Raw genomic sequence first — 112,617 nt, 5'->3', positions numbered from 1 at the left:
GCGAGGGCGAAGTCGGTCTCGGTCACGGCGTCGCCCGCGCTGTGCGTGTTCACCGACACGCGGACCGTGTCGTAGCCCAGGGTGAGGTCCGAGTGGTGGTTCAACTCGTCCTGCACCGAAGCGATGTGGGCGACGAGGGCGCTCGCCGCGAAGTGGCTGCCCAGCCGGTAGGTGCGCAGGATCCGGTCGTCCTCGAAGGCCCAGCCCGGGAGTTCCCGCAACCGGTCCTCGATCTCCTTCTGGGAAAGCGGCTCGCCCGACATCCGCACACTCCTTCACGACTCGGTCGGCACCATCGCCTGACGTGGGGTCAAGGTTCCCACAGCGAGGGCCCGCGGGAAGGTCTCGCGCGGCGGTCCGTGCCGGCGCGTCCGCGTCGTCGCCGCGGCGCCCCGGCCCCACGCGGCGGGCCGGGCTCCCTGGGCTACCGTCGGGGCATGACGACGGTGAGTGTGGGCGCGATGCTGCGCACCTGGCGGGAGCGGCGCGGGATCAGTCAGTTGGAGCTGGCGGGCCGCGCCGACTCCTCGTCGCGGCACATCAGCTTCGTGGAGACCGGCCGTTCCCGGCCGAGCGAGGAGATGGTGCTGCGGCTCGCGGAGCACCTGGACGTCCCGGTACGGGAGCGCAACGCCCTGTTGCTGGCGGCCGGCTACGCGCCCCGCTACCCGCACACCCCGCTCGACGACCCGTCGATGGACGTTCTGCGGGATTCCCTGGAGCGGCTGCTGGCGGGCTACGAGCCGTATCCGGCGCTGGTCGTGGACGCCACGTACCAGGTGATCGCCGCGAACCGGGGCATCGCGCTGCTGCTGGACGGCGTGCCCGAGCACCTGCTCGCGCCGCCGCTGAACGCGATGCGGCTGACCCTGCATCCGCAGGGCCTGGCCGCGCGGATCCTCAATCTGCGGGAGTGGCGCGGTCACCTGTTGGAGCAGATGGAGCGGCAGATCGCCCTGTCGCGCTCGGAGCCGCTGCGCGCGCTGTACGAGGAGGTGGCGGCCTACCCCGTGACGGAGCGGGCCGATCACGGCGAGCCGCGGGAGGCGGTCGCGAACATCGCGCTGCCGCTGCGGATCGAACACGACGGGCAGACGCTGTCCTTCGTGTCGTCCATCTCCACCTTCAACACGCCGATGGACGTGACCGTCGCCGAGCTGGCCATCGAGACCCTGCTGCCGGCCGACCCGGCGACCGTGAAGTACCTGCGCTCACTGGTCCCGTGAGAGCGTGCCGCGCAGCGCGAGCCACTGGACGAGCGCGAACCCGGCGACGACGAGCGCCTGCGCCGGGATCCACACCGCGCCGGCGACGGTCGGGGTGAACCAGAGGAGTGCGGCGGCCAGGCTCAGCGCCACCCAGAGGCAGTTGGTCTCGATGACGAGGCGGACGGGGAGCACCGGCGGCCGGCGGCGGGAGGCCAGCCATCCGACGCCCGCCCCGTACAGGGCGAGGAGCGCGCCGAGGACGAGCAGGGTCGTCGGGCCGACGCCGAGGAGCCGGCCGAGCGGCTCGGAGAAGGCCAGGTAGGCGAGCCCGTTGCCGGTGGTGACCAGTGCGTCGAGCGCGAGGGACCGGCGCAGGACGACCTGGGGCCCGGTGGTGCGGGCGATGCTGCCGAGCAGGGTTGCGGACATGGCGGATCAACCTCCGTCGAGGAGCGGACGCGCGGGGTGGTGGGGCACCGGGTCCCGGAGCCGAGTGCGCGACCCCGGAACCCGATGCCCCCACTGTGCCGCCGGGCCGGGACCGGGTCGATTACCCCGGGGGTAAGGGCCCTGCCCGGGACGCGCCCGGACCGTCGCGGTGCCCGCCGGTACGGACAGGTCCTTCGCCTCAAGCGGGCACACCTGTCTCGGAGCGGCCGCTCACCGGGGAAACGGGACGCCCCGGACCGGGGCGGGCCGGGGCGTTCGTCGTACGGGATCGGGCGGGAGCCGGGGTCAGAGCTCCGCGAGGTCGAGCCCGGCCTGCGCGGCGGCGGCCCGCACGGTCTGCTCCAGGAGCACGGCGATGGTCATCGGGCCGACGCCGCCGGGCACCGGGGTGATCAGGGAGGCCCGGGCGGCGGCCGACTCGAAGTGGACGTCGCCGACGTTGCCCGCGTTGTAGCCGGCGTCCAGGACGACGGCGCCCGGCTTGATGTCCTCGCCGCGGATGAACTCGGCCTTGCCGACGGCGGCGACCAGCACGTCGGCCTGGCGCACGATCGAGGGCAGGTCCACGGTGCGGGAGTGACAGTAGGTGACCGTGGCGTTGCGCTCCAGCAGCAGCATCCCGGCGGGCTTGCCCAGGATCGCGCTGCGGCCGACGACCACGGCGTGCTTGCCGGTCAGGTCCACGTCGTACTCCTCCAGGAGGCGCATGATGCCGCCGGGGGTGCAGGAGACGAAGCCCGGCAGGCCGAAGCCCATGGCGGCGAAGGAGTGCATCGTCACACCGTCGACGTCCTTGCCGGGGGCGATGGCCTCGAAGGCGGCCCGCTCGTCGATGTGGTGCGGCACCGGGTGCTGGAGCAGGATGCCGCTGATCTCCGGGTCCGCGGAGAGCGCGGTGAGGGCGGCAACCAGTTCCGCGGTGGTGGTCTCGGCGGGGAGCTCGACGTGGCGCGAGGTGATCCCGGCCTTGGCGCAACGGTTCTGCTTCATCCGTACGTAGGTCACGGACGCGGGGTCCTCGCCGACCAGCACGGTCGCCAGACAGGGGGCGGTGCCGGTGCGCTCGGTGATCTTCGCGGCGTGGGCGGCGGTCTGCTCCGAGATGCGGCGGGCGACGGCGGTGCCGTCCATGAGCCGGGCGGTCTGAGCGGTCTGGGCAGTCGTCATGGGGTCTCCTGAGCGTCGCTGCGGAATCGCGGTTCGCCCAGGCGCGCGGCAGCGACGTACCCACCGGTACGCCGGGCCGCTCCCCGGTGGTGATCCACCCGAACGCCAGTCACGGCCCGGCGCCCACTCTAGTCGACGCCCGCGCGCGGCGGGCCGGCGATACCCGGTGGAGGACCGGCTCCCGGCCTGCGACGATCGGGGGATGACGCGTACTTTCGACCATCTTGTCGCCGAGGCGGAGTCCGTTTCCGTGGACGGCTGGGACTTCTCCTGGCTCGACGGCCGCGCCACCGAACAGCGCCCGTCCTGGGGCTACCAGAAGCTCCTCGGCGAACGTCTCTCCCGGGTCTCCTCCGTCCTCGACGTCCAGACCGGTGGCGGCGAGGTGCTCGCCGGGGCCGGTGCCCTGCCGCCGCTGACGGTGGCGACCGAGTCCTGGCCGCCGAACGTCGCCAAGGCGACCCGGCTCCTGCACCCGCTGGGCGCGGTGGTGGTCGCCGACTCCGACGAGCCGCCGCTGCCCTTCGGGGACGAGGCCTTCGAGCTGGTCAGCAGCCGGCACCCGGTGACCGTGTGGTGGGACGAGATCGCCCGCGTGCTGACGCCGGGCGGCACGTACTTCTCGCAGCAGGTCGGTCCGGCCAGCGTCTTCGAGCTGGTGGAGTACTTCCTGGGCCCGCAGCCGGAGGAGGTCAGGCGCGGCCGGCACCCCGACGACGCGGTCGCCGACGCCCGGAAGGCGGGCCTGGAAATCGTCGATCTGTGCTCGGAGCGACTGCGGACGGAGTTCAACGACATCGGAGCCGTGATCTACTTTCTACGGAAGGTGATCTGGATGGTGCCGGGCTTCACGGTCGGGCACTACCGGGACCGGTTGCACGAGCTCCACGAACGGATCGAACGCGAAGGCCCGTTCGTCGCGCACACCGCCCGCTTCCTCGTCGAGGCCCGCAAAACGGGCTGAGCGGGAGGGCGCGGGAGGGCGGACGGATCCACGTCGGATCGGTTGCGTCGCCACAGCGTGGCGCAGGTCACTCAATTCAGCGCGTAACGAATCGACTCGGGCATGCGATGAACCGACAGGTGTCCTCGCGCGGTCCCGGAATACAGACCCCCCTCGGGTCTGTTTCCCGAAGTCGCGCGATGATGTCCCGCTCACCCCTATCTGTTCGCAACGAGAGGCTCCTTGTGTCGCTCAGCCCGTCCCGTACGTTCCCTCCGGAGATCGCCGAATCGGAGGCCCTCGTCGCGCTCGTCGAGCGCGGCCGCGAGCAGGGTCACATCAACGGTGATGACGTGCGCCAGGCCTTCGAGGCCGGCCGCATCCCGGTGGACCAGTGGAAGCGGGTCCTGCGCAGCCTGAACCAGGTCCTGGACGAGGAGGGTGTCGCCCTCCACGTCAGCGCCGCCCCCGCCACCAAGGCCGCTGCGAAGAAGCCGCGCAAGGCTGCCGCCGCCCCGTCCCGCACCGTGACCAAGAAGGCCGCCGCGCCGCGCCCCATCGGCGCGCGCAAGACGGCGGTCCCCGCCACCGCCGCGGCGATATCCGCACCGTCGGCCTCCGGGACCGAGGAGGAGGTGGCGGCCGAGGCCGCCGCCGAGCCGAAGAAGCGGACGGTCAAGAAGACCGCCGCGAAGAAGGCGACGGCCACCAAGAAGACCGCCGCCACGAAGAAGGGCGCCAAGGACGGCGACGAGGGCGAGACCCCGGCGGCCGGGGGCGTGGACTGGGCGGCCGAGGACCTGGCCGACGAGGCCGAGGAGGAGACTCCGAAGGTCGGCGGGACCCAGGGCTTCGTGCTGTCCGACGACGACGAGGACGACGCCCCGGCGCAGACCGTCATGGTCGCCGGTGCCACCGCCGACCCCGTCAAGGACTACCTCAAGCTGATCGGCAAGGTGCCGCTGCTCAACGCCGAGCAGGAGGTCGAGCTCGCCAAGCGCATCGAGGCGGGTCTCTTCTCCGAGTACAAGCTCGAAGAGGAGGAGGACCACAAGCCCACGTTCAAGCGTGAGCTGGAGATCCTCGTCGAGGACGGTCGCCGGGCCAAGAACCACCTGCTGGAGGCCAACCTCCGTCTCGTGGTCTCCCTCGCCAAGCGCTACACGGGCCGCGGCATGCTCTTCCTGGACCTGATCCAGGAGGGCAACGTCGGTCTGATCCGCGCGGTGGAGAAGTTCGACTACACCAAGGGCTTCAAGTTCTCCACGTACGCGACCTGGTGGATCCGGCAGGCGATCACGCGTGCCATGGCCGACCAGTCGCGCACCATCCGCATCCCCGTCCACATGGTCGAGATCATCAACAAGCTGGCCCGTGTCCAGCGGCAGATGCTCCAGGACCTCGGCCGGGAGCCCACTCCGGAGGAGCTGGGCAAGGAACTCGACATGACCCCCGAGAAGGTCATCGAGGTCCAGAAGTACGGCCGCGAGCCGATCTCCCTGCACACCCCCCTGGGTGAGGAGGGAGACAGCGAGTTCGGTGACCTCATCGAGGACTCCGAGGCGGTCGTGCCGGCGGACGCGGTGTCCTTCACCTTCCTCCAGGAGCAGCTGCAGTCGATCCTGGGGACGCTCTCCGAGCGTGAGGCGGGCGTGGTCTCCATGCGGTACGGCCTCAACGACGGCCAGCCGAAGACCCTGGACGAGATCGGCCGCGTGTACGGGGTCACTCGTGAGCGCATCCGTCAGATCGAGTCGAAGACGATGTCGAAGCTGCGTCACCCGTCGCGTTCGCAGGTGCTGCGCGACTACCTCGACTAGAAGCGGACACGGGGGCTCGGAGCGGTCGTGAGACCGCCCCGGGCCCCCGTGGCGTTCGCGGGGCGTGGGCGGGCCCGCGCGGGGCCGCCCGCCGGTCAGGCGGCCGTGGCGCGGTGCCTGCGGGCGGACATCACGGCGTAGACGACCACGCCCACGAAGAGGAACAGCACGCCCTGGTACACGGCCGCGTACCCGGAGCCGGCCACGAGCCACATCGAGAAGGCGAAGGCCGCGCAGGCCAGGACGGTGTCACGGACCAGCCGGCCGCGGTGGACGCGCGCGGACTGCCCGGAGACCAGGAAGTAGATCTGGGCGGCGCTGGAGAGCAGGTACGGGACGGTCGCCGTGAAGGTGGTGACCAGCACCAGGATCTCGAAGACGCCCTCGGTGCCGGCGGTGTAGTTGTAGACGGTCAGGGCCGAGGCCAGGACGACGGTGACGAGGACCCCGACGATCGGGACCCCGCGCCTCTTGGTCTCGAAGACCTTCGGGAAGAGCCCGTCCTTGGCCGCGGCGTACGGGGTCTGCGCGCTGAGCAGGGTCCAGCCGTTGAGGGCGCCGACCATCGAGATCACCGCGGCGCAGGCGACGAGGGTGCCGCCCCAGGTTCCGCCGAACATGGCGTCGACGGCGTCGCTGAACGGGGCCTCGGAGGTGACGAGCGTGGCGTGCGCGACGAGGCCGAAGACGGACAGGGTGCCGAGCAGGTAAACGGTGGCGGCGCCGGTGGTGCCGAGGATGGTGGCGCGGCCGACGTTGCGGGCCGGGTCGCGGACCTCGCCGGCGCTGACGGCGGCCGACTCGACCCCGAGGTAGCTGAAGAGCAGGATCGCGGCGGCGGCGGAGATCGCGCCGACGGCGCTCTGGTCGGTGGCTTGGAAGGGGCCGAGGTTGGCCGGGTCGAAGAAGAACAGCCCGCCGACGGCCACCAGCAGCAGCGGGGCGAACTTCAGTACGGTGGAGACCAGTTGGACGGCTCCCACGTAGCGGGTGCCCGCGAGGTTGGCGAGCGCGGGCAGCCACTGGACGGCGAGTGCGCCCAGGCACATGGACCACGTGTGCTCGCCCACGGCGGGGAAGAGCACCGTGAGGTAGCCGACGGCGGCGACCGCGAGGGCCGCGTTGGAGACCCAGGTGGTGATCCAGTAGCTCCAGGCCGCGAGGAAGCCGGCGAAGTCCCCGAAGGCCGCGCGGGCGTAGACGTACGGGCCACCGGTCTGCGGGTTGCGTTCGGCGAGCCGGCCGAAGACGAGCGCGAGGGCGATCGCGCCGACGGTGAGCACGGCGAAGGCGACGAGGCTGATCGTGCCGAAGGGGGCCACCGCGGCGGGGAGGAGGAAGATCCCGCCTCCGATGATGTTGCCCATGACCAGGCAGGTCGCGATCGGCAGGCCGAAGCGGCGGGCGTGCGGGCTCGCCTGTTCGTCGGTGGGGACGGGGGCGGGGAGGGAGGTGGTGCTCACGGGTGGTGCGCCTCTGGTGTTTCACATGCTGGACAGGTCGACACATCGTCGGGCACCGCCAAGGACGCACCAAATCAGCGGGTTTCGTCCTGTACGGACACCTCCACGGAAGGAAGGGTTCCGCCAACGCCGGGCTTCGGCCGGTGATCCTGCGGTGCGGCGGCCGCGGACGGGGTGCCCAGCGGGACCTGCGGGCCGTCCGCCTCGCGGAGCCAGCGGCGCAGCACCCCGTGCACCGCCTCGGCGCCCACCGGCGCGGCCCCCGGGTCCGACAGTTCGGTGGGCCACATCAGGAACGGATGCCCCTGCTCGCCGCCCAGGCCGCCGTGCGAGCCGATCTGCTCCTCGAAGGCGTGCACGGTCCCGTCGGCCGGGTCGAACGCCGAGTTGACCATGATGTCCGCCACGTGCGGGAACGAGTCGGTCCGGCGGACGGCTTCGGCCGCGCCCGGCCCGAAGTCCGCCAGCAGCCGCTCCGCCGCCCCCGGCTCGTCCAGCCGGGCCACCGCGCCGCCGGCGCCCAGCACCTCCCCGTCGACCAGCAGGAACCCGACCCCCGGATGGTTGGCCAGCGTGGCCAGCAGCGCCGGGTGGGTCCGCTCGATCCACGCCCGGTCGGCCCGCCCGGGCAGGTCCGGGAAGGAGACCAGCCCGAGGTTCCCGGACGCCAGCACCACCGGGTCGGAGCCGCCCGCCGGGTCGGCCTCCTCGCCCTCCTCCACCGGCCGGTGCAGGGCCGCGCGGACCGCCGCGCGCGCCTCGGCGCCGCTGCGGGTGCCGCCGGCCCGGCGGGAGACCGGGAGCCCGCACCCCGCCCGGACGAGGTCCTTGAGGGTGAGGCCGTAGCGGCCCAGGAAGGTCTCCCCCGGGCTCTGTCCGTGGTCCGAGAGCAGCACGATCCGGTAGGCGCGGGGGGCGTGCTCGGCGACCCGGGCGATCAGCGCGAGGCTCCGGTCGAGGCGGGAGAGCACCCGGTCGGTGTCCCGGCCGTGCGGGCCGGAGTGGTGCGCGACCTCGTCGTAGGCCACGAGGTCCGCGTAGACGCAGGCACGACCGGCGAGCATGTCCCCGATCACCGCCGCGACGACCACGTCCCGCTCCACGACGGTGGCGAAGGCCCGGATCATCGGGTAGAGCCCGCCGCGGCCCACGCGCGGCGCCTCGTGCCGGATCCGGGCGCGGGTCGACTGGCCGATCTCCCGGCCCACCTCGGCGACGAAGGAGAGGGCGGTGCGGACGGCGTTGGCCGGGTCGGAGAAGTACGCGAAGTAGCCCGCCCGGGAGCGGTTGGCCCGGCCGCGCCGCGCGGACACCGACAGCACCAGGGCGAGCTGGTCGGCGCCGCCGCTGAACAGGTTGCCGCGGCTGGCCCCGTCCAGGGTGAGCAGTCCCCCGTCGCCGGTCCGCTCGATGGCGCGGCGCTGGAGTTCGGCGGCGCTGGTGGGCCGGTTGCACACCACGATCTCGCCGGTGTCCTTCTCGTACCAGCGGAAGGCGGGCACGTCGAAGTTCGAGCCGTGCAGGATGCCGAGCTGGCTGGCGCCCGTCTGGCTGGACCAGTCCGTGCGCCAGGACATGACGCGGTGGCTGCGCTCCAGCCAGTCGCCGACGGTGGGCATCGCCCCGGCTCCCGCGGCCCGGCGCAGCACCTCGTACCCGACCCCGTCGAGCTGGAGGAAGACCAGCCCGGGGGGCGCCTCGCCCGCGCCGGGGGCGCCCGAGCGCAGCTGCCTGCGCCGGCGCCGGTCGGCGAGCCGGTAGAGCCGGCGGCGGTACGCCTCGTCGTCGCGGACGGCCAGGGCCGTGGACGTGGCGGACGCCACGGCGGACATCACCGCGGCGACGACCACGGCGGTCTCGGGCGCCACCTCGCCGCGTCCGTCGGGGATCAGGTTGAGCGCGATCAGCAGCAGCGAGCCGTTGAGGAAGAAGACGAGCAGCCCCAGCAGCAGGGCCGGCACCAGCAGCAGCGCCCGGACGAGCAGCGGCCACACCAGCGCGCTCAACAGCCCGAAGGCGCCGGCGCCCCAGGCGGCCGTCAGCGCGATGCGGGTGACGCTGTCACCGTCGTCGGACTGGAGCCGGAAGTCCGGCAGGATCCCGGCCAGGGCGAGCATGGTGAGCGTGGACACCGCCCACACGAGGATCACCCTCACCAGTGCGCCGCCCGCCCTGCGCCACCGTCCGCGCCACACTCCTTACCCCCGTTCGTGGTTCACTGCCAGCGTCGCACAGCGCCGCGAACGCGGCCGGGTGACACGGGTGGCGCACGAACGTACGGAAGCCGCCGGTCAGGTCGTGTTACGTACCGTCGTAGCCCGCGGTCGGCATGGACAGCCGGCGGTGCACTTCCGCCTTCATCGCGGAGGTGTACGTCGGCTCCTCCAGCTCGGCGGTCTCCAGCCGGATCCCGCGCCGCTCGCACTCGGCGGTGAAGTCCTCGACGGAACGCAGCGCCCGGGCCAGCACCCGGTGGTTGGCGGCGACGAACAGGTCGACCCGTCCCGCGTCGACGTCGGACCACAGTCCGCAGTGGTCGTGGCGCAGGCCGTAGACCAGCAGGTGCCGTGCGACGACGTAGCCGCGGTCCGCGGCCCAGCGGGCGCACATGGCGTGCTGGCTGCGGGTGTCCACGGCGAAGGGGTCGACGTCGAGTTCCTCCAGCGGGGCCATGCCGGCGATCGCGGCCACGCGCAACTCATCCATGGCGCCCGACCCTACTCCGATCCTCGACCGTCGAGGAGAGGGCTGCCGGGTTCCGATTGCGCGCGGTGCGACGGGACAGGATCTAAGGTCGACAGGACCGATCGAGGGAGGGAGCACCGGTGCCGGTGGAGATCACCTGGTGGGGGCATGCCACGTGCACGGTGGAGGACTCCGGGCTCCGGTTCCTGACGGACCCGCTGTTCGCCCGGCGGTTCGCGCATCTGCGGCGACGGCGCGGGGCGGTGCCGCCGCCGCACGCGGCCGAGGCGGACGTGGCGGTGGTCTCGCACCTGCACTCCGATCATCTGCACCTGCCCTCGCTGGCCCGGCTCGCGCCGGGGACCCGGCTGTTGGTGCCCCGGGGTGCCCGTCGGGCCGTGCCGGGGCTGGCGCGGGTGGCGACGTCCCGGGACCTGGCCGTCACGGAGGTGGCGCCGGGCGACGTGGTCCCCGTACGGGACGGTGTACGGGTCCGGGCGGTCAGCGCGCGGCACGACGGACGGCGGCTGCCGTACGGACCGCGGCTCGCTCCGGCGCTCGGGTACGTGATCGAGGGCGCGGCACGGACGTACTTCGCCGGGGACACCGGGCTGTTCGACACGATGGCCGACGAGGTCGGGCCGGTGGACGTGGCACTGCTCCCGGTCGGCGGCTGGGGTCCGTACCTGGGGGCGGGGCACCTGGACGCGGGCCGGGCGGCGCGGGCGCTGGCGGACCTCGCGCCGGCGGCGGCGGTGCCGGTGCACTACGGGACGTACTGGCCCATCGGCATGGACGCGGTGCGGCCGCACGAGTTCCACGCGCCGGGCGAGGAGTTCGCCCGGTTCGCGGGGCGGCTCGCGCCGAAGGTGACGGTACGGGTGCCCGACCACGGTGAGCGGGTGCTGCTTCCGTGACCTGGCGCGACCTCCTCGCCGCGGCGGTCGGCCAGGTCCCGCCGGACGGCACCCGGCAGGCGGTCGGGTACCCGGCGCTTTTCCTCCTCGTGGCGCTCGGCGCGCTGCTGCCGGTGATCCCGACGGGGGCGTTGGTGAGTTCGGCCTCGGTGGTGGCCTTCCACCAGGACACCCTGCCGTTCGGACTGCTGCTCGTGTTCGCCGTCTCGGCGTTCGCGGCGTTCGTCGGGGACCTCGCGCTGTACTGGCTCGGGCGGCGCGGGGTGCACTCGCGGGGCGGTTCGCGATGGTTGGAGCGCCTGCGGGGACGGGCCACCCCGGAGCGGCTGGAACAGGCTCAGACGAAGCTCGACGAGCACGGCGTGCTGGTGCTGGTCGTCTCGCGGCTGGTGCCGGCGGGGCGCATCCCGGTCATGTTGGCGTGTCTGCTGGCGGAGATGCCCCTGCGCCGCTTCGCTCGCGGCGACGCCCCGGCGTGCCTGGCGTGGGCGGCGACCTACGGCCTGATCGGGATCCTGGGCGGCTCGCTCTTCTCGGAACCCTGGAAGGGCGTGGCCCTCGCCGTGGGCCTGACCCTGCTGATCAGCGCGGCGCCGGTGCTCTGGCGTCGTGTCCGACGCGGTGCGGCGTGAGAGCGCGGGCCGGGCGCACCGCGCCGGGTCCCCGAAGCGTCGTCAGAAGGTGCGGGAGGCGCCGATCGGCAGGTCCCACAGCAGTGCGCGGTCCAGTCCGGCCCGCTCCCAGGCCGCGCGCACCCGGTGCAGCGGCTCCATGACCGGCTCGGCGGACAGGACGAAGGTGGCCCAGTGCATCGGCGCCATCCGACGGGCGCCGAGGTCGAGGCAGGCGCGCACCGCCTCCTCCGGGTCGGTGTGCACGTCGCGGAGCCACCATCTGGGGGCGTACGCGCCGATCGGCAACAGGGCCAGGTCCATCCCGGGGTGGCGGCGGCCGATCTCCGCGAACCAGTGCCCGTAGCCGGTGTCCCCGGCGAAGTAGACCTTCTTGCCGTGCTCCGTGTCGGTGAGGATCCACCCGCCCCACAGGGTGTGGCAGCTGTCGAGCGGCGACCGCTTCGACCAGTGGTGCGCGGGGACGAACTCGAAGCGGACGCCGCCCAGTTCGGCGCACTCCCACCAGTCGAGTTCCGTGACCCGCTCGAAGCCGCGGCGGCGGAACCAGCGCCCGAGGCCGGCCGGGACGAAGCAGGCCGTGTGGCGGGGCAGCCTTCTGAGGGTGGGGGCGTCGAGGTGGTCGTAGTGGTTGTGGCTGATCACCACCGCGTCGACGGGCGGCAGGTCCTCCCAGCGCACGCCGACGGGGGTCAGCCGGGCGGGGGTGCCCAGGATCCGCCGGGACCAGACCGGGTCGGTGAGCACGGTCAGGCCGCCGGTCCGCAGGACCCAGCCGGCGTGGCCGACCCAGGTGACGGACACCGTCCCGGGCCGGGCCGCGGGCACGGGGGCGGGGGCGCAGGGCAGGTCGGGGATGCCGCGCAGCCCTTCCGGGCCGGGCCGCAAGGCTCCCTCACGGGCCAGTCGGGCGAGTGCGCGGACGCCGGGCAGGGGGGTGGTCAGCCGGTGCGCGAACGACCGCGGCCATCGACGTACCTCGTAGAGCGGCCGGGGCGCGGGCGGCCCGGCGGGGGCGGCCGGGCCGACGGGAGCGGGGCGATCGGTGAGATCGGTGAGATCGGTGAGATCGGGGCGCAGCGGTGTCCGCCGGGTCGCGCCCGCCCCCGCCGCTCCCCCGGCTCCCCCGGCCGCCCCGGCGTCCGTCCGGTCCGTCATCGAGGAGTCTCCGTTCGCCGGCGGGCGTTCACTCGGCCAGCCCGGCCAGCACGGACCGCAGCCGGTCCAGTGCGTCCCGTACGTGCGGCAGTGCCAGGGGGTCGGGGGCCGTGAGGGCGGCCAGCCGTTCGCCCGGGGTGGCTCCGAGCAGCGGGCCCGTCGACAACCGGACGCGCAGCCCGACGGGTTCGTCCGCGAACCGCTGCCCGCCGGGCGTCGGCGAGCCCAACCGGCCGCCCAACCAGTCCTCCAGTTCCATCGCGTCGCCCACGCCGTGTCGGGCCAGTCCGGCCCGCAGCGGGGTCAGGTCGGCGTACAGGTGCCGGCCGGCCTGCGGGGGGCGGGCGAGCGCCCCGACGGCGAGGACCTCCCGGTGCGCGGCGGCGGCCACGGCGCCGTGCAGGGCGGCCGCCGCGCAACTGCGGGCGGCGACGGCGTCGGGCTCGTCGAGCGCGTGCGCGGCGGCGCCGGCGACCGGCCCCGCGACCAAGGCGCCGGTGGCGGTCAGCACGTCGAGGGTGCGGGCCCGCAGCCAGGTGCCGCGGGGGGTGGCGGGGAAGCGGATCACGGCGGCGGGCCAGCCGGCGGGCAACAGCGCCCCCGACAGGTCGACGAGGACGGCGGCCTGTTCGGGGAGCATCTCGGCGGGGCTGAGGACGAGCGTGTCGTGCGGCCGGTGGACGGTGTCGCGCCAGCTCTCGTCGCTGACGACGAACAGGCCCGCCTCCTCGGCGGCCTCGCAGGCCTCGCGCAGCATCTCGGGCGGCGGCACGGTCGCGGTCGGGTCGTCGGCGACGGAGAGCAGCAGGACGCGCGGGTCGCCGCCCTCGGCGCGGACCCTCCGTACCGTCTCCAGCAGGGCGTAGGGGTCGGGTACGCCCCCGCATTCGGCCGGGGTCGGCACGTGGAACGCCCGCCGTCCCAGCAGCCGGACCTGTGGGGTCCACCAGGCGGGACAGGGGCGGGGGAGCATCACGTCGCCGCCGTACGCGCCGAGCAGTGCGAGCAGCAGCGACGCCGCGCCGGGCCCGGCGGCCACGTTCTCCGGTGCGGTGGGCAGGCCGCGTCGGGCCCAGTGCCGGCAGGCGGCCTCGCGCACGGACGGGGCGCCGCCCGGCGGCTCGGGTGCGGAGCGGTCCGCGGCCGCGGCGATCACGGCGGTCAGCTCGGGGAGGACAGGCAGACCGGGCGGGGGTGCGGGCGGCACGTACCGGACGGGGCCGCGTCCCTCCGCCGTCGTGCGCTGCCACCCCGCCGTCCCCGCCATCCCCGCTGTCCTTCCCGTCCACACCGCCGACCGACCATGACCTTTATACGGTTATTCGCCCGGTTTCGCCCGTCAACCCCCACACCGGGGTCGCACCCGCGGCCACACCCCCGCCCGCGCACCGGACTCCCTGGCCGGGACGCCCCCCTGCCCGACGATTCCCTTGCCCCACAGGAGGCATGTCCACATGCCGAGACGCACATCTCAGATGCCGAGCGAACGGCTACGGTGATCACAGCGCTTCCCAGAGACGCACTCGACGAGGAGGAGTCACCGCCATGAACGCCATGAAGGAGACCGCCGTCTACACGCACGGCCACCACGAGTCGGTGCTGCGGTCGCACCGTTGGCGCACCGCCGAGAACTCGGCGGCCTACCTGATCGGCGAGCTGCGACCGGGGCTGTCGGTCCTGGACGTGGGGTGCGGTCCGGGCACCATCACGGCGGACCTGGCGGCCCTGGTGTCCCCCGGCGGGCGGGTGACGGCCGTCGACGCGGCGCCGGACGTGCTGGACCAGGCCCGGGCCCACGTCGCGGAGCGCGGACTGGCCGGATCGGTCGAGTTCGCCACGGCGGACGTCCACGCGCTGGACTTCCCCGACGACTCCTTCGACGTGGTCCACGCCCACCAGGTGCTCCAGCACGTCGGTGACCCGGTGCGCGCCCTGGGCGAGATGCGGCGGGTGTGCCGGCCGGGCGGCATCGTCGCGGCCCGGGACGCCGACTACGCGGCGATGACCTGGTTCCCGCGGACGCCGGGCCTGGACGAGTGGCTGAGCCTGTACCGAGCGGTCGCGCGGGTGAACGGCGGCGAACCGGACGCCGGGCGGCGCCTGCTGTCATGGGCGCGGGAGGCCGGCTTCACCGAGGTGGCGGCCTCGGCCGGCGCGTGGTGTTACGCCACCCCGGAGGAGGTCGCGTGGTGGTCCTCCCTGTGGGCGGACCGTACGACGGCCTCGGCGTACGCGTCGATCGCCGCGGACGGCGGCCACGCGACACCGGCCGAACTGTCCGGGATCGCGGAGGCCTGGCACGCGTGGGGCGCCGCGCCCGACGCCTGGTTCTCCGTCCTGCACGGCGAGATCCTGGCCCGCGCCTGACGCGCCGGTCGGGCATGACCCGTAAGGGAGGGGCGCGGCGGCCTCCTCCCTGATCACGAGGTCGACTCCCCCACTGTCGGCCTACGTTGAGGCGGCACCTCACCCGCAACCGACGAAGGGCAGTCCCCGCTCATGCGCCGCCTCACCACCACCGCCGCTCTCCTTCTCGCCCTGGGCCTGGTCGGCTCTGTCATCGCGCCGGCCGTGGCCGCGCCCACCGACCCCGCCCCGGGTCCGGCCGCCGCGGCCGCCGGCGACCTCGACGGTGCGGCCTTACGCCGCGCCTTGGACGCGGTGATCGCCCAGGGGGTACCCGGTGCGGTGGCCGAGGTGCGCCAGGACGGACGCGTGTGGCGCGGGGCGAGCGGTGTCGCCGACCTGTCGGGCCGGCCGGCGCGGGCGGACGACCGGTTCCGGGCGGGCAGTGTCACCAAGACCTTCGTCGCCACGGTGGTCCTGCAACTGGTCGCGGAAGGCCGGATACGACTGGACGACCCCATCGGCCGCCACCTTCCCGGGCTGATCCCCGCCGGGGCCGACGGCGCCCAGGTCACGGTGCGCCAACTGTTGGGCCACACCAGCGGCATACCGAACTACACGGACGTGCTGCGACGACAGCCCGACCCGATCAGAGCCCTCCAGCACAGCGCGTACACGCCGCACGAGCTGGTCGCGATGGCCCTGCGGGAGCCGTGGGCGTTCGATCCGGGCGCCCCGGGCCATTGGCAGTACTCCAACACCAACTACGTCGTCCTGGGCCTGCTCATCGAGCGCGCCGGCGGCCACCCGCTCGGACGGGAGATCGAGCGGCGCATCGTGCGCCCGCTGCGTCTGACCGACACCCTGGTGCCGTCCGGCCCGGACCTGCCCGGGCGGCACCTGAACGGCTACGAGTGGCTCGACGGCCCCGGCGCCGCCCCCACCGACCTGACCGGGTTCAGTGCCGGCGCCTTCTGGGGACCGGGCAACGTGATCTCCACCACGGCCGACCTCAACCGCTTCCAACAGGCCTTGTCCGAAGGCCGGTTGCTTCCGCCCCGACTGCTGGGCGAGATGCGGGACGTGCGGGCCACCGATCGCGCCGGACGCTCGTACGGCCTCGGCCTGGAGGCGAACACCACCGTCTGCGGCACGGCCCAAGGGCCGGTCCGGGGACACAGCGGCAGCGTGCCCGGCTACAACACCTTCAGCTTCGCCTCGGCCGACGGACGGCGGCGGATCACCCTCGCGGTGAACGTCGACCTCACCAAGACCAGGGGCGCGGACGAGGCCATCGGCCGCGTCCTGTCCACCGCGCTCTGCCGGCCGGCCCCGCCCGCGCAGCCTGCGGCCCAGGCCGGCTCTTCCCTCGCCGCCCGCACCGTCTCCGCGCGCGACCGGCGGTTCACGGGGACGGTTTCGGCGGGCGCATGCGGAAGTCGTACGCGGGTGGCAGCGGGCGGTCGGTGAGCGTGGCCCACACCTCGGTCAGGGTCTCCTCCCCTTCCCGGAGGTCGGCCAGTTCGAGGCCCTCCTCGAAGACGCGGCGGGCCGCGGCCACATGGCCCTCCGCCGCGAGGAGCCGCGCCGCGAGGAGCCGGAAGCGGCCCTCCTCGCGCTGCGCCGGCCGCAGTCGGTCCCACACCGCGCGGGCCCGGGCCGGTTGGCCGGCCGCCAGCAGGGCGGTCATCGCCTCCCGCCCGAGCGCGGACTCGGCGGCCGGCCAACCGGCGTCTCCTCCGCTCTCGTCGGCCAGGCTCGCGAACGCCTCCGTGTAGCGGTCGGCAGCCCGGTCGAGGTGGCCGGCCAGCGCGTCGGCCTCCGCCAGGCACCTCAGCAGCGGCCACCGCGACGGCGCCGGCGCGAGCCCGCGCTCCCAACTGCGCACGGCCTGGGCGATGTCACCGGCATGCCACTGGGCCACGCCCAGGTGGTACTCGGTCAGCGGGTCGGCAGGCGCGGTCTCCAGCATGTCCCGCCAGTGCGGGGCGACCAGACTGGGGCCGGGCGGGGCGGCCCGTTTGGGCCGGGGGAACGCCCCGGAGCGCCACAACTCCAGCCAGGGGGCCTGCTCCTCCCCGAGGGTCGATTCCTCGAAGGGGGTGCCGGGCAGCTTGAAGCCCGAGCGCAGCACCTCCAGTGCGCCCCAGCCGGAGCCCGTCGCGAGCCGCTCGCCCGGTTCGGTGTCGGCGCAGCCCCGCCACGCCTCGTACGCCGCGTCCAGCCGCTGCCGGGGCAGCGCCGTCTCCAGGGCCGTACCGGCCGCGGCGCGGGCGGCGTCCCAGTCGTTGCCGTGCACCGTCGAGGCGTCCGCCGACAGGGCTCCGTACGCCTCCAGCCAGCTGAACTCCGCGCCGGCGTCGAGGCGTACGTGTTCGAGTTGGGTGCGGGCCAGGCCGGCCTGGATCTCGGCGTAGCCGACCGTGCCCGGTTCCGTCAGCCACTCCTGCCAGCGCCGGCCGCCGGTGCCCGCGCCCCACGTGAAGAGCTTGCGTCCGCGCAACCGTCCGGTCGAACTCTGGACGAGCCCGCGCCCGTCGGCGTCGAGCGAGGCGATCCAGGGGCGGTCCGTGTCCTGGACCTCGTAGAAGTAGTCGGCCGGGTACGTGCCGCGCAGCGGGTACGTGCGGTCGACGCCCTCCCACTCCGGTACGGGGACACGGCGCAGCTCGCGTTCGTACCCGAAGTGCCAGGCCTCGTCCGCCGGGGCGAGGACACGGGTGCCGGCGTCCTCGGGGACGGCGATGTTGGACCACCAGTAGAGGGGCGCGGGTCGCTCGTGCGGGTTGCGCACGCGGACGCCGACGTACAGGAACTCCGAGTCCTCGGGCAGCCACAGGTCCACCTGGAACGGGGTCTCGCGCAGCCGTTCCCATTCCCACAGCCGCAGCATCGCGGCGCCGTCGGGCCCGGGGACGAGCGCGGCGTGCAGCGGGGCGCAGGCGAGGGCGCCGTGCCCGGTGGCGCCGATGTTCCATTCGACGCCACCGGAGAACCAGGCGCCGTTGAGGGCGAAGTTGGCGGGTTGGAACACCGGGTTGCGGTAGAGGAGTTCGCGTCCCGTCGGCAGGTGGACGAGGGAGTGGATCCGGCCGCCGAGCCCGGGCAGCACGGTGACGCGCAGGTGCGCGTTCTCGATGACGATCGCCTCGTACTCGCGTTGCGCCCGCTCCCGTCCGTAGCCGTCGCGGATCCGGACGGGAAGCAGCGAGCGCAGCGGCTCGTAGCCGATCTGCCGTGCCATGTCGCGGGGCAGTCCCCGGCGCGACCGCTCGTCCAGTTCGTGCACCCCGTCGGGCGCGCGCAGGGCGGGCAGTGGGTTCTCGGGGCCCAACGGGGCTCCGGGGAGGGTCAGTACGGCGCGTCGGACGGTGGTGGCCATGAAGGAATGGAACACGCCACGGGGGTCGGTGCACAGGGGTTCCGCGGATCACCACCGGTCAGGATTACGCAAAGCCCTGGCCTGCGGGTGACGCGATCGGTGTCAGGCGAACGCTCCCGCCACCAGGTCGGCGAGCAGGGCCCCCGCGCGCCCGTCGGGGTCCAGGTCCGGGTCGTAGATCGTGACGTTGAGGCCGACGCAGCGCGGCGATCGGGCCAACACCCCGAGCAGTTCGGCGAGTTCGTCGGGAATCAGTCCGCCCGGGTCGGGGCTGTCGACGGCCGGCATCACGCTGGGGTCCAGGACGTCGGCGTCGAGGTGCACCCAGAAGCCGGCCGTGTCCGGCGGGTGGAGTCCCTCCAGGGCGTCCCGGGCGACGGGGCCGGCGCCGCGTTCGCGGATCTCCCCGACGGTGGCGACCTGGATCCCGGCGGCGCGCAGCTCCGGGAGGTCCTCGTCGCCATCGCGGACGCCGAAGAGGCGCACGTCCTCGTCGCGCAGGTACGGGCGGAGCCCTTCGAGGTCGGCGAGGTCGGCCTGGCCGCGTCCGGTGGACAGGGCCAGCTCCTCGCCGCCGGCGGCGCCGACGGGCCCGTTGACCGCGGTGTTCCCGGGGTGGCGGAAGTCCGCGGAGCCGTCGACGGCGGCCAGTCCGTAGCGGCCGAGGCGCCGCATGGCCAGTGCGGCGCCGAGTTGGATCGAGCAGTCCCCGCCGAGCACGACGGGGAACTCCCCGTCCCGCAGGTGCGCCTCGATGCGGTCGGCGAGGGCGAGGGTGTAGCGGGCGAGGGCGTCGGCGTGGAAGACCCCGTCGCCCTCCTTCCAGTCGCCCCGGTCGTAGCGCGGCGGGACGACGACCCCGCCCTCGCGCGCGCCGAGCCGGGCGAGGAGCCCCTGTTCGCGCAGGGCTCCCGCCAGCTTGTAGACCCCGGGTACGGTGCCGGGCGCGGGCGGGCGCAGGCCCAGGTTGGAGGGGGCGTCGAGCAACACGATGGTTCGCATGCCCTCATCCTGGGCGACGCGTACCCCCGGGACCAGACATTTCGGCGGTCAGGGCCCAGCGCTCGTGATCGCGCCAGGCCCCGTCGATGTGCAGGAAGTCCGGGGAGAGGCCCTCCATGCGGAAGCCGCGGCCGCGCACGAGGGCGAGGGAGGCGGCGTTGCCGGGCTGGACGTTCGCCTCCAGGCGGTGCAGTGCGAGGCCCTGGCCGGCGGGTGCGAAGGCGTGTCGGATCACCAGGTCGAGGGCCTCGCCGAGGAGTCCCCGGCCGGCGGCGTGGGCGAAGGCGGCGTAGCCGAGGGCTCCGCACTGGAAGCCCCCGCGGACGATGTTGTTGACGTTGACGAATCCGGCGATGGCCCCGCCTGCGCGCTCGCAGACGAGGAATCCGACCCGGCTGTCGCCGTCGCCGAGGCGGGCCGCCCAGGGTTCGTACGCCTCGATGGTGTCGGGCGGGAACATCCAGGGGTGGTGCAGTGCGCGGCTCTCGTGGACGCGGGTGACGAACTCGGGCCCGTCGGCCGGCCGGAAGGGCCTGATCCCGACCCTGTTCCCCTCGTCGAGGTAGGTGACTTGAGACATCGGTCCAGGCTAGAGGAGCGACCGCGGCGGGTCCCTCACGGCTCCAGTGGCAGCCGCGGCACGTCCGTCCGCTCGATCCCGAACACCTGCGCGTAGAGCGACAGCTCCGCTTCCAGGGCGCGGACCATGGTGTCCGCGCGGCGGAAGCCGTGGCCCTCGCCCTCGAAGGTCACGTAGGCGTGCGGCACGGCCCGACCCCGCAGGGCGGCGAGGAGCCGTTCGGCCTGGGCCGGCGGGCAGATCGGGTCGTCGAGGCCCTGGAGCAGGACGAAGGGCGCGGTGATCCGGTCGGCGCGGGCCACCGGGGAGCGTTCGCGGTTGAGCAGGTCGAGGGTTGCCGGCGGCCCGGCGAGGCCGTCGATGTAGCGGGATTCCAGGTCGTGCGTCTCGGCCGCGAAGCCGCGCAGGTCCAGCACGGGGTAGATGATCGCCGCGCAGGCGTACAGGTCGGTGGCGGCCAGGGAGGCCGCGGCGGTCCAGCCGCCGGCGCTGCCGCCGCGGATCGCGAGCCGGTCCGGGTCGGCGGTGCCCTCGGCGGCCAGGGCGCGGGCCACGGCCGCGCAGTCCTCCACGTCCACCACGCCCCACTGCTCGCGCAGCCGCTCCCGGTAGGCGCGGCCGTAGCCGGTGGAGCCGCCGTAGTTGACCTCGACGACGCCGATGCCGCGCGAGGTGAAGTAGGCGATGTGCAGGTCCAGTACGGGCGGTACGTGGTCGGTGGGACCGCCGTGCACCCACACCACGTACGGGGGCAGTTCGTCGGCGGGGGCCGGCCGGTCCGGGTGGTGCGGCGGGTAGACGTGGGCGTGGATCTCGCGGTCGTCCGGGCCGGTGAAGGTCCGGCTCTGCGGCTCGGGGTAGTAGGACGGGTCGACGGGGTCGGCCGCCCGGGCGCCGATGACCCGGGCGTGGCCGGTCGCGGTGTCGAGTTCCACGACCTCGTAGCCGCTGCGCGGGCTGGCGGCGACCCCGAAGACCCGGGAGTCGCTGACGGCCAGGGTGGGTTGCCAGGCCGTCCAGGGTCCGGCGGCGTCCACCAGGTCGCCGCTCTCGGGGTCGAGTACGCCGAGCACCGAGGAGCCCTGGCCGTGCAGGACGGCGACGAGCCCGTCCGGGAGCGGGGCCAGCCAGCTCAGTCCCGGTTTCCACAGCGGCCCGCCGAACTCCTCTTCGCGGGGGCACAGGTTGACGGCCTCGCCGCTGTGCGGGTCGACCCGGTACGGGTTCCACCAGCCGCCCCGGTCGCTCACCGCGAGGAGCGTCCCGTCGGCGGCCCACTCCACCTGGGCCACGGCCTCGTCGGGTCCGCCGAGCACGGTGCGGGGGGCGCCGATCGCACCGTCGCCGGTGACCTCGGCGAGCAGCAGCTCCGTCCCGTCCCAGGGCATCCGGGGGTGGTCCCAGACGAGTCGGGCCACGGTGCGCCCGTCCGGGGAGAGTCGGGGGCCGGTGGTGAACCGGTGCCGGTCGTCGGTGAGTTCGCGCACGGCGTCGCGGTCCTCGGCGGCCGAGCCGTCCAGGGGTACGGCGGCCAGGACGCGCCGCACGTCGGTCGGCGCGGGTCCGGTGAACTCCTCCAGCACGCACCAGACCTCGTCGCCGCGCAGCACCGGGTCGGCCCAGCGCAGCCCGCCGCCGACCGTGCCCACGGGGGTGAGCGGTCGGGGGGCCGGGGCGCCGGGCGCGTCCGGTTCGTACGCGTACAACCTCTGGTCGGCGAAGTGGACGAAGACCAACAGCGGTCCGCCGGAATCCCGTTCGACGCCGGCCCAGGGGCGTCCCCCGTACTCGGTGACCCTGCTGCGGACGTTCCAGGGCGCGGGCAGCACGGACCGTTCGGGCCGGCCGTCGGCGGGGCGCCGGACGAGGGTCCGGCGGCCCTCCTCCTCCGGCCTCGGCTCGGTCCACCACACCTCGGGGCCGATGGTGCCCACGTACTCGGGCCGCCCGTCGAGTGCGGCGGCGAGCGCGGCGTCGATGGGCGAGGGCCAGCCGCCGTAGGGCCGGGACGGGGTGAGGGGCGCCATCACCGGGTCCCCGTCACAGCGCGCGCAGGGCGCGGTCGAGGACGCGGACGCCGAAGTGCAGGGCGTCGACCGGGACCCGTTCGTCCACGCCGTGGAAGAGGGACCAGTAGTCGAAGCCGGGCGGCAGCTTGAGCGGGGAGTAGCCGTAGCCGGTGATGCCGAGCCGGGAGAACTGCTTGGCGTCGGTGCCGCCCGCCATGCAGAACGGGACCACGTGTCCTTCGGGGTCGAAGTGCTCGACGGCCTCGCGCAGGATCCCGAACGTCCTTCCGCCCACGGGGGCTTCGAGCGCCACCTCGCGGTGGTGGAACTCCCAGTGCACGTCGGGGCCGGTGAGCGCGTCGAGGGTGGCGATGAACTCGGCCTCCCCGCCGGGGAGGGTGCGGCCGTCCACGTAGGCGGTGGCCTGGCCCGGGATCACGTTCAGCTTGTAACCGGCGCTGAGCATGGTCGGGTTGGCGCTCTGTCGCACGGTGGCCTGCACGAGGGCGGCGGCCGGGCCGAGCGCGGCGAGCAGCTCCGTCAGGTCGAGGTCCTCGCCGCGCGGGTCCACCGACAGGCCTTCCAGGGCGGCGAGTTCGGTGATGCAGGCGGTCACGGTGTCGGTGAGGCGTACCGGCCACTCGTACTCGCCGATCCTGGTGACGGCGGCGGCGAGCCGGCTGACGGCATTGGCCCGGTTGGGCTTGGAGCCGTGCCCGGCGGTGCCGTGCGCGGTCAGCTTCAGCCACGCGGTGCCCCGCTCGCCGGCGGCGATCGGGTAGAGGGACCGGCCGGGGGCGGGGTGGACGGTGAAGGCGCCGGACTCGCTCAGCCCCTCCGTACAGCCCTCGAAGAGCTCCGGGTGGTGGTCGGCGAGGAAGCCCGATCCGTCGATCGCGCTGTCCTCCTCGTCGGCGGTGTACGCGATCACGATGTCGCGGCGCGGCTTCACGCCCGCCCGCGCCCAGGCCCGTACGACGGACAGCACCATCGCGTCCATGTTCTTCATGTCGACGGCGCCGCGGCCCCAGACGACGCCGTCGCGGATCTCGCCGGAGAAGGGGTGCACGGTCCAGTCGGCGGCCTCGGCGGGCACCACGTCGAGGTGGCCGTGGACCAGGAGGGCGTCGGCGCCGGGGTCGCTGCCCTCGATCCGGGCCACGACGTTGGTGCGGCCCGGGGTGCGTTCGAGCAGGACCGGTTCCAGGCCCGCGCCGGCGAGCCGTTCGGCGACGTACTCGGCGGCCGGCCGCTCGCGGCAGTCGCCACCGCCGCGATTGGTGGTGTCGATGCGGATGAGGCCGGAGGTGTAGTCGACCACCTCGTCGAGCGCCGTGGGGTCCACGGCTTCACGGGGGCGGGTCTCCGTTGCGTGCATGTCAGCCATACTGCTCCTCCACAGCCGCCGAGACGACCGTCGTGACCGCCTTGAAGGTCCGGATCCCCTCGTACATCGTCTCGTTGGTGTACGCGACCCTGCGCTCGCCCGAACGTTCGACCCCGGGTACCACGGTGGCGGCCAGGCCCAGGTGCTCGGCGTCGAACTCCAGTTCCACCGTGAACGGGCCGCCCACCACGGGCTCGTGGCGGACCGCGAGGGCGACGGCCTCCGTCGCGGCGGCCCGGATGTCGGCGGCCGTGCGGGCCGGCGTGCGGCAGACGGCCGCGTACCGCGAGACGTGGTCCTTGACGGCGACGGTCACCGCGTCCGGGGCGTAGCCGGCGGCGTCGACACAGGTCAGGTCGTCGCCGGTGACGAGGATGACCGGGACTCCGTACTCGGCGACGACGTGGGCGTTGAGCAGCCCCTCGCTGGCGCGCACCCCGTTGACCCAGACCCCGGTGATCGAGTTCGCGAGGTAGGTGTGGGCGAGGACGCCCTCCGTGCCGGCCCCGGTGTGGTAGCCGACGAAGGCGATGCCGTCCACGTCGCCGTGCTGGACCCCCTCGACCATGGAGAGCGACTTGTGCCGGCCGGTGAGCATCTCGGCGCGGGCGTCGAGCTTCTCCAGGAGGAGGTTCCGCATGGTCCAGTGGGCCTCGTTGACGAGGACCCGGTCGGCGCCGCCGTCGTAGAAACCGAGCACGGCGGCGTTCACGTCGGAGGTGAACATCGACCGGCAGCGCTCCCACTGGGGGGTGCCGGGCAGCACGTCGGCGGGCCAGGTGACGCCGGTGGCGCCCTCCATGTCGGCGGAGACGAGGATCTTCATCGGGTCCCCCGGTGGGTCGGGCCGCGTCCCCGGTGGGCCGGGCCGCGGATCCTTCACCCTAGGCCGTCTCCTGCGGATCCTGCCTGACCCACGCCGCCCGGGCCTCTCCCGCCCCGGGTTCCGGCGGCTCACCCCCCGGACGGAAATCCACCCGAACCGGTGAGCCGCCCGACACCGACGGCGGGCAACGGCCTTGCTCAGCCCTCGACTTCGCCGGCCAGGTTGGCGAGCAGGGTGTCGTGGATGCGCGCGAGGCCCTTGGGGGCGAAGGTGCGCTCGAAGAAGCCGCCGATGCCGCCCGCGCCGTTCCAGACGGTGCCGACGACCACCTTGGCGCTGCCCTCGCCGGCCGGGGTCACCGTCCAGGTGGTGACCATGGAGGAGTTGCGGTCCTTCTCCACGAGCTGACCGTCGGTGGGCTCGGTGACCTCCAGCAGGCAGTCGCGCACCCGCTTGCTGGTCGCCTGGAGCTTCCAGTGGACCAGGGTGCCCTCGCCGTCGCCGCCCTCGCGCACCTCGTACTCGCTGTAGTGCTCGGGGAGCAGCTTGCCCCGGGTCACCGAGTAGTCCGCCAGCGCGTCGAACACGGTCTCCGCGTCGGCCGCGATGATCCGCTCCGTGGTGGCCTCGACCTGCGCCATAGCTGTTCCTCCAGCAGTTGTGTCCGCTCGTCGCGGCTAGACAACCACCTCCGGGGCGGGGGCCCAAATCCGGGGCGGACGGGACGTGGACCGGGGCGGGTGGCACGGTCCCGCCCGTCGGCCGGATTCCGCCCGCACGATCATGGGAACGTTTGTTCTATTCTCGGTCCGAGCCACCAAGGGAGGCGCACCATGCGCTGGAACCATCTGACCGAGGACACCGGGACCGAGGACCGCCCGGGCACCGGACCCGCCGCGCTCTTCGGGGCGGACTCGGTCGTCACCCGCACCTTCGACACCCCCGAGTTCCGCGGGATCACCTTCCACGAGGTCCGCGCCCGCTCGATCGTGAACCGGGTGCCGGGGGCCTCGCGCATGCCGTTCGAATGGACGGTCAACCCCTACCGGGGCTGCAGCCACGCCTGCGTGTACTGCTTCGCGCGCAAGACCCACGGCTACCTCGACCTCGACACCGGCATCGGCTTCGACTCGCAGATCGTCGTCAAGACCAACGCCCCCGAACTGCTGCGCCGCGAACTCGGCTCGCGCCGCTGGACCGGCGCCCACATCGCCATGGGCACCAACGTCGACTGCTACCAACGGGCCGAGGGCCGCTATCGACTGATGCCGGGCATCATCGAGGCCCTGGGGGAGCACGCCAACCCCTTCTCCGTCCTCACCAAGGGGACCCTGATCCTGCGCGACCTGCCGCTGCTGCGCGCGGCCGCCGAGGTCACCGAGGTCGGGATCTCCGTCTCCGTCGGATTCACCGACACCGCGCTGTGGCGCACCGTCGAACCCGGCACCCCCTCCCCCGCCGCCCGGCTGAACGTCGTACGGACCCTCGCGGACGCCGGCATCGAGTGCGGGGTGCTGATGGCCCCGGTCATCCCCTTCCTCGGGGACTCCCCGGAGCAACTGCGCGACACCGTCCGGGCCGTCGCCGAGGCGGGCGCCACCTCCGTCACACCGCTCGTGCTCCATCTGCGGCCGGGCGCCCGCGAGTGGTTCACGGCCTGGCTGGGGACGCACCACCCGCGGCTGGTGCCCCGCTACGAGCGGCTGTACGCGGGCGGGTCGTACGCGCCCACCTGGTACCAGCGCCGGATCACCCGGCACGTCCACGAACTCGCGGCGGAGTACGGCATCGGCCCCTCCCGCAGGGGCGGGTCCCGCCGGATCCCGACGCCCGAACGGCCGGCCGAGCCGGCGCACGCCGGTCCGACCCAGCTCACCCTCCTGTGATCCCGGACGGCCCCTGAAGGCTCATCACATCGGACCAATCGGCAGCCCAATCCCGCATTCCGGCCTTGGTTTCCGGGACGATTCCGCCCAGAACCCTCGGCTGGGAGGCCCCATGCTGCACCCCGTGACCAAGCGCGGCCCGATGAAGAAGCGCGCCGCCGTCCTGCTGTCGATCTCCACCGTGGCCGCCGCCCTCGCGAGCCCGGTCACCGCCGCCCCGGCGGCCGCCACGGCCCCGACGGCCCCGGCCCTGCGCTGGACCGACTGCAAGACGCCCCGTCATCCCACGCTCCAATGCGCCTCCCTCAAGGTCCCGCTCGACCACGACCGGCCCGCCGGCCGACAGATCGCCCTCGCGCTGACCCGCGTCCCGCACACCTCCGCGACGTCCCGGGGGCCCCTGTTGGTCAACCCCGGCGGCCCCGGCGGCAGCGGGCGCGCCCTCGCCGGGTACATCGCCTCCGCGCTGCCCAAGGACGTGGCCGGCTCGTTCGACGTGATCGGCTTCGACCCGCGCGGCGTGGGCCGGAGCGAGCCCGCCCTGGACTGCGGCGGCGGGCACTTCACCCCTGTGCGTCCCGACTCCGTGCCCCTGGACCGGGCGACCGAGCAGGCCAACCTGGAGCGGGTCAAGGCCTTCGCCGAGTCCTGCCAGACCAGGCACGCGGACGTGCTCCCGTACATCGGCACCGTCTCGGCCGCCCGCGACCTGGAGGTGCTGCGCACGGCGCTCGGCGCACCGAAGCTCAGCTACTTCGGGTACTCCTACGGGACCTACCTGGGCGCCGTGTACGCCCGACTGCACCCGGACCGGGTGGACCGGCTGGTGCTGGACTCCGTCGTGGACCCGGCCGGCGTCTGGTACGAGGACAACCTCGCCCAGGACCAGGCCTTCGACGCCCGCCACAAGGCCTTCCTCGCCTGGGTGGCCCGGTACGACGAGAAGTACCGGCTCGGCACCGACCCGGCCCGGATCGAGGCACGCTGGTACGAGATGCGCGACGCGCTGCGCACGGCGCCGGCGGGCGGCAAGGTGGGTCCCTCCGAACTGGAGGACACCTTCATGCCGGGCGGCTACTACAACGGCTACTGGCCGCACCTCGCCGAGGCCTTCTCCGCGTACGCGGTGGACAAGGACCCCAAGCCGCTGGTGTCGGCGTACGAACGGTTCGGCGCGGTGGAGCCCTCGGCGGGCAACAGCTACAGCGTCTACACCGCGGTGCAGTGCCGGGACTCGGCCTGGCCGCGGAACTGGAACCAGTGGCGCGCCGACATGTGGCGCACGCACGCCAAGGCGCCCTTCATGACCTGGAACAACGCCTGGTACAACGCCCCCTGCGCGTTCTGGCCGACGGAACCCCTGCAGGCCCCGGACGTGACCAACACCGAGCTTCCCCAGGCCCTGCTGTTCCAGGCGACGGAGGACGCGGCGACCCCGTACGAGGGCGCGGTCAGCATGAAGGGCAAGCTCAAGGGCGCGGCCCTGGTGGTCGAGCAGGGCGGCGGCAACCACGGGATCGCCCTGAGCGGCAACAAGTGCCTGGACGAGAAGCTGTCCGCGTACCTGCGCACCGGCAAGGCCGCCGACGCCAACTGCCCCGCGCAGCCCGCACCGACGCCGGCCGCCGTGACGCGCGCGGTCCCGCCCTCGGCGGGCGGGGCGACCCTGCACGGCCTGCTGGGCTTCCGCGGCTGAGCGCCTAGTCTGCCGGCCGCGGGTCCGGGTCCGCCGGGTCGCGGTCCGCCGGTTCCAGTCGACGCAGCGCCTCCGTCGCGGCCACCGCCAGGCGGGGGTGGGACTGGGCGCGGGTGAGGACCTCGCGGGCGCGGGGGTCGGCGAGGGCGCCGAGGCCCTCCACGCACGCCAGGGCGACGCGCCAGTACGGGTCGTGGGGCGAGAGGAGCCGGGACAGCGTGCGGATCAGCGCCGGCGCCGACTCGGGGGCCCGCAGCGCCGCCAACAGTCGGACCGGGTGGAGGGCGTAGGCGGTGCGGAGTTCGTTCGTCGCCAGGGCGGCCGCCGCCCTGGCCGTGCGCGGGTCCCCGAGGACGGCCAGCGCCTGCGCGGCGGCCTCGCAGCGCGGCGGGTCCCGGTGGTTGAGGAGCAGCACCAGTGACTCGAAGGCCCGTCGGTCGCCGGCCAGCCCCAGCCGGTAGGCGGCCAGTTCGCGGGCCCACAGCGGCAGGCCGGCGTGGGTCAGGGAGGCAGCCAGCGCGTCGGGGTCCGCCGCGAGCAGCTCCTCGTAGTCCGCCGACTGCCCCGACTCGGTCCGCAGGCGCTCCAGCACGTCGTTCACCCGGCCAACCCTAGGGCGACGGGGCCGCCGCCACGTCGGGTTCGCCGAGATGTGCGCGCCCCTGATGATCGATGATCGATGATCGGTACATTTGGGCGTTACAGGTCACATCTCCGCGCTCTGGCGCACCAGTTACCGGCGAGTTACTCTCGCTTCAACACGTACGGGGCAGGCCTGGTGACGCAGCCACCCCGTACCAGTCGGTTCAGTACCCAGGTACCCCAGGTACCGCATGTTCGTGATCGGCGTGATCCCCGGGACAGGGTCCGCCGCTCCACGCCCCCGCTTTGGGCATCTCGTGCGGAAATTCCGGTTCGCGTGCCGTGCGGCCGCGCGCCTTCCCTCAGTCGTCACCCTCTTCCACTGGAGTCCCGCGATGGACCTTCCGTCCACGTCCAGTCAGTCCACCCTGCAGACCATCGCCGTCGTCGGCCTCGGCACCATGGGCACCGGCATCGCCGAGATCCTCGCCCGGGCCGGCCGCGAGGTCATCGGCATCGACATCAGCGACGCCGCCACCCGTCGGGCCGGCGCCGCCCTGTCGGCCGCCACGGCCCGCTCCGTCGCCAAGGAGCGGCTGACCGAGGCGGAGCGCGACGGCGTGCTCGCCCGCTTCCGCACCTTCACCGAGTTGAGCGCCGCCGCCGACGCCGACCTGGTGATCGAGGTGGTCCCGGAGGACTACGCGCTCAAGCAGCGACTCTTCCGCGAACTCGACGCGATCGTCCGCCCGGACACGATCCTGGCCACCGGCACCAACGCCCTGTCGGTGACCCGGATGGCGGCCGAGTCCCAGCGCCCCGAGCGGGTCCTGGGCCTGCACTTCTTCAACCCGGCGCCGGCGATGAAGCTCGTCGAGGTGGTCTCGTGCGTGCTCACCTCCCCGACCGCCGTCGAGGCCGTCACCGAGCTGGCCCGCGACCTCGGCAAGCAGCCCGTCGCGGTCGGCGACCGGCCCGGTTTCGTGGCCGACGGCCTGCTCTTCGGCTACCTCAACCAGGCCGCCGCGATGTACGAGTCGAAGTACGCCTCCCGCGAGGACATCGACGCGGCGATGCGGCTCGGCTGCGGCCTGCCCATGGGTCCGCTGGCCCTCCTCGACCTGATCGGCGTGGACACGGCCCGGACCGTCCTGGAGGCCATGTACGCCTCCTCCGGCGACCGGCTGCACGCCCCGGCCCCGATCCTCGGCCAGCTGGCCGAGGCCGGCCTGACCGGGCAGAAGTCCGGGCGCGGGTTCTACACGTACGAGGCGCCGGGCAGCCAGGTCGTCGTCCGTGACCTCCAGACCCCGCTGGACGGTTCCCTGCTCGGCTCGGGCCGTCCGGTCTCCTCGGTCGGCGTGGCCGGTTCGGGGACGATGGCGAGCGGCATCGCGCAGGTCTTCGCGCAGGCCGGGTACGCGGTCGTGCTGGCCGCCCGCAGCCAGGAGAAGGCGGTGGCCGCCAAGGCCGCGATCGGCAAGTCCCTGGGCCGTGCGGTGTCCAAGGGCAGGCTGACCGAGGCGGCGGCCGCCGAGACCATGGAGCGGATCACGCCGGCGGGTTCGCTGGACGCCTTCGCCGAGGTGGACCTGGCCGTGGAGGCCGTCGCGGAGGACCTGGCCGTCAAGCAGGAGCTGTTCGCCGGCCTGGACAAGGTCTGCAAGCCGGGCGCGGTCCTGGCGACCACCACCTCCTCGCTCCCGGTGATCGCGGTGGCGCGGGCGACCTCGCGTCCGCAGGACGTGATCGGCATGCACTTCTTCAACCCGGCTCCCGCGATGAAGCTGGTCGAGGTGGTCCGGACCGTCCTGACGGCCGACGACGTGCACGCCACGGTCCGCGAGGTCTGCGCGAAGGTGCGCAAGCACCCGGTGGACTGCGGGGACCGGGCCGGGTTCATCGTGAACGCGCTGCTGTTCCCGTACCTGAACAACGCGATCAAGATGGTCGAGCAGCACTACGCGAGCCTGGACGACATCGACGCCGCGATGAAGCTGGGCGGCGGCTACCCGATGGGGCCCTTCGAACTCCTCGACGTGGTCGGCCTGGACGTGTCGCTGGCCATTGAGAAGGTCCTGCACAAGGAGTTCCGCGACCCGGGCCTGGCTCCGTCCCCACTGCTGGAGCACCTGGTGGCGGCGGGCTGCCTGGGCCGGAAGACCGGCCGCGGTTTCCGTGAGTACGCCCGCCGGTAAGCCGAGCGCGGACCGGCGGACACCAGAGCCGGATGCGTGGGGAGGGCTGCTCGGGCCTGCCGGACCCTCACGGCAGGCGAGCCCTCCCGACGAGCACTGTGTGCGCAGTGCGGGCCCTCCCCCGCATCCCTCCCCGTCCCACCCCCCTCAGGCGCGCCCCGCTGCGCAAATGAAGTACTTTCGCTCTATGTCCCAGCCCGCCAAGACCTCGCCCCGTGCCGCCGCGACCTCCGACGCCCCGGAGAGCGCGCCCGGCACCAAGGCGGCCGCGCAGCGGCTCAAGATGCGCCGCGAGCTGGCCGCGGCCGCCATGGAGCTGTTCGCCACCAAGGGGTACGAGGCCACGACGGTCGACGAGATCGCCGCGACCGCCGGGGTGGCGCGCCGGACCTTCTTCCGGCACTTCCGCTCCAAGGAAGAGGCGATCTTCCCGGACCACGACGACACCCTGACCCGCGCCGAGGCCGTGCTGGACGTGGCCCCGGCGCACGAGCACCCGCTCGACACGGTGTGCCGCGGGATCAAGGAAGTCATGAAGATGTACGCCGCCTCGCCGGCGGTGTCGGTGGAGCGCTACCGGCTCACCCGCGAGGTGCCGGCGCTGCGGGAGCGGGAGATCGCCTCGGTGGCCCGGTACGAGCGGCTGTTCACGCGCTATCTGCTCGCCCACTTCGACGAGCAGGACCACCACGACGGCAACGACGATCCGCTGCTGGCGGAGGTGGCCGCCTCGGCGGTCGTCACGGCCCACAACCACGTGCTGCGGCGTTGGCTGCGGGCGGGCGGGCAGGGGGACGTGGAGGCGCAGCTGGACCACGCCTTCTCGATCGTGCGCAAGACCTTCGGGTCGGGGATCGGCGCCGGCCGCACCGCGGCGGGCCCGCCCGCCGCGCCGGCGGCGGCCGTCCGCGCGCAGGGCGAGGTGCTGGTGGCGGTGGCCCGCACGGACGCCCCGCTCGACGAGGTCATGCGGACCATCGAAGAGGCCCTCCGGAACAAGCAGGACAGCAAGCAGCAGTAGCGCACGTCGTTCACGCGGGTTACCCGCGTCACAGTGGCCGCTCCCGTTCCGGGGGCGGCCATTTGCGTTTGTCCGGGTTGTCCCTACTCGCGGGTAACACTGATCGATCATCGCTCATCTGCGCAGGTCAAATGGCAAATGAGAGAAAGTTTTGGCACGCGGTGCCTTGCTGAGTGACACGGGGTGCCATACGTTGAATCTCGTCCGGATGTCCCCGCGGTCCACGCCCACTCGGCACGAACCGCGCCCCGGATGCCTGCGTCACCAGGCACCAGCACGCCTCACCACGGGCGTCGCAGCACCACCGCTTCGCCGAACCGACGGCACACACCACACCCGTTCCGCGCACCCGCGTACCCCTCAGCGCACCCTCATCAGCGCTCGCCGGAGGCAACACCGTGAAGGACATTCTGGAAGCCATCCAGTCGCAGGCCGCCACGCCCGCCGACTTCGCGGCCCTGCCGCTCCCCGACTCGTACCGCGCGATCACCGTGCACAAGGACGAGGCGGGGATGTTCGAGGGGCTCACGACCCGTGAGAAGGACCCCCGCAAGTCCCTGCACCTGGACAACGTCCCGGTCCCGGAGCTCGGCCCGGGCGAGGCCCTGGTCGCCGTCATGGCCTCCTCGGTCAACTACAACTCCGTGTGGACCTCGATCTTCGAGCCGGTGTCCACCTTCAGCTTCCTGGAGCGCTACGGGCGCCTGTCGGACCTCAGCAAGCGCCACGACCTGCCGTACCACGTCATCGGCTCCGACCTCGCGGGCGTCGTCCTGCGCACCGGTCCCGGCGTGAACTCCTGGCAGCCCGGCGACGAGGTCGTCGCCCACTGCCTTTCGGTGGAGCTGGAGTCCTCCGACGGCCACAACGACACGATGCTCGACCCCGAGCAGCGCATCTGGGGCTTCGAGACCAACTTCGGCGGCCTGGCGGAGATCGCCCTGGTCAAGTCCAACCAGCTGATGCCCAAGCCCGACCACCTCAGCTGGGAGGAGGCCGCCTCCCCGGGCCTGGTCAACTCCACCGCCTACCGCCAGCTGGTCTCGCGCAACGGCGCCGGCATGAAGCAGGGCGACAACGTCCTGATCTGGGGCGCCAGCGGCGGCCTCGGCTCCTACGCCACCCAGTTCGCGCTGGCCGGCGGGGCCAACCCGATCTGCGTCGTCTCCAGCGACCAGAAGGCGGACATCTGCCGGTCGATGGGCGCGACCGCGATCATCGACCGCAACGCCGAGGGCTACAAGTTCTGGAAGGACGAGCACACCCAGGACCCCAAGGAGTGGAAGCGCTTCGGCAAGCGCATCCGCGAGCTGACCGGCGGCGAGGACATCGACATCGTCTTCGAGCACCCCGGCCGCGAGACCTTCGGCGCGAGCGTCTACGTCACCCGCAAGGGCGGCACCATCACCACCTGCGCCTCGACCTCGGGCTACATGCACGAGTACGACAACCGCTACCTGTGGATGTCGCTCAAGCGCATCATCGGCTCGCACTTCGCGAACTACCGCGAGGCGTGGGAGGCCAACCGCCTGATCTCGAAGGGCAAGATCCACCCCACCCTCTCGAAGGTCTACTCCCTGGAGGAGACCGGCCAGGCCGCCTACGACGTCCACCGCAACCTCCACCAGGGCAAGGTCGGCGTCCTCGCGCTCGCCCCCGAGGAAGGCCTGGGCGTCCGCGACCACGAGCTGCGCGCGACGCACCTCGACGCGATCAACCGCTTCCGTAACGTCTGAGACCGTTCAAGGGCCAAAGGGACAGCCTGAGATGACAGAGCGCCAGAAGGACCGTCCGTGGCTCATGCGGACGTACGCCGGCCACTCCACGGCCGAGGCGTCCAACGAGCTGTACCGCCGCAACCTCGCCAAGGGCCAGACCGGCCTGTCGGTCGCGTTCGACCTGCCGACGCAGACCGGCTACGACCCCGACCACGTCCTCGCCCGCGGCGAGGTGGGCCGGGTCGGGGTCCCGGTCTCCCACCTGGGCGACATGCGGCGGCTGTTCCAGGACATCCCCCTGGAACAGATGAACACCTCGATGACGATCAACGCCACCGCCATGTGGCTGCTGGCGCTCTACCAGGTGGCCGCCGAGGAGCAGGGCGCGGACATCGCCCTGCTCCAGGGCACCACCCAGAACGACATCGTCAAGGAGTACCTCTCGCGCGGGACGCACGTCTTCCCGCCCGGGCCGTCCCTCCGCCTGACGACGGACATGATCGCGTACACGGTCAACCACATCCCGAAGTGGAACCCGATCAACATCTGCTCGTACCACCTCCAGGAGGCCGGGGCCACCCCGGTCCAGGAGATCTCGTACGCGATGTCGACCGCGATCGCCGTGCTGGACTCGGTGCGCGACTCGGGCCAGGTGCCCGAGGAGCGCTTCGGCGAGGTGGTCGCCCGCATCTCCTTCTTCGTGAACGCGGGCGTCCGCTTCATCGAGGAGATGTGCAAGATGCGCGCCTTCGGCCGCATCTGGGACAAGGTCACCCTGGAGCGCTACGGCATCGACAACGCGAAGCAGCGCCGCTTCCGGTACGGCGTCCAGGTCAACTCCCTGGGGCTGACCGAGGCACAGCCGGAGAACAACGTCCAGCGCATCGTGTTGGAGATGCTCGCGGTCACCCTCTCCAAGGACGCCCGCGCCCGCGCCGTGCAGCTACCCGCCTGGAACGAGGCGCTGGGCCTGCCCCGGCCCTGGGACCAGCAGTGGTCGCTGCGCATCCAGCAGGTCCTCGCGCACGAGAGCGACCTTCTGGAGTACGAGGACATCTTCGCGGGCTCGACCGTCATCGAGGCCAAGGTGGACTCGCTGGTGACGGAGTGCCTGGCCGAGATCGACCGGATCGAGGAGATGGGCGGCGCCATGGCGGCCGTCGAGTCGGGCTACCTCAAGTCCCAGCTGGTCTCCTCGCACGCCGAGCGACGGGCCCGGATCGAGGACGGCGAGGACAAGATCGTCGGCGTCAACTGCTTTCAGCAGACCGAGGAGAACCCGCTCACCGCCGACCTGGACGGCGCCATCATGACGGTCGACGGGGCGCTGGAGGCCCAGACCGTCGAGCGCATCGGCCGCTGGAAGGCCGAGCGCCAGGAGTCCTCCGACCGGCAGGGCGGGGGCGACCCGTTCGTCTTCCCCACCGTGCGCCAGTCCCTGGACCGGCTGAAGGACGCCGCCGCCGGGACCGAGAACCTGATGGAGGCCACGCTGGAGTGCGCCCGGGCGGGCGTCACCACCGGCGAGTGGGCCGGCGCGCTGCGCGAGGTGTTCGGCGAGTTCCGCGCCCCGACCGGGGTCTCCTCGGCCCCGGTGGCGGTCACGGCCGAGGCGGGCACCCCGATGGCGCTGGTCCGCGCGAAGGTCTCCCGTACGGCCGACGAGCTGGGCTCCGGCCGGCTGCGGCTGCTGGTCGGCAAGCCCGGCCTGGACGGGCACTCCAACGGCGCGGAGCAGATCGCCGTCCGGGCCCGCGACGCCGGATTCGAGGTGGTCTACCAGGGCATCCGGCTGACGCCCGAGGAGATCTCCTCGGCGGCGCTGGCCGAGGACGTGCACTGCGTGGGACTGTCCATCCTGTCCGGTTCGCACGGCGCCCTCGTCCCCGACGTGCTGGAACGTCTGCGTCTGGCGGGGGCGGGCGACATCCCCGTCATCGTGGGCGGCATCATTCCGAATGCCGACGCGGTGACACTCAAGGCGGCCGGCGTGGCCGCCGTGTTCACCCCCAAGGACTTCGGCATCACGGAGATCATCGGCCGTATCGTCGACGAGATCCGCAAGGCCAACAAGCTCCACCCCCTCGACGACGCCGACATGGTCGACATCGCCGACACAGCTGACATCGCCGAAAGCACGGAGGTCCCCGCATGACCACGCCCACTTCCCCGGTCAACCGGCTCCGGCCGCGCCGCTCCTGCCTCGCGGTGCCGGGTTCCAACCCCCGGTTCCTGGAGAAGGCCCAGGGCCTGCCGGCCGACCAGGTCTTCCTCGACCTGGAGGACGCCTGCGCCCCCCTCGCCAAGGAAGGCGCCCGCCACACGATCGTGGACGCGCTGAACAAGGGCGACTGGACGGGCAAGACCCGGGTCGTGCGTGTCAACGACTGGACCACGCACTGGACGTACCGCGACGTCATCACGGTCGTCGAGGGCGCGGGCCAGAACCTCGACTGCATCATGCTCCCGAAGGTCCAGGACGCGCAGCAGGTCGTGGCGCTGGACCTGCTGCTGACCCAGATCGAGAAGACCATGGGCTTCGAGGTCGGCAAGATCGGCATCGAGGCGCAGATCGAGAACGCCAAGGGCCTGGTGAACGTCGACGAGATCGCCGGCGCCTCCCCCCGGCTGGAGACCATCATCTTCGGCCCCGCCGACTTCATGGCCTCGATCAACATGAAGTCCCTGGTCGTGGGCATGCAGCCGCCCGGGTACGGGGCGGACGCCTACCACTACATCCTGATGCGGATCCTGATGGCGGCCCGCATGCACGACCTCCAGGCGATCGACGGCCCCTTCCTCCAGATCAAGAACGTGGACGGGTACCGCGAGGTCGCCGGCCGCGCGGCCGCCCTCGGCTTCGACGGCAAGTGGGTGCTGCACCCCGGCCAGGTCGACGCCGCCAACGAGGTCTTCTCCCCCTCTCAGGAGGACTACGACCACGCCGAGCTGATCCTCGACGCGTACGACTGGTGCACCTCCGAGGCCGGTGGCAAGAAGGGGTCGGCGATGCTCGGCGACGAGATGATCGACGAGGCCAGCCGCAAGATGGCCCTGGTCATCTCGGGCAAGGGCCGCGCCGCCGGGATGCGTCGCACCACCAAGTTCGAGATCCCGGAGGCCTGATCCCCATGCAGTTCGGACGCACGTACGAAGAGTTCGAGATCGGTGCGGTCTACAAGCACTGGCCCGGAAAAACGGTCACCGAATACGACGACCACCTCTTCTGTCTGCTGACCATGAACCACCACCCGCTCCACATGGACAGCAACTACGCGGAGAACACGACCGACTTCGGCAAGAACGTCGTCGTGGGCAACTACATCTACTCCCTGCTGCTGGGCATGTCGGTCCCCGACGTCTCGGGCAAGGCCATCGCCAACCTGGAGATCGAGTCGCTGCGCCACGTGGCGCCGACCTTCCACGGCGACACCATCTACGGCGAGACCACGGTCCTCGACAAGACCCCGTCGAAGTCGAAGAACGACCGCGGGATCGTCTACGTGGAGACCAAGGGCTACAAGCAGGACGGCACCCTCGTCTGCGTCTTCCGGCGCAAGGTGATGGTTCCGACGGAGACCTACATCAAGGAGCGCGGCGGCGAGCAGCCCGGCCGCCCCACGCTGAAGGAACAGGGGAAGTAGAACCATGAGCCGACTTGCCCAGACCGCCGGCCTGACGGACGACCAGAGGGACATCCTCAAGACCGTCCGGGAGTTCGTCGACAAGGAGATCATCCCGGTCGCGACCGAGCTGGAGCACCGCGACGAGTACCCGCAGCAGATCGTCGACGGTCTCAAGGAGCTCGGCCTGTTCGGCCTGATGATCCCCGAGGAGTACGGCGGCCTGGGTGAGTCGTTGCTCACCTACGCGCTGTGCGTCGAGGAGATCGCGCGGGGCTGGATGTCCGTCTCGGGCATCATCAACACCCACTTCATCGTGGCCTACATGCTCAAGCAGCACGGCACGCAGGAGCAGAAGGACCACTTCCTCCCCCGTATGGCGCTGGGCGAGGTGCGCGGCGCGTTCTCGATGTCCGAGCCCGGGCTCGGCTCGGACGTGTCGGCCATCACCTCGAAGGCGGTGAAGGACGGCGACGAGTACGTCCTGAACGGCCAGAAGATGTGGCTGACGAACGGCGGCACCTCGACGCTGGTGGCCGTTCTGGTCCGAAGTGACGAAGGACACCCCGAAGGCACCGCGCCGCACAAGTCCATGACGACCTTCCTCGTCGAGAAGGAGCCGGGCTTCGGCGAGGTCCGTCCGGGCCTGACGATCCCGGGCAAGATCGACAAGATGGGCTACAAGGGCGTCGACACGACCGAGCTCATCATGGACGGACTGCGCATTCCGGCCAATCGGGTGCTCGGCGGCCAGACCGGCCGAGGGTTTTACCAAATGATGGACGGGGTCGAGGTCGGCCGCGTGAACGTGGCGGCGCGTGGTTGTGGCGTCGCCCAGCGTGCGTTCGAGCTGGGTGTCTCTTATGCCCAACAACGTCACACTTTCGGCAAGGCGATCGCCGAACACCAGGCCATCCAGTTCAAGCTCGCCGAGATGGCCACCAAGGTCGAAGCGGCCCATGCGATGATGGTCAATGCAGCACGCAAAAAGGACTCTGGGGAACGAAACGACCTCGAAGCAGGGATGGCGAAGTACCTCGCCTCCGAGTACTGCAAGGAGGTCGTGGAGGACGCCTTCCGTATCCACGGCGGATACGGCTTCTCGAAGGAGTACGAGATCGAGCGCCTCTACCGCGAAGCCCCGATGCTGCTCATCGGTGAAGGTACGGCCGAGATCCAGAAAATGATCATCGGGCGACGCCTTCTCGAGGAGTACCGACTCCAGGGCTGAAAGTCCCTTTCGTGGGGAATCGCCCAAAGGTTCCTCATGAAAGAGTCACTACCTGTGACCGACTTACGGCCATCGACTCGGCTTCTGGCTTGCCCAGTTGTTGCGCGCAACCGATAGCATTCCAGTAAAGCCGCCGTCCCGTCCCCCCGTTTGCGGCGCGGCAATCACCCGCTACGAAGGTCATCCATGCCCCACAGCCAAACCTCTGCACCTCGCGTCGGCCTCCTCGGTGGACGTCTCGCACGCGGAGCATCGCCGTGGCTTCTGCCGACCGTCGCCACCGCGGCCCTCAGCCTCGCCCGGGCGCGCAAGTCCGGGCGCTGGGCCGCGGCGGCCGTGCCCGCCACCGCGCTCGCCGCGGGCATGCTGTGGTTCTTCCGCGACCCCGAGCGTGAGATCACGCAGGGTCGGGTCATCTCCCCCGCCGACGGTGTGGTGCAGAGCATCATGCCGTGGAAGGACGGACGGACCCGCGTCGCGATCTTCATGAGCCCGTTGAACGTCCACGTCAACCGCGCGCCCCTGGCGGGCACGGTGACGTCCGTGGAGCACATCCCCGGCGGGTTCGTCCCGGCGTTCAACAAGGAGAGCGAGAACAACGAGCGCGTCGTCTGGCACTTCGACACCGAGCTCGGCGACATCGAGATGGTGCAGATCGCCGGCGCGGTCGCGCGTCGGATCGTCCCGTACCTGCCGGCCGGCACCAAGGTGGAGCAGGGCGAACGCATCGGTCTGATCCGCTTCGGATCCCGCGTCGACATCTACCTCCCCGAGGGTGTCGAGGTCGCGGTCGAGGTCGGTCAGGCCACCACCGCGGGGGTGACCCGAATTGACCGTGACTGACCCTGAGACTCCTGCCACAGGCTGGGTGCCGGAGGCCAAGGAGGAGGACGCCGAGGACATGCCGCTCTCCCTGCGGCTGTCGATAGCGGACACCCTCACCCTCGGCAACGCCACCTGCGGCTTCATGGCGGTGTACTTCACCACCACCGGGATCCTGATCCCGCACCTCACCGGCAGCGGTGAGTCGGGCATGGCCCGCAGCAGCGCCGCGACGGCCGTGATACTGATGCTGCTCGCCGCGGTCTTCGACCTCTTCGACGGCATCGTGGCCCGCAAGCTGCGCAGCTCGCCGATGGGCGCGGAGCTGGACAACCTGTCCGACCTGATCAGCTTCGGGCTGGCGCCCGCGTACTTCGTCCTCGTCTACGGCATGGTCGCCGACGACGCGGTCCAGAAGATGTCGGCGCTGGCGGCGATCGTGGTGCTGCTGGCCGTGGTGCTGCGGCTCGCGAGATTCAGCTGCGTGACGATGAAGGACGGCATGTTCCAGGGCATGCCGAGCCCCTTCGGCGCGCTGACCGTCGTCTCGATCGTGCTGCTGGAGCTGCCGTTCGTCCCGACGCTGCTGGCGATCGTCGGGGTGGCCTGGCTGATGGTGAGCCGGGTCGAGTACCCCAAGCCGCGGGGTGTCCTCGCGGTGGCGATGCTGAGCTGGATCGTCGCGGCGATGGGGCTGCTGGCCGCCTGGGCGTTCGACGCCCCCGGTGGTCAGCTGCTGCTGCAGACCGGCTGCGCGCTGCAGATCGCCATGGCGGCGACCATCCCGCTGTTCGCGACGACCCGTCGTGCGAACACGTTCCGCCACAACCGGCGCGAGGCACGGGCCACGCAGGCCCCGTAGGCTCCACGCCGTGAAGCTGTCCGAGAAGGGCCCCCGATGCCGCACAGGCGCCCGGGGGCCCTTCTCGTGTCCCCGGGGGCCTGGCGGGCCCGTGGAGGGCCTTCCCGGGGCCGCCGGGCCCATCGGTCGGGGCCTGACCCCGAGGGCGCGGGGGCTTGCGGGGTCCGGAGCCTGCGGGACGGGGGCGGGCGTAACCTTGATGTCGGAAAACCGCCAGCCCCGCCTCGTCCGCACCGGGATCCTGGAGCCATGTACACCGACACCGAACGCTGTGTCAGGGCCGTGCAGTCGAAGGACGCCCGCTTCGACGGCTGGTTCTTCACCGCCGTCCTCACCACCCGGATCTACTGCCGCCCCAGCTGCCCGGCCGTGCCGCCCAAGGTCGCGAACATGTCGTTCCTGCCCAGCGCGGCCGCCTGCCAGCAGGCCGGCTTCCGGGCCTGCAAGCGGTGTCGACCCGACACCTCCCCCGGGTCCCCCGAGTGGAACGCCCGCGCCGACGCCGTCGCCCGGGCCATGCGGCTCATCCAGGACGGGGTCGTCGACCGCGAGGGCGTGCCGGGGCTGGCCACCCGCCTCGGCTACTCGACCCGGCAGGTGGAGCGGCAGCTCAACGCCGAGCTGGGGGCGGGGCCGCTGGCCCTGGCCCGGGCCCAGCGGGCGCAGACCGCGCGGCTGCTGATCGAGACCTCGGAGCTGCCCATGGCCGACGTCGCCTTCGCCGCCGGGTTCTCCTCGATCCGGACCTTCAACGACACCGTCCGCGAGGTCTTCGCCCTCTCCCCCAGCGAGCTGCGGACCCGCGGCGAGAAGGCCCACCGCAACAAGCCGCGGATCCCGGGGACCATAAGCCTGCGGCTGCCGTACCGGTCCCCGCTCAACCCCGACAACCTCTTCGGCCACCTCGCCGCGACCGCCGTGCCCGGGGTCGAGGAATGGCGGGCCGGCGCCTACCGCCGGACCCTGCGCCTGCCGTACGGCACCGGCGTGGTCGCGCTCACCCCGCAGCCCGACCACATCGGCTGCCAGCTGGCCCTGACCGACCTGCGCGACCTCACCCTCGCGATCAGCCGCTGCCGTCGCCTCCTCGACCTGGACGCCGACCCCGAGGCGATCGACGAGCAGCTGCGCGCCGACCCGCTGCTGGCGCCGCTCGTGGACAAGGCTCCCGGGCGCCGGGTGCCCGGTACCGTCGACGCGGCCGAGTTCGCCGTACGGGCGGTCCTCGGGCAGCAGGTGTCCACCGCGGCGGCCCGTACGCACGCGGCCCGGCTGGTCGTCGCGCACGGCGAGCCGGTGGCCGATCCCGATCCGGCGGGCGGGTTGACGCACCTGTTCCCCTCCCCGCAGGCGCTGGCCGGGCTGGACCCGGAGTCCCTGGCCCTGCCGCGCAGCCGCCGTACGACGCTGACCACGCTCGTGGCGGCGCTGGCGGACGGTTCGCTGCCGCTCGGCATCGACAGCGACTGGGAACGCGCCCGGGCGCGCCTCGGCGAGCTGCCCGGGTTCGGTCCGTGGACCACCGAGGTCATCGCGATGCGGGCGCTGGGCGACCCGGACGCGTTCCTGCCGTCGGACCTGGGGGTCCGGCGGGCGGCGCGGGGTCTCGGTCTCCCGTGGACGCCCGCGGCGCTGACCGCCCGGGCGGCCGGCTGGCGGCCCTGGCGCGCGTACGCCGTGCAGTACCTGTGGGCCACCGAGGACCACGCCATCAACCACCTGCCCGTCTGAAGGAGCCCGACCGTCATGACCAGCAAGCAGCACACCGTCGTCGCGAGCCCCCACGGCCCGCTGACGCTCGTCGCCACCGACGGCGTCCTGAGCGGCCTGTACATGGTCGGGCAGCGGCACCGACCGGCCGAGGAGTCCTTCGGGGAGCGGGTCGAGGAGAGCGAGGCGCCGTTCCCCGAGGTGGTGCGACAGTTGACCGCGTACTTCGCCGGGGAGCTGAGCGAGTTCACCCTGCCGCTGCGCATGGAGGGCACCGAGTTCCAGCGCAGTGTGTGGGAGCAGCTGGTGCGCATCCCGTACGGCGAGACCTGGTCGTACGGGCAGCTCGCGGACAAGCTGGGCAAGCCGGGTGCCTCGCGCGCGGTGGGCCTGGCGAACGGCAGGAACCCGATCGGCATCATCGTGCCCTGCCACCGCGTCATCGGGGCCTCGGGGGGCATGACGGGCTACGGCGGCGGGGTGGAACGCAAGGTGAAACTGCTGGCCTTCGAGTCCGGCGCGCCCACCCAGGAGGAACTGGCCTGATCCGGCCCGATCCCGAAGGCGGGCCCCACAGCACTAGATGACGACCAGGGGCACCAGCAGGGCGAAGCCGGCGCCGGCTTCCACCGCGTAGGCGTACAGCGAGGGGTGTTGGACGGGGGCGGCGAGCAGCACCACGCTCTGCTGTTCCCCGGCCGCGGCCACCCACGCGGCGTCGGCGCCCAGTTTGCCCTGGTACCAGCCTTCGCAGGCGCCAGGTCCGGTGACGGCGAGGAGGTCGTCCTCGCGGCGGTAGAAGGCCTGCCAGCCCTCGGCGGGGGTCGACCAGCCCTCGAAGTCGCCGAACTCGGCCCATCCGCCGTCGCGTATCGCGCCGTCGAACATCCAGACCGGGGTCCCCTCGGCGGTGAACTCGCCGCTGGACTGGTCGTCGGTGGTGAAGTGGACCATGGGGAGGGCGTCGGGCCCGTCGGCCGTGCTGGGCCAGGCGTACATCGTGATCATTCGCTGAATTCTGTCCTGGTCGAAGTAGGCCTGGTGTAACGGGACTATGCGGTCGCCGGGCGGCGGCCGTTCTCCAGCTCTGCGGTGCTCTCGCCCGACTCCAGCACGCGGTGGGCCTCTTGGGTGCGCAGGCCGAGCGATCCGAGCAGGTGGGTGGTGAGTTCGGCGGGCTCGACCAGCTTCCAGGAGACCAGTTCCTCCTCCTGGAGCCTGATCGAGGCCAGTTGTCCGGCGTCCAGCACGCCCCCGTCGTAGACGTACGCCACGATCGGCGGGCGGTCGGGGCCCACGCTCCAGTCGACGGCGAGCAGTCTGCCGAGCGTGACGTCGAGTCCGATCTCCTCGGCGCTCTCGCGGCGGGCCGCCGTGCGCGGGGACTCGCCGGTGTCCGACTCGATGGTGCCGCCCGGCAGGGCCCAGCCCGCGCGGTAGTTCGGCTCGACGAGGAGCACCCGTCCCTCGGCGTCGCGGAAGAGCGCGGCGGCGCCGGCCAGCACCCGGGGCAGGCTCGCGATGTAGGTGGCGTAGGCATCGGTGGTGGTCACGCCCGCAACCCTACCCAGCCGCCGCCGGGTGTGTGGATCACGTACCGGAGGCGCCGTCCTCGCCGTCCGTGCGGTCCCGCCCCTTGGACTCGGCGACCCGCTTGAGCCGGTGGTGGCCGGCCCGGCCCTGTCCGGTGACGGCGTCGCCGACCATCGCCTTGACGGCGTCGCGCATCCCGTGGAGCGCGTGCGTGCGGGCGGGGCCCGCGCCGGGGTCTTCGCGCAGTTCCCTCACCAGGGCCCAGCAGAGCAGCAACATGACGACGACGAAGGGCAGTGCGACCAGGATGGTCGCGGTCTGAAGGGATTTCAGGCCGCCCGCGAGGAGCAGCGCGGCGGCCACGCCGGCCATCAGGATGCCCCAGGTGACGACCAGCCAGGTGGGCGGGTTCAGGGAGCCGCGGCTGGTGAGCGAGCCCATGACCAGGGAGGCGGAGTCGGCGCTGGTGACGAAGTACGTCATGACCAGGACCATCGCCACCCAGGAGGTGACGGTGCCCAGCGGCAGCGCGTCGAGCATCGCGAAGAGCGACGCCTCCACGCCCTCCCGGACCTTGCCGGCGAGGTCGGCGGCGCCGGTGGATTCGAGCCGGATGGCGGTGCCGCCCATCACGCAGAACCAGACGACGGTGGCGCCGCTGGGCACCAGCAGCACGCCGATGAGGAACTCGCGGATGGTGCGGCCGCGCGAGATGCGGGCGATGAAGGTGCCGACGAACGGGGCCCAGGAGAGCCACCACGCCCAGTAGAAGATGGTCCACGCGCCGAGCCACGTGCTGTCGGTGAAGGCGCCGGTCCCGGTCGCCAGGGGCAGCAGTTCGTGCAGGTAGCTGCCGACGCTCGCCGGGATGACGTCGAGGATGTAGACGGTCGGGCCGAGGACGAAGACGAAGAGCATGAGCACGGCGGCGAGTACGAGGTTGATGGTGCTCAGCCACTTCACGCCCTTGTGCAGGCCGGAGAAGGCTGAGAGCACGAAGGCAGCCGACAGCGAGCCGATGATGATCAGCTGGACGGTGATCGTGTCCTCGACGCCGGCGGTGAGGTCGAGCCCCTCGGCCACCTGGAGCGCGCCGAGGCCGAGGCTGGTCGCGGTGCCGAAGACCGTGGCGAAGACGGCGAGCAGGTCGATGGTCCTGCCGAGCGGTCCGGCGGCCCGCCGCTCGCCGATCAGCGGGACGAAGGCGGAGCTGAGCCGGTTGCCGCGACCCTTGCGGAAGGTCGCGTAGGCCAGGGCGAGGCCCGCGATGCCGTAGATGGCCCAGGGGGTCAGGGTCCAGTGGAAGAAGGAGTAGTCGAGGGCCGCGCGGGCGGCGGCGCCGGTCCCCGGGGCCGCCCCGGAGGCGGGTGGCGGGTGCAGGAAGTGGGTGAGCGGCTCTCCCACGCCGTAGAACATCAGGCCGATGCCCATGCCGGCGCTGAACATCATCGCGATCCAGGACAGGTTCGTGAACTCGGGCTCGGAGTCGTCGGCGCCGAGCCTGATCCGGCCGAACCGGCCGAGGGCGAGGACGACGCACATGACGAGGAAGACGTCGGCGGCGATCACGAACAGCCAGGCGAAGTTGCCCAGCACCCAGGCGAGCGCCGTGCTCGACGCGGTGTCGAAGGAGTCCTTGCCGAACACCGCCCACGCCACGACGGCGAGCACGGCGAGCACTCCGATCGCGACCACCTGGAGGTCGGGAGTACCGCCCCCCGGGTCGTCCGGACCCTCGCCCGGGGGATCCGGACGTGGCTGTTCCAGCGAATCGGCGCTCATGCGGCCACACTATGCAGGCGTATATACCTATTTAGGGCGATGGCGCGCCGGGTGTGGCCCAGGCCACCCATGGGCATAGGAGGATCCTCCGGATACGCTCATGGGGGCGCGACTGCACTGTTCGATAGCAAGGGATTAGCAAGGTGACGGACGGAGCAGTAACTGAGACCGCGCGCGTGCTCATCGCCGCGGACAAATTCAAGGGCTCGCTCACGGCCGTGCAGGTCGCGGAGCGGGTGACGGCGGGCCTTCGCAGCGCCGTCCCGGGCGTGGAGATCGAGACCCTCCCCGTCGCGGACGGCGGCGACGGTACGGTCGCGGCCGCCGTGGCGGCCGGTTTCGAACGCCGGGAGGTACGGGTCACCGGACCCCTCGGTGACCAGGTCACGGCTGCTTTCGCGCTGCGCGACGGAACCGCGGTGGTCGAGATGGCGGAGGCCTCCGGGCTCCAGCTGCTGCCTTCGGGCGTGTTCGCCGCGCTGACGGCGACCACGTACGGATCGGGCGAGCTGCTGAAGGCGGCGCTGGACGCGGGCGCCCGCTCGATCGTGTTCGGCGTGGGCGGCAGCGCCACCACCGACGGCGGCGCGGGCATGCTCGCGGCGCTGGGCGCGGTGTTCCTGGATGCGAACGGCGAACCCGTCGGTCCCGGCGGCGGCGCCCTGGCGTCACTGGCCTCGGCGGACCTGTCCGGCGTCGACCCGCGCTTCGCGGACGTGGACTTCGTCCTCGCCAGCGACGTGGACAACCCGCTGACGGGCCCGAAGGGCGCGCCTGCGGTCTACGGCCCGCAGAAGGGCGCGTCGCCCGAGGACGTGGCGACGCTCGACGCGGCGCTGGCGCACTTCGCGGTCGTGCTGGAGAAGTCGATCGGCCCGAAGGCCGCCGAGTGCGCGGTGTTGCCGGGCGCGGGCGGCGCGGGCGGCATCGGCTACGGGGCGCTGCTCCTCGGTGCGACGTTCCGTCCCGGCATCGAGCTGATGCTGGAGGTGCTCGGCTTCGCGCCGGCCCTGGAGCGGGCCACGCTGGTCATCACCGGTGAGGGTTCGCTGGACGAGCAGACCCTGCACGGCAAGGCCCCGGCCGGGGTGGCGGCTGCGGCGCGCGCGGCGGGCAAGGAGGTCGTCGCGGTGTGCGGGCGGCTGCTGCTGGAGCAGGAGGCCCTCCAGGCCGCCGGCATCCGGCGGGCGTACCCGCTGACGGAGATCGAGCCGGACCCCGCGAAGTGCATCGCGAACGCCGGTCCCCTGCTGGAGCGGGTCGCGGCCAACATCGCCGCCGACGTGCTCTGACGCCTGCGAGACACGCCCGAGGCCCGGTCCCCGACGTAGGGGGCCGGGCCTCGGGCGTGCCCGGGGTCGGGGTCGGGGGCCGGGAGCCCGAACAATGCGGTACCGGCCGGTCGGGCGCGACTGGTAGGCAGGGGCCGTGACCACACTGCTGACCGCGCGACTGCTGCTCGCGCCCCTGGACCGGGCCTCGGCCGAACACCTCGCGTCCGGGACGCCCCGGCCCGACGACCGGTGGGGGCCCGGGTACCCGGACGCCGCGGACCGGGCGGGGGCGGGGCGGTTCCTGCGCCTGCTCGCCGAGCACGGCGATCCGGGGCCGTTCGGCGCGTACGAGATCCGGCGCCGCGACGACGGCGTCGCGATCGGCGGGGCCGGGTTCCACGGGCCCGCGAACGCCGCCGGACGGGTCACCGTCGGCTTCGGGCTGATCCCCGCGGCCCGGGGACGCGGTCATGCCGCCGAGGCGCTGCGCGCCCTGCTGGACCACGCCCGCGCGCACGGCGCCCGCGGGGTGGACGGGGACACCGACCGGGAGAACACGGCATCCCGGCGGGTGATGGCCGCCGCCGGGATGCGGTTCCTGCGGGAGGACGACCGGCTGCGGTACTACGCGGTGACCTGGGCCGATCGCTGACCCCACCGGCCCGGGACAAGCCCGCGCCCCGGCTACGCGGTGACCGCGCCGCGGGCCGCGGAGAGGAGCCGGGCGGTGGTGGTCACGCGGGCGAAACCGCCGCCGTGGAGGTTGACGGCCGTGGCGGTGGTCAGCGCGTCGGCGGTCAGGCGCAGACCGTCCGGGCCTTCGAGGTCGAAGGTGTGCGTGGCGTCGAGGGGGACGAGCACGTCGTAGCCGAGGTTGCCGCCGATCCGGGCGGTGGTCTCGACGCACATGTTCGTCTGGATCCCGACGACGACGAACGCGCCGATGCCCTGCGCGTCGAGCCACCGCGCCAGGTCCGGGGTGCCGTGGAACGAGGAGTTCACCGTCTTGGTGACCAGCAGGGCGGCCGAGTGCCGGCGGTCCTGTACGAAGTCCTTGAACGCGTGGCCCGGGTGGTCCTCGGCCAGGACGGAACCGGAGAGGACCGAGGTGTGCCGGACCAGGACCACGGGGCGGCCCGTCTCCTGCCAGGCGTCCATGAGGGCGGCGATGTTGGCCTCCGCCTCCGGGTTGTTCCGCGGGCCCCAGAAGGACCCGTCGTCGAAGCCCCGCTGGACGTCGACGACGACCAGGGCGGTGTTGTCGGCGATCTCGATCGCGGGGTCGTTCGGGTTCGGGTTCTCGTTCGTCGTCATGGCCTCATCCTGTGCGGCGGGCGCCGGACCCGACAGGGGCGGCGCGGACCCGAACCGATGGGATCCTGCCACAATGGCAGGCATGCACCGGATCGCGATCGTCTGTCAGCCCGGCATCCGCGCCTTCGACCTGGCCGTCATCACCGAGGTCTGGGGGCCCGACCGCAGCCGCGCCGGCGTCCCGCACTTCGAGCTGCGGCGCTGCGCCCTGGACACCGGGCCGATCGCCCTGCCCGGCGGGCTGACGCTGGCGCCCGACCGGGACCTGGACTGGCTGGCCCGCGCCGACCTGGTCGTCGTACCGGCGCTGTCCGAGCCGACCGACCCGACGCCCGAGCCCGTGTTGGCGGCCCTGCGGGAGGCCCACGCGCGGGGCGTGCCGGTGGCCTCGCTGTGTGCCGGGGCGTTCATCCTCGCCGAGGCCGGGCTGCTGGAGGGGCGCAGGGCCGTCACCCACTGGTGGCTCGCCCCCCGGTTGGCCGAGCGCCATCCCGGCGTGCTGGTCGAGGACGCCCCGCTGTTCGTGGAGGACTCGGGCATCTGGACGTCCGCCGGGGTGGCCTCCGGCATCGACCTGTGCCTGCACCTGGTCCGGGAGGCGCACGGTTCGGAGGTCGCCGCGGCCATCGCCCGGTCCATGGTGACGGGACCCTTCCGCACCGGGGACCACGCCCAGTACCTGGACCGGCCCACCCCCGCGGCGGACCGTACCGCCGAGGCGCTCGCGGCCGTGCGGGAACGGGCCCTGCGCCATCTGCACGAGCCCTTGGACGTGGCCACGCTGGCCCGTTGGGCCGGCATGTCGCCCCGCTCCTTCGCCCGGCACTTCGCGGCCGGGACGGGCACGACCCCGCACAAGTGGCTCCTGCGCCACCGCCTGGACGAGGCCCGCAAACTGCTGGAACGCACCGACCATCCGGTGGCGGAGGTGGCCCGCCGGGCCGGGTTCTCCGGCGAGGTGAACTTCCGCCAACGGTTCACCGCACACGTCGGCATGAGTCCGCGTGCGTATCGCGCGGAAGCCTCCGCCACCCCCAAACCGCGGCGACAGTGTTAGAAATGGCTCATGACCGGACGTTCGGGTCGACCCCGGGGATCACCGCCGGCGGGCCAACCATCGGGCCTGCTCGCGCGTCTCTCCCTGGCCCCGGGCAGTGTCGCCGGTCAGGTGTTCGCGTTGCAGGCCGTGATCGTGCTGATGTTGATCGCCGCGGCGGCGCTGGCGCTGGTGTTCCAGGCCCGGTACGACAGCCGGCAGGACGCCCGCAACCGCTCGCTGGCCGCCGCCGAGTCCTTCGCGCGCGCGCCCGGCCTGCCCGCCGCCCTCAGGAGTTCCGATCCGACGGCCGTGCTCCAGCCGCTGGCGGAGGGCGCCCGCAACGCCTCCGGGCTCGACTTCATCTCCGTCCTGAAGACCGACGGGGTGCGCTACACCGACTCCCGGCCCGAGCTGATCGGCCGGCGGGCCACCGGCGACCTCGATCGTGCCGTCCGGGGCGAGTCCTTCACCGAGACCTTCACGGGCGCCCCGAGCAGCGCCGTCCGCGCCGTGGTCCCGGTGCGGGACGCGAGCGGCGCGGTCGTCGGCCTCGTCGCCACCGGCATCGAGATCCAGAACGTCGGTGACGCGGTCGAGAACCAGCTCCCGCTGCTGATCGGCGCCGCGGTGGGCGCCCTGGTGCTCGGCACCGGCGGAGCCGCTCTCGTCAGCCGCCGACTGCGGCGCCAGACCAGCGGCCTGGGTCCCGCCGACATGGCGCGGATGAACGAGCACCACGAGGCGGTGCTGCACGCCGTGCGCGAGGGCGTGCTGATCATCGGGGCCGACCATCGACTGCAACTCGCCAACGACGAGGCCCGCCGGCTGTTGGGGCTGCCCCCCGACGCCGAGCAGCAGCACGTGGAAGACCTCGGACTGGACCCCCGTACGGCGGCCCTGCTGACGTCGGGGCGGGTGGTGACGGACGAGGTGCACCCGGCGGGCGACCGCCTGCTCGCGGTGAACGTCCGCCGTACCAAGCCGTACGCGGGGCGCCCCTCGGGCAGCGTGGTGACCCTGCGGGACTCCACCGAGCTCGCCGCGCTCTCCGGCCGGGCCGAGGTGGCCCGGGACCGGCTCCAGATGCTGTACGACGCCGGGGTGCGGATCGGTACCACCCTGGACGTGACGCGGACCGCGGAGGAACTGTCGGAGGTGGCCGTCCCCCGGTTCGCGGACTTCGTGACCGTCGAGCTGTTGGAACCGGTGCTGCACGGAGAGGAGCCCTCGGTGCCCACCGGGGCGTACACGCAGATGCGGCGGGCGGCCGTGTCGGGTGTCCGCACGGACCAGCCGCTCCAGCCGGTCGGGGACGTCATCCGGTTCGTCGTGCCGACGGCGCCGATGGCCGCGGCCCTCGCCGCGGGCAGCGCGGTGCTGGCCTCCGATCTGCGCACGGCCTTCGGCTGGCGGGCCCAGGACGCCGAGGGGACCCGGATCGCGTTGGAGTACGGGCTGCACTCGCTGATCTCCGTACCGCTCCAGGCCCGCGGGGTGGTCCTGGGAATGGCCAATTTCTGGCGGGCGGACACCCCCGAGGCCTTCGACGAGGAGGACCTGTCCTTCGCGGAGGAACTCGGCGCGCGGGCCGCGGTCTCCATCGACAACGCCCGCCGCTACACCCGCGAGCACGCCACCGCCGTGACGCTCCAGCGCAGCCTGCTCCCCCGGGTGCTGCCCGACCTGACCGCCGTGGACGTCGCTTTTCGGTACCTGCCGGCGAAGGCCGGGGTGGGCGGGGACTGGTTCGACGTGATCCCGCTGCCGGGGACGCGGGTGGCCCTGGTCGTCGGGGACGTGGTCGGGCACGGGGTGCACGCGGCGGCGACGATGGGACGCCTGCGCACCGCGGTCCACAACTTCTCCACCCTGGACATGCCGCCCGACGAGCTGCTCGGACACCTCGACGAGCTGATCGACCGGATCGACCGCAACGAGAACGACCTCGACGCGCAGGACGGCGAGCCCGTCGAGGAGGCCGCAGGGGTCACCGGCGCCACCTGCCTGTACGCGGTCTACGACCCTGTGTCGGGCCGCTGCACGCTGGCGAGCGCCGGGCATCCCGGGCCGGCGCTGGTCCACCCCGACGGCCGGGTGGAGTTCCCCGAGCTGCCGACCGGGCTGCCGCTGGGCGTGGGCGGGATGCCCTTCGAGACCACCGAGCTGATGCTGCCCGAGGGGAGCCGGCTCGCGCTGTTCACCGACGGCCTGCTGGAGGACCGCGACCGGGACTTCGACACCGGTCTGCGGCTGCTCGGCGAAACCCTGTCGCTGCCCGGACGCAGTCCCGACCAGGCGTGCGCCGACGTGCTGGCGACGCTGTTGTTCCCGGTGCCGAGCGACGACATCGCCCTCCTGATCGCCGACACCAGGCGGCTGGACGCCGGGCGGATCGCGGAATGGGACGTGCCCGGCGACACGGCGGCGGTGTCGCGGGTGCGCAACGCGGGCTCGGCGCAGATCGCCGCCTGGGGCCTGGAGGAGACCGCCTTCACGGCGGAGCTGATCCTCAGCGAGCTGATCACCAACGCCATCCGCTACGGGAGCGCGCCCGTCCGGGTGCGGCTGCTGCGCGACCGGACACTGATCATCGAGGTGTCGGACGGCAGCAGCACGTCCCCGCACCTGCGGTACGCGGCCACCACCGACGAGGGCGGCCGGGGGCTGTTCCTCGTCGCGCAGTACGCGGAGCGGTGGGGCACGCGGTACACCGAGCGGGGGAAGGTGATCTGGGCGGAGCTCCCGCTGACCGGGAACCCGGCGGAGCCGCTGGCGGCCCTCACGCTGGACCTGGACGAGCTGGAGGGCCTGGCCTGGTGACGGTGGCGCGGGGGCCCGGCGACGGAGCCGCGCCGCGTCACGCGGGCGGGGTGTGCGCCGTACGGGCCAGCAGGACGGCCACGTCGTCCTGCGGGGCGGCGGGCAGCAGGTCCAGGATCCCGTCGCAGAGCTGTTCCAGGGGCCGTCCCGCCTGCCCGAGGGCGCGGGCCAGCCGTTCCATTCCGTGGTCGAGGTCCGAGTCCCGGGACTCGATCAGACCGTCGGTGTACAGCGCCAGCAGGGTCCCCGGGGGCAACGACACCTCCTCGGTGCGGAAGTCCTGCCCGCCCGTGCCCAGCGGGGTCCCGGGCGGTCCGTCGAGGAAGGTGACCGTGCCGTCGGCGGTGACGACGGCGGGCGGCGGGTGGCCGGCGCGGGCGATCTCGCAGCCCCCGCCGGCCGGGTCGAGGACGGCGTACACGCAGGTGGCCATCTCGTCCTCGCCCAGGTCGGCGACCACCGCGTCGAGGGAGCGGAGCATCAGCGCGGGCGGCACGTCGTGCCGCGCGAGGGTCCGCACCGAGGTGCGGAGCTGGCCCATGACGGCCGCGGCGTGGATCCCGTGGCCCATCACGTCGCCGATGACCAGGCCGGTCCGTCCGCCGGCCAGCTGGATGACGTCGTACCAGTCGCCGCCCACGTCGTGGTCGCTGGCGGGCAGGTAGCGGCCGGTGAGTTCGAGGCCGGTGACCTCGGGGAGGGCGCTGTTGGTGAGGCTGCGCTGGAGCGTGAGGGCCGCCTGGCGCTGGGTGGTGTACATGCGGGCGTTGTCGATGTTGAGGGCGGCGCGGGCCACCAGCTCGTCGACGAGCACGCAGTCCTGCTCGTCGAAGGGCTCGCGTTCGCGCACCCGGGTCACGGCCACGGCGCCGAGCACCTTGCCGCGCGCGACCAGCGGGACCAGCCGCGCCGACCCCAGGGTGGCGAGGTAGTCGCGCAGGGGCTCGGCGCGCGGGTCGGTGATCAGCGCCGGGATGTCGGAGAGGTAGAGGTTCATGGGCCGGCCGTCGGAGATGACCCGTTCGTACACGGTCCCGACCGGGACCTGGAAGGTCTGCCCGGCGACGAGTTTCGCGGTGGGCGCGGTCGGGTCGGGGAAGCCGGCGGCCAGTCGGCGCAGGAGGCCGCGCGCGGAGGTCCCGCCGGTCGACTCGTCGGGGTCGAGGACGGCTTCCAGGAGCTGTACGTCGGCCGAGTCGGCGAGCTGGGGCACGAGCAGGTCGACGATCTCCCGGGCGGTCTGGCTGAGGTCGAGGGTGGTGCCGATGCGGGTGCCTGCCTCGGCGAGGAGGGCGAAGCGGGTCCGGGCGCGTTCGGCCTCCAGTTGGGCCCGCTGGCCCTCGGTGATGTCGATGAGGGAGGCGATCAGGCCGAGCCTGCGCCCGCTCCCGTCGAGCAACGGGGCGTACGAGCAGGACCACGTCCGGTCGTGGTCGGGGTCGGCGGGGGTGCGGCCGGTGCGGCGGACGTCGACGACGGCGGTGCCCCCGTCGAGGACCTGGCGCATCGTGGCCTCCAGGGCCACCGCGTTGACCCCGGGGACCACCTCGGTGAGGCGGCGGCCGAGGTGCGCCGCCGCGGAGACCCCGTTCATCCGGGCGAGGGCGTCGTTGACGCGCAGGAACCGCAGGTCGGGGCCGAGGGTGGCGAGGCCTATCGGGGACTGGGTGAAGAGGCTCTGGAGGGCGACGAGGGAGTCCCGCATGTGCAGGACGTCGGAGGTCTCCACGGCGATGAGCAGGGCGCCCGTGCGCCCCTGCGGGTCGGCGGCGGGCACGATCCACATCTCCATCGTCACGCGGTGCCCGTCCCGGTGGCGCACGGGAAGGGTTCCGACGACGGTCTCGCCCGCCTGGACCCGCCGGGTCAGGTCGTCGGCCAGCTCCCGGTTGGCGTCGGGGACCAGGACCGCGGTGCCGGGGCGGCCGAGGATGTCCTCGGGGCGGTGGCCGAGCAGGTCCTGTGCGGCCAGCGACCACTCCACGACGCGGCCGTCGGCGTCCTCCCGCCACAGGGCGATCGGCAGCAGCTCGCGGAGCACTCCCGCATAGCCGACCGTCGCCACCGGCGGGTCCGGCACCTCGCTCGTCGACCGGTAAGTGTCCAACGCACCGACCTCGTCGCTGGTGGGCCTGTTTCCTTCCGAATCACCCTAACCGAGGGCTCGCCCCGGGGCGCTGCGGTCGCACCGGGGCGGGGCGCCCCGACCGGGCGCCCCGGCGCGGCGGGGACGGTCGGGCCCGGACCCGCGGGCCGGGCCCGGGCCCCGTCAGAAGTCGGCGCGGACCAGCGCGTCGGCGCGGCCCACGGACTCCAGCTCCCAGGTCTTGCAGTAGAGGCGGCGGATGTACTCGATGTCGGCGTCCCGCGCCCGGGCCTCGCCCACCGGGTAGAGGACCGTCAGCTCGTAGGACTTCTCCCGGTTGATGTCGCCCTCCTTGTCCCGCCACTGGCCGCGGGCCTCCTGGAGGGTGAGGCCGGACGGGAAGCGGGGGGTGATCACGTCGGTGACGAACTTGTCGAACTGCGCCTCGGTGATCGGCGGGTTGCCGTTGTGCCGCCCGGTGCCGAAGTACAGGTGGGTGGACACGTAGGCGCTGCCCCGGCTGCCCGGCGCCAGTTCCTGGTTCGCCACCGAGGCGGCGACCGGCGACTGCGGGGCCGTGTCGGGCGCGGGGCTGCCGGCGGCGAAGAAGAGCACGGCCGCCGTGAGGACGGCCGCCGCCGCGGGCATGGATATTCGGATGTGGCGCATGTGATCCCTGTCTGTGTGTGGGTCGCGATGATGCCCGGGGAGTCCCGGTGATCCGGTGGAGGAGGGGTCTCAGGCCGGGCGGTCGCTCCGCGCCGCCGGTGCGGGCAGGCACTCCAGGAGGTGGGCCGCCGCGTCCTTGAGCGACGCGGGGACGCGCGTTCCTCGGCGCAGTCCGCTCGCGGCGCCCGCCAGGGTCCGGGTGGTGCGTGCGGAACCGATGGCGGCGGCGCGCGGGGCCAGGTCGGCCATGAGGTCCAGCGCCTCGGTCCATGCCCCGGCGCGGGCCAGGGCGGCGAGGAGTTCCGCGCCGAACAGGTGCCGGTAGGACGGTCCGGGGGCCGTGGCCGCCCGGTGCAGCAGGGGCAGGGCCCGGTCCCAGTCGCCCAGTCGGGCCAGGACCCAGCCCTCGTGTCCGAGCAGTTCGTTCTCGTCGATCCACCAGGCCCAGTGCGGGTCGTGCCGGGACAGGCCGTCGAGGAACCGGCTCCGGGCGCGCGAGATCAGTCGGCGGGCCTCGCGCCGGCTGCCCAGTACGGCGCTCGCGTGGGCCTGCCGGATGAGGACGAGGCTGTCCACCCGGGCGGGCAGGGGGCGCGGGCCGGCCACCCGGGCCGCCGTCTCCAGGGCGCCCCGGGGGTCCGCCTCGGCCGTCTGGAGCATGCTGTGGTTGAGCAGGGTGAGCCGCTGCGTCCAGCGGTCTCCGCAGAGCTCCGTCAGGGTGAGGGCGCGTGCGTTGGCGCGGTGGGCCTGCCGGTGGAGCCCCGCGTCGAAGAGGATCCAGCCGACGACCTCGCTCAGTTCGGCCAGGGCGGCGACCCGGTCGACGTCCCGGCCCCGCGGGGGCGCGGTGTCGCCCGACAGCTCGGGGAAGTCCCGCAGGGCCCGGCGTACGGCGGGCAGCGCGGCCGTCGCGCCCCGCGCGGCGTCCAGGGCCACGAGGCGTTCCACGGTGCGGGCGGCGGAGGGCGTCACGGCGTGCCGGTCCGCGTGGCGGGCAACCGGTCGTCCTGGCCCAGGGCGGTGAACGACGAGGCGACCCGGGTCAGCCACTGCACCTCTTCGCGGAAGTCCTCGTACGGCGGGCGCGCGGGGATCCCGGACGCGTCGTCCGGTTCGGTCCCCTCCTCGGGGGAACGGCTCAAAGCGGCCCGGACCTGGAGGGCCTCGCCGAGGGGCGAGGTCGGGTCGTCGGGGAGGTCGAGGGAGCGGGCGACCCGGGAGAACTCGTCGTAGGACAGCGAGGTGCGCAGCATCAGCTGCCCGTCGCGTATCTCGATGACGCGGCGGTAGAGGCTGTAGTGCAGGTCCCTGGGCGGGAGGAGGTCGCGCGGCCACGACCTGGGCGGGTCCAGCGCGATGTCGGGGAGGGCCTGGTGGAGGGCGCGCCACAGGGGGCGCAGGCACAGGTACGCGCGATAGCTGCGGACCCAGGCGCGTACGCGGGTGAGGTGGATCCCCCAGGAGGGGATGGTCCATCCGGTGACCTGGAGCAGGGCCCCGACGCTGCCGCACGTCCACTGGACGGGGTCGAGTGCCGCTCCGTCGAAGTCCAGTCGGGTGCCGGCGATCTGGATGCTCCGGGTGACGCAGTAGACCAGGATGAGGCTCGCGCCGAGGGTGACGGTGCGCATGCCGGCCGCGAGCCACGTCCGGTTGGCGACCTTGGTGAACCGCAGCGAGAGCCGCACGGTCTCCGCCTGCCCCACGGCGCAGATCAGCAGGTAGAAGAACATGTACAGCGCGTAGCGGCCGTCCTGGATGCTCAGCAGGATCGTCGAGGTCGCCGTCTCGGACTGGGCCACGGGGCCGACGGCGAAGGAGGCGACGACGAGCACGCAGAGCGCCGCGCCGAAGAACAGGACCCGCTGTCGGGCCATCCGGCGGGCCTGGTCGGGGGGCGCCGACCAGTGGACGAGCACGACCTGTTGCGCGGCGGTGAGGACGACCACCGCGGCCTGCGTGATCAGCGAGGTGATGTTGGGCAGGCCGAAGAAGTCCGATATGTGCAGGCGGAGTTGGTCCAGGTCGACGAGGAAGCTGATGCCGGAGCACAGGAAGTACACGCACAGCGCCCACAGCGCGACGTCGTGCCGTCGGCGCAGCAGGTCCGGGAGCCGGTAGGCGAACGCGGCGAGTCCGACGAAGGCGCAGACCCAGGCGAGGACGGTGTAGAGGGTGGTCACTGCTGGTCCGGCTTTCCGAGGCCGCGTTCGATGCGGGCGAGGACGTCGGCGGCCTCCTCCGGGACGGCCCAGGCCTGTTCGACCCAACGCTTCGTGGCCCGGGCCAGGATGAGGGAGGCCATGGTCTCGGCCTCCTGCTCCTCGCCGTCGCTGTAGCGGGAGCGCATGAGCGCGCCCTGTACGGCCGCGGGGTCGACGTCCGCGAACAGCGGACCGGATTCGACGCCGTCCAGCCGCACGGACCCCCGGTGCGCGAAGGCGATGTGGGCCAGCTCGTGGGCGATGATGTGTTCCTTGTGGGCGGGCGAGGCCGACTTCTCGAAGGCGACGACGTCGAAGTCGTCCAACTTCAGCCAGATGCCGAGGAGATGGCGTTCGGGGAAGGTCGTCGGAACGAGGTGGATGGGCCGCCCGCGCTGTTCGCTGAGGTACCCGTGGAGTTCCTCGATTCCGCAGCCGTGCTCCATGCCCCACTCCGCGAGCATCTCCTCGCAGGCGCGGCGGACCTTCTTGAGTCGCCGTCTGAGTTGCCTGTCCTCCGAGGCCGGTAACGCAGAGCCAGGCACCTTCATCCTCAGTCCTCCGGCGAAACTCGGCGGCCGCCCTCGCGGCCCGAGGTTCGTGATCCCCGGGCAGACAACGCGGTCATGATGCCACACGCACAACTCGCCGCCGCGTGGCGTGGGTTCCATCCGGCCACGCGCGAGCGCGGCCCGCCGTAGAGGGGCGACGGCGGGCCGGGCGGGCGTTTCGGGGAGCGACCGCTCCCCCGCGTCTACTGCCAGTCGTCCCAGGGGGCGTCGGCCTCGTCCATGTCGAAGGGCGGTTCTTCCTCGTCGTGCGGCGGCTCCGAGCGGTTCCGCGCCGGTGCGGGCGAGGACACCGAGGGGGCCGGGGCGTCCTGCGCCGCCGGCGGGGCGCCGCCCGATGCGGCCAGGGTGGCCAGGATGCCCTCGGCGTACTTCGTGAGCTTCGCCTCGCCGATGCCGTTGATCTCCCCCAGCTCGCCGGCGGTGCCGGGCAGCCGGGTCGCGATCTCCCGCAGCGTCGCGTCGTGGAAGACGACGTACGCCGGCACGCCCTGCTCCCGCGCGGTCTCGGCCCGCCAGGCGCGGAGCGCCTCGAAGAGCGGCACGGCGGCCGCGGGCAGGTCGACGGGCACGCGCGCGCCCTTCCCGGAACGGGACCCGGACTCCTTGCGGCCCGCGCCGGCCGGCGCGGCCTTCTCCTTGCGCAGCGGGACGGTGCGCCGGCCCCCCAGCACCTCGCCGCTGGCCTCGGTGAGGACCAGCGTGCCGTACTCGCCCTCCACGGCGAGCAGTCCGAGCGCGAGCAGTTGTCGTACGACCCCGCGCCACTCCGCGGTGCCGAGATCCGCGCCGACCCCGAACACCGAGAGGCCGTCGTGGTCGAACTGGATGACCTTCGCGGTCTTCTTCCCCTGGAGGATGTCGATGATCTGCCCGGCGCCGAACTTCTGCCGCCGCTCGTTGGCCAGCCGCCACACGGTGGACAGCAGCTTCTGCGAGGCGACCGTCCCGTCCCAGGACTCGGCCGGGGTCAGACAGGTGTCGCAGTTGCCGCAGGGCTCGCCGGACTGGCCGAAGTACGCCAGGAGCCGCATCCGCCGGCAGTCGACGGTCTCGCACAGCGCCAGCATCGCGTCCAGATGGGCCGCCAGCGAACGGCGGCGGGTGTCGTCGCCCTCGGAGCCCTCGATCAGCTTCCGCTGCTGGACCACGTCCTGGAGGCCGTACGCCAGCCAGGCCGTGGCCGGCTCGCCGTCACGGCCGGCGCGGCCGGTCTCCTGGTAGTAGCCCTCGACGGACTTCGGCAGGTCCAGGTGCGCCACGAACCGCACGTCCGGCTTGTCGATGCCCATGCCGAAGGCGATGGTGGCGACGACCACGACCCCGTCCTCGCGCAGGAACCGCGACTGGTTCGCCGCACGGGTGCGGGCGTCCATGCCCGCGTGGTAGGCCACGGCGTCGATGCCGTTCTCCGCCAGGGCCGCCGCCGTCTTCTCCACGGAGGAACGCGACAGGCAGTAGACGACCCCCGCGTCCCCGGGGTGCTCGGTGCGGATCAGGTCAAGCAGCTGCCGGAGCGGGTTGTTCTTGGGGACGATCCGGTACTGGATGTTCGGCCGGTCGAAGCTCGCGACGAAGTGCCGGCCCTCCTCCAGCCCCAGCCGCGTCGCGATCTCCCCGTGCGTCGCCTCGGTGGCCGTCGCGGTCAGCGCGATCCGCGGCACCTTGGGCCAGCGCTCGTGCAGCATCGACAGGGCGAGGTAGTCGGGGCGGAAGTCGTGACCCCACTGCGCCACACAGTGCGCCTCGTCGATCGCGAAGAGCGAGACCTTGCCCCGGTCGAGGAGCCGCTGCGTCCCCTCCGTGCGCAGCCGCTCGGGCGCCAGGTACAGCAGGTCCAGCTCGTCGGCGAGGAAGGCCTGCTCGACGCCGCGGCGCTCGTCCGCGTCCTGGGTGGAGTTGAGGAAGCCGGCCCGCACCCCGAGGGCGGTGAGGGCGTCCACCTGGTCCTGCATGAGCGCGATCAGGGGCGAGACCACCACGCCCGTGCCCTCTCTGACCAGCGCCGGGATCTGGTAGCAGAGCGATTTTCCGCCGCCGGTGGGCATCAGTACGAGCGCGTCGCCGCCGTCGACGACGTGCTGGATGATCTCCTGCTGCTCGCCGCGGAAGGAGTCGTAGCCGAAGACCCGGTGGAGCACCTGCAAGGCGTCGGGGATCTCAGTGGGCGCGTCCGAAAGGGTCATAGCGGAAGCCTAGCGACCGTCTCCGACACCGGGGTCCATGATCGGCCGGCCCGGTCCGTCCCCGGCCGACCGGCGGGGGACCGCCCGCGGGGGGCGGACCGGGTCGGGACACGGATCACAGGGCCGCGGCGAAGGTCTCGTACGCCTCGGTCCCGAAGAGCACGAAGCGGACCTCCTCCACCGAGGTGTCCGACGCCCGCACCGCCTCGATCGCGATCCGCGCGCCGTCGTCCATCGGCCAGCCGTAGATCCCGGTGGAGATGGCCGGGAAGGCGACCGTGCGGGCGCCCAGCTCGTCCGCGACCCGCAGCGACTCCCGGTAGCAGGACGCCAGCAGCTCCGAGCGGTCGTCGCCCGGGGACCAGACCGGTCCGACGGTGTGGATCACGTGCCGGGCCGGGAGCCGGCCCGCCGTCGTGGCGACGGCCCGGCCCGTCGGGAGGCCCTTGCCGTAGTGGGAGCGCCGCAGGTCCTCGCAGGCGGCGAGGATCTCCGGGCCGCCCCGCCGGTGGATGGCCCCGTCCGCTCCCCCGCCGCCGAGCAGCGAGGAATTGGCCGCGTTGACCACCGCGTCCACTTCCTCGGTGGTGATGTCCCCCCGGACGAGGGTGATGCGCGCGGACATCAGGCCTCCTTCCGCAGGTGACGCCAGACGGCCTTGGCCGCGTTGTGCCCCGACATCCCGTGGACCCCGGGGCCCGGCGGGGTGGCGGAGGAGCACAGGAACACCGCCGGGTGGGCGGTGGTGTACGGGGAGAGGCTGATCTTGGGGCGGAGCAGCAGTTGCAGGCCCGAGGCGGCGCCGCAGGCGATGTCCCCGCCGACGTAGTTGGCGTTGCGGGCGGCGAGCCGGGGCGGACCCGCGGTGGCGCGGGCCAGCACCAGGTCGCGGAACCCCGGGGCGAAGCGCTCCAGTTGGCGCTCGACGGCGTCGGTGAGGTCGCCCTCCCAGCCCGCCGGCACGTGCCCGTACGTCCAGAAGGTGTGCTTGCCCTCGGGGGCCCGGCCGGGATCGACGAGGCTGGGCTGGGCGGTGATCAGGAAGGGGGTACGGGGGGCCCGGCCGCCCGAGGCCAGTTGCAGGGCGGCGTCGATGTCGCGGGTGCGCGGGCCGATCTGTACGGTGCCGGCCCGGCGGGGTTCCTCGGCGGTCCAGGGCACCGGCCCGTCCAGGGCGTAGTCGATCTTGAACACGGAGGCGCCGTACCGGTAGCCGTCGTAGACGCGCCCCAGGCGGGCGATGCGGGCCAGCGCGGTCGGCGAGGTGTCGAAGACGTACGCGCGGGCCGGTGGCAGGTCGTCGAGCCGCTTGACCTCGAAGTCCGTGTGGACGCTTCCTCCGAGGTCGCGCAGGTACGCGGCGAGGGCGTCCGAAATGGACTGCGAACCGCCGCGCGGCATCGGCCAGCCGCCCGCGTGCGCGGCGAGGGCGAAGACCAGTCCGACCGCGCTGGTTCCGATGCCGCCGAGCGGGGCGATGACGTGGGCGACGAGCCCGGCGAACAGGGCGCGGGCCCGGTCGTCCCGGAAGCGGCGCAGCAGCCAGGTGGACGGCGGCAGCCCGTCCAGCCCGAACCGGGCCAGGGTGAGCGGGTCGCGGGGCAGCGCGGTCGAGGGCAGCGACATGAAGTCCCGTGCCAGGGTGTCCCATTTGCCGAGGTACGGCTGGACGAGCCGGCGGTAGGTGCCGGCGTCGCGGGGCCCGAAGGAGGCGGCCGTCTCCGCGACGGACCGGGACAGCACCGCGGCCGTGCCGTCGTCGAAGGGGTGCGCCATCGGCAGCGGGGCGTGCAGCCACTCCAGGCCGTACCGCTTGAGCGGCATCGTCGCGAACACCGGGGAGCCGGCGCCGAGCGGGTGCACGGCCGAGCAGGGGTCGTGCCGGAAGCCGGGGAGGGTGAGTTCCTCCGTCCGGGCTCCCCCGCCGACGGTCCCCTTCGCCTCGAACACGGCCACCGAGAAGCCGCGCCGGGCCAGTTCGACGGCGGCCGTCAGGCCGTTGGGCCCCGCCCCCACCACGACTGCGTCGAGAATCGACGACACTGACAGCTCCTTCGTCCGGCGGCGGCTCCGCCCACAGGATGCGGCATCACGTCCAGGATATGGGTCGCGCCCGCACGGATCCGGGGTGCGGCGGTGCGCTCACGCTCCGCGCAGGAGGTCGCGGACGCGGACGGCGGTGGCCTCGTCGCGGCCCACCGCGAACGGCAGCGCGTTGTCCCGGTCCACTCGGAAGGGGACCCCGTCGACCGTGGTCTGGGCGCCACCCGCCTCCGCGACCAGCAGCAGGCCCGCCGCGTGGTCCCACGCCGAGGGCCAGGTGAAGGCCAGGCCGTCCATCTCGCCGCGCGCCACCTTCAGGTACTCCAGGCCCGCCGAACCGCACGGCCGGGCCGCGACCCCGGGGACGTCGAGCCGGGCGAGCCGCCGCTTGTCCTCCTCCGAGGTGTACAGCGGGTGGGCGATGGCGATCCGCAGGTCGGCGCCGGGTTCCGGCGAACCGCTGTGGATGCGCGCGCCGTTGACGTGCGCGCCCTGTCCGCGCACGGCGGTGGCCAGTTCGTCCAGGGCAGGGGCGAAGGTCCAGGAGGCGAGGATCTCCCCGCGCACGGCCAGCGCCACCAGGGTGCAGAAGTTGGGGTCGCCGGCGACGAACTGCCGGGTGCCGTCGACGGGGTCCACGATCCAGACGGGCGCGTCGGCGCGCAGCGCCTCGTACACGGTGGGGTCGGCGTGCACCGCTTCCTCGCCGACCACCGCCGAGCCGGGCAGCAGCTTCGTCAGGGCGGCCGTCAGGTGCTCCTCGGCCCTGCGGTCGGCGACGGTCACGAGGTCGTGCGGGCCGCTCTTCTGGTCCACCTCGTGGTCCGCGAGCTGCCGGAACCTCGGCATGATCTCGACCGCGGCCGCCTCGCGGACGGCCTCCTCGACGGCGGACAGGTCATGGGCCAGGAATTCATCGATCATGCGCCCAGCAAAGCACGCCGGTCCGACAAACCCCACCGACGGTCCCCGACGGGCGCCCGGACACGGGGTGAAGCCGGGGTGAACCGGCCCGGTGGCGCTGCGGTGCGGGACGACCCGCGGGGGTCGCGAGTCGTCCCGCACCGGCGTCCTCCCCGGCCGGCCCGTCCCGTCGGCGCCGGCTCAGCCGGCGAGCACCGGGATGACGTGCTCTCCGTAGGCGTCGATCACGGCTTCGCGCGCGTCGTGCATGGCGTACACCGCGAACTGGTCGACGCCGAGGTCGCGCAGGGTGCGCAGTTTCTCGATGTGGGCCTCGGGCGGGCCCAGGAGACAGAACCGGTCGACGATCTCGTCGGGGACGAAGTCGGCGGACGGGTTCCCGGCGCGGCCGTGGTGGCTGTAGTCGTAGCCCTGGCGGGCCTTGACGTACTCGGTGAGGGCGTCCGGGACCATCGAGGAGTGCTCGCCGTACCGGGAGACGAGGTCGGCGACGTGGTTGCCGACCATGCCGCCGAACCAGCGGCACTGGTCGCGGGCGTGGTCCAGGTCCTCGCCGACGTAGGCCGGGGCGGCCACGCAGATGGTGATCGCGTTGGGGTCGCGGCCGGCCGCCGTGGCTGCCTCGCGGACCGACTTGACCATCCACTCGGTGAGGTAGGGGTCGGCGAGCTGGAGGATGAACCCGTCCGCCTTCTGGCCGGCGAGGGCCAGTGCCTTGGGTCCGTACGCGGCCATCCAGACGGGCAGTTCCCCGTCGCGGATCCACGGGATGCGCAGGCGTTGCCCGTCGACCTCGCTCTCGCGGCCCTCGGCGAGGTCGCGGATGACGTCGATGGCCTCACCGAGTCGGGCGAGGGTGTTGGGTTTGCGTCCGGCGACCCGCATCGCGGAGTCCCCGCGGCCGATCCCGCACACGGTGCGGTTGCCGTACATGTCGTTGAGGGTGGCGAAGGTGGAGGCGGTGACCTCCCAGGTGCGGGTTCCGGGGTTGGTGACCATCGGTCCGACGCGCATCAGCCGGGTGTGTTCGAGGATCTGGCTGTAGATGACGAACGGCTCCTGCCACAGCACGGCGGAGTCGAAGGTCCAGCCGTAGCGGAAGCCGTTGCGTTCGCCGCGGCGCATGAGGCTGACGACCCCGGAGGCGGGCGGGTCGGTTTGGAGGACGAGGCCGAAGTCCATGGGTCGGCTCCTTACAGGTACTGGCAGGTGGAGCGGGGGACGAAGGCCCCGTGGCCGGCTCGTCCCGTGTACTCGCGCCGGTCGATGACGAGTTCGCCGCGCGAGAGCACGGTGTCGACGCGTCCGGTGATCCGCTTGCCCTCGTACGCCGAGTAGTCCACGTTCATGTGATGCGTCTCGGCGGAGATGACCTGCTCGGCGTGCGGATCGTAGAGGACGATGTCGGCGTCGGCGCCCGGCGCGATGGTGCCCTTCTGCGGGTAGAGGCCGAACATCCGGGCCGGGCTCGCGCAGGCGATCTCGATCCAGCGGCGGCGGGTGATGTGTCCGTCGAGGACGGCCTGGTGGAGGAGGTCCATGCGGTTCTCCACGCCGGGCAGCCCGTTGGGGATCTTCGAGAAGTCCCCGCGGCCGAGCTCCTTCTGGCCGCGGAAGCAGAACGGACAGTGGTCGGTGGAGACCACCTGGAGGTCGTCGGTCCGCAGGCCCCGCCACAGGGCCGCCTGGTGTTCGCGGGGGCGCAGCGGCGTGGAGCAGACGTACTTGGCGCCCTGGAAGTCGGGCTCCGCGAGGTTGTCGGTGGACAGGAACAGGTACTGCGGGCAGGTCTCGCCGAAGACGGGCAGGCCCTTGTCGCGGGCGACGGCGAGTTCCGCCACCGCTTCCTCGGCCGAGACGTGGACCACGTACAGGGGGGAGCCGGCCACCCGGGCGAGCTGGATGGCGCGGTGGGTCGCCTCGGCTTCGAGGAGGACCTTGCGGACCTCGCCGTGGTGGCGGGGGTCGGTCTCCCCGCGGGCGAGGGCCTGTTCGACGAGGACGTCGATGGCGATGCCGTTCTCGGCGTGCATCATGATCAGTCCGCCGTTGCCGGAGGCCCGCTGCATGGCGCGCAGGATCTGCCCGTCGTCGCTGTAGAACACCCCGGGGTAGGCCATGAAGAGCTTGAAGGAGGTGATCCCCTCCCCCACCAGGAGGTCCATCTCCTTGAGGGTGCCCTCGTTGACGTCCGACAGGATCATGTGGAAGCCGTAGTCGACGGCGCAGTTGCCGTCGGCCTTGTCGTACCAGGTATCGAGGCCCTGGCGCAGGGACTGGCCCATCGTCTGCACCGCGAAGTCGACGATGGTGGTGGTGCCGCCCCACGCGGCGGCCCGGGTGCCCGTCTCGAAGGTGTCCGACGCGGCGGTCCCGCCGAAGGGCAGTTCCATGTGGGTGTGCGCGTCGACCCCGCCGGGGATGACGTACTTCCCGCTCGCGTCGATGGTGCGGTCCACCGTCGTGCGGTCTGGGGAGGCCCAGGCCTCGGCGGTGGCCGAGCCGTGGGCCGCGAGCGCCGCCACCCGGCCGTCCTCGATGAGGACGTCCGCGTGGAGCTCGTCGGCGGCCGTGATGACGAGGCCGTCGCGGATCAGCGTGCGGGTGGTCATGTACGTCTCCCCCGGAGGGCTAGAGGGCGGTGCGCAGGGCCTGTTCGAGGATGTCGGCGCCCTCTTCCGCCTCCGCGACGGTGAGGGACAGCGGCGGCGCGATGCGCAGCACGCTGGTGTCGTGCCCGCCGCCCTTGCCGAGCAGCAGGCCGCGTTCGCGGGCGGCTTCCAGTACGGCGGCGGCCGCTTCGGGGTCGGCGCGGTCGGTGCCGGGCTTCGTCAGCTCCAGGCCGGCCATCAGGCCCCGGCCGCGTACCTCGCGTACGGCGGGCACGCCGGCGGTGACGGCGCGCAGTCGCTCCAGGAGGAGGCCGCCGACGCGGCGGGCGTTGCCCTGGAGGTCGTGTTCCAGGAGGTACGAGAGGTTGGCGACGCCGGCGGCCATGGTGACCGGGGAGCCGCCGAAGGTGGAGATGGAGTTGGAGTCGACGCAGTTCATGACCTCGGCGCGGGCGACGACGCCGCCGATGGACATGCCGTTGCCGATGCCCTTGGCGAAGGTGAGGATGTCCGGCGGGCCGTTCTGGGCGTGCGCCTGCCATCCCCAGAAGTGTTCGCCGGTTCGGCCCCAGCCGGTCTGCACCTCGTCGCTGATCCAGAGGATGCCGTGCCGGTCGAGGACCTCGCGGAAGGCCCCGTACAGGCCGTCGGGCGGGGAGGTGAAGCCGCCGACGCCCTGGATGGGTTCCGCGATGAGCGCGGCGACCCCGCCGCGCGCCTGGCCGAGCACGTCTTCGAGGTCCGCGACGGCGGCGGCGGTGAACTCGGCGTCGGGCAGGGCCGCGAAGGGGCCCCGGGTGCGCACCGCGCCGTGGACGTAGTACGTCTGGAGCGGCGAGAGGCTGGTCGGGGACCAGCCCCGGTTGCCGGTGATCGAGACGGTGGAGAAGGACCGGCCGTGGTAGCTGTTGCGCATCGCCAGGATCTGGTTGGAGCGGCGGTACGACGTGGCGAGCAGCAGGGCGGTGTCGTTGGCCTCGGTGCCGGAGGTCGTGAAGAAGACCCGGGCGTCCGGGATGCCGGACAGGGCGGCGACGCGTTCGGCCAGTTCGACCATCGGCCGGTTCAGGTACAGGGTGGAGGAGTGGATGATCCGCCCGGCCTGTTCGGAGACGGCCTTGGTGACCTCGGGCAGGGCGTGGGCGGTCATCGTGGTGAGGATGCCGCCGAAGAAATCGAGGTAGCGGTTGCCGTCGGCGTCCCAGACGTGGCGGCCCTCGCCGTGCGTGAGCTCGATGGGACGGTCGTAGTAGAGCGCGAGCCAGTCGGGCATGACGGTGCGGTGGCGACTGTGCAGGGGGATCGGGTTGGTCACGGCTGTACGAGCCCTCCGTAGGCGTCGGGGCGGCGGTCGCGGTAGAAGGCCCACTGGTTGCGGACTTCCTCGATGAGGCCGAAGTCGAGGTCGCGGACGAGGAGTTCCTCCTCCTTGTCGCCGGCGACCTCCCCGACGAACTGACCGCGCGGGTCCACGAAGTAGCTGGTGCCGTAGAACTCGTTGTCCCCGTACTCCTCCTGGCCGACCCGGTTGATGGCGGCGACGAAGTACTCGTTGGCGACGGCGGAGGCGGGTTGTTCCAGCTGCCACAGGTAGGCGGACAGGCCTCGGGAGGTGGCGGACGGGTTGTAGACGAGCTGGGCGCCGGCCAGGCCCAGCGCACGCCATCCCTCGGGGAAGTGGCGGTCGTAGCAGATGTACACGCCGACCCGGCCGACGGCCGTGTCGAAGACGGGCCAGCCGAGGTTTCCGGGGCGGAAGTAGAACTTCTCCCAGAAGCCCTTGACCTGCGGGATGTGGTGCTTGCGGTACTTGCCGAGGTAGCTTCCGTCGGCGTCGATGACGGCGGCGGTGTTGTAGTAGAACCCCTCGGACTCCAACTCGAAGACCGGTACGACGATCACCATGCCGGTCTCGCGGGCGAGGTCCTGCATGCGGCGGATGGTCGGGCCGTCGGGGACGGCCTCGGCCCAGCGGTAGTGCTCCGCCTCCTGCACCTGGCAGAAGTACGGGGCGTTGAACACCTCCTGGAAGCCGATGATCTGCGCCCCTTGAGCGGCCGCCGCGCGGGCGTGCTCCTCGTGTTTGGCGATCATCGACTCGGTGTCTCCGGTCCAGGTGGCCTGGACGAGCGCGGCGCGGACGACTTGGGCCATGAGCTGCTCCTCGCGACGGGAACGCCGACTTCTACGCACGTAGACGGTGTGCGTAGGGAGTAGAACGTAGGCCTCGTCAAAGCGTGGGGCAAGAGCGCCTTGCGCGGTTGGAGTAGTCGATCGCACTACGTCGATAGGCGGTCATTTCCTGTCATCGGGCGGGCGGATTGGTACTCAAGTGGTTACGGAGTAGCGATACCGGCCACGCGCAGGGCGTGTGTCAGGTCCCGGTGTCGGGTCCCCGGGAGGGTGCCCGCGGCCCGGAGCAGCCTCGGCGCGAACCAGTGCGGATCGCGGCGCGCCAGAGCGGCCGCCTCCTCGGCGGTGCGCAGCCGCACGAAGGCGCCGAGCAGGGCGTCGGCCTCCCGTTCCCGACCGGCCGCACCGAGCGCGAGGGCGGCCTCCGCGATCTCGGCGGCGGGCCGGGCCACCCCCTGGCGCAGCAGCGCGTCGCAGTCCGCGGACCGCCCGGCCACCGCGAGGGCCGCCGCCGCGGCCGCGAGCCGTTCGGGCGGAAGCGAGGCGGCCTCCCAGAGCAGGGTGGCCCAGTCGGCGGCGAGCCCGGCGCGGGTCAACGCGGCCGCGAGCCCGGGCAGCAGTTCGGCCGGCCAGGCCGCCGCCTCGCACAGCAGGGCGTGCGCCTCGCCGGTGCGGCCCCGCGCCCGGAGGTCCGCCAGTGCGGCGACGAACACGGCGGTGCGGCGGGGTCCGGGCGTGCGCGGGTCCGGACCGGGCGGCGCGGGCTCCGGCGCCGGGGGGCCGGGCCGCCGCGGCTCCGGGCGGCCGAACCGGGCCCCGCGCGGGGCGGCGGCGGCCGTGTCGTCCGGGCCGCCGGGTGGCGCGGTGTCGGCGGGCGTCTCGGGCTCCGCCGCGCCGGCGTACCGGGCGCCGCCCCCGGAGCGTCGGCCACCGCGCAGCCACCGCCCCTCGGCACGACCGACCGGGGGCGCGGCGGGGGCGGACTCGCCGTGGGGATCGTGGGCCGGGTCGACGGACGGGTCGACGGAAGGCTCGACGGACGGGTCGATGGACGCCGCCGGGGCCGGGGCCTGGGCTTGCGGGGGGCGCGGGGTCGCTGCCTGGACCTGGCCGGACCGCTCCGGGGGCGGGGGTTCGGGCGCCGCGTCGACGACCGGGCCGGCCGGCGCCGGGCGGCGCCCCGGCATCCCGGGCAGGGGTTCACCGGTCGCGGCGGCGGACGCGGCGTCCGAGCGCGTCCACTCCCGCACCTCGGCAGGGTTCATCGGCAGCGCGGCGAGCCGGGCCGTGAGGTCCTCGTGCCGACCGGCCGCCCGGGCGGCGTCGTCCCGGGTCCAGGCCACCTCCCGCGCCAGCGCGGCCGCCTCCACCGGGTCCGGTGTGCCGCCCAGCCGGGCCGTCAGGCTGCGCAGCGCGGCGTCCGAGGCCTCCCGCTGCGCGGCGGCCGTGCGCAGCAGGGTCCGCAGTTCGCCCGCGCCGCCCGGCGCCCGGTCCCAGGCCCCGGCGGCGGCGCCGCGCAGCCGGGCCGCGTACTCCACCTCGCCGGCCACGGCCCGGGCGTCACCCAGCAGGGACTCCACCACGTCCCACGGGGGGATCGCGGTTCCCTCCAGACAGGCCCGCATCCCGTCGGGGTCCCGGCGCAGGAACTCCCCGTACCAGCCCGCCCCGGGATCCAGTCTCCGCGTCAACCCGCGCAGATATTCAGCGAGTTGAGCGATCAGCAGCGAAGTCGCCGTCTCCATGGGCGCATTGGATCCCACCCGTGTTACAGGCGGGCTACGGGAGTCTCAAAGCTTGACGGCGATCGCGGTGTGCGGGCGCTTGCCGCGACGCACCACGGTGGCGGGCACGTCCACCAACCAGAACTGCCAGGTGTACTTGCGCATCATCAGCCCGCGCACCCGCTTGAGACCCGCCTCGTCGAGCAGCCGCGCCTCGCCCGGCAGCGCGGGAGCGCCCTCCTCGACACGTCCGCGCACGTCACAGGGGCTGACGGTGACCCGGCCGCTGTTGCGGATCCGCTTGACCTTCCAGGAGTCGCTGCGCGTCCACACGTACAGCTCACCCCCGTCCGCCACCGCCCAGACGGGGGTGGCGACGGGGGTGCCGTCCTTGCGGAAGGTGGTGAGGCAGACGTACTTGCCCCGGCCGAGCTCCTCGAGGTTCATGCCCCGAGCTTAGGGGGTTCCCCGCCGGTCGGGCCGGTCCGGGAGCGGGTGGTGGTCGGCGACGGCGCCCGGGTGGCGGGAGACCGCCTCGCCCGGGTCCCCGTCATGGGCTCGCCCCTCGGGGACGGCGCAGGCCGCGAGCAGCAGGCCGCTCGCGAGGACGGCGCCGAGCAGTCCGAATCCGAGTCGCTTCGATGCGTTCGTGGCTGACACGCCTTCACGCTTGCCCCGCGCCCCGCGGGCCCCACCGCCGGTTGGGCCGTTCGGCCGACCGCCCCGCCCGAACGACAGGCGGGCGGGGCCGATCAGGCGTACCCTCGCCGCCCCTTCGACGCGCGCCGGTGCCCGCTCGACCGGGCGGCCGGCAACCGGACCGGCGCAGGCGACCCGGACGGGCGCGGGCTCAGACGGGCGCGGGCTCAGACGGGCGCGGGCTCAGACGGGCACGAAGGCGCAGCGCCGCATCACGTCGTCGAGGGAGAGGCCGAGGGCGCCGGCGAGGGCAGCCACGGTGAAGAAGGCGGGTGTCGGTGCGCGACCCGTCTCGATCTTGCGGAGCGTCTCGGCGGAGAGACCCGCGCTCGCGGCGATCTCGACCATGCTGCGCGGGCCTCGCGCCTCGCGGAGCAGCGCGCCCAGCCGCTCGCCGCGCTCGCGCTCTTCGGGGGTGAGGGGGGTTCGGACCATGCGGTCATCCTACCCCGGGACCCAATTTTCATACCGTTACAGTTATACCGGTATAGTTATTGGCATGGTGAAACTGAAGACGGACCGAGACATCGAGGACATGCGGGCCCCCGGCCGGGTCGTGGGGCGGGCCCTGGCGGCGATGCGGGAGGCGGCCGACGTGGGGGTCTCCCTGCTGGAGCTGGACGCGGTGGGCCGCGAGGTGCTGCGGGAGGCCGGCGCGACCTCCCCCTTCCTGGGGTACCGACCGCAGTTCGCGCCCGTGCCCTTCCCGGGCGTGGTGTGCGCCTCGGTCAACGACGCGATCGTGCACGGCGTCCCGGACGCATACCGGCTGGGCGACGGGGACCTGGTCAGCGTCGACTTCGGCGCGCAGCTGGGCGGCTGGGCCGGGGACGCCGCCGTGAGCTTCACGGTCGGCCGGGGCCGCCCGGCGGACCTGCGACTGATCGAGACCGCCGAGGCCGCCCTGGCCGCGGGCATCGCCGCCGCCGTGCCCGGCAACAGGATCGGTGACATCGCCCACGCCGTCGGCACGGTCTGCCGCGAAGCCGGCTACGGCATTCCGGACGGGTTCGGCGGGCACGGCATCGGCCGCTCCATGCACGAGGACCCCGGCGTGCCCAACGAGGGCCCCGCCGGGCGCGGCATGAGACTGCGCGCCGGCATGGTCCTCGCGATCGAACCGATGGTGATCGCGGGAGGCACCGACGACTACACCTGCGACGCCGACGGCTGGACCCTGCGGACCGTGGACGGCAGCCGCGCCGCGCACGCGGAGCACACGGTCGCGATCACCGCCGACGGCCCCAGGATCCTCACCACCCCGTGATCGTGCCGGGCCGACCTTCTCGTCCCGGCACGATCCGAGGGAGACGGCTTACGGGCGGCCGTGCGGGTTGACCACCATCGCCGAGCCGCCGCCGCGCCTGCTGGTCTCGGCCGCCGCCAGCCAGCGGCCGTCCGGCAGCCGCTGCACGCCGGTGGCGGCGCCGATCTCCGGGTTCTGCCGGAACCCCTGGCCGATCGCCTCCAGTTCGGCACGCACCGGACTGTTCCACAGGCCCGGTTCCAGCTCGGTCGTCGTCTGGTTGCGCTGGCTGGCCCGCGGCGCCGCGATGGCGTCGACCAGCGGCAGGCCCCGGTCCAGGTGTCCGAGCAGGGTCTGCAGCACGGTGGTGATGATGGTGGCGCCGCCCGGGGAGCCCACGGCCAGCACCGGACGCCCGTGCTCCAGCACGATGGTCGGCGCCATCGACGAGCGCGGCCGCTTGCCGGGGCCGGGCAGGTTCGGGTCGGGGACGCCAGGGGCGGCCGGGGCGAAGGAGAAGTCGGTCAGCTCGTTGTTGAGCAGGAAGCCGCGGCCCGGGACGGTGATCCCGCTGCCGCCGGTGGACTCGATGGTCAGCGTGTACGACACCACGTTGCCCCAGCGGTCGGCGACCGTCAGGTGCGTGGTGTTCTCCCCTTCGTACGTGGTCGGGGCTGCCTTGCCCGCGGCGGCGCAGGGCACCGGCTTGCGCGGGTCGCCGGGGGCCAGCGGGCTGGTCAGCGTCTGTCCGGGCTTGACGAGGCAGGCGCGGCTGTCGGCGAACCGCTGCGAGAGCAGCTCCCGCGTGGGCACGTCCTCGGCGGCCGGGTCGCCGACCCAGCGGCCCCGGTCGGCGAAGGAGATCCGGGAGGCCTCGATGAACCGGTGCAGGTACTGCGCCTCGGAGAGCGAGCCCAGGTCGGTGCGCTCCAGGATGTTGAGCGCCTCGCCGACGGTGGTGCCGCCCGAGGAGGACGGGGCCATGCTGTAGACGTCCAGACCGCGGTAGCCCACCCGGGTCGGGGCCTGCCGCTTGGTGGCGTACGCGCGCAGGTCGCCGGTGGTCAGGTCGCCGGAGCGGACCACGCGGGTGGCGGCGGGATCCACCGGGGGCTTGCGGACGGCCCGCACGATGTCCTCGGCGATCGGGCCCCGGTAGAGCGCCCCGGTGCCCTTGCGGCCGAGTTCGGCGTAGGTGGCGGCGAGGTCGGGGTTCTTGAAGGTGGAGCCGACCACCGGCAGGGCTCCGCCGGGCAGGAAGAGCTTCGCGGTGGCGGGGAAGTCCTTGAAGCGGTCCTGGTTGAGTTCGGTCTGGGACCGGAAGGTGGTGTCCACGACGAATCCGTCACGGGCCAACTTCTCCGCCGGACGCAGCAGCTGACCCAGGGGCCGCGAACCCCAGGCGTCGAGCGCGCTCTTCCAGGTCGCCGGGGTGCCGGGGACGCCGACCCCGCGCCCGCTGGTCTGGCCCTCGGCGAAGGGGATGGGGACGCCGTTCTCCTGGAACAGGGCGGCGTCCGCCGTCGCCGGGGCGGTCTCGCGACCGTCGATGGTGTGCACCCGGCGGGACTTGGCGTCGTAGTACACGAGGTACCCGCCGCCGCCGATCCCGGCGGAGTACGGCTCGGTGACTCCGAGCGCGGCGGCGGTCGCGATCGCCGCGTCCACCGCGTTGCCGCCGGAGCGCAGGACCGCGATGCCGACGGCGCTGGCGTCGGCGTCGACGCTGGACACCGCACCCCCGTGGCCGACGGCCACCGGGACCTTCGCGGGGGCACCGCCCGTCGGCGCCGACGGCGGCGCCGCCGCCCCGGTGGACACCAGCGCTCCGACGAGGGCGACCAGCGCCCATTGACGTGCGGCGGGACGACGCATCCGTACCTCCAGTCGACGGCCTGTCAGACCCCGTGCCACAGGCCCAGGCCGGCACTCTAACTTCACCGCACCCCCCGCGTCAGGACGGCCTCGCGCGGGTTAACATCCGCGCCATGAACGACGACGTGCGCAACATCGTGCTGGGCGTGGTGGCCACGGCCATCAGTGGCGGCTTCGGCTGGTTCGCCCGGACCTGCCTGTGGCGCCGCACGCTCCGCCGCAAGCAGGCCTTCTTCGGGCTGCCGTCCGGCTCCGACTGCCTGTTCGTGGTCAACCGGCAGATGGGCGGCACGGAGGGGTCGGTGCACCGCAACGACGCCTTCGCGCTGCTGGAGATATCCGCCCTGATCAAGGACTGTGGCGCGAACCTCCAGATCGTCTCCCAGGACACGGTGCGCCAGGGATTCGGCGAGCGCGCCGAGTTCTGCGTCGGCGGTCCCGTCTCCAACGCGCGGACGGCCGCCCACCTGGGGTCGATGCTGCCGGGCATCCGGGTGGACGTCAGTACGGCGGCGGGTCCCGACCGGGGCGCCATCATCGTCGGCGAGGAGACGTACCGCTGGAACAAGGGCATGGTGGACCACGTGGTGCTGGCCCGGTTGACGACGGGGCCCGGGAGCAGGCCCGTGTTCCTGATCTCCGGGCAGACCGCGATCAGCAACCAGGCGGGCGCCCGCTATCTGGCGCGCCACCACCGCGAGTTGGCCCGCAAGTACGGCAACGACTCCTTCTGCGTCGTGCTCAAGGTGGTCAACTCCGACGCCTACGGGCCGGACGTGGCCGAGCTGTTGGCCGATGTCACCCGGTCGGCCCGGACACCCGCATCGGCAGCCGCGTGATCCCGTTGATGAAGTTCGAGACGAGCCGGCGCGGCGGGCCCGCCGATTCGGGCGCCGGCATCAGCGTGCGCCACTCCTCGTGGAAGGTGCGCAGTTGGAGCCGGGCGAAGTGGGCGCCCAGGCAGACGTGCGGTCCGTCGCCGAAGGAGACGTGCGGGTTGTGCGCGCGGCCGAGGTCGAGCCGGTCGGGTGTGGTGAAGACCCGCTCGTCGTGGTTGGCGGAGGCGTGGAAGACCACCACCTTGTCCCCGGCGCGGATCCGCTGCCCGCCGAGTTCGGTGTCCACGGAGGCGGTGCGGCGGAAGCTGAGCACGGGCGGGTGGACGCGCAGGAGTTCGTCCACGGCCCGGTGCATGGGCACGTCGCCCGCGGCGAGCCGTCGGTAGCCGTCCGGGTCGCGCGCGAGGGCGAGCAGGCCGCCGGGCGCGGCGCTGCGTACGGTGTCGTTGCCCGCGACGGTCAACAGGAAGAAGAACATCTCCAGTTCGGCGGGCTCCAGTTCGGCCTCCGCGAGGGCGGTCATCACGTCGTCGCCGGGATGCGCCCGCTTGTACGCGGCCAGTTCGCGGGCGTATCCGAACATCTCGCCCAGCAGCGCCGGGGAGCGGGGGTTGAGGGGTTTCCCGTCCGGGCCCGTCAGCGGTTCGGGGGCGTCGTCGGGGTCCTGGTAGCCGATGACCCGTACGGTCCATTCCAGGAGCAGGCCGCGGTCGGCGGCCGGGATGCCCATCAGGTCGGTCAGGTTGAGCAGCGCGTACTCGTCCGTCACCGCGGACACCAGGTCGATGGCCCCGTCCTCGGCGCCGTCGCGGGCGGCGCGCAGCAGCGTCCGGGCCCGCTCGCGCACCCGGCTCGTGAAGGCGTCGACGCGGGCGGGGGTGAACGCGCGGGCGACGAGCCGCCGCAGCCGGCCGTGCCCGGGAGGGTCCTGGTTGAGCATGGTGCGGCGCAGGAAGGGCAGGTCGGCGGGGTCGGGGTCGCGGATCTGGGTGGCGCCGAGCCACGAGGAGTACGTGGTGTGTTCGCGCAGGACCCGTACGACGTCGGCGTGCCGGGTGACGGCCCAGAAGCCGGGCCCCGCGGGCCAGCCGAGGACCTCCGGTTCGGCCTGCCGGGCGACGGGGTGCCGGTCGCGGAGCAGCCGGTAGCGCGCGTACGGGATCTCTTCGGCGTACAGGCGGGGGTCGAAGACGTCGGGGACGTTCGCGTCTCCGTGCGTGAGGGCGGGGGCCATGGGGTCACGGTGCCGGTCGGGGCGCGTGGCTCGCAAGAGGACGGAACGCGACGGGCCGGCGCGTACGTGCAGGGGTGGCCTGGAACCCGCAGTGGTCGGGGGCCAGGGCGGCGTCGGGGCCGACCAGGGTGACCTCCGCGTCCGCGGGGATCCCGGCGGAGGAGACGACGGTGCACATCACCTGGCGGCGGGCCGCCTCGGACAGGGGCTGCACCGGGAAGGCAGTCGGACCCGGACGGACCCCTCCCCCGTCATCTGCGTCAGCGCGCGTCCGTCGGGTGTGACCGGGGCGTTCGACGAGGGCAGTTCGGTGTGCAGCCCGGCCGTCTTCGCCGCGGTGTCGGGGCCGTTCATCAGCAGGGTGATCATGGCGCCGGGTCCGTACGCGGGACCGTCGAGGAGGATCGGGACCGGCGCGAGCCGCCCGTCGGGCAGGACGAAGTACAGCAGGCCGGCGGCGAGCGGGCCGGTGACCGTCAGCACCCCCGATCTGGTCGCGCAGGGTGCTGACGGCGGTGTCCTGGGTCTGCTTGAGGATCGCGGTGCGGGCCTGTTGGTACGTCAGGGCGGCCGTGGTCACCGCGCAGATCGCGGCGACCGGCAGGAAGGCGGCGATCAGCCGGGTCCGCAGGCCGAGCGGGGCGATGCGTCCCGCAGGGCCTGGAGGGGGCCGAAGCGATAGCCGAAGCCGCGCACGGTCTGTATGTAGCGGGGGGCGGCGTCCGGGTCCTCGATCTTGTGGCGCAGGCGCCGGACGCAGGCGTCGACGAGCCGGGCGTCGCCGTGGTAGCTGTGCTCCCACACGTATTCCAGCAGTTGCCGGCGGGAGAAGACCTGCGCGGGCGCGGCCGACAGGTGCAGCAGCAGTTTGAGTTCGCTGGGGGCCAGCGGGACGTGCGCGCCGTTCTTCGCGACGGTCAGACCGGCGCGGTCCACGGCGAGCTCGCCGTGCACCTCGATCCCGACGCGGCCGTCGCTCGGGGCGACGAGGCGCCGCAACACGGCCCGGACCCGGGCCTCGATGATCTCGGTGCGGACGGGTTTGACGACGTAGTCGTCGGCCCCGGCCTCCAGGCCGACGACGATGTCGAAGTCGTCGCCGCGTGCGGTGAGCATGATGACGGGCACCTGGCTGGTCTCGCGGATGCGGCGGCAGACCTGGACGCCGTTGATGCCCGGCAGCATGAGGTCGAGCAGGACCAGCTCGGGTCGGAAGCCGGCCATCAGGGCCAGGCCTTCCTCCCCCGTCTCGGCGGTGCTCACCTCGTGGCCTCTGCGGCGCAGGCCGAGGGCGACCCCTTCCCGGATGGAGGGGTCGTCCTCGATCAGCAGTACGCGTGGCATCCGGTCGGTATCGCGTGCGGTTCGGGTGCCTTCCTCCCCCTACCGGCCCGTTTTCCGGCGGAGGGAGGCCGACAGGTCGGTGATCTCCGTCAGGCGCAGTGGCCTGGCGAGGAGGATGACGACCAGGGCGATCGCGGCGGTTCCCGCCCCGACCGCGGCGAATCTGCCGAACCCGTCACACGCCAGGGCCGCCCCGTATCCGGCGGCCGCCGCGGGCAGGCAGGCCTGGAGCAGCCGCAGGTGGGTGCGCAGGGCCGTGGTGCGGACCCCGGCGGGGGCGTCCGTGCGCGGGCCCAGCCGGCGGGCGAGGGCGTACGCGGTGACCGCCGCGCCCGCCAGGTAGGCGAGCGAGGTGGCACCGGCGATGCCGGTGACGACCCAGCGCGGCGGGAGCAGGGCGTGGGCGGTGTACGCCAACGACGCGGTGAGCAGGACGATGACCAGGTTCAGGAAGAACGGGGTCCGGGTGTCGGAGAGCGCGTAGAAGCCGCGAGCGAGCACGTACTGGGCCGAGAAGGCCACCAGGCCGGGCGCGAAGGCCATGAGGATGCCGGCGATGACCTCGCTGTCGGCGGGCCCCACCTGCCCGTACTGGAGGACGCTCGCCGTCACCCAGGGGGCGAGGGCGGCGAAGATCGCGGCGGCGGGCACGACGAGGGCGGCGGAGGCGCGCAGCGCGTACGAGACGTCGCGGCGGACGGCGGCGTGGTCCCCGTCGGAGGCCGAGGCGCTCATCCGGGGCATCAGGGCGGTGACCAGCGAGACGGTGACGATGCCCTGCGGCACCACCCACAGCTGGTAGGCGTTGCTGTAGGCGACGTAGCCGGCGCCCCCCGCGACCCCGGAGTCGTCGGCCAGTTGGCCGGCGGTGGTGGAGAGCAGGGTGACGACCCAGTAGGCGAACTGGTTGGTGAGGACCAGGGCGACGAGCCAGCCCGCGTTGCGCAGCGGGCGGGTGAGGCCGCTGCCGCGCCAGTCGAAGCGGGGGCGCCAGCGGAAGCCGGCCGCGCGCAGCGACGGGATCAGGGCGAGTGCCTGGACGACGATGCCGGCGGTGGTGCCGATGCCGAGCAGCCGGGTCTCGGACGCGCTCAGCACCTCGTCCCCGCCGACGGACACGTACAGGTGGTAGCCGAAGACGGCGATGAGGACGAGGTTGTTGAGGATCGGGGTCCACATCATCGCCCCGAACCGGCCCCGGGCGTTCAGCACCTGCCCGAGCAGCGTGAACAGCCCGTAGAAGAGGATCTGCGGGAGGCAGAACCGGGCCAGGGCCACGGTGGTGTCCAGTTGGGCGGCGCTGTAGCCGGCGGGCGCGTAGGCCCGGACGATCCACGGCGTGGCGAGCACCGCGACGGCGGTGAGCGCGAGGAGCGCGAGGACGCAGACGGTCAGCAGTCGGTCCGTGTAGGCGACGCCGCCGTCCGCGTGGCGTTTGGCCGCCTTGATCAGCTCGGGTACGAAGACGGCGTTGAGCGCGCCGCCGATCAGCAGGATGTACACGATGTTGGGGATGGTGTTGGCGACGGCGTAGCCGTCACCGAGGAAGTGGGTTCCGAGCGCGGCGACGACCACGGCGGAGCGGACGAAGCCGGTGGCGCGCGAGACGATCGACCCGGCGGCCATCAGCGCGCCGCTGCGCAGCACGGAGCCCTTGGCGGGAGCCGCCGGAGCGCCGCCCGGCGCCGGTCTCGTCTCGGTGGGGGCGGTCACCGGCGGCCACGGGGGGCCACGGGGGCCCGGTCGCGCGCGGTGCTGTCGTGTCCGTTCAAGGGTCTCTCCCGCTTGCCTGGTGCTTCGGCGATCCGACCGGCGGTGAACGCGTGTTCGCCGAGGTCGAGGGGGGAGGGTACCCCGCGGAGGTCGTGTCCACCGGATCGGGCGGGAGGGGCGAGGGGGGTGCGGGCGCCGCGGATTCGACGTGAATCGGGCCGGCGCATCAATGTCGAATTCACCGTCCACCAGAGCCGTGGGTCCCTGACGGGCGGGCCGAAAGTCCTTTCATCCGGGGCCGGAAGGACCGCCGCCCATTTCGTCGCGCGGGCTCCCTCGGGGGCCGGCATTCGGTTGCGGATTTCACTGCGTTCCATGTCACAGCCCCCCGGTCGAAGTTTTGCGCGTCATCCGCAACCCGGGGCCCCCGCGCGCACTCTCTCTTTGCGGACGATCATTACTTCGGAGGGGTTTCCGTTGAGCCGCACACGCCGTATCGACCCGTCGCGCCGTCACCTCACGCGGGCGCGCGGTCGAACCGCCGCACTGGCCGGCGCCGCCGCGCTGGCGGCCCTCGCACTGACCGCCTGCGGGGGCGGTTCCGGTTCCGCCGGGGCCGGCGACGGCAAGGCGGGGAAGGACGAGAAGGCCGCCATGGCGATCTCGGTCAACCTGTCGGGCGGCGAGGTGAAGGCCGGTCAACCCGTCACGGTGACCGTCGCGGACGGCAGGCTGGCCCAGGTGAAGGTGACGGACGGCAAGGGCGGTGAGTTGGCCGGCCGGATAGCCGCCGACGGCCGGACCTGGACGTCGGAGCGCAACGCGTCGCCGGGGGCGGAGTACCGGGTCGAGGCGCAGAACGCCGAGAGCCAGAGCGCGGAGACCCGTTTCAAGACGTCCGCGGCCGACAAGGTGAACAAGGTGACGATCAATCCGGGGAGGGTCACGCCGGTCGTCGGTGTGGCGCAGCCCGTATCGATCGTGTTCGACAACCCGGTGAAGAACAAGGCCGAGGTGGAGAAGCACCTGAAGGTCACCACGTCGAACGAAACCGAGGGTTCGTGGGGCTGGTTCAAGGACTATTCCGGCAATGACCGGGTGGATTGGCGCCCGAAGGAGTTCTGGAAGTCCGGCACCGCGGTGAAGGTCGAGATGAACCTGAACGGCGTCGACTCCGGAGCGGGCGGTGGGCTGTTCGCCAAGGACTACTCCACCGAGTTCAAGATCGGCAAGGACCGTCGGATGAAGGTCGATCTCGACACCCGGAAGATGTCGGTCACCGAGGGCGGTCAGGTCGTGAAGACCATTCCGATCTCGGCGGGCACCCCGGGCGGCCAGAAGGCCTCCTGGTCCGGGACGATGGTGTTGATGGCGAAGGAGGGCACCATCCGGATGGACTCCCAGACGGTGGGCCTGGGCGACTCCTACGACAAGATGGTCGACTACTCGATGCGGTTGACCTGGTCGGGCATGTACGCGCATGCCGCCCCGTGGAACAACGCCAACTTCGGCAACGCCAACACCAGTTCCGGCTGCGTGGGCATGAGCGACGCCAACGCGGCGGCGTTCTACGAGCTGGTGCAGGTCGGCGATCCCTTCGAGGTCGTCGGCAGCGGCTCCAAGGGGCGTGCGGACATCGGCAACGGGTACGGCGAGTGGAACCTGTCCTGGGACGAGTGGAAGGCCAAGAGCGCGCTGAACGGCGCGCCGCAGAACGGCTGACCACGCGACACCCGCCGCCGCGGGCCGATGCGTTGAACTTCAGTCAATCGTTACTCGGACGTAACTTACTCACGGGTTACCTCCGGTAAGCACCTCCCGTTACCGTCGGGTCACTTTGACACCGGCGTACGCGAGGAGCGACAGATGGTCCGCACCACCAGCACCGCGGCGGCCGCAGCGACCGTGGCGGCCGTGATCGCGGCAACCGCCCTCGGCCTGGCCCCCCACCAGGCCCAGGCGGCGCCCGTCACCGAGCCCACCGCCACCGCCGCCGACGCCTCGTCGGACCTGCGCTTCCACGACATCCCCGGCTCCGGCGGCATCACGCTCAAGGGCAACGTCTTCACCCCCGCGGGCGCCGGGGCAGGCGCGAAGTATCCGCTGATCGTGCTGCCCACCAGTTGGGGCCTGCCGCAGATCGAGTACGCCGCCCAGGCCAAGCAGCTCGCCGACTCCGGCTACATCGTGGTCAGTTACACCTCCCGCGGCTTCTGGCTCTCCGGCGGGCAGATCGAGACGGCCGGCCCGGCCGACACCGCCGACGTCTCCGCCGTCATCGACTGGGCGCTCGCCAACACCCCGGCCGACGCCTCGCGCATCGGTCTCGGCGGGGTCTCCTACGGCGCGGGCATCAGCCTGCTCGCCTCGGCCCGCGACCCCCGGATCAAGGCCGTGGTCGCGCTCAGCGGCTGGGCCGACCTCATCGAGTCGATCTACTCCGGCCGCACCCAGCACCGCCAGGCGGCGGGGATGCTCGGCGTCGCCGGGCGGATCACCGGCCGGCCCGGTCCCGAACTCCAGCAGATCCTGGACGACTTCCTCGGCTCCCGGCTGGACCGCGAACAGCAGATGATCGACTGGGGCAAGAAGCGCTCCGCCGCCTACGAGGTGGACCGGATCAACGCCAACGGCGCCGCGATCATGCTGGGCAACGCCTGGGGGGACACCATCTTCCCGCCCAACCAGTACGCGGACTTCTTCGAGAAGCTGACGGGCCCCAAGCGCCTGGAGTTCCGCCCCGGCGACCACGCCACCGCCGAGGCCACCGGCCTGCTCGGGCTGCCCAACGACACCTGGATCAACGCCCACCGCTGGTTCGACCGCTACCTCAAGGGCGAGCGCAACGGCGTGGACTCCGAGGCCCCCGTGCAGATCAAGTCCCGCAGCACCGACGGCTACGAGGGCTACGCCGACTGGAAGTCGGTCGGGTCGGGCGGGACGGAACGGCTGGCGCTCTCCGACAGCGAGCACGTGTTCGCCAACGTCGACTCCGGCGCCAACGGCGGCACCCTCTTCCTCTCCAGCATCCTCGACCAGTTCGTCAAGGCGCCCCCGGTGGCGTCCATCCCGCTCCTCCCCCGCACCTTCGCGGCCGTCTGGCAGTCGGACCGCCACGACGAGGTCCGGCGGGTCCGCGGCACCGTCAAGGTGCACACCACCGTCACGCCCACCAAGGCGGACGGCACCTTCGTCGCGTACCTCTACGACGTCGGCCCGCTCGGCCTCGGCAAACTGGTCAGCAACGCCCCGTACACCTTCCACGGGAAGACGCCGAACCAGGCCTTCGGGGTGGACCTCGACCTCTTCTCCACCGCCTACGACGTCCCGGCCGGCCATCGGCTCGCCCTGGTCGTGGACACCGTCGACCCGCTCTACATCGAGCACAACCCCACCGGCGCGCAGCTGACCTTCTCCTCGCCGCGCACCGATCCCTCGTACGTCTCGGTGCCGCTGCGCGAGCAGTGACCGCGGCTGCCGCCGGGCGGGTTGGCCCTTCGGGGCCGCGGGCGGACTACGTGCGTCCGCCCGGCAGCGCCGTTCCCGGTTCGGCCGGGGCGACGGTGACCGCCTCGGTCTTCGGATTGCGCCGCTGCCGCCGCGCCACCCAGGTGGCGAACCAGGACAGCAGCATGCACATGCCGATGTAGATGGGAGAAATGATCATGACGACCGGGATGAACGGCAGGTCGTAGTCCAGGTTCGAGGCGATCAGCTTGCCCGCGTGCAGGAACTCCTCGTACGTGATCAGGTAGCCCAGCGAGGTGTCCTTCAGGGCCACCACGAGCTGGCTGATGATCGTGGGCAGCATCGCCCGGACCGCCTGCGGGGCCAGGACGAAGGTCATGACCTGCGTCTTGCGCATGCCCAGGGCGTACGCGGCCTCGCGCTGGCCCTTCTCGACGGAGTCGATGCCCGTGCGGAAGACCTCCGCCAGCACCGAGCCGTTGTAGAGGGTCAGCCCCGCCACCAGCGCGGGCAGCGGCTGCACCTTCAGCGCGACGAAGATGAAGAAGATCATCACCAGGACGGGCATCGCCCGGAAGAACTCCACGCACAGCGTGGCGAGCCAGCGCACCGGGCGGTGGATCGACATCCGCCCGGTGGCCAGCACCGCGCCCAGCGCGAGCGAGAGCACCGAGGCGTACGCGAACGCCTTGAGGGTGTTGCCGAGCCCTCTGAGCAGCAGTTCCTGGATGCCCTTGTACTCGAAGGGGGTCCACTTGGCGGCGGTGAACTGGTCGGTGTCGAAGAGCAGGTAGAGGATCCAGGCCAGCACCAGCAGGATCAGCGCCGTGGAGGCGATCCCGTAGAAGAAGTGCCGGCGCCGGGCCCGGGGGCCGGGGATGTCGTAGAGGGCGCTGGACTCCAGGTCCCCGTGGAGCGCGTGCGCGGTCATCGGGCGACTCCGTACCGCTTTTCGAGCACGTGGAAGAGCGCGCTGATGGACAGGGTGATGATCAGGTAGCCGACGGCGATCCAGAAGAAGGTCCAGATGATGCTGTAGCCCAGCTCGTTGAGGGTCTTGTAGGTGCCCAGCAGCTCGTTGACGCTGAAGGCGCCGGCGATCGCCGAGTTCTTGGCGAGGGCGATCAGCGTGGAGCCGATGGGCGGGATCACGGAGCGGAAGGCCTGGGGCAGCACCACCGTGCCGAGGGTCTGGTCGAAGGACATCCCCAGGCTCCGAGCCGCCTCGCCCTGCCCCTTGGGCACGGTGTTGATGCCGGAGCGCAGCACCTCGCAGATGAACGCGGAGGTGTAGCAGCCGAGCGCGAGGATCGCGAAGACCTGGAAGGGCAGGACGATGCCGAAGCGGGGCAGGCCCAGCAGCACCGCGAAGAACAGCAGGGTGAGCGGGGTGTTGCGCAGCACGGTGACCCAGACCGTGCCGAAGACCCGGAAGGATCCGACGGGCGCGACCCGGAAGGAACACATCACGAAGCCCAGGACCAGGGCGAGGAGGGAGGCGTAGACGGTGAGTTGCAGGGTCCCGAGGAAACCCTTGCCGTAGATCGCGAAGTTCTCGGTGAGTACGTCCATGGAGGTGGCTCCGCTCCTCTCAGCTCGCCGGGTAGCGGTCGATGGGCGGTGGCGTCGGGGCGGGCTCGCCGGACAGGCCGAGGGTGGCCTCGTAGGCCTTCTTCCAGTTGCCGTTCTTCTCGTTCTCCGCCAGGGCGTCGTCGAGGGCGAAGCGCAGGGCGTTGTCGCCGCGCGGGACGCCGATGCCGTAGGGCTCCTCGGAGAAGGGCTCGCCGACGACCTTCAGTTCGTCGGGGACCTTGGCGGCGTAGCCCAGGAGGATCGAGTCGTCGGTGGAGACGGCGTCGACCTGGTAGGTGAGCAGGTTGTCCACGCAGACGGAGTAGGTGTCGTAGGAGACCAGCACGGCCTCGGGGTGCTCCTTCTGGAGGCGCTGGTAGGGGGTGGAGCCCGCCGCGGAGCAGACCTTCTTGCCGGCGAGGTCGTCGGGGCCCTTGATGTCCTTCTCGTCCTTGCGCACGAGGAGGGACTGGCCGGCCATGAAGTAGGGGCCGGCGAAGCCGACCTGCTTCTTGCGGTTGTCGTTGATCGTGTAGGTGCCGACGTAGTAGTCGATCTGCCCGTTCTGGAGGGCGGTCTCGCGGTTGGCGGAGGCGATCGTCTTGAACTCGATCGTCTTGGGGTCGAAGCCGAGGGAGGCGGACATCATCTTGGCGATCTCGATGTCGAAGCCGGAGTAGCGGCCACTGGCGGGATCCTTCTCCCCCATGGAGGGCTGGTCCTCCTTGGCGCCGACGACGAGGTGGCCGCGCTTCTTGGCGCGCTGCCAGGTCGGGGACTCGGGCAGCGTGAAGTCGGTGGCGACCTTGTAGGTGGGCAGGTCCTCCGGCTGGGGCCCCTTGACCGGCGGGCTGCCGGGCTTGCCGCAGCCGAACGCGGCGCCGATCAGGGCGAGGGCGAGGAGGACCCCGGGCAGGCGGGAACGACGGGAGAGCTTCACGGCCGGCCCCTCAGTGCTTGAGGATCTTGGAGAGGAAGTCCCGGGCCCGGTCGCTCTCCGGAGCGGTGAAGAACTCTTCCGGGGTGCGGTCCTCGATGATCTTTCCGTCCGCCATGAACACCACGCGGTTGGCGGCGGAGCGGGCGAAGCCCATCTCGTGGGTGACCACGACCATGGTCATGCCCTCCGCGGCCAGCTGCTGCATGACCTCCAGCACCTCGTTGATCATCTCCGGGTCGAGCGCCGACGTGGGCTCGTCGAAGAGGAGGGCCTTGGGGCTCATGGCGAGGGCCCGGGCGATGGCCACGCGCTGTTGTTGGCCACCGGAGAGCTGGGCGGGGTACTTCTCGGCCTGGTCGGCGAGGCCCACCCGGTCCAGCAGCTCGCGGGAGCGCTTGTCGGCCTCGTCCTTCTTGCGCTTCCTGACCTTGACCTGCGCGAGCGAGACGTTGGCGAGGACGGTCTTGTGCGCGAAGAGGTTGAAGGACTGGAAGACCATGCCCACCTCGGCGCGCAGTCCCGCCAGCTCCTTGCCCTCGGCCGGCAGCGGCTTCCCGTCGAGCGAGATCGCCCCCGACTCGATGGTTTCCAGCCGGTTGATGGCCCGGCACAGGGTCGATTTGCCGGAACCGGAAGGGCCGATGATCACCACCACCTCCCCGCGGCCGACGGTGAGGTTGATGTCTTGGAGCACGTGCAATTGCCCGAAGTGCTTGTTGACGTCCCGCAGCTCGATCAACGGATCGACGGCCATACGCTGCCCTGCCCACTTGTCGGTGTGTCGAGGTCAGCGCAAACTATCCAGCCGTGGAAGGGCACTTCACCTCGACACGCCTAAAAGCCGCATAAAGGAGCCCGAGATCAGCCCTCCGAGGCCTCGGCGTACGCCTGGGACAGCTCCGGGGATCCGGTCATCGCCCAGGACACCCCGGACTCGACCACGTTCAGCTCCCGGCCCGAGGCCAGCCGGATCACCGGCTGCCCGTTCGGCCACACCTGCCAGACCGTGCCCGGGATGCTGTGGATGATCACCGTGCCGAGGTAGAAGCCGGCGTCGTTGCCCAGCCAGGGCACGGCCTCGGGATCCCTGCGCCAGCGTGGCATCAGCTGGTCGAGCGCCTCCAACGAGGCCGGGCTCCCGTCGAGTTCGAGCCCTGCCGAGCGGGCCTGGGCGCGCAGCATCTCGCACTCCGAGAACAACTCGGCGACGCCCTCGGGATCATCCACGAGGGCGGCGGCGAGTCCCGCACCCTGTTCCTTCTCGTTCCGGTTCAGCCAGTTGTCCAGGAAGGGGATGTTCATGCGAACCAGCCTGGCACCCGGATCCGCCGCCGGCCACAGGGCGCGCAGGGATCAGAGGTCCAGGTCCACCACGACCGGGGCGTGGTCGGACGCGCCCTTGCCCTTGCGCTCCTCGCGGTCCACGTACGCGTCGGTGACGGCCTTGACGAAGGGGGCGTTCCCGTAGGCCAGGTCGATGCGCATGCCCTTGTTCTTGGGGAAGGCGAGCATCCGGTAGTCCCAGAACGTGTACGGACGGTCGTACTTGAGCGCGCGCGGGAAGACGTCCGAGAGACCGGCATCGCGCAGCGCCTCCAGGGCGGCGCGCTCGGCGGGGGTGACGTGCGTGAGCCCCGCGAAGACCGCCGGGTCGTACACGTCCTCGTCGGTCGGCGCCACGTTGAAGTCGCCGAGCACCGCGAACGGACGGGGGCCGGCCGCGTCTTCGGCGACGGCGGCGGCCAGGGCGCGGAACCAGTCCAGCTTGTAGCCGTAGTGGTCGTGCTCGACCTCGCGGCCGTTCGGCACGTAGACCGACCAGACGCGGACCCCGCCGCAGGTGGCGGAGATGGCGCGGGGCTCCTGGACGCCCTCGTAGTCGGGCCCGCCGGGCAGGCCCGTCACCACGTCTTCGAGACCCACCTTGGAGAGCAGGGCCACGCCGTTCCACCGGCCGGTGGCGTTGACCGCGGCCTCGTAACCCGCCTCGCGGAGCTCCGCGTGCGGGAACTGCTCGGCGGAGCACTTGGTCTCCTGGACACACAGCACGTCCGTGCCGGAGGACTCCAACCAGGCCAGCAGGCGCGGCAGCCGGGCGGTGATCGAATTGACGTTGTACGTGGCGATACGCATGCCACCCAACCTACCGCCCGGCACCGACGGTCACAGGTCCGTGGCGTCCCCGGCGGTGAGCCTGCCGTGGTCGGTGCCGCCCAGGTTGTCCAGGGCGAGGTCGTAGATCGGCCGGGCCAGGTCCGCGAGGTAGGCGTCGTGGATGTCGATCGCGCGCCGGGGCTTGACCTCGCGGAGGTAGTCGATCACCTCGGAGACCTTGTTCCAGGGCGCGTGCACCGGGAGCATCAGGGTGTCCACGGGGGTCTCGGGCACGGTCAGCGCGTCGCCGGGGTGGAAGAGCGAACCGTCGACCAGGAACCCGACATTGGTGATCCGGGGGATGTCCGGGTGGATCACCGCGTGCAGCTCGCCGTAGGCCCGCACCTCGAAACCGCCCGCGGTGAAGGCGTCCCCGTGCCCCACCGTGTGCACCCGGCCGGGATAGGCCGGCGCCAGCTTCTCGGCGACGCTGCGCAGGGTCCACAGCTCGGTCGCGGGGTTCGCGTCGAGGGCGGCGCGCAGCCGGCCCTCCTCGAAGTGGTCGGGGTGCTCGTGCGTGACCAGCAGGACGTCGGCCCCGAGGCCGGCGTCGGGTTCGCTGAAGGCGCCCGGGTCGATGACGAGCACGCGCCCGTCCTTCTCCAGCTGGACGCAGGAGTGGAGCCGCTTGGTGAGCTTCATGATCCCAGGCTAGCGGCGCGCGGCGGCGCCCCGGGGAATCACGGGAGCTCCCTAGGGAATCGCGGTGGAGACCACGTACACCCTGGGGACCACCGGATCGCTCAGGTCGACGGTGATGTCCCTGGTGGGGCGGGGTTCCTTGGCGTCCAGGGTGATGCCGAACCACGAGTGGTCCGGTTTCCAGCTCCAGCCCGCGATCCGGGCGTCGTGGTCGGAGATCGACACGCCCCGGGTCAACGCCTCCCGACGGGTGCCCGCGTCGGCCAGGAAGGTGTCCAACTGGGCGGGGGTGAGGGCGAACTCGGTGTAGAGCCGGCTGGTGTGCCAGTTGTTGGTCTCCAGGTAGCCGACGGCCGAGGCCTGATCGGGGATCGGCACCTCGTAGATGCTGCGCTGGACCTTGGAGGGCCAGGCGGGGCGCACGTGGACCGCGCCGACCTTGGCCGCCTTGTCGCGGCCGCTCTGGCGGCTCTGCTGGGCGGACACCGCGAGGTAGCCCGCGGGAACCCCGATCAGCAGCACGATGATGATCGCGGTGATCCAGCGGCGCCGGACCACGTGTCGGCGGTCCTCGGCCGGGGGCCGCGGTCTGCCTTCCGCGTCGGGAGCGGGAGCCTGGTGGGGCAGGGTGGGCGGGGTCACTGCTGTTCCTGCTCCCGGTCCTTGGTACCGCCGAGGAGGTCACGGCGGCCCAGCTGTGCGTAGCGCTCGTACCGCTCCACGCGGCGGCGGGTGGCCCGGCGGAAGCGTCGGGCGACGAGTCGGGCGAGGTCGGCGGCGCCGACCATGCCCGCCTCCGGGCCGAGCTGGGCCTTCGCGATCCGGGCCTCGGGGCGGTAGCCGCGACCGGTGAGGTGGCGCCGGAAGGCGTCCCGGGCGGGTCCGATGAGCAGGTCGTCGGCGGCGCTGACGCCGCCGCCGATGACGAAGCAGGAGGGGTCGAGGGCGGCGGCGAGGTTGGCGATGCCGACGCCCAGCCACTGGCCGATGTCCTGGAGGAGCTCGATGCACATGGCATCGCCCTCGCGGGCCAGCTCGGTGATGAGCGGGCCGGTGATCTCCTGGACGTTGCCGCCGACCTTGGCGATGATGTTGTAGGCGACCGGGGAGTCGGCCGCGGCCAGCTCGCGCGCCTCGCGGACCAGGGCGTTGCCGGAGCTGTACTGCTCCCAGCAGCCGCGGTTGCCGCAGGGGCAGCGGTGGCCGCCGGGGACGACCTGCATGTGCCCGAACTCGCCGGCCACCCCGTAGCGGCCGCGCTTGACCTGGCCGCCTTCGAGGATGGCGCCGCCGATGCCGGTGCCCAGCGTGATCATGACGAGGTGGTCCTCGCCGCGTCCGGCGCCGAAGCGCCACTCGGCCCAGGCCGCGGTGTTGGCATCGTTGTCGACCATGACCGGGACCGCGAGCCGGGACTGGAGGGCGTCGCGCAACGGCTCGTCGCGCCAGGCGAGGTGCGGCGCGAACAGGACGCGGGAGCGGTCGGCGTCCACCCAGCCGGCCGCGCCGATGCCCACCGCGTGGACGTCGTGCCGGTCGGAGAGGTCCAGGACCAGTTCGACGATGGTGTCCTCGACGACCTTGGGACTCTTGGACTTGTCGGGCGTCTCGGCGCGGATCTTCTCCAGGATCACCCCGTCCGCGTCCACCACCCCGGCCATGACCTTGGTGCCGCCGATGTCGATGCCGACGGTGGGGACCCGCGGGGCGGTCAGCAGCGACCGGCGCTCACGGGTCCCGACGGTCCGCAGGACGGTGCCCCGCGCCGACCCCCGGTGGGCGAGCGAGAAGTCCCGGTACGTGCTCATCGAGTCGTGTCGTCCCTCGTGGTCCGCGGGGTGGGGGGAGCCGGGTCGGCTGCGTCGGACGGCGGTCCGTCCGCTCCCGATTCTGCCACTCGCTCCAGTTCGTGGCTCAGTTCGTCGAGCTCGGACCCGCCCGCCATCTGTCGGGTGAGCTCGTCGAGGGTGATCGAGTCGCGGGTGTGGCTGCCCGCCATGGTGCCCCGCTTCAGGAGCACGAAACGGTCGCCGACCAGGTACGCGTGGTGCGGGTTGTGCGTGATCAGCACCACCCCGAGGCCCGCGTCGCGGGCGGCGGCGACGTACTTCAGGACCACGCCGGACTGCTTGACGCCGAGGGCCGCGGTGGGCTCGTCCAGCACGAGGACCTTCGCGCCGAAGTACACGGCCCGGGCGATGGCCACGCACTGGCGCTCGCCGCCGGACAGGGTGCCGATGGGCTGGTCCACGTCCCGCAGGTCGATGCCCATCCGGAGCAGCTCGGTCCGGGTGGTCTCGCGCATGAGGTCCACGTCGAGGCGGCGGAAGGGTCCCCGGCCCTTGGTGGGCTCGGAGCCGAGGAAGAAGTTCCGCCAGACCGGCATGAGCGGAACCACGGCGAGGTCCTGGTAGACGGTGGCGATGCCGTGGTCGAGGGCCGCGCGCGGGTTGGCCAGCACGGTCTCCTCTCCCTCGATCTCGAAGGTGCCGGCGTCGTGCCGGTGCAACCCCGCGATGATCTTGATGAGGGTGGACTTGCCGGCGCCGTTGTCGCCGAGGACACAGGTGATCTCGCCGGCGGACACCTTCAGGGAGACCCCCTGGAGGGCCTTGATGTTGCCGTAGAACTTGCTGACGTCGGTCAGCCGGACGAGGGCGGTCGCGCCGTCGGGCACGGCCTTGGCCGCGGTGTCGGTCATCACTTCGCCTCCGCCCGCTTGCGGACCCATGCGTTGAGCAGCGTGGCGAGCAGCAGCATCGCCCCGAGGAAGAACTTGAACCAGTCCGGGTTCCACTGGGCGTACACGATGCCGTTGCTGGTCATGCCGAAGATGAAGGCGCCGATGGCCGAGCCGTAGCCGCCCGTCATCAGACAGCCGCCGATGACGGCCGCGATGATGTAGAGGAACTCGTTGCCGACGCCCTCGCCGGACTGCACCACGTCGAACGAGAAGAGGATGTGCTGCCCGGAGATCCAGGCGCAGAGCGCGACGCCCATGTAGAGCCCGATGCGGGTCTTCACGACGGGCACGCCGGTCGCGCGGGCCGCGTCGGCGCCGCCGCCCACCGCGAAGATCCAGTTCCCGGCGCGGGTGCGCAGCAGGATCCAGGTCGCGACGGCGACCAGGGCGAACCACCACAGGATGGTCACCTTGAGGGTGACCGAGCCGATGTTCCACTGCGAGGCGAACAGGGCCCGCGCGGAGGAGAAGCCCTCCATGTCGGCGATGGTCTTGGTGGAGACGGAGCCGCTGATCAGCTTGGTGAAGCCGAGGTTCAGGCCGGTCAGCATCAGGAAGGTGCCGAGCGTGATGATGAAGCTCGGCAGCTTGGTGCGGGTCAGCATGAACCCGTTGAAGAAGCCGATGGCGAGGGTGACCAGCAGGGACACCAGGACGCCGACCCAGACGTTCGCGGTCATCTGGTAGCTGAACATCGAGCTGACCAGCGCCGAGGTGGTGACCATGACGCCGGCCGACAGGTCGAACTCGCCGCCGATCATCAGCAGGGCCACCGGCACCGCCATGATTCCGATCGTGGAGGCCGAGTACAGGACGGTGCTCAGGCTGGAGGCCCGCAGGAAACTGTCGGCGGCGAAGGAGAAGAACACGAAGACGGCCAACGCGCCGACGACCGCGCCCAGTTCGGGGCGGCCCAGCAGACGGCGCACGAGCGAGGTGGGGGCCAGCCGTTCGTCGACCGTCGCACCGGCGGTCGCGCTCATCGGCTGCCCCGCTTGATGTACTTCTCCAGCTCGGCCGCTTGGGCGCCGGTGACGATCGCCGGTCCGGTGAGGACCGGACGGCCGCCGCCGAGGACGTTCGCGTTGTAGAGGTTGAGCCAGAGCAGGTCGACGGCCTCGTACCCCTGGAGGTAGGGCTGCTGGTCGACGGCGAAGCCGAGGGTGCCCGACTTGAGGTCCCTCGCCACTGACTCATTGAGGTCGAAGGTGTCCACCTCGGCCCTGCTGCCCGCCGTGTCCTTGGCCTTGACGGCGGTGGCGGCGAAGGGCGCGCCGAGGGTGACGATCGCGTCGACGGAGGGGTCCGCTTGGAGCTTCGCCTGGAGGGACGCCTGGACGGAGGGCATGTTGGTGCCCTCGACGTAGAGGTTCTCCATGACCCCGCCGGACTCGCCGAAGGTCTTCTTCGCCCCGGCGCAGCGCTGCTCGTGGCCGACGTTGCCCTGTTCGTGCAGGACGCAGACGGCCTTCTTCTTCCCGCGCTTGGCGAGCTCGGTGCCGACCGCCTCGCCGGCGATCTCCTCGTCCTGGCCGATGTGGGTCAGGGCCCCGTACTCGGCGGACTGGGCGGATCCGGAGTTGACCGTGACGACCGGGATGCCTGCCTTGACGGCCTTGGCGACGACGTCCTTGAGGGCGTCGGGCTTGGCCAGGCTCACGATGATGCCGTCGACCTTCTGGTCGATGGCGTTCTGCACGAACTGGGCCTGCTGTTGTGCCTGGTCGTCGTGGGCGTAGACGAACTTGATGTTGTCCTTCGCCGCGGCCTCCTTGGCACCCTTCTGCACGATGTCCCAGAAGGTGTCGCCGTCTCCGGCGTGGGTGACCATCGCGAAGGTCCAGCGCGGGGTGGACACGGCGGGTCGCCCGGCCTCGGCGGCCTTGGCCCGTTCCTCGGCTCGTTTGCCGCCCGTACTGCTGCACCCCGCGAGGGAGGCACCCAGTACCGCCGCGAGCACGGCGCCCACGACGCGCACCCCTGTCCGAACCCTAGCCACGTCGCCGCGCCCTTCCCTTGTCGTGCACTTCTCGGATGTCGAAGCGGATCGATGTCAAAGCGGTCCATTCCGGTTCCAGCCGCCCAGTATCCGCCACAGTGGACCACGCGGGCCCATCGGGGCGGCGTCGGGCGGATTGACAGGTCCCCCATACGGGGTCACGTTGAGTGCATGCGCATCGGGCTCATCGGAACCGGCCGGATCGGCTCGTTCCACGCGGCCGCCCTGGCCCGCCACCCGGACGCCGGCTCGCTGCTGCTGGCCGACGCCGACCCCGCGCGGGCGGCGCGGCTCGCGGACCGGCTGGGGGCGACCGCCGCGCCCACCGTGGAGCAGGTCTTCACCTGGGGCGTGGACGCCGTCGTCGTGTGCTGCTCCACCGACGGGCACGCCGAACTGATCGTCCGGGCGGTGCGCGGCGGGCTGCCGGTGTTCTGCGAGAAGCCGGTGGCACCGGACCTGACCCGCACCCTGGGCGTGCTGCGCGAGGTCACGGCGCTGGGCGGGGTGCTCCAGCTGGGGTTCATGCGCCGCTTCGACGAGGGCTACGCGGCGGCGCGGGAGCTGGTCCGTTCGGGTGCGCTGGGACGGCTGCACACCGTACGGACGACGACGGCCGATCCGACGCCGCCGACCGCGGCCTACCTGGCCGGCTCCGGGGGGCTGTACCGGGACTGCCTGGTGCACGACTTCGACATGGTCCGCTGGGTCACCGGGCACGAGGTGACGGAGGTGTACGCGGCCGGATCGGACGCGGGGCCGTCCGTGTTCCGGGAGACCGGTGACGTCGACACGGCGGTGGCCGTCCTCACCCTGGACGACGGGACGCTGGTCAGCAGCACCGGCACCCGTTGCAACGGCGCCGGGTACGACGTGCGGATGGAGCTCGCCGGGGAGCGGGACCAGGTCTCCGCGGGACTGGACGACCGTACGCCGATCGCCTCGACGGAGCCGCACGGCCCGCCCGCGGCGAGCAAGCCGTGGACGGGCTTCCTGGAACGGTTCGCCCCCGCGTACGAGGCGGAGCTGGCGGCCTTCGTGCGACTGGTGCGCGGCGAGGGCCCCAATCCGTGTGACGGGCGCGAGGCGCTCGCCGCGCTCCGGATCGCGGAGGCCTGTGAGCTGTCCCGGCGGGAGCGGCGCCGGGTGCGGTTGGAGGAGTTGCCGGACCTGTGAGCCGCGGGGCATCGCGGGCGCCCGGCCGGCTACCAGCGCACCGGGTGGCTCAGGACGCCGCGGACCAGGATGCCGGGCACCCACGCGTGCTCGATCGGCTCCTCCTCCAGGTCGGGGAAGCGCTCCAGGATCGAGCGGATCGCGATCCGGCCCTCCAGTCGGCCCAGGGGGGCGCCGACGCAGTGATGGATGCCGTGGCCGAAGGCGATGTGGCCGCCGCGTCCGGGGCGGCGGATGTCGAAGGTGTCGGGATGCGCGAAGCGGGCGGGGTCCCGGTCGGCTCCGGCGAGGGAGACCAGGACGGGCGAGCCGGCCTCGATCAGGGCGCCGCCGATCTCCAGGTCCGCGCGGGCGAAGCGGAAGGTGGCCGTCTCCACCGGGCCGTCGTAGCGCAGGGCCTCCTCCACGGCGCCGTCGGTGAGCCCGTCGAGGTCGGCGCGCAGGGCCGCGAGCTGGTCGGGGTGGGCGAAGAGGGCCCGCATCGCGTTGGAGATCAGGTGCACGGTGGTCTCGTGGCCGCCGATCATCATCAGGAAGGCCATGGCGACCAGCTCCTGGCGCGAGAGCCGGTCGCCGTCCTCGCCGCGGCTGGTGGTCCAGTCGCTGAGCAGGTCGTCGCCCGGTGCGGCGAGCTTGGCGTCGGTCAGCTCGGCCAGGTACGCGGTCATCGCGCGCAGGGCGGTGTTCTCGGCCTCCACCCCGGTCGGCGAGACGATCTCGGTGACCCACGCGTGGAAGGGGCCCCGGGCGTCCTCCGGTATCCCGAGGAGTTCACAGATCACCGTCATGGGCAGCGGCCGGGCGAAGGCGTCGATCAGGTCGGCGCGGCGCTCGGGCAGGGCGGCCATGCCGTCGAGGAGCCCGTCGACGATCTGCTGGATGCGGGGCCGCAGGGTCTCGATCCGGCCGGGGGCGAAGGACCGCGAGACCAGCCGGCGCAGCCGGGTGTGGTGGGGCGGGTCGGCGCGCATCATGTTGGCGCTGGCGTCGGTCTTCTCGCGGTCGGTGTAGAGCCCCGACGTCAGCCAGTTCTTGGACACGTCGGGGTGGGTGAGGGCCTGACGGGCCTCGTCGTGACCGACGACGAGCCAGACTTCCTGCCCGTCCACCGCTTTGACGCGGTGGATCGGGGCGATCTCCCGCAGCCGCGCGTAGTGGGGGTACGGGTTTTCGTTGAAGTCTTCGGCGATCGTACTGAGGTCCAGAACCGGCATGTCGTCAGCCTAGACGTGTAGTTGACCTCCAAGGAGCGGCTTTCGGCCATTCGTTCAGGCTGCGGCGCGCCGACCCCAGGCGGTGCCGCCGAGCACCAGCGCGACCCCGACGAGACCGACGGCGCCGAGGTGCTCGCCGGCGATCGCGATGCCGGCGGCGGCCGCCCACAGGGGTTCGGTGCCCAGCAGCAGGCTGACGCGGGAGGGCGAGGTGCGGCGGACGGCCCACATCTGCACGAAGAAGGCGAAGAGGGTGCAGAAGACGGCCAGGAAGACCAGCCCCGCCCACTGGCGGGAATCGAATGCGACGGCGGTCTCCCAGGGGTTCGCGCCGCTGCCGGGCAGCAGGGCGAGGAGGGCGAACACGGCGACGGCGCCGCCGAGCTGGACCGTGGTGAGGGAGAGCGGGTCGGCGTCCTGGACGGCCTTGATCCGGGCCATCAGCAGGACGTGCAGGGTCCGGGCGAGGGCCGCGCCGAGGATGAGCAGGTCGCCGAGGCCCGGGGCGGTGAAGCCGGCTCCCTGGGTGAGCAGCACCACGCCCGCGACGGACACGGCGGCGGCACCGAGGAACCCGGTCGAGGGGCGCACGCGCCGTACGGCGGCCTCGGCGAGCGGGGTGAAGATCATGGTCAGGCTGATGATCAGCCCGGCGTTCGTGGCCGAGGTGTGGACCACCCCGTAGGTCTCCAGCAGGAAGATCCCGCCGAGTACCAGGCCCAGCAGCCCCGCGCCGCGCAGTTGGGCGGCGTTCAGTGCGCGCAGCCGCCGCAGTCCGGCGACGACGAGGACGGGCAGGACGAGCGCGAAGCGCAGCACGAGCACCGCGATCACGGTGTGCGTGGTGGTGATCCCCTTGGCGGCGAGGTAGCTGCCGCCCCAGACGACGGCGACGAGCAGGACCGGCAGATCGGCGAGCCAGGCTCGGCCGGGGGCGGCGAGGGGGGCGGGGGCGGCGACGGTGGACACCGGTTCTCCAACGGCAGGAGGCGGGTGGAGACTTCGGTGGCTCGCACGGGGGCGTGACCACGCTACCCGGCGTGATCACGCCGGTCGAGCGGTTTGCCGGCCCCCCGCCGGCGGTCAGGCGGTCAGGCGAAGGAGCCGAAGCGGGCCCGGCCCACCGGGCGGTAGGTGTGGATCGACGTGCCCGTCGAGGTGGTGCGGGAGTCGACCACCTCGCAGGCGGTCGGCAGGCCCCCGATCGGGAACAGTCGGCGCCCGGCGCCCAGGAACACCGGGAAGACCAGCAGGTTAAGCTCGTCGACCAGGTCCCGTGCCAGCAGCCACTGGGCGAGGGCGCCGCTGCCGTGCACCTGGAGTTCCCCCTCCAGCTTGTCCTTGATCCGCGTGATCTCGGCCTGGAGGTGCTCGCCGTCGAGCACCGTGGTCCCGGCCCAGGCGGGCTCCTTGAGGGTGGCCGAGGGCACGTACTTGGGCAGTCCGTTCAGCCGGCTCGCGATCGGGTCGGCCGGGTCGGTGTACCGCGGCCAGTGCCCGGCGAAGATCTCGTACGTCCGACGCCCGAGCAGGAACGCCCCGGCGCGGTCGAAGACCTCCGTCACGAACTCCCCCATGCCCTCGTCGCCGTAGGGCACGGTCCAGCCTCCGTACCGGAAGCCGTCGCTGGTGTCCTCCTCCGGTGCTCCGGGGCCCTGCATCACACCGTCGAGGCTGAGGAAGGTGGTGAGGGTCAGCTTGCCCATGGCTCTGCGCTCCTTGTCCGCGGTCCGTCCGTCTTCACGGGTTCAGACTTCCCGGCCGCCCGGAACTCATCGGTGCGGCGCGCGTGAACGCGAGGTCCGATTCCCGCCGGCCCCGTTCCCTCGCAGACCGTTTCATTGAACCCGCAACGACTTACGGAACGAGACGGCCGGACGGACACGGCCGGACGCCAACGGGAGGAAGCACATGAACGGCACAGTGGCACTGGTCACGGGCGGCAGCCGCGGCATCGGGGCCGCCACGGCCCTGCGCCTGGCGCAGGACGGCGCCGACGTGGCGATCACCTACGTCGACGACGCCACCTCGGCGGCGGAGGTCGTCGGCAAGATCGAGGCCCTCGGTCGACGCGGCCTGGCCGTACGGGCCGACTCGGGCGACGCCGCGGAGGCCGCCGGGGCGGTGGAGCGGACCGTACGGGACCTCGGACGGATCGACGTACTGGTCAACAACGCCGGCGTGGGCGTGCTCGGCCCGCTCGACGCACTCGCGCTCACGGACGTGGACCGCGTCCTCGCGGTGAACGTCCGCGGGGTCTTCCTGACCTCCCAGGCCGCGGCGGGCCGCATGGGCTCAGGCGGGCGGATCATCACCATCGGCAGCTGCATCGCCCGGCGGGTCCCGGGCCCCGGCGGCACCCTGTACGCGATGAGCAAGGCCGCGCTGACCGGTCTGACCAAGGCACTCGCCAGGGAACTCGGCGGGCGCGGGATCACCGCGAACCTCGTGCACCCCGGCCCGGTGGACACCGACATGAACCCGGCCGACGGCCCCTACTCCGCCCCGCAGGCGTCGATGACGGCCCTCGGCCGCTTCGGCACGGCGGCGGAGGTGGCCGCCATGGTGTCCTTCCTCGCGGGGTCGGACGCCGCGTACGTCACGGGCGCCGAGTTCTCGGTGGACGGAGGCCACGCGGCGTAGGGCCCGACGCACCGGACCGGTGAACGCCGACCCACCGGACTGAACGCCGACCCACCGGACCGGTGAACGCCGACGGGGCGCACCTGAAGTGGTGCGCCCCGTCGGGCGGTCGACCGGGCCCCGGGGGTGTCGGCCCCCGGGGCGGTCACGGGTTCGGCGTCAGCCGCCGAGCTCCTGGTGGCGGGCGGCGTGCGCGGCCGCGCCGGCCTCCGTCAGCGAGCCGTACAGGCGCAGACGGGAGAAGCCGCCGTCCGGGAAGATGTCGATCCGGACGTGGGTGCCGACCGCCGGGGCGTCCAGCACGAAGCGGTGGTTGGTGTCGGGCTGGAGGCGGGTGCGCGGCAGGAACTCCGTCCACTCGCCCTCCTCGCCCGACTTGATCGAGAGCGAGGCCCAGCCGGCCGAGTTGCCCTTGAGGTACGCGGTGTCGATCTCGACGGCGCGGATCTCGGAGTCGGCGACGAGCTGGTAGCGGATCCAGTCGTTGCCGTTGTCACGGCGGCGGGCGGTCTCCCAGCCGTCGTCCATCTTGCGGGAGCGGCCCGGGTTGATGGTGTTGGTCGGCGGGGAGTAGAAGCGGTTGGACGCGTCCTCGACCGAGCCGCCGTTCTCCAGGGCGACCACGTCGAAGGTGCCCAGCGCGGCGAGCCACTTCGGGTCGGTGACGACCTCGCCGTGGACCCGCAGGCGGGCGATGCCGCCGTCGGGGTGCTGGTTGACGCGCAGGTGCGTGAAGCGCTGCTCGACGTTCACCTCGAAGCCGTTGGCCGCGTGGCCGCCGACCGGGGTGCGCTCGACGAGGGTCGTCCACTTGACGTCGTCGGAGAGGAGTTCCACGACCGTCGGGGAGCCGGCGACGGAGGCGCCCTGCACCGACACGGCCTGCGGCATGTTGCCGCGGAAGTGGGCGGTGTCGACGATGATGCCGCGGATGACGCCGGGGGCGCCCAGGCGTACGAGCGCCCAGTCGTGGTCCTCGGCGGTGGGCCAGGGCTGGGTGGCGCAGACGCCGCGGCGACGGCGGGTCTCCCAGCCGTCCATGACCTTGCCCTTGTGCCCGAAGTCCTCGGGGTCGAAGTGGGCGGCCTCGGAGATCAGCAGGTTCTCGCGCTGGGCGAAGAACTCGTCGTTGGCTTCGATGACACCGGCGCCCAGTTCACGGGCCGCGAGGTTCGCGTACCGCGTGAAGGGGAAGTCCGCGGTGCGGTAGTCCGCGTACGGGTCGCCGCCTCCGTACGGGTTCGCGTTGCCGGTGAAGGAAGCCGGTCCAGTTGAACGCTGTGCCACTGTCAGTTCTGCCTTTCGAGGAGTCGGCCCGTGGGCTCGTTCGGGGTGCCGTGGTCGGCGATCTGCGTGCCGCGCAGCCAGGTGGACTTCACGACGCCGTGCAGGGTCTTGCCCGCGTACGCCGTGACCCGGTTGCGGTGGTGCAGTTCCGCGGGATCCACGGTGAAGGTCTCTTCGGGTGCCAGGACGGCGAAGTCCGCGTCGCGGCCGACCTCGATCGCACCCTTGTCGGACAGTCCGGCGAGGGCGGCGGGGGCGGCGGACATCCAGCGGACGACGTCCTCCAGGGTGTGGCCGCGCCGGCGCGCCTCGGTCCAGATTGCGGGGAGTCCCAGCTGGAGGGAGGAGATGCCGCCCCACGCGGTGGCGAAGTCGTTCGTCTTCAGGTCCGCGGTGGAGGGCGAGTGGTCGGAGACGATGCAGTCGATGGTGCCGGCGGCGAGCGCGTCCCACAGGAGGTCCTGGTTGGCGGACTCGCGGATGGGCGGGCAGCACTTGAACTCGCTGGCGCCGTCCGGGACTTCCTCGGCCGTCAGGGTGAGGTAGTGCGGGCAGGACTCGACGGTGACGCGTACGCCCTCGGCCTTGGCGGCGGCGATCAGCGGCAGCGCGTCGGAGGAGGACAGGTGCAGGACGTGCACGCGGGCGTTCAGCCGCCTCGCCTGGGCGATCAGGTTCCCGATGGCGGTGTTCTCGGCGTCGCGCGGACGGGAGGCGAGGAAGTCGGCGTACTTCGGGCCGGGGGTCTGCGGCGCGGAGTCCAGGTGGTGCGGGTCCTCGGCGTGCACGATCATCAGGCCGCCGAAGCCGGTGATCTCCGCGAGGGACGTGGCCAGTTGCTCCTGGTCGAGTTCGGGGAACTCGTCCACGCCGGAGGGCGACAGGAAGCACTTGAAGCCGTAGACGCCGGCGTCGTGCAGCGGGCGCAGGTCCTTGACGTTGTCGGGCAGCGCGCCGCCCCAGAAGCCGATGTCCACGTGCGCCTTGGCGCGGGCGACCTCCTGCTTGACGCGGAGGTTGTCGACCGTGGTGGTCGGCGGCAGGGAGTTCAGCGGCATGTCGAGGAGGGTGGTGATGCCTCCGGCGGCGGCCGCGCGGGTGGCGGTCCAGAAGCCCTCCCACTCGGTGCGGCCCGGGTCGTTCACGTGGACGTGGGTGTCGACCAGGCCGGGGAGCAGGACGTCGTCGCCGAAGTCCTCCAGCCGGGCTCCGGCCGGTACCTCGGCCTCGTACTCGGACACGGCCGTGATCTTCCCGCCGGCGACGGCCACCGAGGCGGCGCGCGTCCCCTCGGGGGTGATGACGCGCGTCGAGCGCAGTACCAGTTCCACAGCCGCGTCGGCCACCGGAACCTCCCCATCTACTTCCACAGAGCGAAATTCAACGTTCTGTTGACGGAGTCTTCACCCCGATCCGGGGCCAGTCAAGAGCGCCCGGACGGACCGCCCAGCCACGCACGACACAATTGGATGTTTCCACAGGATGGAATTAAGATTTCACTATCCAGAATGTAGCTACCGCCATCGGGAGCCGGGCGGTTGACTTGCGAGGACGTCCACCACCAGGACAAACCCCCTCTGACCGGCGGGGACGGCAGTGCCCCGGCTCTAGGGCCGACGCCGACCGACCGGTAGGCTGATTCCTTGCCTGCCAGCACCGAAAGGACCGCGCCCGTGCCGACGTCCAGCGCCAGCACCACCGACGCTTCCGCCAAGCCCACCGCCGCCGGCGGTGGCGTCCAGTCCCTTGAGCGCGCCTTCGATCTGCTCGAACGCATGGCCGATGCCGGGGGCGAGGTCGGCCTCAGCGAGCTCTCCGCCGCCAGTGGTCTTCCGCTGCCCACCATCCATCGCCTCATGCGCACCCTCGTGGCGTGCGGTTACGTCCGGCAGCAGCCCAACCGACGGTACGCCCTCGGCCCCCGGCTGATCCGTCTCGGCGAATCCGCCTCGCGCCTCCTGGGCACGTGGGCCCGTCCCTACCTCGCGCGCCTCGTCGAGGAGACCGGCGAGACCGCGAACATGGCCCTGCTCGACGGGGACGAGATCGTCTACGTCGCCCAGGTGCCGTCCAAGCACTCCATGCGCATGTTCACGGAGGTGGGCCGCCGGGTGCTGCCGCACTCCACGGGCGTGGGCAAGGCGCTGCTCGCGTACACCCCCGCGGACGAGGTGCGCGCGCTGCTGGCGCGCACCGGAATGCCGGCCGCGACCGAGAAGACCATCACCACGCCCGAGGGCTTCCTGGACGCCCTGGAGCAGGTCCGCAAGGTGGGCTACGCGGTCGACGACAACGAGCAGGAGATAGGAGTCCGCTGCCTGGCCGTGTCGGTGCCGAACTCGCCGACCGCCGCCGCGATCTCCATCTCGGGCCCGGCGGGCCGGGTGACCGAGGCGCTGACGGACTCGATCGTGCCGATCCTCCAGGGGATCGCCGCCGAGCTGTCGGTGGCCCTGCAGAGCCAGAATCCCGCGTAGGGATCCGTACGCGAAGGCCCCGGACCGCCCTTCTCGAAGGGGGCGGGCCGGGGCCTTCGTACGTCGGGCGATGCGTCGTGCGTCGCGCGGGCCGGGACCTTCGCGCCGCGGGCGGGGCCATCGCGTGTCAGCGGGCGGGGGCCGTCTCGGTGAGGCGGCCGTCGATCATGGTCATCGTGCGGTCCACGCGCTCCAGGTGGGCGTGGTCGTGGGTGACCAGCACGGTGGCGGTGGACCGTTCGCGGGTGAGGGTGACCAGGAGGTCCAGTACGGCCGCCCCCCGCTCGTGGTCCAGGGCGCTGGTGGGCTCGTCCACCAGCAGCACGGCGGGCTCGTTCATCAGGGCGCGGGCGATGTTGACGCGCTGGCGCTGCCCGCCCGAGAGCTGGTGGGGGCGCTTGTCGGCCTTGTCGGCCAGGCCCACCGCGTCCAGCAGGTCCAGGGCCCGCCGGCGCAGCCGCTTGGACGGCCGGCCCGACAGGTGGGCCATCACCTGGAGCTGCTCGGCGGCGGTGAGCGAGGCCAACAGGTTGGGCTGCTGGAAGACGATGCCGATCTCCTCCCGGCGCAGCGCGGACTTCTCCGCGGCGCTGAGCAGGGCCGTGTCCCGGCCCGCGACGACCACGGTGCCCGTGTCCGGGGTGACCAGGGTGGCGGCGACCGCGAGCAGGCTGGACTTGCCGGAGCCCGAAGGACCGATGACGGCGGTCAGGGTGCCCGCCGGCGCCTCCAGGGCGACCGCGTCGAGGGCGGTGAGCCGGCCGTCGCCGTCCGGGTAGGTGAGCGTGACGTCGTGGACGAGCAGGGTCATCGGGCGCTCCCGAGTGCGGTCAGCGGGTCTACGGCGGTGATCCGCCGGATGGACAGGGCGGCGCCCAGCGCGCCGAGCGCGATCATGACGGCCGCGGGGACCAGCACGGTGGCCGCGTCGAGCACGAAGGGGACGTCGCCGCCGCTGATCAGCGCGCCGAGGACGGCGGCGAGGGCCGTACCGAGTCCGGTCCCGACGGCGAGCATCACCACGGCCTGACCGAGGGCGTCCCGCAGCAGGTACGCGGTGGAGGCGCCCAGTGCCTTCAGCACGGCGACGTCACCGCCGCGCTGGATCGTCCACACCGTGAAGAAGGCGCCTATGACCAGGGCGGAGATCGCGAAGAGGAAGCCGCGCATCAGCTGGAGCGAGCCGTTCTCCGAGGTGTACGAGCCGATCGCGGACAGCGCGTCGTCGACGGTCGCGGTCCGGGTGCCGGCGCTCGCGTCGCCGGCGGCGAGGTCCGCCCCGGACGCGTCCAGGGCGATGACGGTGGCGACGGTGTCGATGGAGGTGCCGGGGTTGCCGACGCGCTGCCAGTCGTTCAGGTCCATCCAGACGACCGGGGTGTGGCTGAAGGCGGCGGTGCCGGAGACGGCCGCGACGGACAGTTCGAGCGTGCCGATCCTGAGCTTCCCGCCGGCCGCGAGCCCGCCGAGTTCCTCGGCGGCCTTCTCGGTCAGGACCACCTGGCCCTGGGTGAGGCCGGACCCGCGCGGGGCCAGGCGGCCCGCCGGATCGATGCCGAAGACCGAGACGGCCGCGGTGCGCTCACCCGAGACGGCGTTGGTGGTGCGGATGCCGATCGGCTCCGCCGATTCGACGCCGCGCCGCTCGCGCCAGGCCAGCCAAGCCTTCTCGGGTATCCGGGATTGGGTGAAGGACACCTCCTGGTCCCCGGCGGGCGCCGCGAACGACAGGTGCGAGGCGGGCAGCCCCGTGATCGCCGAGATGTTCTCCCGGGCCAGTCCCGAGGTGAGGCCGGACAACAGGCCGACCAGCAGGGTGATGAGCACGACGACCGAGCCCATGAGGGCGAAGCGGCCCTTGGCGAACCGTAGATCTCTCCATGCGACGAACATGTCCCCCACCCTGGTGTTCCCCGTGGACACACGGCATCGCGCCACGGTAGGGATCCTCGCGTCGAAGGGACGCCCCGTACATCAATCCTTTGGTTGACCGGGGCCGGCGGACCCCCACTTACGCTGGTCGGGCCATGGTTGCTCCGAAGTCCCGCCCCCTGACCCCCGTCTCCCGCGTCCTGCGGCTGTGCCTGCACGCGCTGCTGTTCGGGCTGCTCGCGCTGGCCACGGGGCGCGCCGTCGCCGACGACCCGCCCCGCGCCGGGTGGGCGATCGCCGCGTGCGCACTGTTCGCCACCGTGTACGTGGCGGGCGCCGTCGCTCCCGTGGTGGACCGCTCGCCGCGCGCCGGAGCGGTGTGGCTGGCCCTGCTCGGCGCGGCCTGGGCCGCACTGCTCGTGGTCTCCCCGGACGGGCTGTGGATCGCCTTCCCGCTGTACTTCCTCGAACTGCACCTGCTGCGGCTGCGCTGGGGGGTCGCGGCCGTCGCCGTCACGGCCTGCGCGGCGATCGGCGGGTTCCTCGCCCACAGCAGCACCCCCACCCCGGGGGCCTTCCTCGGCCCGCTGCTCGGCGGGGCCGTCGCCGTGGCCACGGTCCTCGGCTACCAGGCCCTGTACCGGGAGAGCGAACGCCGCCGGGAGCTGATCGAGGAACTCATCACCACCCGGGCCGAACTGGCCGCCGCCGAGCGGGGCGCGGGGATCCTCGCCGAACGGGAACGCCTCGCCCGGGAGATCCACGACACCCTCGCCCAGGGCCTGAGCTCGATCCAGCTGCTGCTGCGGGCCGCCGAGCGCTCGCTCCCCGCCGGCGCGCCCGCGCTGGAGCACATCGGCCGGGCGCGGGAGGCCGCGCAGGAGAACCTCGCCGAGGCGCGCCGTTTCGTCCGCGCCCTGACGCCCCCCGACCTGGAGCACGGCTCCCTCGCCGCGGCGCTGGAGCGGCTCTGCTCCGCGGCTCCCGGGCCGCGCGTGCGGTTCTCGCTGAGCGGCGCCCCCCGGATCCTGCCCACCCCGTACGAGGTGGCCCTGCTGCGGATCGCGCAGTCGGCGCTGGCCAATGTGGTGCGGCACGCCCGCGCCGGACGCGCGGAGATCACCCTGACCTTCATGGGCACCACGGTCACCCTGGACGTCGTGGACGACGGCCTGGGCTTCGACCCCTCGTCGGCTCCGTCGGGCGAGGGCGGCTTCGGTCTGCCCGCGATGCGCTCGCGGGCCGAGACGCTGGGCGGGCTGTTCACCGTCGAGTCCGCCCCGGGCCAGGGCACCGCCGTGGCCGTCACCCTGCCGTTGCCCGCGGAGGCCCTGTCATGACCATCCGGCTGCTGCTCGCCGACGACCACCCGGTGGTCCGCGCGGGGCTGCGCGCGGTGCTGGACACCGAGGCGGACTTCGCGGTCGTCGCGGAGGCCGCCACCGCCGAGCGGGCGGTGGAGCTGACCGCCTCGACGGGGGTGGACGTGGTCCTGATGGACCTCCAGTTCGGGCCCGGCATGCACGGTTCGCAGGCCACGGCCCTGATCACGGCCCGACCGGACGCCCCCCGGGTGCTGGTCCTGACCACGTACGACACGGACGCGGACATCCTGGCCGCCGTGGAGGCGGGCGCCTCGGGCTACCTGCTCAAGGACGCCCCGCCGGAGGAGCTGGCGGCGGCGGTCCGCACCGCCGCGGCCGGCCAGTCGGCGCTGGCCCCGGCGGTGGCGTTGCGGCTGATGGACCGGATGCGGATGCCGGCGGAGGCGCTGACGAAGCGGGAGCTGGAGGTGCTCCAGCTGGTCGCGGACGGATTGTCGAACCAGCAGATCTCCAAGCGGCTCTTCCTCAGCCAGGCCACGGTCAAGTCCCACCTGGTGCACGTCTACGCGAAGCTCGGCGTCGACTCCCGCACGGCGGCGGTCGCCACGGCCGCCACCCGCCGACTGATCCGCACCCCGTAGGGCGGGAGCGCCGGGCGGGAGGTGCGGAACCGGGCGCGGGGGTGGGGACAACCCCCCGGTGGAGACACCGGCACGCGGGCGGGTCCGGCGGGCCGGCGCCCGGGAGCATTCGGGGAGAGAGTCCCGATCGAGGGAGAGCCCCGTGTCACCCATCGCTCGGGTACCTCCTCGACGGGGGTTCGATCGCCTCCGCCGCCGAGCGGGCGGGCGGCGGTGCCCGGATCTTCGCGGCGAGCCGGGCCGTGCACGTGGCGGCCGTCCTCACGGCCGTGTTCCTGATGTTCCGCCCGGCCTCCAACGCGTGGTTCCGCGGGCGGGGCGGGGCCCTGTCCCGGAGCTCGGCCTGACCGATACCGGCGGCGCGATCGACACCCGAACGGGCCGTCTCACGCGACCCAGTACGGCCGTTCCACCGACGGGGGCAGCGGCACCCCGTCGTGGAAGGCGGCCGCGAGCCGGCGGACGCCCTCGTCGAGGCGGTCCGCCGGGAGCGTGTACGGGATGCGCAGGCGGTGTTCGAAGGTTCCCGGGTCCACGCCGAAGCGGGCGCCGCGTCCGATGTGGACGCCGGCGGCCGCGGCGCGTTCCGAGAGGGCGGAGCTGACCGGTTCCCCGAGGTCCACCCAGAGCGAGAGGCCCCCCGGCGGCAGCTCCCAGGACCATTCCGGGGTGTGTCGTTCGAGGGAGCGGACCAGGGCCTCGCGTTGCTCGCGCAGGTGTCCGAGCCGTGTCGGGAGCGACGCGTCGAGCCCTTCCAGCAACGGCAGCGCGACGAGTTGGTCCAGGACCGAGCCGGTCATGTCGGCCGCGACCCGCACGGCCGTCAGCTCGGCGATCATCTTGGCGGAGGCGCGGATCCAGCCGACGCGCAGTCCGCCCCAGTGGGTCTTGCTCAGTGACCCGATGGTCACGACGTGGTCCGCTCCCCCGCGCGGTGCGAGGGAGGCCAGCGGGGCGGGTGCGGGCACGTCGAGGGCGATGTCCGCGATGGTCTCGTCGACCACCAGCCAGGTCCCGGTGCGCCGGGTGGCCTCCAGCAGGCGCTGCCGGTCCTCCTCGGGCATCAGCGAGCCCGTCGGGTTGTGGAAGTCGGGGATCACGTACGCCAGTCTCGGTACGGTCTGGCGCAGCGTGGACTCCGCGATCTCCATGTCCCAGCCCGCTTCGGAGACGGCGATCGACGCGGTGCGCAGTCGGGCGTGCCGCAGGGCGTCGAGCGCGTTGGCGTAGGTCGGGTTCTCGGTGACGACCCGGTCCCCGGCCCCGCACAGCAGGCTCACGACCAGCGCGAAGGCCTGCTGGGCTCCCGCCGTGACGAGGATCTGCTCGGGGCGGGTGGGCAGTCCGCGCCGGGTGAAGCGGTCCGCCACGGCCGTGCGCAGGTCGGGCAGGCCGAAGGGGTGGTAGCCGGGGTGCCGGGCCACCGAGGGCAGCCGGGGCGCGGCCCAGGCCAGGGCCGCTTCCAGGCTGCCCTCGGGGGCGCCCATCGCGGCGATGGCCAGGTCGATGCCGGGATCGCCGTCCGGGCGGGACCCGCCGGCGCCGACGAGCGGGTGGGTGCCGACGGGCCCGTGGCCCTCGGGCAGTTCGGTCCAGGTGCCGGAGCCGCGCCGACTGCGTGCGTAGCCGCTCTCGCGCAGCAGGTCGTACGCGCCGGTGACGGTGGCCCGGCTCGCACCGACCGCCGCGGCGAGTTCGCGTTCGGCGGGCAGCCGGACGCGCAGGGCGATGCGGCCGTCGAGGATCAGCGTGCGCAGGGCGTCGGCGAGGGAGCGGTAGCCGGGGCGTGCCCGGACCTCGGCGGGCAGCAGCGCGGCGAGGCGTCGGCTGCCGATCGTTCTGTCCGCCGTGTGGACCACTGGACCGTTCGCCATGCCAACCTCCCCCGATTGGCTCTGCCCACCAGGCCAATCGAGGACCAGACTCGCCGTATTGGCCCCCGATTGGCAAGGAGACGCCGACATGCTGACCGATCGCGATGAACGAGCCCGGGTGAGCGCCGTGGAGCAGCGGATCTCGGAGCCGTTGCGCTTCCCGGCCTTGCCGGCCGCCGTGCCCGCCCTCGCGGCCGCCGTGCGCAGGATCCTGGCGCGGCTCCCGCGCGGTTCGGTCCAGGGGCGAGAATCGCTGTCATGTCAGCCAACACCACCCCCCGTCCCGCCCCGGTGATCGCGGGCCTGCTGCTCGCCGCCGGGGGCGGTCGCCGCCTCGGCGGCCGCCCCAAGGCACTGCTCTCCCACCACGGCCGCCCGCTCGTGGAGCACGCCGTCCGTGTGCTGCGCGAGGCGGGCTGCGGCCCGCTGCACGTGGTGCTGGGGGCCTCGGCGGTCGAGGTGCGCGAGCGCGCCGACCTGACCGGTTGCGTGGTGGTGGACAACCCGGACTGGGCCGAGGGCATGGGGTCCTCGTTGCGGGTCGGGCTCGCCTCGCTGGCCGGCGCGGGGGCGGACGCGGCCCTGGTCTCCCTGGTGGACCAGCCGGGCATCGGGGCGGCGGCGGTGGCCCGGGTGCTGGCGGCGTACCGGTCGCCGGCGAGCCTGGCCGCCGCGGCGTACGACGGCGAGCGGGGGCATCCGGTGCTCTTCGGGGCGGGCCGCTGGGCGGACATCGCCGAGACCGCGACCGGCGACCGGGGCGCGCGGGTCCATCTGAAGCGGCACGCCGGGGAGCTCACCCTGGTGGAGTGCGGGGACATCGCGGAGGCCTGGGACATCGACACGCCGCCGGACCTGGCCCGACTCGCATGAATCGGCCGGCCGGCGGGAAGCAGCGGGGCGTGACCACCATGGCACCCAGGGCCACCGATCGGCGGAATCTGTCGACCCGGAGAATCTCGACATCAACAAACCATTGAACTTCCACCATGAGGAAATTACTATCCACTGGTCAGAAGCGCCCTGAACCCAAAGACGGCGCCCGCGACCGTATCCCGGAACTCTCCACACCCGACGGCACTGCGTGCCGTCTCGCGCGAGCATTCCCCGCGGCCGCCAGGCACCGCCGCTGAAGGAGTGACAGATATGTCCGCACCAGCGCCGTCCCCGCTGGCCATCGTCGACGCCGAGCCCCTGCCCCGGCAGGACGAAGTCCTCACCGAAGCGGCCCTCGCCTTCGTGGCCGAGCTCCACCGGCGGTTCGCCCCCCGCCGCGCGGAGCTCCTCGCCCGACGCGGCGAGCGGCGCGCCGAGATCGCCCGGACCTCCACCCTCGACTTCCTCCCGGACACCGCACAGGTCCGCGACGGAGACTGGAAGGTCGCGCCGGCCCCGGCCGCGCTGAACGACCGCCGCGTGGAGATCACCGGTCCGACGGACCGCAAGATGACCATCAACGCCCTGAACTCGGGCGCCAAGGTCTGGCTCGCCGACTTCGAGGACGCCTCGGCTCCCACCTGGGAGAACGTCGTCCTCGGCCAGCTGAACCTCATCGACGCCTACGAGCGTCGCATCGACTTCACCGACCCCCGCACCGGCAAGGCGTACGCGCTGAAGTCCGCCGACCAGCTCGCCACCGTCGTGATGCGGCCGCGCGGCTGGCACCTCCAGGAGCGCCACCTGCGCTTCGAGGGCGGCCCGGCCTCCGGCTCGCTCGTCGACTTCGGTCTGTACTTCTTCCACAACGCCCAGCGCCTGATCGACCTCGGCAAGGGCCCGTACTTCTACCTGCCGAAGACGGAGTCGCACCTTGAGGCGCGCCTCTGGAACGACATCTTCGTCTTCGCCCAGGACTACGTCGGGATCCCTCAGGGCACCGTCCGCGCGACCGTCCTGATCGAGACGATCACCGCGGCCTACGAGATGGAAGAGATCCTCTTCGAACTCAAGGACCACGCGGCCGGCCTCAACGCGGGCCGTTGGGACTACCTCTTCTCCATCGTGAAGAACTTCCGCGACGGCGGCGAGAAGTTCGTCCTGCCGGACCGCAACGCGGTGACGATGACCGCCCCCTTCATGCGGGCGTACACCGAACTGTTGGTCAGGACCTGCCACAAGCGCGGCGCGCACGCCATCGGCGGCATGGCGGCCTTCATCCCGTCCCGCAAGGACGCCGAGGTCAACAAGGTCGCGTTCGAGAAGGTCAAGGCCGACAAGGACCGCGAGGCCGGCGACGGCTTCGACGGCTCCTGGGTCGCCCACCCCGACCTGGTCCCGATCGCGATGGCCTCCTTCGACGCGGTGCTCGGCGACAAGCCCAACCAGAAGGACCGGCTGCGCGAGGACGTCTCGGTGGCCCCGGGCGAGCTCATCGCCATCGACTCGCTGGACGCGAAGCCGACCTACGAGGGCCTGCGCAACGCCGTCCAGGTCGGCATCCGTTACATCGAGGCGTGGCTGCGCGGCCTGGGCGCCGTCGGCATCTTCGGTCTGATGGAGGACGCGGCCACCGCCGAGATCTCCCGCTCGCAGATCTGGCAGTGGATCAACGCCGGGGTCGTCTTCGAGAACGGCGAGACGGCCACCGCCGACCTGACCCGCAAGATCGCGACCGAGGAACTGGCCGCCATCCGCGCCGAGGTCGGCGAGGAGGCCTTCACCACCGGCAAGTGGCAGCAGGCCCACGACCTCCTGCTCCAGGTCTCCCTCGACGCCGACTACGCGGACTTCCTCACCCTCCCCGCGTACGACCAGCTCACCGGCTGACCCACCCGCGTCCTCGACTGACACGCACAGCAGCCGAGCACGAAGCCCCGCCCCCGCCGCCCCCAGGGCCCGGGGGCGGGGCCTTTTCACGTCACCCGCGGGGATCGCGCGGCGCCGGGCGGCGGAATTCGGTCGGGCGAGCCCGGGACGCGAGGCAACGCGGGCCGACCGAACGATCGGGCGTTACCTCATCGTAATCTGCGCGTACCTAGCGGTAACATGCGGCCTCGTGTCACCTTTCCGATGCCACCGGCGCCGGCGGTAATCCCCACTTCCCCAGCCCTGCACCGGAGTTCCTCCGGGCATCGGCGTGGCAGACCGCAGGAGTTCCGCAGTGATCGGATTCCGCAACGCCAGCAAGAGCCGGACCGGCAGTCGTGTGCGACGACTGGCCGGGGCCGCACTGGTCCTCCCCCTCACCGCCGCCGCGCTCGTGACCGGCGGGGCGGGAACGTCCTCGGCGAGCCCGGGCAACGGGCCGACCGCGGTGGTCTCCCTGGGCGACAGCTACATCTCCGGCGAGGCCGGCCGGTGGAAGGGCAACAGCCTGACCAACGCCGGCAGCCGCAACGGCACCGACCGGGCCTGGATCAGCGGCAGTTCGTACGACCCCTCCAAGGTGTACGGCGCCACCGCCGGCGGGTGCCACCGATCGGACTCGGCCGAGGTGCGCAGCGCCGGGCCGATCGCCGACGTGGCCGTGAACCTGGCGTGTTCCGGCGCGGTGTCGGACAACGTCTTCCGGGCGTCAAACGGCGGGGTGCCCTTCAAGGGCGAGGCCCCACAGGCCGATCAGCTCGCCGGCGTGGCCGCGAGCCACGACGTCAAGGTGATCGTGCTGTCCATCGGCGGGAACGACCTCGGGTTCGCCGACATCATCCAGGAGTGCGCCTACGACTTCGTCCTCTGGGGCTCCTACTGTCACGACGACCAACAGGAGGGCGTCGACCGGAAGATGGACGGGGTGATGGCCAAGGTGGGCAAGTCCGTCGACGAGATCCGGGCGGTGATGCGCGGCGCCGGCTACGCGGACTCCTCGTACCGCGTCGTCCTGCAGTCCTACCCCTCACCGATCCCGCGGGGCGCCGAGAACCGGTACCCGCAGAGCGACTGGAGCCGGTTGAACACCGGCGGCTGCCCGTTCTGGAACCGGGACTCGGACTGGGCGCGGGACGCGCTGGTGCCGCAGATCGCCGATCGCCTGGGCGCGGTGGCCGCCGCCAAGGGCGTGCAGTTCCTGGACCTGCGGGACATGATGCAGGGGCGCGAGGTGTGCGCGAAGGCCAGCAGGCTGGTCACCTCGACGTCGGCCGCGTCCGCCCGGACGAGCGAGTGGGCGCGCTGGATCGACAGCAGTGAGACGCAGGGCCTGATCCAGGAGTCCATGCACCCGAACCACTTCGGGCAACTGGCCGTCGGGCGCTGCCTGGCCCTGGCCGCGGCCCGACCGGCGACGTCTCGGGACAGTTGCCGGAACACCGCCGGGGGCGACCAGAGCGGGATGTACCTGACCCCCGCCCCGTAGGCACCGCCCTCGTCGGAACCGCCCTCGCGCGGCAGGGGCGCGGAACCCGCGGCCGAGAGGCCCGGGTTCCGTGCCCGGGGCGGATGCCCGCCCCCGACCCCCGACCCCGACCGGGGCCGTCCAGGGCCTACGCGGCGGGTTGCTCGTCGCTGTCGCGGACAGAGGTCGGGTGCAGTGTGGTCATGGCCTCGGCGAAGGCGTCCCGGCAGCGCAGCCAGTCGGGGTCCGGGGTGCCGGTCCCCAGGGCCAGCAGTTTGGGGAGCAGGTCCGCCGAGAACGCCCGGGCGGCTTCGGCCGGGAGCAGGGACGGCAGGTTGTCGATGGCGATGACGTCGAGCGGCCGCAGGCCGTCGACCAGCCGGCGGGCCGGGGTCGCCCAGTCGGTGAGTCGGTCGTAGACGGGCAGCAGGTGCAGGGGCGAACCCGTGTCGCAGGTGATGTCGGCGATCACCGAGAGGCGTCGCCCGTCGGGGCCGGGCTCGTGGTCCAGGTCGGCGGAGGTGAGGAAGGCCGGCACGGGTCGGGTGGTGAGCACCGCGTTGACCAGCACGTCGCAGCCGAGCAGGGCCGCGCGGTCCAGGTGGGCGGTGTCGGTGCGGTCCCACCGGGTGACCCGTACGCCGGCGGTGACCAGGGCGTCGCGGGCGCCGCGTCCGCTGCGCCCGTACCCTCCGATCACGATGGACCGCAGTTGGATCCCGTCGGGTGGCGGAACGGCCCGCGAGGCGCGTAATCGGCGGTCGAGTTCGGCCCGGGGCATCGGTGTCAGCGGGCCTTCGAGCAGGCCCCGCGCCTGGAGGACGGCGAGCGCCGCGCCCACGTAGCCCGCCCAGTACCCGAAGGCGGCGAGCCGGCGCCCCTGGGCGTCGGCCAGGTACTCCAGGTCGAGCAGGGTCCCACCGCCCGCCGCGAACCGCTCCAGCAGCGCCGGGGCCTCGGCCTGGCCCTTGTACGCGTGCCCGAAGTACACGTGCCGGTGGTGCAACCGCTGGGGTTCCGGCGGGAGTTCCTTGAGGCCCAGGATGTACGCGGACCCGGGTGCGGCCCCGTCCGCCCAGGACCCGGCGGGTGCGGCGCGGCAGCCCGCGTCCACGTAGGCGGAGAGGGGGAAGACCCGGTGTGCGGAGTCCTCCACGGTGAGTCGTACGCCCTGCCGGACGAGCCGTCCGGCGTCCTGGGGGGTGAGCGGGGCCCTTCGTTCGGTGAGGCGTGTCTCGTTGCGCATCCACAACTGCGGCACTTCTGCCATCGGCGGTACCACCTGTCTGCTCAGGACGCCTCGACGGACGTCCGCGTGCAACATGTGACCGACCATCAGAGTCCGTTCACCGCTGCCGTTCGGCAAGGAGCGCGGCAGCGGGAACGGGGGCTCAGAATTCAGGCAGCAGCGCTCGCGGTCCGATCCGTGCGCCCTCCGCGTACGCCGCCCGGAGGTCCTCCTCGGGCATCCGGCCCCCCAGGACGTCCAGGGCGCGCGGCGGACGGGCGGCCGCCGGACGGGCCCCGGAGACCGAGCCGAGCAGCCGGGCGGATCGCGTGTACCGCCCCCGGTCCGCCTCCAGCTCGGCCAGCAGCTCCGCCGAGAGGGCCCGGCCGGTCCGGTCGCCCAGGGCCGACTGGGTCTCCAGCGCGCACAGCACCTCGGCCCGGGCCGCCTCGGTACGACCCCGGCGGGCCAGCCGCACGGCCGCGGCGTGGCGCGCCCAGGACCGGGCCCACGGGTCGTGGCACCCGCCGGGCGCATCGCCGAGCGGCTCCGCCGACGGATCGACGGGCGGATCGGCGAACGGATCGACGGGCGGATCCACGAGCGGATCGACGTGGGCGAGGGCCAGGGCGAGGGCGGCCCGGAGCACCTCCCGGCCCGGACCGGACACGGGCCCGGCGGGCAGCAGTTCCAGCGCCTCGCGGTACTCGGTGACGGCGCTGTCGTGGCGGCGCTCCCACAGCGCGATCGTGCCGCGCACGTGCGCGAGGTGGGCGAGGCAGGCGTCCTCCCCTTCCTGCACCGCGGCGCTCCAGGCCTCCACCAGCAGCGGGTCCGTGCCGTCCGTCCCGTCGAGGCTCGCCGTCAGCCAGGCGGCCAACCACAGGGCGCGGGCCGGCCGGGGCCGCGGGTGCAGGGCGAGGGCGCGCTCCAGGTGGCACCGGCCCTCCGCCGGGAGTCCGCAGGCCGTCCAGAGGAACCACAGAGTGACGGCCAGTTCCAGGGCGGCGCCCGGACCCACGGCGAGCGGGTTCATCGCGGCCCGCAGCTCGGGGAGTTCGGCCAGGGCCAGGGCGCGCGCCTCGCGCTGCGCGCCGCCCCGCCACAGTCCCGCGGCGCGTTCCGCGAGCGCGCGACAGCGCTCCTGGTGGCGCCGGACGACGGTGGTCCCGTCGTCGCCGGGTCGGCAGGCGAGGCGCATCGCCGCGTGGGCGCGTACGGACAGGGGAAGCCGGTGCCGGCCCGGGCGCTCCTCGTCGGCGAGCAGGGCGGGGGCGAGTCGGGCCAGGGCTTCCACGGCCGTGGCCGGGGTGAGTTCCCCGAATCCGCACACGTCGGCGACCGCGGCCGCGTCGAAGGAGCCGGCGAAGACGGAGAGCCGCTCCCACAGGAGGCGCTCGGCCGGTGAGGCGAGTCGGTGGGTGCGCTCGGCGTCGACGCGGGTGGCGCGACCGGCGCCGCCGGCGAGGAAGGTCAGCGGGTCGGCGGTCAGCCGGCGCAGGGCTTCCAGGGGCGGGTACCGGTGCGCGCGCCCGGCGGCGAGTTCCAGGGCCCCGGGGATGCCGTCGAGGGCTCGGCACAGGGCGGCGACAGCGGCCGCGTTGGCGTCGGTGAGCCGGAAGAAGGGATCGGCGCCGCGCGCGCGTTCCTCGTACAGCCGCACGGCGGCGCAGCCGGCGATCGCGGCGGCCGGTTGCCGGGCGGCGGGGTCCCGGGGTTCGGCGGGCAAGGACAGGGGCGGGACGGCGAGTTCGGCCTCCCCCGGCAGGTCGAGCCGTCGTTGGGAGGTCGCCAGGATGCGGGCCCGGGGCAGCCAGGCCATCAGGTCCGACACCAACGGTGCGGCTTTGACGCCCAGTTGTTCGCAGCCGTCGAGCACCAACAGCACCTCGCGGCCGTCGAGCGC

General features: G+C 72.7%; 101 protein-coding genes and 1 riboswitch (2 of these 102 cut by a window edge). Of the genes, 36 read left to right on the top strand and 65 right to left on the bottom strand.

Annotated elements, in window-relative coordinates; all coding sequences use genetic code 11:
* A protein-coding gene (locus tag OTB19_RS01710; RefSeq protein WP_053679997.1) for a 4a-hydroxytetrahydrobiopterin dehydratase crosses the window boundary here: on the bottom strand, positions 1-263 show its 5' portion. 43 nt of this gene lie to the left of the window's left edge; the window shows 263 of its 306 coding nt (coding positions 1-263); the start codon lies at positions 261-263; the stop codon falls past the left edge of the window.
* A gap of 174 nt (positions 264-437) precedes the next feature.
* On the opposite strand from OTB19_RS01710, the gene OTB19_RS01705 reads away from it, so the two are divergent.
* Positions 438-1,226, top strand: coding sequence for a helix-turn-helix domain-containing protein (locus OTB19_RS01705; RefSeq protein ID WP_267796112.1), 789 nt, complete (start codon positions 438-440; stop codon positions 1,224-1,226).
* On the opposite strand, the gene OTB19_RS01700 is transcribed toward OTB19_RS01705, so the two are convergent.
* A complete protein-coding gene (locus OTB19_RS01700) occupies positions 1,212-1,637 on the bottom strand; it encodes a hypothetical protein (RefSeq protein ID WP_267796111.1) in 426 nt (141 codons plus the stop codon). The two genes, OTB19_RS01705 and OTB19_RS01700, sit on opposite strands and share 15 nt — an antisense overlap.
* A gap of 306 nt (positions 1,638-1,943) precedes the next feature.
* Positions 1,944-2,825: a bifunctional 5,10-methylenetetrahydrofolate dehydrogenase/5,10-methenyltetrahydrofolate cyclohydrolase gene (locus tag OTB19_RS01695; protein WP_267796110.1), complete on the bottom strand. Its 882-nt coding sequence runs from the start codon at positions 2,823-2,825 to the stop codon at positions 1,944-1,946.
* 28 nt (positions 2,826-2,853) lie between these two features.
* Positions 2,854-2,948, bottom strand: a riboswitch (ZMP/ZTP riboswitch).
* Positions 2,949-3,027: 79 nt separating this feature from the next.
* Here OTB19_RS01695 and OTB19_RS01690 point away from each other — a divergent pair.
* Together OTB19_RS01690 and OTB19_RS01685 are read left to right on the top strand one after the other, a co-directional pair.
* A complete protein-coding gene (locus OTB19_RS01690; protein WP_267796109.1) occupies positions 3,028-3,789 on the top strand; it encodes a methyltransferase domain-containing protein in 762 nt (253 codons plus the stop codon).
* A gap of 224 nt (positions 3,790-4,013) precedes the next feature.
* Complete coding sequence (locus OTB19_RS01685; protein WP_267796108.1) at positions 4,014-5,588, top strand: RNA polymerase sigma factor; 1,575 nt, start codon at positions 4,014-4,016, stop codon at positions 5,586-5,588.
* A 95-nt stretch (positions 5,589-5,683) separates the two neighbouring features.
* Here the strand turns inward: OTB19_RS01685 and OTB19_RS01680 are convergent, their stop codons facing one another.
* The 3 genes from OTB19_RS01680 to OTB19_RS01670 all read right to left on the bottom strand — a co-directional run bounded on the left by OTB19_RS01680 (position 5,684) and on the right by OTB19_RS01670 (position 9,757).
* Complete coding sequence (locus OTB19_RS01680) at positions 5,684-7,051, bottom strand: amino acid permease (protein ID WP_267796107.1); 1,368 nt, start codon at positions 7,049-7,051, stop codon at positions 5,684-5,686.
* 74 nt (positions 7,052-7,125) lie between these two features.
* Positions 7,126-9,246: a phage holin family protein gene (locus OTB19_RS01675; protein ID WP_267796106.1), complete on the bottom strand. Its 2,121-nt coding sequence runs from the start codon at positions 9,244-9,246 to the stop codon at positions 7,126-7,128.
* A 106-nt stretch (positions 9,247-9,352) separates the two neighbouring features.
* Positions 9,353-9,757 (bottom strand): hypothetical protein, encoded by a 405-nt coding sequence (locus OTB19_RS01670; protein WP_267796105.1) that lies wholly within the window; start codon positions 9,755-9,757, stop codon positions 9,353-9,355.
* Positions 9,758-9,876: 119 nt separating this feature from the next.
* On the opposite strand from OTB19_RS01670, the gene OTB19_RS01665 reads away from it, so the two are divergent.
* Both OTB19_RS01665 and OTB19_RS01660 read left to right on the top strand, forming a co-directional pair.
* Positions 9,877-10,653, top strand: a complete 777-nt coding sequence (locus OTB19_RS01665; RefSeq protein ID WP_267796104.1) for an MBL fold metallo-hydrolase — start codon at positions 9,877-9,879, stop codon at positions 10,651-10,653.
* Positions 10,650-11,285: a DedA family protein gene (locus tag OTB19_RS01660; RefSeq protein ID WP_267796103.1), complete on the top strand. Its 636-nt coding sequence runs from the start codon at positions 10,650-10,652 to the stop codon at positions 11,283-11,285. The genes OTB19_RS01665 and OTB19_RS01660 overlap by 4 nt, the downstream gene beginning before the upstream one ends.
* A 42-nt stretch (positions 11,286-11,327) precedes the next feature.
* Here OTB19_RS01660 and OTB19_RS01655 read toward each other — a convergent pair whose 3' ends face one another.
* Together OTB19_RS01655 and OTB19_RS01650 are read right to left on the bottom strand one after the other, a co-directional pair.
* The gene (locus OTB19_RS01655; RefSeq protein WP_267796102.1) at positions 11,328-12,443 is read right to left on the bottom strand and encodes an MBL fold metallo-hydrolase; all 1,116 of its coding nucleotides are present in this window, start codon (positions 12,441-12,443) and stop codon (positions 11,328-11,330) included.
* A gap of 28 nt (positions 12,444-12,471) precedes the next feature.
* On the bottom strand, positions 12,472-13,710 hold the full coding sequence (locus tag OTB19_RS01650; protein ID WP_267796101.1) for an aminotransferase class I/II-fold pyridoxal phosphate-dependent enzyme: 1,239 nt from the start codon (positions 13,708-13,710) through the stop codon (positions 12,472-12,474).
* Between the two features lie 278 nt (positions 13,711-13,988).
* Between OTB19_RS01650 and OTB19_RS01645 the strand changes: the two genes are divergently transcribed.
* Both OTB19_RS01645 and OTB19_RS01640 read left to right on the top strand, forming a co-directional pair.
* Positions 13,989-14,810 (top strand): methyltransferase domain-containing protein, encoded by an 822-nt coding sequence (locus OTB19_RS01645; RefSeq protein ID WP_267796100.1) that lies wholly within the window; start codon positions 13,989-13,991, stop codon positions 14,808-14,810.
* Between the two features lie 132 nt (positions 14,811-14,942).
* Positions 14,943-16,259 carry a serine hydrolase domain-containing protein gene (locus OTB19_RS01640; protein ID WP_267796099.1) on the top strand — a complete coding sequence of 439 codons (1,317 nt, stop codon included), beginning with the start codon at positions 14,943-14,945 and terminating at the stop codon, positions 16,257-16,259.
* Here the strand turns inward: OTB19_RS01640 and OTB19_RS01635 are convergent.
* From OTB19_RS01635 to OTB19_RS01605, 7 genes are all read right to left on the bottom strand, one after another.
* On the bottom strand, positions 16,195-18,171 hold the full coding sequence (locus tag OTB19_RS01635; RefSeq protein ID WP_267796098.1) for a DUF5107 domain-containing protein: 1,977 nt from the start codon (positions 18,169-18,171) through the stop codon (positions 16,195-16,197). The two genes, OTB19_RS01640 and OTB19_RS01635, sit on opposite strands and share 65 nt — an antisense overlap.
* A 102-nt stretch (positions 18,172-18,273) precedes the next feature.
* The gene (locus tag OTB19_RS01630) at positions 18,274-19,173 is read right to left on the bottom strand and encodes an arginase family protein (protein WP_267796097.1); all 900 of its coding nucleotides are present in this window, start codon (positions 19,171-19,173) and stop codon (positions 18,274-18,276) included.
* Between the two features lie 4 nt (positions 19,174-19,177).
* The gene (locus OTB19_RS01625; RefSeq protein ID WP_267796096.1) at positions 19,178-19,753 is read right to left on the bottom strand and encodes a GNAT family N-acetyltransferase; all 576 of its coding nucleotides are present in this window, start codon (positions 19,751-19,753) and stop codon (positions 19,178-19,180) included.
* Positions 19,754-19,788: 35 nt separating this feature from the next.
* Positions 19,789-21,780, bottom strand: coding sequence for a prolyl oligopeptidase family serine peptidase (locus OTB19_RS01620; RefSeq protein ID WP_267796095.1), 1,992 nt, complete (start codon positions 21,778-21,780; stop codon positions 19,789-19,791).
* Between the two features lie 13 nt (positions 21,781-21,793).
* Complete coding sequence (locus tag OTB19_RS01615; RefSeq protein WP_267796131.1) at positions 21,794-23,140, bottom strand: M20/M25/M40 family metallo-hydrolase; 1,347 nt, start codon at positions 23,138-23,140, stop codon at positions 21,794-21,796.
* Position 23,141: 1 nt separating this feature from the next.
* A complete protein-coding gene (locus OTB19_RS01610) occupies positions 23,142-23,975 on the bottom strand; it encodes a M55 family metallopeptidase (protein WP_267796094.1) in 834 nt (277 codons plus the stop codon).
* Positions 23,976-24,172: 197 nt separating this feature from the next.
* Positions 24,173-24,616, bottom strand: coding sequence for an SRPBCC family protein (locus OTB19_RS01605; protein WP_267796093.1), 444 nt, complete (start codon positions 24,614-24,616; stop codon positions 24,173-24,175).
* A gap of 192 nt (positions 24,617-24,808) precedes the next feature.
* Between OTB19_RS01605 and OTB19_RS01600 the strand changes: the two genes are divergently transcribed.
* Positions 24,809-25,861, top strand: a complete 1,053-nt coding sequence (locus OTB19_RS01600) for an Rv2578c family radical SAM protein (protein WP_267796092.1) — start codon at positions 24,809-24,811, stop codon at positions 25,859-25,861.
* Between the two features lie 142 nt (positions 25,862-26,003).
* Complete coding sequence (locus OTB19_RS01595) at positions 26,004-27,557, top strand: alpha/beta hydrolase (RefSeq protein WP_267796130.1); 1,554 nt, start codon at positions 26,004-26,006, stop codon at positions 27,555-27,557.
* A gap of 4 nt (positions 27,558-27,561) precedes the next feature.
* Here the strand turns inward: OTB19_RS01595 and OTB19_RS01590 are convergent, their stop codons facing one another.
* Complete coding sequence (locus OTB19_RS01590; RefSeq protein WP_267796091.1) at positions 27,562-28,158, bottom strand: HEAT repeat domain-containing protein; 597 nt, start codon at positions 28,156-28,158, stop codon at positions 27,562-27,564.
* A gap of 376 nt (positions 28,159-28,534) precedes the next feature.
* Here OTB19_RS01590 and OTB19_RS01585 point away from each other — a divergent pair, with 376 nt between their 5' ends.
* The 11 genes from OTB19_RS01585 (at position 28,535) to OTB19_RS01535 (ending at position 41,870) form a co-directional block, all read left to right on the top strand.
* Positions 28,535-30,337: a 3-hydroxyacyl-CoA dehydrogenase family protein gene (locus tag OTB19_RS01585; protein ID WP_267796090.1), complete on the top strand. Its 1,803-nt coding sequence runs from the start codon at positions 28,535-28,537 to the stop codon at positions 30,335-30,337.
* Between the two features lie 187 nt (positions 30,338-30,524).
* A complete protein-coding gene (locus OTB19_RS01580; RefSeq protein ID WP_267796089.1) occupies positions 30,525-31,358 on the top strand; it encodes a TetR family transcriptional regulator in 834 nt (277 codons plus the stop codon).
* Between the two features lie 398 nt (positions 31,359-31,756).
* A complete protein-coding gene (gene ccrA / locus OTB19_RS01575; protein ID WP_053681712.1) occupies positions 31,757-33,094 on the top strand; it encodes a crotonyl-CoA carboxylase/reductase in 1,338 nt (445 codons plus the stop codon).
* A 31-nt stretch (positions 33,095-33,125) separates the two neighbouring features.
* Entirely contained in the window at positions 33,126-35,231 is a 2,106-nt protein-coding gene (locus OTB19_RS01570) for a protein meaA (protein WP_267796088.1), read from the top strand.
* On the top strand, positions 35,228-36,202 hold the full coding sequence (locus tag OTB19_RS01565) for an HpcH/HpaI aldolase/citrate lyase family protein (RefSeq protein WP_267796087.1): 975 nt from the start codon (positions 35,228-35,230) through the stop codon (positions 36,200-36,202). The genes OTB19_RS01570 and OTB19_RS01565 overlap by 4 nt, the downstream gene beginning before the upstream one ends.
* A 5-nt stretch (positions 36,203-36,207) precedes the next feature.
* The gene (locus OTB19_RS01560; protein ID WP_053681718.1) at positions 36,208-36,720 is read left to right on the top strand and encodes a MaoC family dehydratase; all 513 of its coding nucleotides are present in this window, start codon (positions 36,208-36,210) and stop codon (positions 36,718-36,720) included.
* Between the two features lie 4 nt (positions 36,721-36,724).
* Positions 36,725-37,930 carry an acyl-CoA dehydrogenase family protein gene (locus tag OTB19_RS01555; protein WP_267796086.1) on the top strand — a complete coding sequence of 402 codons (1,206 nt, stop codon included), beginning with the start codon at positions 36,725-36,727 and terminating at the stop codon, positions 37,928-37,930.
* A 186-nt stretch (positions 37,931-38,116) separates the two neighbouring features.
* Positions 38,117-38,773: a phosphatidylserine decarboxylase gene (locus tag OTB19_RS01550; RefSeq protein ID WP_267796085.1), complete on the top strand. Its 657-nt coding sequence runs from the start codon at positions 38,117-38,119 to the stop codon at positions 38,771-38,773.
* 58 nt (positions 38,774-38,831) lie between these two features.
* Complete coding sequence (pssA, locus tag OTB19_RS01545; RefSeq protein WP_371591609.1) at positions 38,832-39,614, top strand: CDP-diacylglycerol--serine O-phosphatidyltransferase; 783 nt, start codon at positions 38,832-38,834, stop codon at positions 39,612-39,614.
* A 249-nt stretch (positions 39,615-39,863) separates the two neighbouring features.
* Complete coding sequence (locus tag OTB19_RS01540; RefSeq protein ID WP_267796084.1) at positions 39,864-41,345, top strand: AlkA N-terminal domain-containing protein; 1,482 nt, start codon at positions 39,864-39,866, stop codon at positions 41,343-41,345.
* A 15-nt stretch (positions 41,346-41,360) separates the two neighbouring features.
* Complete coding sequence (locus OTB19_RS01535; RefSeq protein WP_267796083.1) at positions 41,361-41,870, top strand: methylated-DNA--[protein]-cysteine S-methyltransferase; 510 nt, start codon at positions 41,361-41,363, stop codon at positions 41,868-41,870.
* Positions 41,871-41,903: 33 nt separating this feature from the next.
* Here OTB19_RS01535 and OTB19_RS01530 read toward each other — a convergent pair whose 3' ends face one another.
* Genes OTB19_RS01530 through OTB19_RS01520 form a run of 3 tightly spaced genes read right to left on the bottom strand, consistent with a single transcriptional unit; the run spans position 41,904 to position 44,639 of the window.
* Positions 41,904-42,332, bottom strand: coding sequence for a hypothetical protein (locus tag OTB19_RS01530; protein WP_267796082.1), 429 nt, complete (start codon positions 42,330-42,332; stop codon positions 41,904-41,906).
* A gap of 44 nt (positions 42,333-42,376) precedes the next feature.
* Positions 42,377-42,877: an NUDIX domain-containing protein gene (locus tag OTB19_RS01525; RefSeq protein ID WP_267796081.1), complete on the bottom strand. Its 501-nt coding sequence runs from the start codon at positions 42,875-42,877 to the stop codon at positions 42,377-42,379.
* A 37-nt stretch (positions 42,878-42,914) separates the two neighbouring features.
* Positions 42,915-44,639: a BCCT family transporter gene (locus OTB19_RS01520; protein ID WP_267796080.1), complete on the bottom strand. Its 1,725-nt coding sequence runs from the start codon at positions 44,637-44,639 to the stop codon at positions 42,915-42,917.
* A gap of 143 nt (positions 44,640-44,782) precedes the next feature.
* Between OTB19_RS01520 and OTB19_RS01515 the strand changes: the two genes are divergently transcribed.
* Together OTB19_RS01515 and OTB19_RS01510 are read left to right on the top strand one after the other, a co-directional pair.
* Positions 44,783-45,931 (top strand): glycerate kinase, encoded by a 1,149-nt coding sequence (locus tag OTB19_RS01515; RefSeq protein ID WP_267796079.1) that lies wholly within the window; start codon positions 44,783-44,785, stop codon positions 45,929-45,931.
* 136 nt (positions 45,932-46,067) lie between these two features.
* The gene (locus OTB19_RS01510) at positions 46,068-46,565 is read left to right on the top strand and encodes a GNAT family N-acetyltransferase (protein WP_267796078.1); all 498 of its coding nucleotides are present in this window, start codon (positions 46,068-46,070) and stop codon (positions 46,563-46,565) included.
* Positions 46,566-46,597: 32 nt separating this feature from the next.
* Here the strand turns inward: OTB19_RS01510 and OTB19_RS01505 are convergent, their stop codons facing one another.
* On the bottom strand, positions 46,598-47,227 hold the full coding sequence (locus OTB19_RS01505; protein WP_267796077.1) for a cysteine hydrolase family protein: 630 nt from the start codon (positions 47,225-47,227) through the stop codon (positions 46,598-46,600).
* Between the two features lie 73 nt (positions 47,228-47,300).
* Here OTB19_RS01505 and OTB19_RS01500 point away from each other — a divergent pair, with 73 nt between their 5' ends.
* The gene (locus OTB19_RS01500) at positions 47,301-48,284 is read left to right on the top strand and encodes a GlxA family transcriptional regulator (protein WP_267796076.1); all 984 of its coding nucleotides are present in this window, start codon (positions 47,301-47,303) and stop codon (positions 48,282-48,284) included.
* 9 nt (positions 48,285-48,293) lie between these two features.
* Positions 48,294-51,086, top strand: a complete 2,793-nt coding sequence (locus OTB19_RS01495; RefSeq protein WP_267796075.1) for a SpoIIE family protein phosphatase — start codon at positions 48,294-48,296, stop codon at positions 51,084-51,086.
* Positions 51,087-51,123: 37 nt separating this feature from the next.
* Here the strand turns inward: OTB19_RS01495 and OTB19_RS01490 are convergent, their stop codons facing one another.
* The 17 genes from OTB19_RS01490 to OTB19_RS01410 all read right to left on the bottom strand — a co-directional run bounded on the left by OTB19_RS01490 (position 51,124) and on the right by OTB19_RS01410 (position 69,370).
* On the bottom strand, positions 51,124-53,193 hold the full coding sequence (locus tag OTB19_RS01490) for a SpoIIE family protein phosphatase (RefSeq protein WP_267796074.1): 2,070 nt from the start codon (positions 53,191-53,193) through the stop codon (positions 51,124-51,126).
* Between the two features lie 162 nt (positions 53,194-53,355).
* Complete coding sequence (locus OTB19_RS01485; RefSeq protein WP_267796073.1) at positions 53,356-53,841, bottom strand: DUF3574 domain-containing protein; 486 nt, start codon at positions 53,839-53,841, stop codon at positions 53,356-53,358.
* Positions 53,842-53,910: 69 nt separating this feature from the next.
* Positions 53,911-54,813, bottom strand: a complete 903-nt coding sequence (locus OTB19_RS01480) for a DNA-binding protein (RefSeq protein WP_267796072.1) — start codon at positions 54,811-54,813, stop codon at positions 53,911-53,913.
* Positions 54,810-56,024, bottom strand: a complete 1,215-nt coding sequence (locus tag OTB19_RS01475; RefSeq protein ID WP_267796071.1) for an MAB_1171c family putative transporter — start codon at positions 56,022-56,024, stop codon at positions 54,810-54,812. Before OTB19_RS01475 ends, OTB19_RS01480 begins: the two co-directional genes overlap by 4 nt.
* Entirely contained in the window at positions 56,021-56,590 is a 570-nt protein-coding gene (locus OTB19_RS01470) for a toxin (protein ID WP_267796070.1), read from the bottom strand. Before OTB19_RS01470 ends, OTB19_RS01475 begins: the two co-directional genes overlap by 4 nt.
* Positions 56,591-56,799: 209 nt before the next feature.
* Positions 56,800-58,800 (bottom strand): DNA helicase RecQ, encoded by a 2,001-nt coding sequence (gene recQ / locus OTB19_RS01465; protein ID WP_267796069.1) that lies wholly within the window; start codon positions 58,798-58,800, stop codon positions 56,800-56,802.
* A 115-nt stretch (positions 58,801-58,915) separates the two neighbouring features.
* Complete coding sequence (locus OTB19_RS01460) at positions 58,916-59,425, bottom strand: O-acetyl-ADP-ribose deacetylase (RefSeq protein ID WP_267796068.1); 510 nt, start codon at positions 59,423-59,425, stop codon at positions 58,916-58,918.
* On the bottom strand, positions 59,425-60,849 hold the full coding sequence (locus OTB19_RS01455) for a phytoene desaturase family protein (RefSeq protein WP_267796128.1): 1,425 nt from the start codon (positions 60,847-60,849) through the stop codon (positions 59,425-59,427). The genes OTB19_RS01460 and OTB19_RS01455 overlap by 1 nt, the downstream gene beginning before the upstream one ends.
* 93 nt (positions 60,850-60,942) lie before the next feature.
* Positions 60,943-61,767, bottom strand: coding sequence for an inositol monophosphatase family protein (locus OTB19_RS01450; RefSeq protein WP_267796067.1), 825 nt, complete (start codon positions 61,765-61,767; stop codon positions 60,943-60,945).
* A 180-nt stretch (positions 61,768-61,947) separates the two neighbouring features.
* Positions 61,948-62,949, bottom strand: a complete 1,002-nt coding sequence (locus tag OTB19_RS01445) for a TIGR03842 family LLM class F420-dependent oxidoreductase (protein WP_267796066.1) — start codon at positions 62,947-62,949, stop codon at positions 61,948-61,950.
* Positions 62,950-62,960: 11 nt separating this feature from the next.
* Positions 62,961-64,379, bottom strand: a complete 1,419-nt coding sequence (gene hydA, locus OTB19_RS01440; RefSeq protein ID WP_267796065.1) for a dihydropyrimidinase — start codon at positions 64,377-64,379, stop codon at positions 62,961-62,963.
* 19 nt (positions 64,380-64,398) lie between these two features.
* Entirely contained in the window at positions 64,399-65,652 is a 1,254-nt protein-coding gene (locus OTB19_RS01435; RefSeq protein ID WP_267796127.1) for an aspartate aminotransferase family protein, read from the bottom strand.
* Positions 65,653-65,690: 38 nt separating this feature from the next.
* The gene (locus OTB19_RS01430; protein ID WP_053681745.1) at positions 65,691-66,533 is read right to left on the bottom strand and encodes a nitrilase-related carbon-nitrogen hydrolase; all 843 of its coding nucleotides are present in this window, start codon (positions 66,531-66,533) and stop codon (positions 65,691-65,693) included.
* 182 nt (positions 66,534-66,715) lie between these two features.
* On the bottom strand, positions 66,716-68,257 hold the full coding sequence (locus tag OTB19_RS01425; protein WP_267796064.1) for a hypothetical protein: 1,542 nt from the start codon (positions 68,255-68,257) through the stop codon (positions 66,716-66,718).
* 45 nt (positions 68,258-68,302) lie between these two features.
* Complete coding sequence (locus OTB19_RS01420) at positions 68,303-68,683, bottom strand: PPOX class F420-dependent oxidoreductase (RefSeq protein WP_267796063.1); 381 nt, start codon at positions 68,681-68,683, stop codon at positions 68,303-68,305.
* A gap of 9 nt (positions 68,684-68,692) precedes the next feature.
* A complete protein-coding gene (locus OTB19_RS01415; RefSeq protein ID WP_267796062.1) occupies positions 68,693-68,896 on the bottom strand; it encodes a hypothetical protein in 204 nt (67 codons plus the stop codon).
* Between the two features lie 222 nt (positions 68,897-69,118).
* On the bottom strand, positions 69,119-69,370 hold the full coding sequence (locus tag OTB19_RS01410; RefSeq protein WP_053676826.1) for a helix-turn-helix domain-containing protein: 252 nt from the start codon (positions 69,368-69,370) through the stop codon (positions 69,119-69,121).
* A 64-nt stretch (positions 69,371-69,434) separates the two neighbouring features.
* On the opposite strand from OTB19_RS01410, the gene map reads away from it, so the two are divergent.
* Entirely contained in the window at positions 69,435-70,202 is a 768-nt protein-coding gene (gene map, locus OTB19_RS01405) for a type I methionyl aminopeptidase (protein WP_267796061.1), read from the top strand.
* A gap of 48 nt (positions 70,203-70,250) precedes the next feature.
* On the opposite strand, the gene ggt is transcribed toward map, so the two are convergent.
* Positions 70,251-72,056: a gamma-glutamyltransferase gene (ggt, locus tag OTB19_RS01400; protein WP_267796060.1), complete on the bottom strand. Its 1,806-nt coding sequence runs from the start codon at positions 72,054-72,056 to the stop codon at positions 70,251-70,253.
* A gap of 113 nt (positions 72,057-72,169) precedes the next feature.
* Between ggt and OTB19_RS01395 the strand changes: the two genes are divergently transcribed.
* Positions 72,170-72,895, top strand: a complete 726-nt coding sequence (locus tag OTB19_RS01395; RefSeq protein WP_267796059.1) for a hypothetical protein — start codon at positions 72,170-72,172, stop codon at positions 72,893-72,895.
* On the opposite strand, the gene OTB19_RS01390 is transcribed toward OTB19_RS01395, so the two are convergent.
* From OTB19_RS01390 to murJ, 5 genes are all read right to left on the bottom strand, one after another.
* On the bottom strand, positions 72,855-74,129 hold the full coding sequence (locus tag OTB19_RS01390) for a cytochrome P450 (protein ID WP_267796058.1): 1,275 nt from the start codon (positions 74,127-74,129) through the stop codon (positions 72,855-72,857). The two genes, OTB19_RS01395 and OTB19_RS01390, sit on opposite strands and share 41 nt — an antisense overlap.
* A 4-nt stretch (positions 74,130-74,133) precedes the next feature.
* Positions 74,134-74,343, bottom strand: a complete 210-nt coding sequence (locus OTB19_RS01385) for a hypothetical protein (protein ID WP_267796136.1) — start codon at positions 74,341-74,343, stop codon at positions 74,134-74,136.
* Entirely contained in the window at positions 74,307-74,612 is a 306-nt protein-coding gene (locus OTB19_RS01380) for a hypothetical protein (protein ID WP_267796135.1), read from the bottom strand. The genes OTB19_RS01385 and OTB19_RS01380 overlap by 37 nt, the downstream gene beginning before the upstream one ends.
* A gap of 132 nt (positions 74,613-74,744) precedes the next feature.
* Positions 74,745-75,473, bottom strand: a complete 729-nt coding sequence (locus OTB19_RS01370; RefSeq protein WP_267796057.1) for a response regulator transcription factor — start codon at positions 75,471-75,473, stop codon at positions 74,745-74,747.
* A gap of 39 nt (positions 75,474-75,512) precedes the next feature.
* Entirely contained in the window at positions 75,513-77,186 is a 1,674-nt protein-coding gene (murJ, locus tag OTB19_RS01365) for a murein biosynthesis integral membrane protein MurJ (protein ID WP_267796056.1), read from the bottom strand.
* 477 nt (positions 77,187-77,663) lie between these two features.
* On the opposite strand from murJ, the gene OTB19_RS01360 reads away from it, so the two are divergent.
* Together OTB19_RS01360 and OTB19_RS01355 are read left to right on the top strand one after the other, a co-directional pair.
* On the top strand, positions 77,664-78,908 hold the full coding sequence (locus OTB19_RS01360; protein WP_420716773.1) for an Ig-like domain-containing protein: 1,245 nt from the start codon (positions 77,664-77,666) through the stop codon (positions 78,906-78,908).
* Between the two features lie 144 nt (positions 78,909-79,052).
* Positions 79,053-80,654, top strand: coding sequence for a CocE/NonD family hydrolase (locus tag OTB19_RS01355; protein ID WP_267796055.1), 1,602 nt, complete (start codon positions 79,053-79,055; stop codon positions 80,652-80,654).
* Between the two features lie 46 nt (positions 80,655-80,700).
* Here the strand turns inward: OTB19_RS01355 and OTB19_RS01350 are convergent, their stop codons facing one another.
* The 12 genes from OTB19_RS01350 to OTB19_RS01295 all read right to left on the bottom strand — a co-directional run bounded on the left by OTB19_RS01350 (position 80,701) and on the right by OTB19_RS01295 (position 90,674).
* Positions 80,701-81,585, bottom strand: a complete 885-nt coding sequence (locus tag OTB19_RS01350) for an amino acid ABC transporter permease (RefSeq protein ID WP_267796054.1) — start codon at positions 81,583-81,585, stop codon at positions 80,701-80,703.
* The gene (locus tag OTB19_RS01345) at positions 81,582-82,226 is read right to left on the bottom strand and encodes an amino acid ABC transporter permease (protein ID WP_267796053.1); all 645 of its coding nucleotides are present in this window, start codon (positions 82,224-82,226) and stop codon (positions 81,582-81,584) included. The genes OTB19_RS01350 and OTB19_RS01345 overlap by 4 nt, the downstream gene beginning before the upstream one ends.
* Positions 82,227-82,245: 19 nt before the next feature.
* The gene (locus OTB19_RS01340) at positions 82,246-83,142 is read right to left on the bottom strand and encodes a glutamate ABC transporter substrate-binding protein (protein WP_385637360.1); all 897 of its coding nucleotides are present in this window, start codon (positions 83,140-83,142) and stop codon (positions 82,246-82,248) included.
* 34 nt (positions 83,143-83,176) lie between these two features.
* Positions 83,177-83,920, bottom strand: coding sequence for an amino acid ABC transporter ATP-binding protein (locus OTB19_RS01335; RefSeq protein ID WP_267796051.1), 744 nt, complete (start codon positions 83,918-83,920; stop codon positions 83,177-83,179).
* Between the two features lie 107 nt (positions 83,921-84,027).
* Positions 84,028-84,468 (bottom strand): DUF6278 family protein, encoded by a 441-nt coding sequence (locus OTB19_RS01330; RefSeq protein ID WP_267796050.1) that lies wholly within the window; start codon positions 84,466-84,468, stop codon positions 84,028-84,030.
* A gap of 51 nt (positions 84,469-84,519) precedes the next feature.
* Positions 84,520-85,299, bottom strand: coding sequence for an exodeoxyribonuclease III (locus OTB19_RS01325; RefSeq protein WP_267796049.1), 780 nt, complete (start codon positions 85,297-85,299; stop codon positions 84,520-84,522).
* A 30-nt stretch (positions 85,300-85,329) separates the two neighbouring features.
* Positions 85,330-85,962: an MBL fold metallo-hydrolase gene (locus OTB19_RS01320; RefSeq protein WP_267796048.1), complete on the bottom strand. Its 633-nt coding sequence runs from the start codon at positions 85,960-85,962 to the stop codon at positions 85,330-85,332.
* A 51-nt stretch (positions 85,963-86,013) separates the two neighbouring features.
* The gene (locus OTB19_RS01315; RefSeq protein ID WP_267796047.1) at positions 86,014-86,604 is read right to left on the bottom strand and encodes a hypothetical protein; all 591 of its coding nucleotides are present in this window, start codon (positions 86,602-86,604) and stop codon (positions 86,014-86,016) included.
* Positions 86,601-87,770: an ROK family glucokinase gene (locus OTB19_RS01310; protein WP_267796046.1), complete on the bottom strand. Its 1,170-nt coding sequence runs from the start codon at positions 87,768-87,770 to the stop codon at positions 86,601-86,603. Before OTB19_RS01310 ends, OTB19_RS01315 begins: the two co-directional genes overlap by 4 nt.
* Positions 87,767-88,663, bottom strand: coding sequence for an ATP-binding cassette domain-containing protein (locus tag OTB19_RS01305; protein WP_267796045.1), 897 nt, complete (start codon positions 88,661-88,663; stop codon positions 87,767-87,769). Before OTB19_RS01305 ends, OTB19_RS01310 begins: the two co-directional genes overlap by 4 nt.
* The gene (locus OTB19_RS01300; protein ID WP_267796044.1) at positions 88,663-89,688 is read right to left on the bottom strand and encodes an ABC transporter permease; all 1,026 of its coding nucleotides are present in this window, start codon (positions 89,686-89,688) and stop codon (positions 88,663-88,665) included. The genes OTB19_RS01305 and OTB19_RS01300 overlap by 1 nt, the downstream gene beginning before the upstream one ends.
* Positions 89,685-90,674: a sugar ABC transporter substrate-binding protein gene (locus OTB19_RS01295; RefSeq protein ID WP_267796043.1), complete on the bottom strand. Its 990-nt coding sequence runs from the start codon at positions 90,672-90,674 to the stop codon at positions 89,685-89,687. Before OTB19_RS01295 ends, OTB19_RS01300 begins: the two co-directional genes overlap by 4 nt.
* A gap of 201 nt (positions 90,675-90,875) precedes the next feature.
* Between OTB19_RS01295 and OTB19_RS01290 the strand changes: the two genes are divergently transcribed.
* Complete coding sequence (locus OTB19_RS01290; protein ID WP_267796042.1) at positions 90,876-91,880, top strand: Gfo/Idh/MocA family oxidoreductase; 1,005 nt, start codon at positions 90,876-90,878, stop codon at positions 91,878-91,880.
* 29 nt (positions 91,881-91,909) lie between these two features.
* Here OTB19_RS01290 and OTB19_RS01285 read toward each other — a convergent pair whose 3' ends face one another.
* From OTB19_RS01285 to OTB19_RS01275, 3 genes are all read right to left on the bottom strand, one after another.
* Complete coding sequence (locus tag OTB19_RS01285) at positions 91,910-93,094, bottom strand: cytochrome P450 family protein (protein WP_267796041.1); 1,185 nt, start codon at positions 93,092-93,094, stop codon at positions 91,910-91,912.
* A gap of 54 nt (positions 93,095-93,148) precedes the next feature.
* Entirely contained in the window at positions 93,149-94,063 is a 915-nt protein-coding gene (locus OTB19_RS01280) for a DMT family transporter (protein WP_267796040.1), read from the bottom strand.
* 122 nt (positions 94,064-94,185) lie between these two features.
* On the bottom strand, positions 94,186-94,800 hold the full coding sequence (locus OTB19_RS01275; protein ID WP_267796039.1) for a dihydrofolate reductase family protein: 615 nt from the start codon (positions 94,798-94,800) through the stop codon (positions 94,186-94,188).
* 205 nt (positions 94,801-95,005) lie between these two features.
* On the opposite strand from OTB19_RS01275, the gene OTB19_RS01270 reads away from it, so the two are divergent.
* On the top strand, positions 95,006-95,737 hold the full coding sequence (locus OTB19_RS01270) for an SDR family oxidoreductase (protein ID WP_267796038.1): 732 nt from the start codon (positions 95,006-95,008) through the stop codon (positions 95,735-95,737).
* 159 nt (positions 95,738-95,896) lie between these two features.
* On the opposite strand, the gene alc is transcribed toward OTB19_RS01270, so the two are convergent.
* Together alc and allB are read right to left on the bottom strand one after the other, a co-directional pair.
* Complete coding sequence (alc, locus tag OTB19_RS01265; protein WP_267796037.1) at positions 95,897-97,024, bottom strand: allantoicase; 1,128 nt, start codon at positions 97,022-97,024, stop codon at positions 95,897-95,899.
* 2 nt (positions 97,025-97,026) lie between these two features.
* Positions 97,027-98,370: an allantoinase AllB gene (gene allB, locus OTB19_RS01260; protein WP_267796036.1), complete on the bottom strand. Its 1,344-nt coding sequence runs from the start codon at positions 98,368-98,370 to the stop codon at positions 97,027-97,029.
* Between the two features lie 327 nt (positions 98,371-98,697).
* Here allB and OTB19_RS01255 point away from each other — a divergent pair, with 327 nt between their 5' ends.
* The gene (locus OTB19_RS01255; protein ID WP_053676799.1) at positions 98,698-99,501 is read left to right on the top strand and encodes an IclR family transcriptional regulator; all 804 of its coding nucleotides are present in this window, start codon (positions 98,698-98,700) and stop codon (positions 99,499-99,501) included.
* A gap of 127 nt (positions 99,502-99,628) precedes the next feature.
* On the opposite strand, the gene OTB19_RS01250 is transcribed toward OTB19_RS01255, so the two are convergent.
* A complete protein-coding gene (locus tag OTB19_RS01250; protein ID WP_267796035.1) occupies positions 99,629-100,312 on the bottom strand; it encodes an ABC transporter ATP-binding protein in 684 nt (227 codons plus the stop codon).
* Positions 100,309-101,394, bottom strand: a complete 1,086-nt coding sequence (locus OTB19_RS01245; RefSeq protein WP_267796034.1) for an ABC transporter permease — start codon at positions 101,392-101,394, stop codon at positions 100,309-100,311. The genes OTB19_RS01250 and OTB19_RS01245 overlap by 4 nt, the downstream gene beginning before the upstream one ends.
* A gap of 134 nt (positions 101,395-101,528) precedes the next feature.
* Here OTB19_RS01245 and OTB19_RS01240 point away from each other — a divergent pair, with 134 nt between their 5' ends.
* Together OTB19_RS01240 and OTB19_RS01235 are read left to right on the top strand one after the other, a co-directional pair.
* Positions 101,529-102,713 (top strand): sensor histidine kinase, encoded by a 1,185-nt coding sequence (locus OTB19_RS01240; protein ID WP_267796033.1) that lies wholly within the window; start codon positions 101,529-101,531, stop codon positions 102,711-102,713.
* Entirely contained in the window at positions 102,710-103,339 is a 630-nt protein-coding gene (locus OTB19_RS01235) for a response regulator (protein ID WP_267796032.1), read from the top strand. Before OTB19_RS01240 ends, OTB19_RS01235 begins: the two co-directional genes overlap by 4 nt.
* 386 nt (positions 103,340-103,725) lie before the next feature.
* Here the strand turns inward: OTB19_RS01235 and OTB19_RS01230 are convergent, their stop codons facing one another.
* Positions 103,726-105,213 carry a PLP-dependent aminotransferase family protein gene (locus OTB19_RS01230; protein ID WP_267796031.1) on the bottom strand — a complete coding sequence of 496 codons (1,488 nt, stop codon included), beginning with the start codon at positions 105,211-105,213 and terminating at the stop codon, positions 103,726-103,728.
* Between the two features lie 258 nt (positions 105,214-105,471).
* Between OTB19_RS01230 and OTB19_RS01225 the strand changes: the two genes are divergently transcribed.
* From OTB19_RS01225 to OTB19_RS01215, 3 genes are all read left to right on the top strand, one after another.
* Complete coding sequence (locus OTB19_RS01225) at positions 105,472-106,086, top strand: nucleotidyltransferase family protein (protein ID WP_267796030.1); 615 nt, start codon at positions 105,472-105,474, stop codon at positions 106,084-106,086.
* Between the two features lie 273 nt (positions 106,087-106,359).
* Positions 106,360-107,979, top strand: a complete 1,620-nt coding sequence (gene aceB, locus OTB19_RS01220) for a malate synthase A (protein ID WP_267796029.1) — start codon at positions 106,360-106,362, stop codon at positions 107,977-107,979.
* A gap of 334 nt (positions 107,980-108,313) precedes the next feature.
* On the top strand, positions 108,314-109,504 hold the full coding sequence (locus tag OTB19_RS01215; RefSeq protein ID WP_267796028.1) for a GDSL-type esterase/lipase family protein: 1,191 nt from the start codon (positions 108,314-108,316) through the stop codon (positions 109,502-109,504).
* A gap of 127 nt (positions 109,505-109,631) precedes the next feature.
* Here OTB19_RS01215 and OTB19_RS01210 read toward each other — a convergent pair whose 3' ends face one another.
* A complete protein-coding gene (locus OTB19_RS01210; protein ID WP_267796027.1) occupies positions 109,632-110,753 on the bottom strand; it encodes a saccharopine dehydrogenase in 1,122 nt (373 codons plus the stop codon).
* A 121-nt stretch (positions 110,754-110,874) separates the two neighbouring features.
* Positions 110,875-112,617 carry the 3' portion of an ATP-binding protein gene (locus OTB19_RS01205; protein WP_267796026.1) on the bottom strand. The gene runs 270 nt beyond the window's last position, so only the last 1,743 of its 2,013 coding nucleotides appear in the window; its start codon lies beyond the right edge, outside the window; its stop codon occupies positions 110,875-110,877.

The sequence above is a fragment of the Streptomyces sp. H27-H5 genome (assembly GCF_026627505.1).
Classification (GTDB): domain Bacteria; phylum Actinomycetota; class Actinomycetes; order Streptomycetales; family Streptomycetaceae; genus Streptomyces.
This window is presented reverse-complemented; position numbering and strand designations above follow the sequence as displayed.

What these genes read in the sequence shown, in the direction of transcription:
- OTB19_RS01705 (WP_267796112.1), top strand. Translation starts at nt 438, where the DNA reads ATGACGACGGTGAGTGTGGGCGCGATGCTGCGCACCTGGCGGGAGCGG.
- OTB19_RS01700 (WP_267796111.1), bottom strand. Translation starts at nt 1,637, where the DNA reads ATGTCCGCAACCCTGCTCGGCAGCATCGCCCGCACCACCGGGCCCCAG.
- OTB19_RS01695 (WP_267796110.1), bottom strand. Translation starts at nt 2,825, where the DNA reads ATGACGACTGCCCAGACCGCTCAGACCGCCCGGCTCATGGACGGCACC.
- OTB19_RS01690 (WP_267796109.1), top strand. Translation starts at nt 3,028, where the DNA reads ATGACGCGTACTTTCGACCATCTTGTCGCCGAGGCGGAGTCCGTTTCC.
- OTB19_RS01670 (WP_267796105.1), bottom strand. Translation starts at nt 9,757, where the DNA reads ATGGATGAGTTGCGCGTGGCCGCGATCGCCGGCATGGCCCCGCTGGAG.
- OTB19_RS01655 (WP_267796102.1), bottom strand. Translation starts at nt 12,443, where the DNA reads ATGACGGACCGGACGGACGCCGGGGCGGCCGGGGGAGCCGGGGGAGCG.
- OTB19_RS01650 (WP_267796101.1), bottom strand. Translation starts at nt 13,710, where the DNA reads ATGGCGGGGACGGCGGGGTGGCAGCGCACGACGGCGGAGGGACGCGGC.
- OTB19_RS01645 (WP_267796100.1), top strand. Translation starts at nt 13,989, where the DNA reads ATGAACGCCATGAAGGAGACCGCCGTCTACACGCACGGCCACCACGAG.
- OTB19_RS01640 (WP_267796099.1), top strand. Translation starts at nt 14,943, where the DNA reads ATGCGCCGCCTCACCACCACCGCCGCTCTCCTTCTCGCCCTGGGCCTG.
- OTB19_RS01635 (WP_267796098.1), bottom strand. Translation starts at nt 18,171, where the DNA reads ATGGCCACCACCGTCCGACGCGCCGTACTGACCCTCCCCGGAGCCCCG.
- OTB19_RS01630 (WP_267796097.1), bottom strand. Translation starts at nt 19,173, where the DNA reads ATGCGAACCATCGTGTTGCTCGACGCCCCCTCCAACCTGGGCCTGCGC.
- OTB19_RS01625 (WP_267796096.1), bottom strand. Translation starts at nt 19,753, where the DNA reads ATGTCTCAAGTCACCTACCTCGACGAGGGGAACAGGGTCGGGATCAGG.
- OTB19_RS01620 (WP_267796095.1), bottom strand. Translation starts at nt 21,780, where the DNA reads ATGGCGCCCCTCACCCCGTCCCGGCCCTACGGCGGCTGGCCCTCGCCC.
- OTB19_RS01615 (WP_267796131.1), bottom strand. Translation starts at nt 23,140, where the DNA reads ATGCACGCAACGGAGACCCGCCCCCGTGAAGCCGTGGACCCCACGGCG.
- OTB19_RS01610 (WP_267796094.1), bottom strand. Translation starts at nt 23,975, where the DNA reads ATGAAGATCCTCGTCTCCGCCGACATGGAGGGCGCCACCGGCGTCACC.
- OTB19_RS01605 (WP_267796093.1), bottom strand. Translation starts at nt 24,616, where the DNA reads ATGGCGCAGGTCGAGGCCACCACGGAGCGGATCATCGCGGCCGACGCG.
- OTB19_RS01600 (WP_267796092.1), top strand. Translation starts at nt 24,809, where the DNA reads ATGCGCTGGAACCATCTGACCGAGGACACCGGGACCGAGGACCGCCCG.
- OTB19_RS01595 (WP_267796130.1), top strand. Translation starts at nt 26,004, where the DNA reads ATGAAGAAGCGCGCCGCCGTCCTGCTGTCGATCTCCACCGTGGCCGCC.
- OTB19_RS01585 (WP_267796090.1), top strand. Translation starts at nt 28,535, where the DNA reads ATGGACCTTCCGTCCACGTCCAGTCAGTCCACCCTGCAGACCATCGCC.
- OTB19_RS01580 (WP_267796089.1), top strand. Translation starts at nt 30,525, where the DNA reads ATGTCCCAGCCCGCCAAGACCTCGCCCCGTGCCGCCGCGACCTCCGAC.
- OTB19_RS01570 (WP_267796088.1), top strand. Translation starts at nt 33,126, where the DNA reads ATGACAGAGCGCCAGAAGGACCGTCCGTGGCTCATGCGGACGTACGCC.
- OTB19_RS01565 (WP_267796087.1), top strand. Translation starts at nt 35,228, where the DNA reads ATGACCACGCCCACTTCCCCGGTCAACCGGCTCCGGCCGCGCCGCTCC.
- OTB19_RS01560 (WP_053681718.1), top strand. Translation starts at nt 36,208, where the DNA reads ATGCAGTTCGGACGCACGTACGAAGAGTTCGAGATCGGTGCGGTCTAC.
- OTB19_RS01555 (WP_267796086.1), top strand. Translation starts at nt 36,725, where the DNA reads ATGAGCCGACTTGCCCAGACCGCCGGCCTGACGGACGACCAGAGGGAC.
- OTB19_RS01550 (WP_267796085.1), top strand. Translation starts at nt 38,117, where the DNA reads ATGCCCCACAGCCAAACCTCTGCACCTCGCGTCGGCCTCCTCGGTGGA.
- pssA (WP_371591609.1), top strand. Translation starts at nt 38,832, where the DNA reads ATGCCGCTCTCCCTGCGGCTGTCGATAGCGGACACCCTCACCCTCGGC.
- OTB19_RS01540 (WP_267796084.1), top strand. Translation starts at nt 39,864, where the DNA reads ATGTACACCGACACCGAACGCTGTGTCAGGGCCGTGCAGTCGAAGGAC.
- OTB19_RS01535 (WP_267796083.1), top strand. Translation starts at nt 41,361, where the DNA reads ATGACCAGCAAGCAGCACACCGTCGTCGCGAGCCCCCACGGCCCGCTG.
- OTB19_RS01530 (WP_267796082.1), bottom strand. Translation starts at nt 42,332, where the DNA reads ATGATCACGATGTACGCCTGGCCCAGCACGGCCGACGGGCCCGACGCC.
- OTB19_RS01520 (WP_267796080.1), bottom strand. Translation starts at nt 44,639, where the DNA reads ATGAGCGCCGATTCGCTGGAACAGCCACGTCCGGATCCCCCGGGCGAG.
- OTB19_RS01505 (WP_267796077.1), bottom strand. Translation starts at nt 47,227, where the DNA reads ATGACGACGAACGAGAACCCGAACCCGAACGACCCCGCGATCGAGATC.
- OTB19_RS01500 (WP_267796076.1), top strand. Translation starts at nt 47,301, where the DNA reads ATGGCAGGCATGCACCGGATCGCGATCGTCTGTCAGCCCGGCATCCGC.
- OTB19_RS01495 (WP_267796075.1), top strand. Translation starts at nt 48,294, where the DNA reads ATGACCGGACGTTCGGGTCGACCCCGGGGATCACCGCCGGCGGGCCAA.
- OTB19_RS01485 (WP_267796073.1), bottom strand. Translation starts at nt 53,841, where the DNA reads ATGCGCCACATCCGAATATCCATGCCCGCGGCGGCGGCCGTCCTCACG.
- recQ (WP_267796069.1), bottom strand. Translation starts at nt 58,800, where the DNA reads ATGACCCTTTCGGACGCGCCCACTGAGATCCCCGACGCCTTGCAGGTG.
- OTB19_RS01460 (WP_267796068.1), bottom strand. Translation starts at nt 59,425, where the DNA reads ATGTCCGCGCGCATCACCCTCGTCCGGGGGGACATCACCACCGAGGAA.
- OTB19_RS01450 (WP_267796067.1), bottom strand. Translation starts at nt 61,767, where the DNA reads ATGATCGATGAATTCCTGGCCCATGACCTGTCCGCCGTCGAGGAGGCC.
- OTB19_RS01445 (WP_267796066.1), bottom strand. Translation starts at nt 62,949, where the DNA reads ATGGACTTCGGCCTCGTCCTCCAAACCGACCCGCCCGCCTCCGGGGTC.
- hydA (WP_267796065.1), bottom strand. Translation starts at nt 64,379, where the DNA reads ATGACCACCCGCACGCTGATCCGCGACGGCCTCGTCATCACGGCCGCC.
- OTB19_RS01435 (WP_267796127.1), bottom strand. Translation starts at nt 65,652, where the DNA reads ATGCCCGACTGGCTCGCGCTCTACTACGACCGTCCCATCGAGCTCACG.
- OTB19_RS01430 (WP_053681745.1), bottom strand. Translation starts at nt 66,533, where the DNA reads ATGGCCCAAGTCGTCCGCGCCGCGCTCGTCCAGGCCACCTGGACCGGA.
- OTB19_RS01425 (WP_267796064.1), bottom strand. Translation starts at nt 68,257, where the DNA reads ATGGAGACGGCGACTTCGCTGCTGATCGCTCAACTCGCTGAATATCTG.
- OTB19_RS01420 (WP_267796063.1), bottom strand. Translation starts at nt 68,683, where the DNA reads ATGAACCTCGAGGAGCTCGGCCGGGGCAAGTACGTCTGCCTCACCACC.
- OTB19_RS01410 (WP_053676826.1), bottom strand. Translation starts at nt 69,370, where the DNA reads ATGGTCCGAACCCCCCTCACCCCCGAAGAGCGCGAGCGCGGCGAGCGG.
- map (WP_267796061.1), top strand. Translation starts at nt 69,435, where the DNA reads ATGGTGAAACTGAAGACGGACCGAGACATCGAGGACATGCGGGCCCCC.
- ggt (WP_267796060.1), bottom strand. Translation starts at nt 72,056, where the DNA reads ATGCGTCGTCCCGCCGCACGTCAATGGGCGCTGGTCGCCCTCGTCGGA.
- OTB19_RS01395 (WP_267796059.1), top strand. Translation starts at nt 72,170, where the DNA reads ATGAACGACGACGTGCGCAACATCGTGCTGGGCGTGGTGGCCACGGCC.
- OTB19_RS01390 (WP_267796058.1), bottom strand. Translation starts at nt 74,129, where the DNA reads ATGGCCCCCGCCCTCACGCACGGAGACGCGAACGTCCCCGACGTCTTC.
- OTB19_RS01370 (WP_267796057.1), bottom strand. Translation starts at nt 75,473, where the DNA reads ATGCCACGCGTACTGCTGATCGAGGACGACCCCTCCATCCGGGAAGGG.
- OTB19_RS01355 (WP_267796055.1), top strand. Translation starts at nt 79,053, where the DNA reads ATGGTCCGCACCACCAGCACCGCGGCGGCCGCAGCGACCGTGGCGGCC.
- OTB19_RS01350 (WP_267796054.1), bottom strand. Translation starts at nt 81,585, where the DNA reads ATGACCGCGCACGCGCTCCACGGGGACCTGGAGTCCAGCGCCCTCTAC.
- OTB19_RS01345 (WP_267796053.1), bottom strand. Translation starts at nt 82,226, where the DNA reads ATGGACGTACTCACCGAGAACTTCGCGATCTACGGCAAGGGTTTCCTC.
- OTB19_RS01335 (WP_267796051.1), bottom strand. Translation starts at nt 83,920, where the DNA reads ATGGCCGTCGATCCGTTGATCGAGCTGCGGGACGTCAACAAGCACTTC.
- OTB19_RS01330 (WP_267796050.1), bottom strand. Translation starts at nt 84,468, where the DNA reads ATGAACATCCCCTTCCTGGACAACTGGCTGAACCGGAACGAGAAGGAA.
- OTB19_RS01325 (WP_267796049.1), bottom strand. Translation starts at nt 85,299, where the DNA reads ATGCGTATCGCCACGTACAACGTCAATTCGATCACCGCCCGGCTGCCG.
- OTB19_RS01320 (WP_267796048.1), bottom strand. Translation starts at nt 85,962, where the DNA reads ATGAAGCTCACCAAGCGGCTCCACTCCTGCGTCCAGCTGGAGAAGGAC.
- OTB19_RS01310 (WP_267796046.1), bottom strand. Translation starts at nt 87,770, where the DNA reads ATGAGCACGTACCGGGACTTCTCGCTCGCCCACCGGGGGTCGGCGCGG.
- OTB19_RS01305 (WP_267796045.1), bottom strand. Translation starts at nt 88,663, where the DNA reads ATGACCGACACCGCGGCCAAGGCCGTGCCCGACGGCGCGACCGCCCTC.
- OTB19_RS01300 (WP_267796044.1), bottom strand. Translation starts at nt 89,688, where the DNA reads ATGAGCGCGACCGCCGGTGCGACGGTCGACGAACGGCTGGCCCCCACC.
- OTB19_RS01290 (WP_267796042.1), top strand. Translation starts at nt 90,876, where the DNA reads ATGCGCATCGGGCTCATCGGAACCGGCCGGATCGGCTCGTTCCACGCG.
- OTB19_RS01285 (WP_267796041.1), bottom strand. Translation starts at nt 93,094, where the DNA reads ATGCCGGTTCTGGACCTCAGTACGATCGCCGAAGACTTCAACGAAAAC.
- OTB19_RS01275 (WP_267796039.1), bottom strand. Translation starts at nt 94,800, where the DNA reads ATGGGCAAGCTGACCCTCACCACCTTCCTCAGCCTCGACGGTGTGATG.
- OTB19_RS01270 (WP_267796038.1), top strand. Translation starts at nt 95,006, where the DNA reads ATGAACGGCACAGTGGCACTGGTCACGGGCGGCAGCCGCGGCATCGGG.
- OTB19_RS01250 (WP_267796035.1), bottom strand. Translation starts at nt 100,312, where the DNA reads ATGACCCTGCTCGTCCACGACGTCACGCTCACCTACCCGGACGGCGAC.
- OTB19_RS01245 (WP_267796034.1), bottom strand. Translation starts at nt 101,394, where the DNA reads ATGTTCGTCGCATGGAGAGATCTACGGTTCGCCAAGGGCCGCTTCGCC.
- OTB19_RS01240 (WP_267796033.1), top strand. Translation starts at nt 101,529, where the DNA reads ATGGTTGCTCCGAAGTCCCGCCCCCTGACCCCCGTCTCCCGCGTCCTG.
- OTB19_RS01235 (WP_267796032.1), top strand. Translation starts at nt 102,710, where the DNA reads ATGACCATCCGGCTGCTGCTCGCCGACGACCACCCGGTGGTCCGCGCG.
- OTB19_RS01230 (WP_267796031.1), bottom strand. Translation starts at nt 105,213, where the DNA reads ATGGCGAACGGTCCAGTGGTCCACACGGCGGACAGAACGATCGGCAGC.
- OTB19_RS01225 (WP_267796030.1), top strand. Translation starts at nt 105,472, where the DNA reads ATGTCAGCCAACACCACCCCCCGTCCCGCCCCGGTGATCGCGGGCCTG.
- aceB (WP_267796029.1), top strand. Translation starts at nt 106,360, where the DNA reads ATGTCCGCACCAGCGCCGTCCCCGCTGGCCATCGTCGACGCCGAGCCC.
- OTB19_RS01210 (WP_267796027.1), bottom strand. Translation starts at nt 110,753, where the DNA reads ATGGCAGAAGTGCCGCAGTTGTGGATGCGCAACGAGACACGCCTCACC.